Source organism: Paenibacillus lignilyticus, from assembly GCF_017942085.1.
Classification (GTDB): domain Bacteria; phylum Bacillota; class Bacilli; order Paenibacillales; family Paenibacillaceae; genus Paenibacillus_Z; species Paenibacillus_Z lignilyticus.
Genome location: NZ_JAGKSP010000004.1, coordinates 288,356 through 403,698, shown reverse-complemented (window position 1 = coordinate 403,698; position 115,343 = coordinate 288,356). Strand labels below are relative to the sequence as shown.

At 49.8% G+C, this 115,343-nt stretch carries 100 protein-coding genes, 1 tRNA gene, 1 pseudogene and 1 riboswitch (1 of these 103 cut by a window edge); of the genes and pseudogenes, 13 read left to right on the top strand and 89 right to left on the bottom strand.

Annotated elements, in window-relative coordinates; genetic code table 11:
• Positions 1–5: 5 nt before the first annotated feature.
• The 7 genes from I8J30_RS13815 to I8J30_RS13785 form a co-directional block, all read right to left on the bottom strand.
• A complete protein-coding gene (locus I8J30_RS13815; RefSeq protein WP_210655053.1) occupies positions 6–992 on the bottom strand; it encodes a cell wall hydrolase in 987 nt (328 codons plus the stop codon).
• 131 nt (positions 993–1,123) lie between these two features.
• Positions 1,124–1,435 (bottom strand): hypothetical protein, encoded by a 312-nt coding sequence (locus I8J30_RS13810; protein ID WP_210655055.1) that lies wholly within the window; start codon positions 1,433–1,435, stop codon positions 1,124–1,126.
• A complete protein-coding gene (locus I8J30_RS13805; RefSeq protein WP_210655057.1) occupies positions 1,432–3,285 on the bottom strand; it encodes a UbiD family decarboxylase in 1,854 nt (617 codons plus the stop codon). Before I8J30_RS13805 ends, I8J30_RS13810 begins: the two co-directional genes overlap by 4 nt.
• 116 nt (positions 3,286–3,401) lie before the next feature.
• Positions 3,402–5,414 carry a bifunctional diguanylate cyclase/phosphodiesterase gene (locus I8J30_RS13800; RefSeq protein ID WP_210655059.1) on the bottom strand — a complete coding sequence of 671 codons (2,013 nt, stop codon included), beginning with the start codon at positions 5,412–5,414 and terminating at the stop codon, positions 3,402–3,404.
• Positions 5,415–5,567: 153 nt separating this feature from the next.
• The gene (locus tag I8J30_RS13795; RefSeq protein WP_210655061.1) at positions 5,568–6,026 is read right to left on the bottom strand and encodes a DinB family protein; all 459 of its coding nucleotides are present in this window, start codon (positions 6,024–6,026) and stop codon (positions 5,568–5,570) included.
• A gap of 42 nt (positions 6,027–6,068) precedes the next feature.
• Positions 6,069–6,884: an ABC transporter permease gene (locus I8J30_RS13790; protein ID WP_210655063.1), complete on the bottom strand. Its 816-nt coding sequence runs from the start codon at positions 6,882–6,884 to the stop codon at positions 6,069–6,071.
• Positions 6,881–7,909: an ATP-binding cassette domain-containing protein gene (locus I8J30_RS13785; RefSeq protein WP_210655065.1), complete on the bottom strand. Its 1,029-nt coding sequence runs from the start codon at positions 7,907–7,909 to the stop codon at positions 6,881–6,883. Before I8J30_RS13785 ends, I8J30_RS13790 begins: the two co-directional genes overlap by 4 nt.
• Positions 7,910–8,061: 152 nt before the next feature.
• On the opposite strand from I8J30_RS13785, the gene I8J30_RS13780 reads away from it, so the two are divergent.
• From I8J30_RS13780 to I8J30_RS13770, 3 genes are read left to right on the top strand one after another with little or no spacing between them, the layout of a single operon-like run.
• Positions 8,062–9,528, top strand: a complete 1,467-nt coding sequence (locus I8J30_RS13780) for a spore germination protein (protein ID WP_210655067.1) — start codon at positions 8,062–8,064, stop codon at positions 9,526–9,528.
• A gap of 23 nt (positions 9,529–9,551) precedes the next feature.
• The gene (locus I8J30_RS13775) at positions 9,552–10,640 is read left to right on the top strand and encodes a GerAB/ArcD/ProY family transporter (protein ID WP_210655069.1); all 1,089 of its coding nucleotides are present in this window, start codon (positions 9,552–9,554) and stop codon (positions 10,638–10,640) included.
• Positions 10,637–11,722: a Ger(x)C family spore germination protein gene (locus tag I8J30_RS13770; RefSeq protein ID WP_210655071.1), complete on the top strand. Its 1,086-nt coding sequence runs from the start codon at positions 10,637–10,639 to the stop codon at positions 11,720–11,722. The genes I8J30_RS13775 and I8J30_RS13770 overlap by 4 nt, the downstream gene beginning before the upstream one ends.
• Before the next feature lie 58 nt (positions 11,723–11,780).
• Here the strand turns inward: I8J30_RS13770 and I8J30_RS13765 are convergent, their stop codons facing one another.
• The 6 genes from I8J30_RS13765 to I8J30_RS13740 form a co-directional block, all read right to left on the bottom strand.
• Complete coding sequence (locus tag I8J30_RS13765; RefSeq protein ID WP_210655073.1) at positions 11,781–13,058, bottom strand: L-cysteine desulfidase family protein; 1,278 nt, start codon at positions 13,056–13,058, stop codon at positions 11,781–11,783.
• A 157-nt stretch (positions 13,059–13,215) separates the two neighbouring features.
• Positions 13,216–14,484 (bottom strand): Gfo/Idh/MocA family protein, encoded by a 1,269-nt coding sequence (locus I8J30_RS13760; RefSeq protein WP_210655075.1) that lies wholly within the window; start codon positions 14,482–14,484, stop codon positions 13,216–13,218.
• A 51-nt stretch (positions 14,485–14,535) separates the two neighbouring features.
• Positions 14,536–16,284: a glycoside hydrolase family 35 protein gene (locus I8J30_RS13755; protein WP_210655077.1), complete on the bottom strand. Its 1,749-nt coding sequence runs from the start codon at positions 16,282–16,284 to the stop codon at positions 14,536–14,538.
• An 88-nt stretch (positions 16,285–16,372) separates the two neighbouring features.
• Positions 16,373–17,989, bottom strand: a complete 1,617-nt coding sequence (locus tag I8J30_RS13750; RefSeq protein ID WP_210655079.1) for an extracellular solute-binding protein — start codon at positions 17,987–17,989, stop codon at positions 16,373–16,375.
• A 55-nt stretch (positions 17,990–18,044) separates the two neighbouring features.
• A complete protein-coding gene (locus tag I8J30_RS13745; protein WP_338044774.1) occupies positions 18,045–18,929 on the bottom strand; it encodes a carbohydrate ABC transporter permease in 885 nt (294 codons plus the stop codon).
• Between the two features lie 15 nt (positions 18,930–18,944).
• Positions 18,945–19,868, bottom strand: coding sequence for an ABC transporter permease (locus I8J30_RS13740; RefSeq protein WP_210656025.1), 924 nt, complete (start codon positions 19,866–19,868; stop codon positions 18,945–18,947).
• A gap of 229 nt (positions 19,869–20,097) precedes the next feature.
• Here I8J30_RS13740 and I8J30_RS13735 point away from each other — a divergent pair, with 229 nt between their 5' ends.
• Entirely contained in the window at positions 20,098–22,353 is a 2,256-nt protein-coding gene (locus tag I8J30_RS13735; RefSeq protein WP_210655081.1) for a helix-turn-helix domain-containing protein, read from the top strand.
• 93 nt (positions 22,354–22,446) lie between these two features.
• Here the strand turns inward: I8J30_RS13735 and I8J30_RS13730 are convergent, their stop codons facing one another.
• Positions 22,447–23,583: a Gfo/Idh/MocA family protein gene (locus I8J30_RS13730; protein ID WP_210655083.1), complete on the bottom strand. Its 1,137-nt coding sequence runs from the start codon at positions 23,581–23,583 to the stop codon at positions 22,447–22,449.
• A 159-nt stretch (positions 23,584–23,742) separates the two neighbouring features.
• Between I8J30_RS13730 and I8J30_RS13725 the strand changes: the two genes are divergently transcribed.
• Positions 23,743–24,645 carry an AraC family transcriptional regulator gene (locus I8J30_RS13725; protein ID WP_210655085.1) on the top strand — a complete coding sequence of 301 codons (903 nt, stop codon included), beginning with the start codon at positions 23,743–23,745 and terminating at the stop codon, positions 24,643–24,645.
• A 23-nt stretch (positions 24,646–24,668) separates the two neighbouring features.
• Here the strand turns inward: I8J30_RS13725 and I8J30_RS13720 are convergent, their stop codons facing one another.
• From I8J30_RS13720 to I8J30_RS13685, 8 genes are all read right to left on the bottom strand, one after another.
• Entirely contained in the window at positions 24,669–26,687 is a 2,019-nt protein-coding gene (locus I8J30_RS13720; RefSeq protein ID WP_210655087.1) for a TIM barrel protein, read from the bottom strand.
• 4 nt (positions 26,688–26,691) lie between these two features.
• Positions 26,692–27,378: an orotidine 5'-phosphate decarboxylase / HUMPS family protein gene (locus tag I8J30_RS13715; RefSeq protein WP_210655088.1), complete on the bottom strand. Its 687-nt coding sequence runs from the start codon at positions 27,376–27,378 to the stop codon at positions 26,692–26,694.
• Between the two features lie 81 nt (positions 27,379–27,459).
• Entirely contained in the window at positions 27,460–28,299 is an 840-nt protein-coding gene (locus I8J30_RS13710; protein WP_210655090.1) for an MBL fold metallo-hydrolase, read from the bottom strand.
• Between the two features lie 144 nt (positions 28,300–28,443).
• Positions 28,444–29,394, bottom strand: coding sequence for a helix-turn-helix domain-containing protein (locus I8J30_RS13705; protein ID WP_240547741.1), 951 nt, complete (start codon positions 29,392–29,394; stop codon positions 28,444–28,446).
• Positions 29,395–29,520: 126 nt separating this feature from the next.
• Positions 29,521–31,623, bottom strand: coding sequence for a multicopper oxidase family protein (locus I8J30_RS13700; protein WP_210655092.1), 2,103 nt, complete (start codon positions 31,621–31,623; stop codon positions 29,521–29,523).
• Positions 31,624–31,843: 220 nt separating this feature from the next.
• The gene (locus I8J30_RS13695) at positions 31,844–32,266 is read right to left on the bottom strand and encodes a DUF421 domain-containing protein (RefSeq protein ID WP_240547742.1); all 423 of its coding nucleotides are present in this window, start codon (positions 32,264–32,266) and stop codon (positions 31,844–31,846) included.
• A 50-nt stretch (positions 32,267–32,316) separates the two neighbouring features.
• Positions 32,317–33,105 (bottom strand): GNAT family N-acetyltransferase, encoded by a 789-nt coding sequence (locus I8J30_RS13690; RefSeq protein ID WP_210655095.1) that lies wholly within the window; start codon positions 33,103–33,105, stop codon positions 32,317–32,319.
• A 20-nt stretch (positions 33,106–33,125) separates the two neighbouring features.
• A complete protein-coding gene (locus I8J30_RS13685; protein WP_210655097.1) occupies positions 33,126–34,235 on the bottom strand; it encodes a winged helix DNA-binding domain-containing protein in 1,110 nt (369 codons plus the stop codon).
• 180 nt (positions 34,236–34,415) lie between these two features.
• On the opposite strand from I8J30_RS13685, the gene I8J30_RS13680 reads away from it, so the two are divergent.
• Positions 34,416–35,708, top strand: a complete 1,293-nt coding sequence (locus I8J30_RS13680) for a homocysteine synthase (RefSeq protein WP_210655099.1) — start codon at positions 34,416–34,418, stop codon at positions 35,706–35,708.
• A gap of 256 nt (positions 35,709–35,964) precedes the next feature.
• Here I8J30_RS13680 and I8J30_RS13675 read toward each other — a convergent pair whose 3' ends face one another.
• The 15 genes from I8J30_RS13675 to I8J30_RS13605 form a co-directional block, all read right to left on the bottom strand.
• Positions 35,965–36,876, bottom strand: a complete 912-nt coding sequence (locus tag I8J30_RS13675) for an exopolyphosphatase (protein WP_210655100.1) — start codon at positions 36,874–36,876, stop codon at positions 35,965–35,967.
• 79 nt (positions 36,877–36,955) lie between these two features.
• Complete coding sequence (locus I8J30_RS13670) at positions 36,956–38,056, bottom strand: peptidylprolyl isomerase (protein ID WP_210655102.1); 1,101 nt, start codon at positions 38,054–38,056, stop codon at positions 36,956–36,958.
• A 90-nt stretch (positions 38,057–38,146) separates the two neighbouring features.
• Positions 38,147–42,613 carry an S-layer homology domain-containing protein gene (locus I8J30_RS13665; protein WP_210655104.1) on the bottom strand — a complete coding sequence of 1,489 codons (4,467 nt, stop codon included), beginning with the start codon at positions 42,611–42,613 and terminating at the stop codon, positions 38,147–38,149.
• 458 nt (positions 42,614–43,071) lie between these two features.
• Complete coding sequence (gene thiO, locus I8J30_RS13660) at positions 43,072–44,184, bottom strand: glycine oxidase ThiO (RefSeq protein WP_210655106.1); 1,113 nt, start codon at positions 44,182–44,184, stop codon at positions 43,072–43,074.
• Between the two features lie 42 nt (positions 44,185–44,226).
• Complete coding sequence (locus I8J30_RS13655) at positions 44,227–45,006, bottom strand: thiazole synthase (protein WP_210655108.1); 780 nt, start codon at positions 45,004–45,006, stop codon at positions 44,227–44,229.
• An 8-nt stretch (positions 45,007–45,014) separates the two neighbouring features.
• Positions 45,015–45,212 carry a sulfur carrier protein ThiS gene (gene thiS / locus I8J30_RS13650; protein WP_210655110.1) on the bottom strand — a complete coding sequence of 66 codons (198 nt, stop codon included), beginning with the start codon at positions 45,210–45,212 and terminating at the stop codon, positions 45,015–45,017.
• 10 nt (positions 45,213–45,222) lie between these two features.
• Positions 45,223–45,840: a thiamine phosphate synthase gene (gene thiE / locus I8J30_RS13645; RefSeq protein ID WP_210655112.1), complete on the bottom strand. Its 618-nt coding sequence runs from the start codon at positions 45,838–45,840 to the stop codon at positions 45,223–45,225.
• An 18-nt stretch (positions 45,841–45,858) separates the two neighbouring features.
• Positions 45,859–46,872: a ThiF family adenylyltransferase gene (locus tag I8J30_RS13640; protein WP_338044776.1), complete on the bottom strand. Its 1,014-nt coding sequence runs from the start codon at positions 46,870–46,872 to the stop codon at positions 45,859–45,861.
• Positions 46,873–46,890: 18 nt separating this feature from the next.
• Positions 46,891–47,895, bottom strand: a complete 1,005-nt coding sequence (locus I8J30_RS13635) for an ABC transporter substrate-binding protein (protein WP_210655113.1) — start codon at positions 47,893–47,895, stop codon at positions 46,891–46,893.
• Between the two features lie 13 nt (positions 47,896–47,908).
• Positions 47,909–48,661: an ABC transporter permease gene (locus I8J30_RS13630; protein ID WP_210655115.1), complete on the bottom strand. Its 753-nt coding sequence runs from the start codon at positions 48,659–48,661 to the stop codon at positions 47,909–47,911.
• Positions 48,658–49,476 (bottom strand): ABC transporter ATP-binding protein, encoded by an 819-nt coding sequence (locus tag I8J30_RS13625; protein ID WP_240547744.1) that lies wholly within the window; start codon positions 49,474–49,476, stop codon positions 48,658–48,660. The genes I8J30_RS13630 and I8J30_RS13625 overlap by 4 nt, the downstream gene beginning before the upstream one ends.
• A complete protein-coding gene (tenA, locus tag I8J30_RS13620; RefSeq protein WP_210656033.1) occupies positions 49,473–50,150 on the bottom strand; it encodes a thiaminase II in 678 nt (225 codons plus the stop codon). Before tenA ends, I8J30_RS13625 begins: the two co-directional genes overlap by 4 nt.
• A 21-nt stretch (positions 50,151–50,171) precedes the next feature.
• A complete protein-coding gene (locus tag I8J30_RS13615; RefSeq protein ID WP_210655119.1) occupies positions 50,172–51,464 on the bottom strand; it encodes an acetylornithine deacetylase in 1,293 nt (430 codons plus the stop codon).
• 72 nt (positions 51,465–51,536) lie between these two features.
• A riboswitch (TPP riboswitch) is annotated at positions 51,537–51,647 on the bottom strand.
• A 48-nt stretch (positions 51,648–51,695) separates the two neighbouring features.
• Entirely contained in the window at positions 51,696–53,771 is a 2,076-nt protein-coding gene (locus I8J30_RS13610; RefSeq protein WP_210655121.1) for a methyl-accepting chemotaxis protein, read from the bottom strand.
• 204 nt (positions 53,772–53,975) lie between these two features.
• The gene (locus I8J30_RS13605) at positions 53,976–55,223 is read right to left on the bottom strand and encodes a Bcr/CflA family efflux MFS transporter (protein ID WP_210655123.1); all 1,248 of its coding nucleotides are present in this window, start codon (positions 55,221–55,223) and stop codon (positions 53,976–53,978) included.
• A gap of 428 nt (positions 55,224–55,651) precedes the next feature.
• On the opposite strand from I8J30_RS13605, the gene I8J30_RS13600 reads away from it, so the two are divergent.
• Positions 55,652–56,596: an aminoglycoside phosphotransferase family protein gene (locus I8J30_RS13600; protein WP_210655125.1), complete on the top strand. Its 945-nt coding sequence runs from the start codon at positions 55,652–55,654 to the stop codon at positions 56,594–56,596.
• An 89-nt stretch (positions 56,597–56,685) separates the two neighbouring features.
• Here I8J30_RS13600 and I8J30_RS13595 read toward each other — a convergent pair whose 3' ends face one another.
• The 14 genes from I8J30_RS13595 to I8J30_RS13530 all read right to left on the bottom strand — a co-directional run bounded on the left by I8J30_RS13595 (position 56,686) and on the right by I8J30_RS13530 (position 71,676).
• Complete coding sequence (locus tag I8J30_RS13595) at positions 56,686–57,522, bottom strand: phytanoyl-CoA dioxygenase family protein (protein ID WP_210655127.1); 837 nt, start codon at positions 57,520–57,522, stop codon at positions 56,686–56,688.
• A gap of 83 nt (positions 57,523–57,605) precedes the next feature.
• Positions 57,606–58,622 carry a LacI family DNA-binding transcriptional regulator gene (locus I8J30_RS13590; RefSeq protein ID WP_210655129.1) on the bottom strand — a complete coding sequence of 339 codons (1,017 nt, stop codon included), beginning with the start codon at positions 58,620–58,622 and terminating at the stop codon, positions 57,606–57,608.
• Between the two features lie 51 nt (positions 58,623–58,673).
• Positions 58,674–59,513 carry a carbohydrate ABC transporter permease gene (locus I8J30_RS13585; protein ID WP_210655131.1) on the bottom strand — a complete coding sequence of 280 codons (840 nt, stop codon included), beginning with the start codon at positions 59,511–59,513 and terminating at the stop codon, positions 58,674–58,676.
• Between the two features lie 19 nt (positions 59,514–59,532).
• Positions 59,533–60,408 carry a carbohydrate ABC transporter permease gene (locus I8J30_RS13580; RefSeq protein ID WP_210655132.1) on the bottom strand — a complete coding sequence of 292 codons (876 nt, stop codon included), beginning with the start codon at positions 60,406–60,408 and terminating at the stop codon, positions 59,533–59,535.
• A gap of 112 nt (positions 60,409–60,520) precedes the next feature.
• Positions 60,521–61,861 (bottom strand): ABC transporter substrate-binding protein, encoded by a 1,341-nt coding sequence (locus tag I8J30_RS13575; protein WP_210655134.1) that lies wholly within the window; start codon positions 61,859–61,861, stop codon positions 60,521–60,523.
• Between the two features lie 325 nt (positions 61,862–62,186).
• On the bottom strand, positions 62,187–63,092 hold the full coding sequence (locus tag I8J30_RS13570; RefSeq protein WP_210655136.1) for an aldo/keto reductase: 906 nt from the start codon (positions 63,090–63,092) through the stop codon (positions 62,187–62,189).
• Between the two features lie 243 nt (positions 63,093–63,335).
• The gene (locus tag I8J30_RS13565) at positions 63,336–63,704 is read right to left on the bottom strand and encodes a DoxX family protein (protein WP_210655138.1); all 369 of its coding nucleotides are present in this window, start codon (positions 63,702–63,704) and stop codon (positions 63,336–63,338) included.
• A gap of 145 nt (positions 63,705–63,849) precedes the next feature.
• Positions 63,850–64,314, bottom strand: a complete 465-nt coding sequence (locus tag I8J30_RS13560) for a VOC family protein (RefSeq protein ID WP_210655140.1) — start codon at positions 64,312–64,314, stop codon at positions 63,850–63,852.
• 76 nt (positions 64,315–64,390) lie between these two features.
• The gene (locus I8J30_RS13555; protein WP_210655142.1) at positions 64,391–64,669 is read right to left on the bottom strand and encodes a VOC family protein; all 279 of its coding nucleotides are present in this window, start codon (positions 64,667–64,669) and stop codon (positions 64,391–64,393) included.
• 62 nt (positions 64,670–64,731) lie between these two features.
• Positions 64,732–65,619, bottom strand: coding sequence for a carbohydrate ABC transporter permease (locus tag I8J30_RS13550; RefSeq protein ID WP_240547745.1), 888 nt, complete (start codon positions 65,617–65,619; stop codon positions 64,732–64,734).
• A 19-nt stretch (positions 65,620–65,638) separates the two neighbouring features.
• Positions 65,639–66,529: an ABC transporter permease gene (locus tag I8J30_RS13545; protein WP_240547746.1), complete on the bottom strand. Its 891-nt coding sequence runs from the start codon at positions 66,527–66,529 to the stop codon at positions 65,639–65,641.
• An 84-nt stretch (positions 66,530–66,613) separates the two neighbouring features.
• Positions 66,614–68,128, bottom strand: a complete 1,515-nt coding sequence (locus I8J30_RS13540; RefSeq protein WP_210655144.1) for an ABC transporter substrate-binding protein — start codon at positions 68,126–68,128, stop codon at positions 66,614–66,616.
• A gap of 237 nt (positions 68,129–68,365) precedes the next feature.
• On the bottom strand, positions 68,366–69,946 hold the full coding sequence (locus tag I8J30_RS33990; protein WP_210655146.1) for a helix-turn-helix domain-containing protein: 1,581 nt from the start codon (positions 69,944–69,946) through the stop codon (positions 68,366–68,368).
• Complete coding sequence (locus I8J30_RS13530; RefSeq protein WP_210655148.1) at positions 69,943–71,676, bottom strand: sensor histidine kinase; 1,734 nt, start codon at positions 71,674–71,676, stop codon at positions 69,943–69,945. The genes I8J30_RS33990 and I8J30_RS13530 overlap by 4 nt, the downstream gene beginning before the upstream one ends.
• A 262-nt stretch (positions 71,677–71,938) precedes the next feature.
• On the opposite strand from I8J30_RS13530, the gene I8J30_RS13525 reads away from it, so the two are divergent.
• The 3 genes from I8J30_RS13525 to I8J30_RS13515 all read left to right on the top strand — a co-directional run bounded on the left by I8J30_RS13525 (position 71,939) and on the right by I8J30_RS13515 (position 75,091).
• Entirely contained in the window at positions 71,939–73,255 is a 1,317-nt protein-coding gene (locus I8J30_RS13525; RefSeq protein ID WP_210655150.1) for a type 2 periplasmic-binding domain-containing protein, read from the top strand.
• A 100-nt stretch (positions 73,256–73,355) separates the two neighbouring features.
• On the top strand, positions 73,356–74,237 hold the full coding sequence (locus I8J30_RS13520) for a carbohydrate ABC transporter permease (protein ID WP_091214288.1): 882 nt from the start codon (positions 73,356–73,358) through the stop codon (positions 74,235–74,237).
• A complete protein-coding gene (locus tag I8J30_RS13515; RefSeq protein WP_210655153.1) occupies positions 74,237–75,091 on the top strand; it encodes a carbohydrate ABC transporter permease in 855 nt (284 codons plus the stop codon). The genes I8J30_RS13520 and I8J30_RS13515 overlap by 1 nt, the downstream gene beginning before the upstream one ends.
• 98 nt (positions 75,092–75,189) lie before the next feature.
• Here the strand turns inward: I8J30_RS13515 and I8J30_RS13510 are convergent, their stop codons facing one another.
• The 3 genes from I8J30_RS13510 to I8J30_RS13500 form a co-directional block, all read right to left on the bottom strand.
• On the bottom strand, positions 75,190–75,363 hold the full coding sequence (locus I8J30_RS13510; protein WP_210655155.1) for a hypothetical protein: 174 nt from the start codon (positions 75,361–75,363) through the stop codon (positions 75,190–75,192).
• 68 nt (positions 75,364–75,431) lie between these two features.
• Positions 75,432–76,202, bottom strand: coding sequence for an ABC transporter permease subunit (locus I8J30_RS13505; protein WP_240547747.1), 771 nt, complete (start codon positions 76,200–76,202; stop codon positions 75,432–75,434).
• Between the two features lie 182 nt (positions 76,203–76,384).
• Positions 76,385–78,103: a sensor histidine kinase gene (locus I8J30_RS13500; protein WP_240547748.1), complete on the bottom strand. Its 1,719-nt coding sequence runs from the start codon at positions 78,101–78,103 to the stop codon at positions 76,385–76,387.
• 563 nt (positions 78,104–78,666) lie between these two features.
• Here I8J30_RS13500 and I8J30_RS13495 point away from each other — a divergent pair.
• Complete coding sequence (locus I8J30_RS13495; RefSeq protein WP_210655157.1) at positions 78,667–79,323, top strand: transcriptional regulator; 657 nt, start codon at positions 78,667–78,669, stop codon at positions 79,321–79,323.
• Positions 79,324–79,509: 186 nt separating this feature from the next.
• On the opposite strand, the gene I8J30_RS13490 is transcribed toward I8J30_RS13495, so the two are convergent.
• The 12 genes from I8J30_RS13490 to nrdR all read right to left on the bottom strand — a co-directional run bounded on the left by I8J30_RS13490 (position 79,510) and on the right by nrdR (position 90,581).
• Positions 79,510–79,674: a hypothetical protein gene (locus tag I8J30_RS13490; protein ID WP_210655159.1), complete on the bottom strand. Its 165-nt coding sequence runs from the start codon at positions 79,672–79,674 to the stop codon at positions 79,510–79,512.
• A 178-nt stretch (positions 79,675–79,852) separates the two neighbouring features.
• A tRNA-Ala gene (locus I8J30_RS13485) sits at positions 79,853–79,925 on the bottom strand.
• Positions 79,926–80,084: 159 nt separating this feature from the next.
• The gene (locus I8J30_RS13480; protein WP_210655161.1) at positions 80,085–81,098 is read right to left on the bottom strand and encodes a glycoside hydrolase family 130 protein; all 1,014 of its coding nucleotides are present in this window, start codon (positions 81,096–81,098) and stop codon (positions 80,085–80,087) included.
• A 215-nt stretch (positions 81,099–81,313) separates the two neighbouring features.
• Positions 81,314–82,423 carry an efflux RND transporter periplasmic adaptor subunit gene (locus I8J30_RS13475; RefSeq protein ID WP_210655163.1) on the bottom strand — a complete coding sequence of 370 codons (1,110 nt, stop codon included), beginning with the start codon at positions 82,421–82,423 and terminating at the stop codon, positions 81,314–81,316.
• 15 nt (positions 82,424–82,438) lie between these two features.
• Positions 82,439–83,317, bottom strand: a complete 879-nt coding sequence (locus I8J30_RS13470; protein ID WP_210655164.1) for a carbohydrate ABC transporter permease — start codon at positions 83,315–83,317, stop codon at positions 82,439–82,441.
• 14 nt (positions 83,318–83,331) lie between these two features.
• Positions 83,332–84,213, bottom strand: a complete 882-nt coding sequence (locus I8J30_RS13465) for a carbohydrate ABC transporter permease (RefSeq protein WP_210655167.1) — start codon at positions 84,211–84,213, stop codon at positions 83,332–83,334.
• Positions 84,206–85,654, bottom strand: a complete 1,449-nt coding sequence (locus I8J30_RS13460) for an ABC transporter substrate-binding protein (RefSeq protein WP_210655169.1) — start codon at positions 85,652–85,654, stop codon at positions 84,206–84,208. Before I8J30_RS13460 ends, I8J30_RS13465 begins: the two co-directional genes overlap by 8 nt.
• Positions 85,655–85,863: 209 nt before the next feature.
• Positions 85,864–86,973 (bottom strand): WD40 repeat domain-containing protein, encoded by a 1,110-nt coding sequence (locus I8J30_RS13455; protein WP_210655171.1) that lies wholly within the window; start codon positions 86,971–86,973, stop codon positions 85,864–85,866.
• The gene (locus tag I8J30_RS13450; protein WP_210655173.1) at positions 86,970–88,439 is read right to left on the bottom strand and encodes a sensor histidine kinase; all 1,470 of its coding nucleotides are present in this window, start codon (positions 88,437–88,439) and stop codon (positions 86,970–86,972) included. The genes I8J30_RS13455 and I8J30_RS13450 overlap by 4 nt, the downstream gene beginning before the upstream one ends.
• Entirely contained in the window at positions 88,440–89,135 is a 696-nt protein-coding gene (locus I8J30_RS13445) for a winged helix-turn-helix domain-containing protein (RefSeq protein ID WP_210655175.1), read from the bottom strand.
• A gap of 149 nt (positions 89,136–89,284) precedes the next feature.
• The gene (locus I8J30_RS13440; RefSeq protein ID WP_210655177.1) at positions 89,285–89,950 is read right to left on the bottom strand and encodes a GOLPH3/VPS74 family protein; all 666 of its coding nucleotides are present in this window, start codon (positions 89,948–89,950) and stop codon (positions 89,285–89,287) included.
• A gap of 166 nt (positions 89,951–90,116) precedes the next feature.
• Positions 90,117–90,581, bottom strand: a complete 465-nt coding sequence (gene nrdR / locus I8J30_RS13435) for a transcriptional regulator NrdR (protein WP_091214235.1) — start codon at positions 90,579–90,581, stop codon at positions 90,117–90,119.
• Positions 90,582–90,716: 135 nt separating this feature from the next.
• On the opposite strand from nrdR, the gene I8J30_RS13430 reads away from it, so the two are divergent.
• Positions 90,717–90,929: an alpha/beta-type small acid-soluble spore protein gene (locus I8J30_RS13430; protein ID WP_210655179.1), complete on the top strand. Its 213-nt coding sequence runs from the start codon at positions 90,717–90,719 to the stop codon at positions 90,927–90,929.
• Between the two features lie 59 nt (positions 90,930–90,988).
• Here I8J30_RS13430 and I8J30_RS13425 read toward each other — a convergent pair whose 3' ends face one another.
• From I8J30_RS13425 to I8J30_RS13355, 15 genes are all read right to left on the bottom strand, one after another.
• Positions 90,989–91,570: a lytic transglycosylase domain-containing protein gene (locus tag I8J30_RS13425; RefSeq protein ID WP_338044779.1), complete on the bottom strand. Its 582-nt coding sequence runs from the start codon at positions 91,568–91,570 to the stop codon at positions 90,989–90,991.
• Positions 91,567–92,166: a dephospho-CoA kinase gene (gene coaE / locus I8J30_RS13420; RefSeq protein WP_210656044.1), complete on the bottom strand. Its 600-nt coding sequence runs from the start codon at positions 92,164–92,166 to the stop codon at positions 91,567–91,569. Before coaE ends, I8J30_RS13425 begins: the two co-directional genes overlap by 4 nt.
• 28 nt (positions 92,167–92,194) lie before the next feature.
• The gene (locus I8J30_RS13415; protein WP_210655181.1) at positions 92,195–92,923 is read right to left on the bottom strand and encodes an MntP/YtaF family protein; all 729 of its coding nucleotides are present in this window, start codon (positions 92,921–92,923) and stop codon (positions 92,195–92,197) included.
• Positions 92,924–93,020: 97 nt separating this feature from the next.
• Positions 93,021–93,890, bottom strand: coding sequence for a DNA-formamidopyrimidine glycosylase (mutM, locus tag I8J30_RS13410; RefSeq protein ID WP_210655183.1), 870 nt, complete (start codon positions 93,888–93,890; stop codon positions 93,021–93,023).
• A 199-nt stretch (positions 93,891–94,089) separates the two neighbouring features.
• Complete coding sequence (locus I8J30_RS13405) at positions 94,090–96,225, bottom strand: ADP-ribosylglycohydrolase family protein (RefSeq protein ID WP_210655185.1); 2,136 nt, start codon at positions 96,223–96,225, stop codon at positions 94,090–94,092.
• Between the two features lie 76 nt (positions 96,226–96,301).
• Positions 96,302–96,787, bottom strand: coding sequence for a GyrI-like domain-containing protein (locus tag I8J30_RS13400; RefSeq protein ID WP_338044780.1), 486 nt, complete (start codon positions 96,785–96,787; stop codon positions 96,302–96,304).
• Between the two features lie 186 nt (positions 96,788–96,973).
• The gene (gene polA, locus I8J30_RS13395; RefSeq protein ID WP_210655187.1) at positions 96,974–99,631 is read right to left on the bottom strand and encodes a DNA polymerase I; all 2,658 of its coding nucleotides are present in this window, start codon (positions 99,629–99,631) and stop codon (positions 96,974–96,976) included.
• Positions 99,632–101,241: 1,610 nt separating this feature from the next.
• A complete protein-coding gene (locus I8J30_RS33080; protein ID WP_210655188.1) occupies positions 101,242–102,414 on the bottom strand; it encodes an EAL domain-containing protein in 1,173 nt (390 codons plus the stop codon).
• Positions 102,411–103,493 (bottom strand): GGDEF domain-containing protein, encoded by a 1,083-nt coding sequence (locus I8J30_RS13385; RefSeq protein WP_210655190.1) that lies wholly within the window; start codon positions 103,491–103,493, stop codon positions 102,411–102,413. The genes I8J30_RS33080 and I8J30_RS13385 overlap by 4 nt, the downstream gene beginning before the upstream one ends.
• A 2-nt stretch (positions 103,494–103,495) precedes the next feature.
• A complete protein-coding gene (locus tag I8J30_RS13380; RefSeq protein WP_210655192.1) occupies positions 103,496–103,897 on the bottom strand; it encodes a hypothetical protein in 402 nt (133 codons plus the stop codon).
• Between the two features lie 148 nt (positions 103,898–104,045).
• Entirely contained in the window at positions 104,046–104,705 is a 660-nt protein-coding gene (gene phoU / locus I8J30_RS13375) for a phosphate signaling complex protein PhoU (RefSeq protein WP_210655193.1), read from the bottom strand.
• Positions 104,706–104,727: 22 nt separating this feature from the next.
• Positions 104,728–105,486, bottom strand: coding sequence for a phosphate ABC transporter ATP-binding protein PstB (pstB, locus tag I8J30_RS13370; protein ID WP_091214214.1), 759 nt, complete (start codon positions 105,484–105,486; stop codon positions 104,728–104,730).
• Between the two features lie 15 nt (positions 105,487–105,501).
• Positions 105,502–106,389 carry a phosphate ABC transporter permease PstA gene (gene pstA / locus I8J30_RS13365; RefSeq protein ID WP_210655195.1) on the bottom strand — a complete coding sequence of 296 codons (888 nt, stop codon included), beginning with the start codon at positions 106,387–106,389 and terminating at the stop codon, positions 105,502–105,504.
• A complete protein-coding gene (gene pstC / locus I8J30_RS13360; protein WP_091214209.1) occupies positions 106,386–107,324 on the bottom strand; it encodes a phosphate ABC transporter permease subunit PstC in 939 nt (312 codons plus the stop codon). The genes pstA (I8J30_RS13365) and pstC (I8J30_RS13360) overlap by 4 nt, the downstream gene beginning before the upstream one ends.
• Positions 107,325–107,419: 95 nt before the next feature.
• Positions 107,420–108,358 (bottom strand): phosphate ABC transporter substrate-binding protein, encoded by a 939-nt coding sequence (locus I8J30_RS13355; protein WP_210655197.1) that lies wholly within the window; start codon positions 108,356–108,358, stop codon positions 107,420–107,422.
• A gap of 186 nt (positions 108,359–108,544) precedes the next feature.
• Between I8J30_RS13355 and I8J30_RS13350 the strand changes: the two genes are divergently transcribed.
• Positions 108,545–109,465 (top strand): LysR family transcriptional regulator, encoded by a 921-nt coding sequence (locus I8J30_RS13350; protein WP_210655199.1) that lies wholly within the window; start codon positions 108,545–108,547, stop codon positions 109,463–109,465.
• A 61-nt stretch (positions 109,466–109,526) separates the two neighbouring features.
• Here I8J30_RS13350 and phoU (I8J30_RS13345) read toward each other — a convergent pair whose 3' ends face one another.
• From phoU (I8J30_RS13345) to I8J30_RS13315, 8 genes and pseudogenes are all read right to left on the bottom strand, one after another.
• Entirely contained in the window at positions 109,527–110,186 is a 660-nt protein-coding gene (gene phoU / locus I8J30_RS13345) for a phosphate signaling complex protein PhoU (RefSeq protein WP_091220157.1), read from the bottom strand.
• Between the two features lie 35 nt (positions 110,187–110,221).
• On the bottom strand, positions 110,222–110,992 hold the full coding sequence (gene pstB, locus I8J30_RS13340) for a phosphate ABC transporter ATP-binding protein PstB (RefSeq protein ID WP_091214203.1): 771 nt from the start codon (positions 110,990–110,992) through the stop codon (positions 110,222–110,224).
• 117 nt (positions 110,993–111,109) lie between these two features.
• Positions 111,110–111,739: a methyl-accepting chemotaxis protein gene (locus I8J30_RS33680; protein WP_420831225.1), complete on the bottom strand. Its 630-nt coding sequence runs from the start codon at positions 111,737–111,739 to the stop codon at positions 111,110–111,112.
• Between the two features lie 78 nt (positions 111,740–111,817).
• Positions 111,818–111,961, bottom strand: a pseudogene (locus I8J30_RS34215) (CBS domain-containing protein); the annotation flags it as partial.
• Between the two features lie 348 nt (positions 111,962–112,309).
• Positions 112,310–113,209, bottom strand: coding sequence for a phosphate ABC transporter permease PstA (gene pstA, locus I8J30_RS13330; protein ID WP_210655204.1), 900 nt, complete (start codon positions 113,207–113,209; stop codon positions 112,310–112,312).
• 2 nt (positions 113,210–113,211) lie between these two features.
• Positions 113,212–114,153, bottom strand: coding sequence for a phosphate ABC transporter permease subunit PstC (gene pstC / locus I8J30_RS13325; protein ID WP_091220154.1), 942 nt, complete (start codon positions 114,151–114,153; stop codon positions 113,212–113,214).
• An 85-nt stretch (positions 114,154–114,238) separates the two neighbouring features.
• Complete coding sequence (locus tag I8J30_RS13320; RefSeq protein WP_091214197.1) at positions 114,239–115,096, bottom strand: phosphate ABC transporter substrate-binding protein; 858 nt, start codon at positions 115,094–115,096, stop codon at positions 114,239–114,241.
• 41 nt (positions 115,097–115,137) lie between these two features.
• Positions 115,138–115,343 carry the 3' portion of a stalk domain-containing protein gene (locus I8J30_RS13315; protein WP_210655206.1) on the bottom strand. 1,186 nt of this gene lie beyond the right edge of the window, so 206 of the gene's 1,392 nt are visible here — the last part of the coding sequence; its start codon lies off the right edge, out of view; it ends in the stop codon at positions 115,138–115,140.

Here is a 115,343-nt window from a genome sequence, read left to right as displayed (position 1 = left end):
TCGTTTTATTTGGCGAAGCGATGATGGCCTATAGTCGAAATTACTTCCAAGCTGGACCAGAACGATCCTTTGGAAACGGCAGGATTGAAGAAATAAACGGCATCCTTCACGTTATTCTTCCCATTGAGAGCATCCTTGGCTGCACGCAGCGCACCTGCATGCGGCTGGCTCTTGTCGAGCATCCCGTTGTGGGCCGGCGGAAATTGTCTTCCCGAATAAATAACATCGCGGATCGAATCCGGGAACTTCGAATCCTTCACTCGATTCAAAATCACGTTAGCTAGTGCAAGCTGACCTTCATACGACTCATAACCGGCTTCCACCATCGTAATCTTGGCAAGCAGCAAGAGATCCGCTTCCGTGAATGGTTTGGCCGCTTTATGAAAGAACGAAGGAACAACAACTTTTATCTTCTTGTTCGCGGCAATCTTCGACTCGCCGGATAGACCGTTACGCTTAAGGAGCTCTTCCTTCGTGACGCCGAATTGCTGGCTGATTTCGTCCAAACCATATTCGTCCTTAATCTCTGCAGGTTCAACAGTCTTCAGTTCGATAACATCTGTGTCGGCATTCCATTTCAACTCGGCGTGGAGCAATTCCGAGAGCTGACGCAATGGCACATAAAGTCTGTCATCCGCCAGAAATGGAAGCGCCTCCATGCGGTAACGTGCACCGTTGAAATAAACGACGGGAACTTCATTTCCAAGCACAATCTTATCGCCGAGCGCCGTGTTTATCGTTAATTCCTCATTCACTTTGTTCCAGCTTGTCTTAGCACCGAGCAGCCGCGCAACGCGAGCTACGGGTATGTAAGTTCTGTTCTCTACCATAATTGCAGGATCGGCCAGCTTCACCGTCTCGCCATTCAGTTCAATCGCAATAGGGGTCTTATTAGTAGTTTCCGCTGCTGAAACGATGGACATTGGCCCAATTCCAATCAGAAGTAATGCCAAAGCCATCGTTACGATAAGCGGCTTGAATGGTCTGATCATGAATACCTCCAAGCTCATCAGTAGTATAATCTGCCAAACTTGCTCTGGGCAAAATTATAACACAGCTAATTGCGCCTGTAGGATTAACATTTTCACAGAATTAATAAAAACTTTAACTTTGCGATGAAAAATTACCCTTCTTCGATGTCTGCCACGAGGTCGCTTGCGACTTCCACCATCTTCGGAATGACCGCTTCATTCGTACCGGAAACGTACAAATCCCCTTGATAATGACGGAAAGGGATCTGGATATCCCCATAGTTCCACATGAAGAAATCACCTTCTATGGACATGGTAGTCGCTCCTTTCACGGTAAAAACGGATGTATAGGTGAAATCCGGCTTGGACGCAAAATACTGCTTGCACTCCTCCAGCGAAATCGTTTGTGCGGCAGCATCCTCATGGGCTTGTAACGATCTCGTAATGCGGTAACGCTGACTCATAATCGGCCTCCAATCTTCGGGTAGACACCGCTTAAGCTGGCACCCTCTGCGAAGAAGCGCTTAATGTTCTCCTCCACTACAGGATCCTGCAGCAGCGGCGGTGCTTGATGCGGTTTCGTGCGAGCGTCGATAATCACATTATCGCATGCCCAATGCTTGAACTCGTAATAGCTGTTCACGCCATAGATATCATGGGAGGGATTGCTGCGCGTGAAGGTCACCCACAAGAAATTATTCAGCGTTTCGCTTACGAATCGGCTGTCGTCACAAACAATAATCATCGGACAGGCATGGATCGCGCCTCTGGCGTGAATCGCCTCGGACAACGCCTTGAATTGCTGCTCAGCTTCGGCGTAGTTGCTGAATGCAGACCCTTGGATGGCGACAATGCCCGGCATTACAAGCGAGGCATGCTCATATCCGGGAAGATCTCTCAGAACCTCTGGGACCTCTTGGCACAGCACTCTCTTCTTATCCCCCACCGCGGCGAAAATCACCTTGCTGCCGGTATTTAAGCCGGTTCCGGAATAATCCAGCGTATCGATAGTCGTATTCGTGTAGAAATGGATGTCGCGCCGGAGATCCATTCGTTCCAGAATATAGGTGAGGAACCCTTCAATATCATGCGTATCCACCGGTTGATCATCTTCTGCCGTAATAAACAAATACTTCGCCAGACTCAATTGCCCCGTTCCGAGAATGCGGTTCGCAATCGTGAGAATCTCCGCCGGCTGCTTGACTTGTGTATAGGGCGTGTACCTTTCACTCCCAATCGCAAATAGCAGCGGATGAACGCCTGCAGCATCGACAGCATGAACTTCTTTGACGCCGGGAATTTCCTGTTGAATCGCATCTCCCGTCAGTTCATGAATGAGCGCGCCGAATGCCGTATCCTCTTGAGGCGGGCGACCAACAACGGTGAACGGGAAGATCGCGCCCGGCCTGGCATATACTTTATGCACCTTCATGACCGGGAACTCATGGGTGAGGCTGTAATAGCCCAAATGATCGCCGAAAGGCCCTTCCGGCTTGGTCTCCCCTTGATGGATTTCACCGGTGATGACAAAATCGGCATCATTGCTGATACAGAAGCCATCGATATAGCTGTAGTGGAACCGACGCCCTGCGAGTAATCCCGCGAACGTAAGCTCGCTCATGCCTTCCGGCAGCGGCATGACCGCAGAAAGCGTATGCGCCGGAGGGCCGCCGATAAAGCAGCTTACCTTGAGCGGGACGCCAAGCTTGTTCGCTTTTTTCTGATGCACGCCGATTCCGCGATGAATTTGATAATGAACGCCAATTTCTTTATTCATCACATAATCGTTGCCGCTAAGCTGAATCCGGTACATCCCCAAATTGGAATTCATAATGCCCGGCTTCTCGGGATCTTCTGTATACACTTGCGGCAAGGTGACAAAGGCACCGCCGTCGTCCTGCCAATGTTTGATCAGCGGAAGATCGCTGATTTGAATTTCCTGCATGGCAACAGGCCCTCCACCGGACTTTCGTACCGGCAGCGCTTTCCGCGCAGCAAGGCCTGTCCCGATATGTTTGAACGGGTTCTTAAGAGCTTGCATAGGATCATTGCGCAGCGCAATGACGTTCTGAACCGAATCCCAGGTATGCCGAAAAATAAATTTACTGCGCTCCACCGTTCCGAAGAGGTTGGATACGGCCCGAAATTTCGAACCTTTGACATTCTCGAATAATAAGGCAGGACCGCCGATTTCGAACATTTTCATATGGATCGCCGCCATCTCCAGATGTGGATCCACTTCTTCCCGCACACGGACCAAATGGCCGTTTCGTTCCAGATCAGTAATGCATTCTTCCAAACTTCGATAGTTCATTGTATGACTCCAATCTCTGAGCTTCCTTTGCTATCTTTCATTATAGCCTTATCGTTAGGAAAATAAAGAGCGTGCCGAGTGGACTCGGAACGCTCCGTAAGAAGTGCTGGCCGATATTATACCGTAACCGCTTGCTGCTTCTGCTCCAGCCAAGCCGTCATATCCTGAGCCGACATCGGCTTACTGTAATAGAAGCCTTGCATGACATGGCAGCCTCTGGACTGCAGGATGTCGATTTGATCTTGCGTCTCCACGCCTTCGGCCACTACTTCGAGGTTCAAGTTCTTGGCGATGGCAATGATGTTGCTGATAATCGCTTGCTTGGACAGCTGCGCGCTCTTGTGAATAAAGATTTGATCGATCTTTAGCGTATCCACCGGCAGCTCGTCCAATGTGCCAAGCGAGGAATAGCCCGTTCCGAAATCATCCAGCGATACCTTCACTGCCAGATCGCGGATGCTGCGCAATTGCTCGATAATATCGTTAACATCACTCTTCGCAATGGATTCCGTTATCTCCAGCTCCAAATAGTGGCCCGGTAATCCCGATATCCGCAATGCCTCGTCCACCATCTCGAACAGCAGCTGGCTCTCGAAAATCCGAATCGACATGTTCACCGAGATACAGGTGTGAATGTTATCGTTCTCCTGCCAATATTTGTTCTGCTTGCACACCTCTTGCAGCATCCAGCGTGTCATCGGAATGATCATGCCCGTTTCCTCTGCTACTGCAATAAACTCGCTTGGCGATACGGAGCCCAGCTCAGGATGCTGCCAGCGCATCAAAGCTTCCATGCCGCTCAATTGGTCAGACCCGGTATCCCACTTCGGCTGATACATGATCGTGAACTCGCCGTGAACCATCGCTTTGCGCATATCTTTCTCCAGCACCAGCTTGCGGATCTGGTTGCGGCTCATCTCTTCATCGAAGATGCGGAATCTGTTCTTGCCATCCACCTTCGCCGCATACATCGCCGTATCCGCTGCTTTAAGCAGCGAAGATCGGTCAACGCCATGGAAAGGGGCATGGCTGATTCCGATGCTGCAGGTCACGTACAGCTCATGCGCTTCAATAAAGTACGCCTGTTTAATCTGGTTCAACAAATTATGAGCCAGCTGTTCCAATACGGTGATTTCCGGCGTTCTTGCTACGACCAGGAACTCGTCGCCTCCAAGTCGGAATATCATTTCCCCGTCGGTTACGCATAATCGCAGTCGATCCGCGACCTGCTGAAGCAGCATATCGCCGACATCATGTCCGAGCGTGTCGTTAATCATTTTAAACCGATCCAGATCAATAAAGAGAAAAGCGCCCTGCGTCAGGCGATCATTCTTCTCGTTGAAAAACCGCTGAAGGTCATGCCGATTAGGCAGATTGGTTAACTGATCGTAATAAGCCATCTTCTCCAGTACATGCCGATCGAAGAAAACCGCGCCCCACGAAACAGCCAATATAAAGAAGGTCGATACGGTTACGCCGAACAGCAGAAAAAACTGCGGTTCTCCGCTGCCCATCGCATGATGGATCTCCCCGCTTGAAGTAAATTTCGCTGCCGCCATGCCCGTGTAATGCATGCCGCAAATGGCGATACCCATTACGATTGCAGAAATGAGCTTCCATAAAGTGAAATCAGGAGAGTAGCGAAGTTTGTGGAACAAATAAAGTGCAGCGTAAGAGGCTGCCAGCGCGATGAAAGCAGATAGTAACCATAACGGTACATCATATGTAATTTCTCCCGGCATCCGCATCGCACTCATGCCTGCGTAATGCATCGCCACGATGCCGCATCCCATAATCAAACCGCCTAAAGCATACCTAAGCGGGCTGGACTGGCTTCTGGCCGTAATTCGAAAGGCGATAAACGATGCCAGGATGCTTCCAAGCGACGATAGAATCGTCGTAGTCGTATCGTATGTCACTGTCGTATCCATGTGATAGGCCAGCATCCCGACAAAATGCATCGACCATACGCCCATCCCCATGACCACTGAACCTGCTATCAACCAAATCGTACGTGTTCTGCCACTCGATCTTGTAATTTTACCTGCTAGATTCAATGCTGAATACGAGGCCATAACGGCAATCGCAAAAGATAGAAGGACAATCCATATGTTATAGTGACCCTGCATGCGCTCTATGGGAACCCCTTCTTTCCGGACGAAATAATATAAGTACTCCTATTATATGTTATTCGACATTTCTCTGATAGCAGAAATATTTGATGTCAAAATAGATCAAAAAAAGCCGCTTCTGATCGAAACGGCTTTCATGCATAACTTCCTCTATCCTCGGCTAACGAAAAACGGCAGTTTATCGATACCGGCTATTCGCAGATAGATAAACATTTGACCTTTGTGATGAATTTCATGATCCTTGGCATTCTGAAGCAAGACGCTGCCGCGAAGAACATTGCCGAAGAAATCGATCGGTTGATCCAATTGCTCCGGCGTAATCGTTCTCAGAATCGATTCCGTTTGCGCAGTTTCAGCCTCGATATTGGCTTTCAGCTCTTCAATTGTCGAGAAAGGTTTCGGCGGTACTGCCGGCGTATAGGCTCCGTTCTGTACCGTTGAAGCAAACATCCCCATCGATCCGGTGATATGCAGGACAAGACCCGATAGGGACATGCCTTTCTCCCACGGCTTCATCCGGAGCTGCTCGGTTGTTACATCCGTCAGCATGTGGTGCAAAACTCTGCGATGGCTCAGCCAGTCTGAAATAAATCCGTTGATCATTGTCATCTGAGGCGTGCTCCTTAGGTTTCTCAGCACGTAGTATATGCACTAAGTCCGGCGCATATAAGCTCTTACCGTAATTGGTGCAAATATGGCCACGATCACGGCAGCACCGATGAGGGAGATGACCAGATCCCAGCCTACCGTACCTTTGTTGGTTAAATCCCGGACGGCCGAAATGAGATGCGAGATGGGATTGATTTTAACAAACCATTGGAGCCAGTTCGGCATCGTCTCCGTCGGTACAAACGCATTGGATAAGAACGTAAGCGGAAACAGCACGAGCATCGATATCCCTTGTACGCTGGAAGCGGTACGGGCGATGACGCCGAAGAAGGCGAAGATCCAGCTCATTGCCCAAGAGCAAGCAATGACAAGTACAGCGGCTAAGGCAACGTGCTCCAAACCGCCTTCAGGTCGATACCCCATAATGTAACCCATGCTGAATGTAAGCACCGTCGCTATTGTATACCTTATGGTATCGGCCAGCAATGCTCCCGCAAGCGGCGCAATACGGGCGATCGGCAGCGATTTGAATCGGTCAAACACCCCTTTATCCATGTCCTCCCGCAGCTGCACCCCTGTGACGATGGAGGTTGTAATCACCGTCTGAACAAGAATACCGGGAATGATGACCGGCAAGTAGCTTGCAACGTCTCCGGAGATCGCGCCGCCGAAGATATAAGTGAACATCAGTGTGAAAATGATCGGTTGCAGCGTAACATCGAACAATTGCTCCGGCGTGCGCCGAATCTTCAGTAGTCCTCGGTAAGCCATGGTCAGTGAATTACGCAGTGTCTGTCCAAGGCTTGTGTGGTTCTTTAATTTAAGCTCTGCGGCTGATTTAATGGAAGTGCCACTCATGCTCTTGCCTCCTTCGCTTTATACATGTCATCGGATGCCTGCGTCGTTGAGGCATCTTCCTTTACGCCTTCCCCTGTAATCGTTAGGAATACTTCGTCAAGCGTCGGCTTCTGTACGCTCATCTCGGACAGGTGAATGCCGGCCGTACGCAACGCAATAAGCAGATCGGTAACGAGGTCGGCATTTGCCATCGGTGCCGTAATTTTGCCCGCTTCGGATGAGATTTTGGTCGGAACGCCCAGCACCTGTTCAATAATATGACGCGCACTGTTGTTATCCTCGAGATCCGCAAGCCGCAGATGCAGCGATGAAGTACCTACGGAAGCTTTCAATTCATCTACGGTACCTTCCGCGACTACTTTGCCGGTATCGATAACCGCTATCCGATCAGCCAATTGATCGGCCTCATCGAGATACTGCGTAGTCAGCAGGACCGTCGAGCCCGTCTTCACAAGCCGGCGGATCGTGTCCCACATCTGCGAACGAGTTCGCGGATCCAAGCCGGTAGTCGGCTCATCCAAGAAGATGAGAGGAGGCTGCGCGATCAAGCTTGCAGCCAGATCCAGCCGGCGCCGCATGCCGCCTGAGAAGTTCTTAAGCGGACGCTTGGCAGCCTCGGTCAAACCGAATTCCTCAAGCAGCTCTTCTGCTTTACGGCGCGATTCCGCCCGCCCCAGCCCAAGCAGCCGAGAGAAGATAATCAAGTTCTCGGTAGCGCTAAGGGACTCATCGACAGAGGCATACTGGCCGGTCACTCCGATCAATTGACGGACAATCTGTGATTCCTTCACCACATCGTGACCGAAAATTCTCGCCGAACCCGCGTCCGGCCGGAGCAGCGTTGCCAGCATGCGAATCGTTGTCGTTTTGCCTGCACCATTGGGACCGAGTACACCATAGATCGAACCGGTACGCACTTGCAGATCCACGCCATCTACTGCACGGTTATCGCCAAATGTTTTGACGAGCCCCTGTGCTTCAACGGCCCAATCGCCGTTTGACCCGCTTTTGTTTCCATAAACCATTGCAATTCCTCCTAGATAACTGATTACCTAGGATGTTAGCTCAACTTTATGAACTGAATGTGAACCATCAGCCGGCGGATCCGATTTTGAATAATTACCCTCTTCTCGTGACACAATTTATGGAGGAATTATAGTGAAAAGAGGGATTAGAAGTGAGTACGGTCCCAGAGTCTTGGAAGGAGCTTGGTGAGTCCGCGGATTTCGTATGTTACGAACATCAAATAAACGCGGGCACTTTGTACATCGGCTATTTTAAATCTCTCACGGAGGAAGAAGTCTTGCAGCAGCATATCCTTAGCTGCCTAAGCAACCATTCCGACATGTCCTTCGAGGACTTGTACCACTGTGTCCCCGTAGCGGAAAAAGAAATATCCTCCGATTGGGATCTTATCGAAAGCAAGATTTATCGGGGATATGTTGCGATTCAATTAGGCCGGCAAAGCCATCATTGTATCTTGATCAATGCGGCTGCATCCAAGGGGCGCAACGTCACGATTCCCGAGGTCGAATTCACGGTGGAAGGACCCAGAGAGGCCTTCGTTGAATCGTTGGATGTCAATCTTAACTTAGTACGCAAGCGCCTTCCCTATCCTGATTTACGTGTGAAAGAGCTCACTGTAGGGAGCATATCCAAGTCGAGGATTGCGATTGTTTACATAAAAGGCATAGCGAACGAACAATATTTACAAACATGCATACAGCGCATTGAGGATGTGCAGTTCGATCAAATCACGGACAGCACGCTGCTTCAACAAATGATCGAGGATAATTCCAATTCCATCTTTCCGCAGACGATCGGCACGGAAAGAGCGGACTACGTTGCCTGGGCCGTTTCCTCTGGGCAACTATGCGTAATGAAGGATGGGTCCCCGACTGCCTTTTTTGCCCCGGTCAACCTATGGTCGTTTTTCATTACTTATGAAGATTATTATTTGCCTTGGATCGTCGGTTCCTTATTACGGATGATTCGCGTGTTTGCGGTGCTGTTTTCCGTCTATGCCTCTTCGTTGTATGTTGCTGTTATGACCTATCACGGACAGGGAATTTCTAATGTCTTTCTGCCCACGATCGTTTCCTCGAGGATCAATGTCCCTTTTCCTCCAATCGTAGAAGTCCTCATTATGGAACTTGTCATTGAATTGTTACGGGAAGCCGGCGCAAGATTGCCTACGAAAATCGGACAAACCATTGGGATTGTCGGAGGTATCGTGCTCGGTACGGCAGCCGTAGAAGCCGCGCTTACAAGTAATTTTTTATTGATCATCGTGGCGTTATCGGCATTGGCTTCGTTCACGACACCTATCTTTCGAATGAGCTCAACGATCCGCATTTTGCGTTTTCCATTTATCTTCGCCGCGCAGATATGGGGCTTATTAGGCATTTTCATTTGCACGTTTGCCTTGGTTGCCCATTTATTGCGCTTAACCTCTCTCGGGATGCCTTACTTGGTTCCGATCTATCCATTCCGCACTTCAGACTTATATGATACGGTCGTTCGTCCGCCTTACTCGAAGTTTCATCATCGATTCAGCTTCTTGAGATCGCCTAAACCCGTAAGATTCGACAAGAAAAATGCAAACAAAAAGAGGGACCTAAAAAAGAGGGACATAGATGAATGATTAGCTCTGGGGGTGATGCAACCATGAAGTCAACGGAACATCTGCGTTTTACCATCTCCCCTTTTCTCGTTTTTATATTGATTCATGCCATGCAGTTCGGGCCGGAATATGTCTCTATGTCGACCAAACCCATTCAATTGGCAGGACAAGATTCATGGATTTCTGTCATCCTATGCGGAATCAGTTTCCATATTATTATTTGGATGATGTATCGCATTCTCAACCGGAATGAGACTGACCTTATCCAAATTCATAAACGATTTTTCGGGAAATTGTTAGGTGGAGGTCTTAATTTTATCTTTATCGGTTACTTCCTGCTTATAGCAACTTATCTACTACGCATGTTTATCGAGATTATCCAAGTCTGGCTGTTTCCTGATCTGAATACATGGCCGTTAGCGTTTGTGCTGCTCCTGCTCGTTTATTACATCGTCGCAGGAGGTTTTCGTGTGATCGTGGGCATATGTCTGTTTAGCATGCTGAGGTATATTACAATATTGTCTTTGTTTTTCCCTTCGACTTTTTATCATTTCAGCAATTTATCACCGGTTCTGGATCATTCGTTAAATGAAATCGTCCAAGCAGGTACGACGTTGACATTTCCTTATTTAGGCGTGGAAGTGCTCTTGTTCTGCTACACCTTCATCCGAATGCCAAGAAAATCCGAAAAGTGGGCTCATTTGGCCAATGGAATTACAACCGCTTCTTATTTAATCATTATTTTCTTTTCATTATTGTTGTTCAAACCCGAACAATTATCGACTGAAATATGGCCGCAGTTAAGCAAGTATAAATTCGTGCATTTTCCGTTCATTGAACGATTTGAATATATCGGAGCTACATCACAGATTTTATGGGTGATTCCGATCATATGCCTCAGTCTCTGGGCTTCAAGTCGAGTGTGCAAGCTGATTTTCTCCGTAAAACAATTGACTGTCCTTCCGGTCTTATTAATTGTGGTCTTCATTCTTGTATGTCTGATTCCGGGTCGGACTGGCATTGAGGCCTTACAAAACCTGTTATCCGAGATCGGATTCTACATGATTTATGCGTATATTCCATTCGTATTTATCGTCGACGTGGTCAGAATGAAAGTGAGAAGAACCGTATGATTCGATTTTTCCCCTTATTCCTGCTTACCTGTTTTCTGCTGTTGCTGAGTGGGTGCGTCAAGCAAGAAGTGTTGGAGAAAATAACCATTACTTTTGTTTGCGCATTCGATGAAGCGCCAAACGATGATATCGAATTTACGATAGCGGCGCCTAAATTTCAAGCCGGCAAATCCGCTACCGTTACCAATATCTTGTACTCCAAGGTTGGCCACACGACCAAGAACATTACAGAATTGATGGACATGCAATTAAACCGTCCCATTAAACCCGGAAAAGCTTCGGTAATCCTATTTGAACAAGAGTTGGCGGCAAAAGGATTGGCAGATCAATTGGATGTCGTTTTGCGGGATCCTCTTGCTTCAAGAAGGATGTATTTAGCTGTTGTTGATGGAAAAGCAAAGGAGCTATTGCAATCGAATTTCAGTTCCGATGAGGAGAAAGGCATGTTCTTGTTTAATTTGCTCGATACGAACGTGCGGAACGGACTTGTTCCGAGGCAAAATCTTCATGATTTCGAGTACGCTTATCTGGGAAAAGGAATGGACCCTTTTCTGCCGCTCATTAAACTGCAAAACAATCAAGTGATGATTTCCGGTATAGCGTTATTTAAGGATGACAAATATATCCTGTCACTGAACGAGAAGCAGATGCGAGTCATGAAGCTGCTTATGGAAAATGTGAAACATGGCGGTATTCTTGAAACCAAATTGGACAACGGATCTTACATCGCCTTGAAAAATGTAGGTTCGAAGGTGAAATATCGCGTGGGGAAAGATACGCAGCGTCCAAAGGTAACGATAAATTTAAACATGAACAGCGAATTAATTGATTCGAGGGGGATTCGCTTAACCTTGCATGAACAGCAGAAGATGGTAGAAAGCTTTGAAGCGGATATAACCTCAACCGGAATGGATCTGATACAAAGGTTTAAAAAAGAAGGGATCGACCCGTTTGGATTAGGGGATTTCGTTAGGAGCAAGACGAGAAATTGGAACGAAGCGGAATGGAATCAACAGTATCCAACGATAGACGTAAAGTTAAACGTTAAGGTGAAGCTTTCGGAAATGGGAATCAGGAAATAAATCGGTTAACCTCGCTTGGTCAGCATACAAAAAATCCGCCGAGAAGGCGGATTTTCGTTTATTCCTTATTCAGCATCATATCGAGAATCAGATTATCGATATCCGAGGTCGCTTCATTTCCGATCCGGCAGAAGTTATCGATCGTTTTCTCCGCATCGTTCTCGATAAAACCATTGGTCGATGAAATGGTCATCCCTTTGGAAGCCAGAAGCGCCGATTGAACGGCTGCGCTTGTGCAGGTCGCTACTTTCATGGCGCAGCCGCCTTTGGCACCATCACACATCATCCCGGTTACGTTGCCGAGCATGTTCTGGATCGCGCCTTTTATCTCCGATTTGCCACCGCCGAGCAAATAGGTGATGCCACAGCTTGCACCCGTACCGGATACCGTCACGCCGCATAATGCGGATAAACGGCCGAATTTCGATTTAATATAAATCGTGACTAGATGGCTGAGCGCAACCGCGCGGATCAATTTATCCTCCGATGTCCCCAGCTTCTCTGCCGCCGCAATGACAGGATTCGTCGCGGCAATGCCTTGATTGCCGCTTCCCGAATTCGCCATAACAGGCATCGAAGATCCGGCCATACGCGCATCCGATCCTGCCGCTGCCAGAGCCATCGCGTGAGAGATTAAATCATCGGACAGAATGCCTCTTTGCACATTTTCTTTAATCGTCTTCCCGACTTCAAGCCCATAGGAATGGGCTAATCCGTCCAGCCCGGCTTTTCGGTTCAGCTCGATGCTTTGCTTCACCAGACGGAGTTCTTCCGGATCGATCGTATTCACAAAATCCACAATAGCATCGATGGATAGCGCGCCGCGTTCTTCCTTGGAGCTCTTGAAGCTAACATTCGCGCAGCCGCCTGATTCTACGACCTTCCCATCTACTTCAATAAGGGTAATATTCGTGTGATTATCCGTAATCACAACCTTCGCATAGCGATCTTCCGTTTCGGCAATAACCTCTATATATAATTTCCGAGGCGTGTCCGCAAGCTCAAAAGTGGCCGTACCTTGCTCCACCATGGCTTGCGCCTCGGCGATATCCGCGGACGTAATGTCGGCGAGCACTTCCAGCTGCTTGTCGGCATTGCCGGCCAATGCACCTAACGCAGCGACAAAATCAATGCCGGTCAGCTCCGTGCCGGGTATTCCCACGGCCAACGCATTCTTAATGATACCTGCACTCGCTTTAACCGTGATGCGTACAATCGGATCAGGCAAGTAGGTTTTGGCTTTTGCCGCAGCTAAGGCGATCGCAACCGGTTCCGTACAGCCAAGCGCGACGACAAGCTCATTTTGCAAGATTTGAATGAAACTGTGCTTCTCCAATTCATGTCCTCCTAAAACACCTAAAGGCACCGTACACCTTCGCATAATTCTAAAAATATACTATAGGTTGCTCTTCGGAATCAATCATATTCTCCAGTAAGTTTTAACCTTTCTGAAAAATAAAAAAGGACTGCTTATCGCTAAGCAGTCCTTCTCGTTATTTCGTAACGCTTTGCTTCATCAATTCTTCCGCGTAAGCCGTTAATTCAATCGATTTGCCGCCATCAAGACGGGACGCTTCGGCAGCGAACGCCATCAGATGGCTGCGTACGGAAGCGACTGCTGATGTTAACGTCTCTTGACCGTGATAATTCCGCACATCGGTCAGGAAACTTCTGACGATACCGGCATCACCGCCGCCGTGTCCGCTCGATTGCGAAGGAATCGTAATTTCGGTTTTCTGATGCGTCAGGAAATCAAACAAGGTGATCTTATCGTCATCGCCGCGCAGCTCGCCGCGCGTGCCCATAATTTGAATTCTGCGTTCCTGCTCGAACGTAAAGCCGCACATGCTGAACATCGCCGTTGCCCCGTTCGCAAACTCCATGCCGACGACTTGATGATCGACCACGTTATTGTCGCTCTTATACACGCAGCGGCCGTAATTCGTTTCGCGCAAGCCTTGGACGATATTTTCTTTGGTAAGCTCCGGGGTAAAATGTCTGGCCCAGCCTTTAAATTGCTCGCTTAAATAGAAACGAGGCGCCGAATACGGACAAGTCGTTTCTACCGCACAATCGAGACAACGATCGGCCGACCCTTCCGGTGCGTTCGCTTCATTGAAGTGCATGAGCGACCCGTAGGAGTTCACCCGAACACAGGGCTGATCCATGAGCCAGGACAGAACGTCCATGTCGTGGCATGATTTCGCCAAGATCATCGGGCTGGAGGTTTCGGAATTGTTCCAGTTCCCTCTGACGAAGCTATGCGCGATATGCCAATAGCCCACATTCTCGTTGAGCTGGATGGATACGATATCGCCGATATGCCCATCGCTCAGAATTTGCTTAATCTTACTCCAGAACGGCGTATACCGCAGCACATGGCAGATGGATAACAAACAATTATTTTCGCGAGCCGCCTGTTCCATTTGCAGACACTCCAGCGGGTCCGGGGACATCGGCTTCTCGAGCAGAACATGGTATTTGTTGTTTAACGCCTGTAGCGTTGGGTGAAAATGCATCCGGTCCATCGTGCAAATAACGGCTATATCCGCAAGCTTCGGATTCGCCAGCAGCTGCTCCCAAGATTCGAAGGTCATCGCCTCCGGAATATTGTGCTGCTTCGCAAACTTCTCGCGGCGATTCGCATCCGGCTCGGCTACCGCAACGAATTTCAATTCATGCGGATAGTCCAGAGCAAAAGGAGCATAGCTGCCCGCTCCCCGTGCACCTGCCCCAATTAGTATTGCAGTAAGTTGAGCCATGTTGTCTCCCCCATTTGATTCCCAGAATGATTTCTCTTCCCTATTCCGCAGTTAGCCCAGCACTGCGCTGTCTTGCAACTTGACGACAGGCTCGTTACAGCCATGGAGCTCGAAAATAATCAGTTCATTCGCACCTTCACGAAGCAGCGGCGCCGGAATATATAACGTCTGCTGTGGTCCAATCTCCCAATAACGGCCCAGATTGAAGCCGTTCACATAGACAACGCCTTTCGTCCAACCGCTCAGCGCGAGGAAGGTATCCGCCGCTTCATCGACTTGGAAGGAAGACTTGTAGAACGTCGGCTGCTCCTGCTTCACGCTGCTCTCTTGATAGACAAGCTTGCGGAGGTCATCCAGCGGCAGCGGGCGGATCGTCCAATGGTACAGAAATTGCTGGCCAAGCCGTACGCCTTCCGTAATGCCCTTCGGATCTTTCATATAGGGACCATAATTAATGCGGCCCATGTTCTCGACCAGAATGTCCAGTGTCGCCCCTTCTGCCGGGATATCGAGCAGCACGTCATGGTTTTTGTTATTGCGTTCGATCGTGCCTTTGTACTCCCCATTTAAGAAAATAAGTGCGCGGTCATGCACATCCTGCAAATTAAGACGGGAAGCGGCAATCGGCCCGATCACGCGCGTCGAATACAGAATAAAACCGTAATCCTGCCCAAGCTGCTCCATCGTTTCCGGGCATGTACGCTCTACCGGAACGGAAAGCATGTCTAAGGACGCGAAGAGCGGAGCTTGCTCTGTCAAGGTAACGCTGCCGTAGGTTTTCTTCTTGATTGGCTCCGGGAGATTGAGCGGCCCAAGCTCGACATACTTCGAAATAACCTCGCGGAATTTATAGAATTTGTCCGTCAGATCGCCGGACTCGCTGATAGCCACGTCATAATCATAGCTTGTAATCGTCGGTTGGTGTTTCTCCTCGCCGAAGTTCGCGCCATTATAGAAACCGAAGTTCGTTCCGCCGTGATACATATAGGCATTCACCGAAGCGCCTGCAGCCATCATATCATCCAGCACGCGTGCCGCATCTTCCGAATCGCGTGTATGGTGCTGCTCGCCCCAATGGTCGAACCAGCCGTTCCAATACTCCATGCACATCAGCGGCTGATCTTGCTGATACTCGCCTAATTTATCGAATGACTCTTGCACGCGCGATCCGAAGTTCACGGTCGCCAGAACATCCTCCACCATTCCGCCCTGCAGATAGAAATCGCCCGGTCCATCGGAGGTGAACAGCAGCACGTCGATGCCTCTGTTCTTCATGCCATGCTCCAAATACTTCAAGTACTTCTTGTCGTTCCCGTAGCTGCCGTATTCATTCTCAATCTGCATCGCGATAATCGGACCGCCATTGGTCGAGAGAAGCGGTACCAGCTTAGGCAGCAGTACGTCGTAATACGCATCCACTTTATCGAGAAAAGGCTGATGATAGCAGCGCAGACGCATGCCCGGATCAGCAAGCAGCCAAGCAGGCAGACCGCCAAACTCCCACTCCGCGCAAATATAAGGACTCGGACGAACGATGACATGCAAGCCCAGCTCCCCTGCAATCGCAATGAATCGAACGAGATCCGCAATGCCCTCAAACGCGAATTGGCCTTCCTTGGGCTCGTGAATATTCCAGGCTACATAGGTTTCAACCGTATTGAAGCCGCCTTCCCTTAGCTTCCAAAGGCGGTCCCGCCAATATTCCGGTACAACGCGAAAATAGTGAATAGCCCCTGACAGGATGCGAAACAGCTCGCCATCGAGCAGGAATTGTTGTTTGTCAGTCGTCAATATTGGCATAGCGATACCCCTTTACATCATGATGCGAACAAGTTGTGACAGCCCGAACCGCGCAGGTTCGGGCTGTCTGTTATGGAATCACTTACGCTTACTTCCACTCGCCTTGGACATGGTTAGCTTCTAATTCTTTATTGACTTCGTCAATCATTTCTTTACCGCCTTTGGCCATGTACTCCTCGACCATTTTGTCCCAGTCGCTGAGCGGTCTTTCGCCGAAGATCATCTTCGTCGTTTCATCCGTAATATACGTCTGCAGCTCTCCGCTCTTCTCCATGAGCAGCGGCGAGATGATCCGGCTTGTCGGATTCACGTAAAACTTCATGCTATGCAGCCTGTCGGCTAACGTTTGTTGGAACTTCTGATCCTCGGGCGTCTTGGCGATCTTGGCAAACGTGAACAGATCTTCGTCGTTCATGAACCATCCGCCTTCGGTAATGTAAGCACCCGGAGCGACGTTCGAACGGTTCTCGGCGATTGGCTGTGCTACGCCATCCACCATTTGATAGCCTTTGCCTTCTCCGCCATAGAGCCAGTCGAAGTATTCGTTTTGCGGGTTACGCTCTTCGAACGTGACCGGTTTGTGGAAGTAATCGATCATTTCGAGAATGCGTTTGACTTTCTCCGGCTGATCCTTCAATTTCGCCGAGATCATATACATCCGGTACCAGCTGCCGTTGATGGTGAGTCCTTCTGAACCATCCGGAGCTTTGAACGGCGGAATCGGCTCCACGACTGCATTCGGAGCGTTTTGTTTCAGCACATCGAACAATACGCCGTTATTTCCGCTATTGCCCGGCTGTTCATACCAAATGCCGACTTTCCCCGCATTAAACGCTTTGAAAATATCCTTGTAAGCCGTTACTGCCCAGTCCGCCTGCAGGATGCCTTCTTTTTGCAGATCAGCAAGGAAAGTGACTTTCTCTTTATTACCGTCAGCGATAATGCCCGGGATCAGCTGCCCGCTGCTGTTCTTGTGATACCATACCGCATTGCCGTAATAAGCCCCAAACGATGGATCGTAATAAATACCTTTGGCCAGACCCAGACCGATCGTATCCGCTTTGCCGTTGCCGTCCGGATCGTCTTTGGTGAAGGCGATGGCAACCTTTTTAAGCTCTTCATAATTCGTTGGCATTTTTAGACCCAGCTTATCCAGCCAGTCCTTGCGGATGATCGGCTTCTTGCCGCCTTTCGAGGAGAAGTAGGTTGGGATGCCATACACTTTCCCTCCTACTTTCAAAGAGTCCCACGAATAATCGGGCACGGCCTTGGTCGACTCATACTGCTTCAAGAACTCGTCCAGCGGCAGGAATGCCCCTTGCTTCGCCCATTTCGTATAGTTCGCGTTTACTTCTTCCATCCCGATAACATCAGGAATATCGCCGGATGCCATTTTCACGGCAAGCTTCTCTTCATACGTATCAAAAGGAATGTATTGCGGTTTAAAATCGACATTGAATTTCTCGTTGATTTTATGCACGGCTTCGCTGTTCCCGGTTGGAACCGGATCTTCCCACGTGCCGTCGAACCAATCAATCGTCAACTTCTCGGCATGCGGGTCTGCTGTCGTCGCAGCACCATTGTTTGTCGTACCCGCGTTGGAGGACGTATTCGAATTGGTATCCTCATTCCCGGATGAACATGCTGCAAGAATAGAGCCGGATAGTGCAACTACCAGAACAGATGAAACTAGTTTGTTACGCATACTTTCGACCTCCTCTTTATGTTGGGCACAGCGATGATCCTCACTTACATGAAAGCTAGCCTTTCACGGAACCGAGCATCACCCCTTTCGCAAAATGCTTTTGCAGGAACGGGTAAAGCGCAAGAATCGGAATCGTTGCTATCAGAATCGCCGCCATGCCGATCGTTTCAGCCGGCGGAGAAGCATTCGCGAGTGCGGCTTGCTGCCCGTCCGAGAGAGAATCGAGACGCTGGCTCAAGATGACAATCTGCCGCAATATGACCTGTATGGTCCACTTGCTCGGATCGCTGATATAAATAAGTGCCGTAAAATAAGTGTTCCAGCTCGTCACCGCATAGAAAAGTCCGAATGCGGCGAGCGCGGGTTTGGACAGCGGAAGAATGATGCGCGAGAAAATCTGCAAGTCATTCGCGCCGTCGAGCACCGAGGCTTCCGTAAGATCATTGGGAATGCCAAGAAAGAACTGCCTGAGCACGATCAAATTAAAGGAATTGATGGCCCCCGGAATAATAAGCGCCCAGTAGGTATCCAGCAAATGCGTTTCCTTTACAACCATATAGGACGGAATAATACCCGCTCCGAAGACGAATGTAAACAACACTAGGAAAAGAAAAAATTTCTGCCCCGTAATTTTCCGCGACAGCGAATAGGCCATCATGGAGGTGAGCAATAAACTGAAGAGCGTACCTACCACCGTAACGCAGATGGTGACGATGAGCGCCCGGACAAACACCTTGGAATGGAAGATGTATTCGTAAGCATCCACGACCCATTTTTCAGGAAACAGGATAAACTGCTTGGCAGCGCTCTCCGAAACCGAAGTAAATGAGGTCGCGATCATGTAATAGAACGGAAACAGCATTGCAAGCCCGACCGCGGCAAGCAAGATCACGTTGAGGGCATTTGCTAATTTTTCCGAAATGGAATGCGTTTTAACCACTGCTCCACCGCCTCCTTAGTAGATTCCTTCTTCTCCGAATTTTTTGGATAACTTATTCGCTCCAACGATTAGAACTAACCCGACGAGCGACTTAAACAGCCCTACCGCCGTTGCGAAGCTGAAGTCCGAATTCTCGATCCCTTTGTAATACACGAACGTATCAAGCACATCCCCAATCTCCTTGTTGAGCGGGTTCAGCATGAGGAAGATTTGTTCAAATCCAACATCAAGCACGCTTCCGAGCCTTAGGATGAGCAAAATAATGATTGTACTGCGGATCGAAGGCAGCGTAATATGCCAGATCTGCCTCATTCGACTTGCGCCGTCGACGACGGCCGCTTCATACAGATGCGGGTTAACCCCGGCTAATGCCGCGAGAAAAATAATCGTCCCCCAGCCGGACTCTTTCCAAATCACCTCTAGCACGATGATTGGCATGAACCAATGAGCCGACGTCAGAAACGGAATCGGTTCGATTCCGAAAACCATTTGAATGAGTTGATTAATAATCCCCTCGGATTTCAGGAATGTCGTTACAATCCCGATTACAACGACCCAGGATAAGAAATGAGGCAAATAGACAAGCGATTGAATGACTCGCTTATATCGTTCGTTGCGCACCTCATTAAGCATGATCGCAAGCACGATCGACACCGGAAAGGCGAAGGCAATTTGCAGGAACGAGAGATAGAGCGTGTTCCAAATGACTCGGATGACTTCACTATCTTCGAAGATTTTCTTGAAATGCTTCAGTCCGACCCAATCGCTGTGCATGAAGCCTTGAAATGGACTGAAATCCTGGAAAGCGATAATGTTTCCCAGCATCGGAATATACCGATAAATGATAAAGTATAAAAGTCCCGGGAGGAGAAGCAGGAACAGGTAGCGCTCATTCCACAGCTTGTCCACGAAGGAACGTTTTCTTTCCCTGTGAGCCATAACTGTTGCCGGTGCGTTTGCACCTGGATTTGTGTAGTTATTCAATGATGATCCCCCTCTGATTATTTGTAGCGGATGAATCTTGATTTTTCATTCCTAGCGCTATACTATAAGAGTCACGCCTTGAAGAACATCGGAAATATGACCGATTTCCCGCGAATTTCAAGGTTTCCGTAAAATTGCACAGTTTTCGAAAATAAGATCAGACCAGGGCAAAAGGGGTTTATACATGAGGCAGATTTTGCAATGGAAGATTAGTACCCGTTCGATCTTATCCAAGATGGTACTCAGCTTTATGGCCATTATTTTGTTATTTGTTTCCTTTAATTTGATCTCCCTCACCTTGTTCAGAAAAAGCATTCACGGCGAGATTATTACGTATAACGATGCGAATCTGTCCCATACAACGAGCGGATTCGAACAGTACTTCGCGCTGCTGGATAACGTTATCGTGGGCATGTACTTAAATGATCATCTCAATGACTTGCAGAAATCGAAGCCTTATTATATGGCCGCCGGGAACATCATCGACGATTTAGAGCAAATCACGGTGAATCCGAGAATTTACTTGAACAATTTATTTATGTACGACGTGAAGCATCATTACATATTAGACAAGTATCGCGGCAGTTCGCTCGATGTCATGTTCACCGAACACTACGTGAATGGTACCTACACGCCCGCCTTCTGGGAAAAGGAACTGTCCACGGCCGGCTCCGCATCCAAGCTGTATCCGGCCGCTGTATTCAAGAGTCCGCCGCCGACCTATCAAGATTCTCAGCCCGGCATCGTCATCCCTTATTTGTTCCGAAGCCAGCTGTATCCCGATTTCAAGTTCCTTGCATTCATTGATGCCGATCAGCTGTATCGCAATTACCATCAATCGATTAACAACACGTTCTATATTCTCAGTCCGCAAGGGGACACGATCTATACCTCCGATCCGGCATTTCACGAAGCTTTACCGGAATTGAAGCCCGGGAGAAACTGGGTGAAGCAGAACGGCTACTATTTCTTCTATCAGAAAGGCACAACATCCGAGCTTACTTATGTGAATATCATTCCGGACAGCAGCGTATCGAGCAAAATCGTAAAGCTCACGGTTACCCTGATCGTGCTGCTCGTTGTCACCTCTGTAGTCAGCTTGGTCTTGTCCGTCATCTTCAGCAGACGATTCAACAATCCGGTTCGTAAAATCGTGGAGTCGATTCGGAATTTAAATGAGAATAAGGAGATCGTTCGCGGTGCAGCTAATGACTTTGAGCTGATCCATGCCAACATCGGCCACATGATCAAAGTGAATCAGGAAGCACAGCGCAGTCTCGAAAGCAGGAAAAACCATCTGCGCCATTATTCGCTCATGAATGTATTGAAACGCATCCGCATTGAATATGAGGACTCGGATCCGGCAGCCGAGCAGGACTACAGGCCGTTTCGTTTTGTTCTCTTCCAAATGAATTTCAAACAGCGATTCTGGGATGAGATGCCCGAAGAAGAAGAACGGACAATTGCTTTTATCCGCGAATATATGATTCAGGCGATCGGGCGGGAGATGGAAGGCGCGCAAACCTTCCAAATCGAGACCAACCAGATCTTATCCGTCATCTACTTGAACGATGAGGATGACAACCGCCTCTCCGCTGTCCTATCGGACATCAAGACGGTGCTGGAGACGGATAACGCCTATAGTTTCTGTACCATCGCCGTGAGCTCGTATTACCCTCATTCTTCTCAAATGACAAGTGCTTACGCGGAAGTGCTGAAGCTTGTGAAGCTGAGGCCTTTCGATGATACGACATACGTGTCTCAGGCCGGCGAAGCGAACGAGAAGCCGATGCTGACGACTTCCATTCTGGAACAGGAACTGAATGTGAGCCTGCAGGAAGGGAATGATCTGCTTGCCATGCAGTCGCTGCGCCGAATGCTGGCGAAGATGAAGAAACGGAACATCCCCGCAATCAAGTTCCATCGTTTCGCGGAGGAGACAACCGACAAGGTCATGCGCGTGCTTCATAGCATGCAAATCGATACGGATGCATTGTCCTGCATGCTGCCTTCCATTGAGAAGCAGCATACCATCGAAGAATTGGACTGTTATCTGGAGAAGCTGGTGAGCGAGGCCGGACGGCTTGTTCGATTGAAGAAAGAAGAACGCGATCCGATCATCAGCTTTACCGTCAGCTATACGGAGGCCCATTATGGGGAAGAGCTGTCCCTGGACCTCATCGCCGGCAAATTGAATATTAGCAGCGGTTATCTCTCCACCTATTTCAAAGAGAAAATGGGGACGAATTTCGTGGACTTCGTGAACGAGGTTCGCGTGAAGAAAGCGAAGGACTTATTGCTGCTGTCGGAGATGAAAATACAAGAGATCGCGACCTCAGTCGGCTATACGACGCTCAGCTCCTTCAACCGTTCCTTCAAGAAGATTTCCGGCGTTACGCCAACGGAGTTTAGACGCAATGCTGCTGTTGGCGAGCGGTAAAGCATGCTGCCGGATAAATTGAAAAGCGGTCTTCCATCGTCATGAGTTGACGATGGAAAACCGCTTTTCTGTTCTAGTGAAGCATGCCGCCAGCTAGTTCCAAGCTACTTGCTGAAACGTATTCGTATCCGCGGACTCGTTGGCTTTCAGGCAAAGCAGCGCGCTCAGAAGTCCATCGTCGAGCGAGGTCGATGAACGCTCTTCTCCGTTCACGATCCGGAAGAAGTTGCGCAGCAGCATGCCGTCTCCCCCGCCATGCCCATCCATCGCATTCAAGTCGAATTGATGGGTTTCCACTCGCGCCTCATGATGCATGAAGACCTTCAGTTCGCCTGTGTACCAGTCGAATTCCAGCGTTCCTTTATAACCTAACAGTCGCGCTCCGCGTCTCTGTGCGCCTCTTCTTGCGAAGAAGTTCTGCGAGTAGGTTACGTGCATGCCTGATTCGTAACGAATCAAGGCGCTGCCGGAATCTTCGTTGCCGGTATCCGTCGCAAAGCTGCAATAGCTCCCTCGATCACGATTCACCGGCTTGAGCGTGCTTTCCTCGCAGGAATGCTTCTCGTCGCAATCGCGGCACATCAGGCCGTCAGGCTTATCCCCTTTGAATATTTGTTTCGATTTCATGGCCGATATGGCGGTCGGATTCGCGCCCAGCAAATAGTTGATATAATCGAAATCATGTGTCGCCTTCTGCAGAAACAATCCTCCGGTTATGCTCTCGTCGCGGTACCAGCTATGATAGTAGACACCGCCGTAAGGTACATTGTTCACAGCCTGCACATGCTCTACGGTTCCGATTTTACCCGAATCTATGATTTCCTTGGCAAGCTTTACAAGCGGAGTATTGCGCAGCGGGAATGAAACCACTACCTGCGAGTCCGAAGCCTCGTAGCCTGCTTTCAATCGATATAAATCTTCATAGGTCGTGGCAACCGGTTTCTCCAGGAATAACGGCAGACTGCGTTTCAATACTTTAAGTGCCATCTCCGTATGCAAATTACATCGGGTTCCGATTACGACCCCATCCAGTCCGGCGTTATCCAGCATATCATCCGCGTCCGCGTACCATTCGATGTCGTTTGCTGCCTCGCCCATACGAGCGGCCAGCTCCTGCTCACGGGGATCCGCAATGGCGACGATTCGGCAGCCCGTTTCCTGTTCATCCAATTGGCCAAACAAGCCGCTGACTCTGAGTCCATACCCGATGATTCCAATTCGCTTTGCCATGTCGCAAATCCCCCATATTAATCAATTGTCTTAGTTATAGTTGTTTATTGTCGCTAACTAATTCGAATGATACTATAGGTTCCATAAGATGTATTTACTCTATATCGCTATAAAGTTGTCTATTATCGACTTTTATCCGGATTAAGGGGCATGGACGCAATGGCACTATCTTCCTCTGACAGCAGCAAGCAAGGTAACATGACTTGGATACCCAGCATTCACTGGGCCCAGTTCCAGGACTCTGCCTATTATCAAGGCAATGAGCGGCGTCTGTATGACTTCGAAGTGATGTACGTCATTTCCGGGGAAATGATCGTCCATTTCATCGATGAACCCGAGTCGATTCGTTACTTCCCCGGCGACCTCTTGTTTCTAAGCGCCCGGGAAAGACATCGCATTGAAATTCCAACTGCAGGCGGTGCCCAATTGCTCGGTGTCCATTTCGACTTCTATGATGAGTTCGAGCTGACGTCTGAGATCCATATGGTCGTAGATGAATCGCGTGTCCAAGAAGCGTTGTTCTGTCAGCAGCCGCTGGATCCAGGCGGGGAGCGGCTTTTCACCCGCAAATATTCATCGCTTTCCGTTGCTATCGTGAAAAGCATGGAATTGATCTGCGAAGAATTCACAATGGCAAGGGCCGGTTATGAGCTGGTCTGCCGAGGAGCCATGCTGCAGATGCTCGCGTCGATTCTAAGATTGCAGAGCGCTCCGCGACGAACCGCCTCCGCGACTTATTTGACGGCTCTTCGGGAGCTGGTCGACGAGCTCAGCGGCAGCTTGCATTTGACTTGGCCGAACACGGTGATGGCGGAGCGTTTGAACGTCAGCGAGGATCATTTTATCCGGCTGTTTAAAGAACAGTTCGGCGTAACCCCCAATCAATATGTTCAGCATCTCCGCCATCAAGAGGCCAAGCGGTGCCTGAGAGAAACGGATATGAAAATCGAGGCGATCGGCATGCGCATCGGCTACGACAGCCTGCACCATTTCAGCCATGTATTTAAACGTTGGCAAGGGGTTTCGCCGCGGGAGTACCGGAAGCTGTGCAGCATTTTATAGGAGGGTGCTCCCTTCCGCAGGGATTAGCTCATTCGTACGACCCCTTTGATGCCAATTCGATCGAATCGAACGGAAGCCACTTGTTCAGGAGTAAATTCATCTGTGATCAGGCTGCTCAACGTACCCGGATAGCAGCGCTCTACTTGCCCAATCCGATCGATCGCACGGATGAAATCCGGTTTGGAGGCATTAACCGAACCTACCATGCATTGATTGCCGATGACGAAATGCTGGTTAATCTGATCCATCGGCACCTCGATGTGGCGGTTCGTCGAAGAAATACCGAGCAACCCGATAATTCCGTTTCGGTTAAGCAAGTGAGCCGCTTCAACAAGCAGAGGGGTGAATCCGGTGCACTCCAGCACGATATCAAAATTCAGTTTTCGTTTGCTGCCATAGTGCCTTGCAAGTCCATGCTCGGCGGCACCAACCGAAGAGTCGTTATACGCGCTCTGGAATTGAGAGCCGATCTTGGACAACACGTTCGCTTGCAGACTGTCCACTGCATGCAGTGACCACACATGCGTTTCAATGCCCATGGTCCGGAGCGACAAGGCGGACAGCAAGCCCATCGGACCGGAACCCAGCACCAATGCCCGCTTAGGCTTCCAAACGAATCTTTGCTGGAAATGGGCGATTGTCGACCATAGTTTCTCGAATATGCTTTGCGGCTCTACCCATACGCCCAAATGGCTCATCCCATCCGGAACTTTTACGACATAGTCGGCATCCTCAACCACGTATTCGCACATGAATCCGTGAGAACCCTTGATGCCCCTTTCGATGTAGTTTCCGCTCTGGCAATAGTCAGATCGGTCTGCGCGGCAATTCTGACAATCCGGTTCCGGGCATGGCCTCCTTACCAACACGGTGACAGCGTCTCCAACGTTAAATCCGGAAGCGGCTCCGGCTTGTTCCACTACACCGATCAGCTCGTGGCCAATGATCAGGTCTTCCTCTCCCTCCGGCGGCACGCCGTAACGATGCATGATGATCTCTTTGTCGGTACCATCGAGTCCGACGCTAATCACTTTGATTAATACTTCGTGATCGGCCTTCAATTCCGGGCGAGGTTTTTCCGATAACGTGACTGCCGCTGATTCAGAATTGGCATTTTTCAATACAATCGCTTTCATCACTTCAGAATAGCTTAAATACCGCTTAATTTGATTTTTAATGAAATGAACGGATTCCTCCAGCTCTTCCAGCCCGTTCACGCCATCTTCGATGGAGATCCAGCCGGCGAACTTCTCTTCTTGAAGAATCCTGAAGATCATGCCGTAATCATTCATGCCCTTGCCAATGACGCCATGCTCGAGTGCATGGGAGTAGCCTTGGTCCATAAACTCCCGAATGTCATCCATCGAATAGCCTTCTTTTAAATAGCGGTCGCTGGCATGCATCGTTATCACTCTGGATCTGACCTGCTCTAACAATCGAATGGGCTCATAGCCGGCAACGATGGCATTGGAAGGATCATAATTCACTCCGAACCAAGGCGATTCGATCTGACTAATGATCTCTAAATAAATATCGCATGGCAAAGCGAATTCAGGCGCTGTCCAGTAACCGTCCTTATAGTGGTTCTCCATCACCAGGACAACCTTCTTCTCGGCGGCATACTCGAGCAGCTCTTGAATGCATTCCACGGTCCAGCGAATGCCGTCTTCCCTGGAAACTTCAATCCGCCTTTGTCCGGACAGCACTCTGCAGCTTCTGAAATCTTCCGGACCGAGTATCGCCATGACATCGATCATCGTCTTGATATGCTGAATTTCTTCTCTTCTTAACGCAGGATCCGGTTGCGTGAAATCCGGTGACGAGCACATCATCGGGATGGCTAAACGCACTTTGTCGCACGCCTCTCGAACAGCTAGAAGGTAGGACGGCTCCGTGCTTTCCAGAAAACGCGGATACATCTCCAGCCCATCTGCACCGAGCGTTCCGGCTATCTCGATCCATTCCCATAAACTCATCGTGCCATCCGACAACTCATTCATAAATCCTTTCGGAAAAAGCGCTACTCGGGCTGTCGTTGTCATCGCCTCACCCCTCCATCCGATTCGCTTTGACGCGGGACACGAATTGCTGCAAGATCCCTTTCAACTGCTCACGGTCTTGGCTTGGTTTGAACTCTTGCTTATCGATGACGAGGGGAGCGCCGATTACGACCAGCGGGGCGCCATTCTTCGGCATGTCGGCGGCTTGGTCGATCGTAAGTCCGCCAACCGCCTGTACAGGTACCTTCACCGCTTCGACTACGGCAGCCAGATGATCGTACGGCGTACGTTCCTTATCTTCGCCGCGCTCATCGAAACCGGTATGGACGATAATGAAGTCGACCCCATTTTCTTCCAACATTGTCGCGCATGCCACAGGATCCGGAGAAGCCATAATATCGCCCATTACCTGGATACCGTAATCGCGGGCTGCCTTAACAACGGCACGAATCGTCGCCGGATGAGCCACGCCCATGACGACTACGTGAGTAGCTCCGGCTTTTGCCATCATTTCGGCTTCAAGATAGCCGCCATCCATCGTTTTCAGATCGGCCACGATCGGGTGATCCGGGAAAGCTTGGCGTATTGCCGCAACTGCATGAAGACCCTCCCCAAGCAACAGCGGCGTCCCTGCTTCAATCCAATCCACGCCTGCTTCTACGGCAATCTCGGCCATTGCCAATGCTTCCTTGATGGTAGTCAAATCCAGTGAAATTTGTACGATCGGCTCCATGATAGTCGTATCCTCCCCTTCTATCGTGTAACTGCCTATAAATGGGAACGCTGCTCTTTCCGTATGAATTCCCCTTGTTTGTTATTTCAACGCGCGGCCGGACACGTACACATACCTCTCAAATCGCGCCATTACATGACTCTTCTGAGTAGGGAAATTCTCGTGCAAATAGTCGATGAAATGTCCCGGATGCTCCGTGTTCCCCTCGAACATGTCGTAATGCGCCGGAATAACGGTATCGATCCCGGCCGCGACCGCAAACTCGGCAGCCTCGCGGAAGTTCATGTTGCCGACGATATTACGCGCGAGCCGGAACGGATCGCGTCCGTTAATCGGCAGAAGCGCGCAGTCGACGTTTTCTGCTTTCACGGTATCAACGAGTCCGGGATAAACCGTCGTATCGCCCGCATGATAAAACGTCACCCCGTTTAAGTTCAGCACATAGCCGACGAACCGGTGATCAAGCGCGGAATCGTACTCCAATTCTTCATGAGCCGCCGGAATCGGTTTGTAGCGAAAACCTTTGAGCTCCCGCCATTCGCCTGTTATCGCATGAATACGCCGCTCCGGTGACACGCCGAATTCAGCGAGTGCATCGAGGCAGTATCCCGGCGCCACATATACCGTATCGCTGCGGTTCTTCGCCATCCCGGGTATCGTATCCGGATCCAAATGATCGATATGATCGTGTGTTATAAGCACGCAGTCGGCGTTCGCCGCCTCCTCCGGGCGAAGGGGCGGCTGAAACCGCCGATATGGAGAATCAGCCAAATACGGATCGATATAAACGATCTTATCGCCCCCTTTGACAATGACACTGACCTGCCCAAGAAACCAAATGGCGAGCATGCCGTATGGAACACGGGTTTCGTCAATCTCCCGAATTAGCGCCTCACCTGTACGTACGTTAGGGATATTCATGTTTCTTCTCCTCCGTTATTCAAGATCCGTACTCCTTCATCTTCTACACTGGATACAAGTAAACCTTCTCACTTGAAAAAGCCAGGACTCCGTCGTAAGGAGCCCTGGCTAATTAATTTCGCAGAATGGCAGATGACCATCCCCTTATTCGGCTGAACGCGTCAGCGTCTTCTCCAGCATGCCTCGGACCAGTCTCTCCAGCGCATCTTTATGAATGAATGGCGCTATAGCGGAGAGAATATCGGCACCCAGGAATCCGGACTCCACATGCAACAGCAGCTTCTCCATACTCCCCTTCGATAGGAACGGGGCGAGTCCAACAATTCGGCCGGCATCGATGCCACCGTCGGCAATGCGATCAACTAATCGGTCCAGCGTATCCCGGCTAATAAAAGGCGCCAACGCTTGAACGATATCCCAATCGACCGTGCCTTCCTCGGCTTGCCGGACAAGCCGGTCGATTTGTTCGGTGTCCAGGAAAGGTGCGAGTCCTACGAGCTGCCGCATGTCGAACGTTCCGACAATGGCCTTATCCACCAAACGGGCTAATGAGCCTTTGCTTATAAAAGGTGCCAAGCCCTGAATGGCGTCGGCGCTCAGACGACCTTCCTCTACGTAACGGAGCATCTCATCAATCGTGTCGCTCCCCAGAAACGGTGCAAGCTGCAAAATCGCGTGCAAACTCGGATGCGAGCCATCATCATCATCATCGGATGCGTCCGAACCATACTCCTGCTCTTCGTCCTGCTCTTCGTCCTGAGCTTCGGCAGGCTCACTATCTTCTACTTCTTCATCTGATCCTTCTATTTCCTGAGTTTTCTCGATACTGCGAAGCTCTTCACCTGCAGCAGCCTGCGCGGATGCTGTTTCCTGCGCAAGCACAATCCGGCTTTCACCGGCCAGCAGCTCATCAATGGACGTTTCGAGCAACCGGCTGATCGCCGGCAGCATCCCGATATCAGGCAGCGACTCGCCGCGCTCCCACTTTGATACGGCTTGATGACTTATTCCCAAACGCTCGGCGAATTCCGCCTGCGTCATCCCTTTTTCTTTTCTTAGACTGGAGATGAAAGCACCGATCTTACGCATTTCCATTGTAGAACGCCTCCGCTTATTCGATTGTACAGTGCGCACTGCCTGCAATCAGCATAGCACGCTCGGTGGCTCTACTCTATCAATAGTCAGTTGAACGCGTCAATTCAACTGACGGTTGAATCCATCCTATTCGGGGTGATTATGCGATTCCGTCCCAAGTGCAAAGGGTGTCGTAATCCCTTCATAGGCGAGATGCATCGACATGCCAACCTTGGCGTGATCCAGATTGTGACAATGATCCATCCATATCCCTGGATTATCCGCTAGAAACGCAACCTCATATCGCTCGCCCGGGCCGACATACAGCGTATCGGACCACCACGGACTGCCGCTTACCGACTTGCCGTTACGGCTCAATACCAGCATATGATGACCGTGCAAATGCATGGGATGCTCGACCATGCCGCGGTTAACAATGGTTGTTTTGACCAAATCCCCCTGTTTAACCATGTACATCGGCGTATTCGGGAACAGCTTGCCATTGATGGTGTACAAGGCGCCGAAGCTGCCGTTATAGAAACTGAATTGATTATCCAGGACCATCAGAAACTCTCTGTCGAAGCGACTGTCTAAACCAAATGGCAGCACTTCCGGTGTTCCGTAAACGGAAGGATCGAATATCGTAATGCTCTCTGGCAAATCAAGAGGTTCGCCATTGCCCTTCTGGCTAAAGAGAATGCCTTTCTTAGCATCATCGCCGATGTTAATAAAGACCGGCGTCTCCGGCATTACGAAGGTCACGTCATACCGGCCGCATGTCGTTACTTCAAGCCGCGTATTGCTGCTCAAATCCGTTGGTCCGTTTAGTTCCGTACCATCGATCGCCGCTACTTGAAAAGGAACGCCTACAACGGTGAATGCGCGCTGCACCCAGTTCTCGGTATTAATCAGGCGCAGCCGCACCGGCGTGCCCGGATCAGCCTGCACATGTTCGAGGAGCTTCGCATCCGCCCCTTCGCCAAAGGAGAATCCGCTATTCTTTAACGAATAGGTCAAGATCGTCCGATCAATTCCATACTTAGTTGCAGCATCAGCAGGATCCTCCACCACTAATGCACCGAACAACCCTTTCTTCACCGCCTCGGCTGAGTCTTGGTGAGAATGGTACCAGAAGGTACCGGTTTGTTCCGCGATGAATCGATACGTATGCATCTGCCCCGGCATGACCGCATTCTGGGTCGCGCCTGCGACGCCATCCTCCGCATTGGGAACATCCAGGCCATGCCAGTGTAACGTAACGCCTACATCAACGTTGTTATTGATCAATGTAACTTCGATCAGTTCCCCTTGCCGCATCCGCAGCTCCGGTCCGGGAATTTGACCGTTATACGTCCATGCCTCCACCATTTTGCCCGAGCTGCTTCGAACCAGCTTCTTCTCTGCCGTCAGCGTGAATCGGCGATCCGGTTCTCCCTCTTCGGGGCCGGTTAACGTCTCCACGCTGACATCGGCTTTCCCGCCCGTAGTTACAGCATGCTGATGAGCGTTCGCACTTCCACTACCTCCGCCGAAATCGGCTGATCCGGTCATCATGCTCATCGTTTCCGGGAGACGGCTTACATTCCTTTCATACATCCAGCCACCGACGACGATCAGCATCATGATCAGGATTTCGGCAACTCCTTTGGCCACACGCAGCTTACGTCCCAGAGGAACCCAATTCTCATGTTGATGAATGCTCTTGCTGCGATTAAGCACACGGTAAACCATAATCGTGATGAACACCAGCAGTACGAGTAGAACCGCCGCCGCGTCCAACCATCTAATCGGGACAACCGGAACGAAATAGAAAAACAAACTTGCCAATGCGGTGTATTTGATTGCTTTGAACGGAATGATCAGAGAGGAGTCGCCTGCCAGACGATAGGCTGCCGCATCGAGGGGCGTATCTTGATTCTCGGCCGACAACCGCAAGATGCGGACGATTCGTGGAATGCCGTAGACAACGCTTGCCAGCACTGCCATCAGAAGAGGCGGAAGCTGGAGGAGAATGCGATCTTGCGAGAATAGCCAGCCAAATTTTGTGTAGATCTGCTGCGCAATGAAGATTTTACCTGCGAACGCCAGCACAGATAGACTGAACAACACCATAATGGTTCTTGATTTATGTTTCAGCTTCTTGTACGACGAGCTGTAAACAAGTCGGCCTGCTTTGCCTCCGGCCATCCAGCCGAAGACTACCAGTAATACCGTAGCGAGGGCATCCAGCCCATAAAGTAAAGCATACATCGAACAAATCCCCTTTGGCATCTTGAGTTATGCCAACATATTACGGGAATTCGAGGATGGCTTTAACAGCCTGAGGTTTAGTTTTCCCCCAGTCTAAGGTCGGAACCGGGTCGGGTATCGTTCGAGCCTGGTCTTACGATTCGCCTAACCTGCTGCCCTATCGCACCACGTGTACCTGCACGGTCAGTTTGCTGTCTACGGTTGCTAATCACGTTTTTCACTAAAACGGGCTGAATTTCCGTCTCCAGCCATACATGGTCCTTGCATGGACGAAGACGGACAACGTACCGCCCGGCTCCCATGAAGCAAAAGCAACTTTCGTGATGTCTTCCACATTCGATTTGCGTAACTCTGCGTACAAGAATTCAATGGCGAGCTTCGCTTTCGAGAGATTCCGGTAATCAAGCTTCCCATTCTGGATAAGGGTAATCGCCGACGGATCGAAAAATTGTTTAAGCAGCGGCACCTTCAAGCTAAGCCAGATCGCTGCTAAGTACAGCAGCACAAGCGAAATCGTCGTAATCATCGATCCCTTGAGCCCGAGATGCTCATCCGACAGCGGATGGGCAATAATATTGCCGAGAGTCAGCGCGATAATGAAATCAAGGAACCGAAGCTGCGATATGGAACGCTGTCCCATCATTTTGGCAAATCCATACACATGGACTTTTCCGCTGCTCGTACGTCAGTTGCTTATCCGGAGCGGCTGGGTGAAGTGACTTTGATATTCAGCAGTCTGGTCTTCGTGACCATCCCCGCGCTTTCCAATGTTAATTTAGAAGCTTCATTATAATACCAACAGCCGCATATAGGCGTTAAATTGTGCTCATAACACCATTTTTTCATGTGCAGTATGATGGTCCTCCCAATCCCCTGCTTCCGAAACAGCGCATTGGTCATCATCCCAATGCTGGCCACGCCTGCAATCAGTTTGGATTGCTCCATAACTCCGATGCCAAGCAGCAATGAACCTCGATAATAAGCGAATAGTTCCCCGTTATGGATACGCCGCTCATAGTGATCGAGAAAATCGCCGCAAACCTGCTCGATTTGCCGTAAATCGCCCGGTTCAGCGGGGCGGAAGGAATCATCCTCTGACCCCTGATTTTCCGAAAGCTCCGCCAGACTGTCTTGAAAGAAGTAAGCTTGTTTATTCAACTTGAAATCCTTATCTATAGCCAGACTTAAAAACAGTTCATCGCAGGTCGGAACGAATAGCGTTGTCAGCGAGTTCTCTTCGAGTACCCTGCTAAATAACGGCTGAGCATGCTTCCGGTAGGGACGGCTGATGTAGAACTGGGTGAGCGTTTCGTTATGATGAATCGCAAAGTAGCCGATGGCGGCTGTCCCTTCTTCAACGATGTAGAACGTCGATGCCAGAATATGCTCCTCCAGAAAGGAATCGAAAGGCGAAGACAGTTCAGCAATATAGGCTTCTACAAGATGTTGAATCTCACTGATTTGACATGGTCTCGTGATCATCCCAAGCAGCCCCTCTCTTCTTAAGTGGTAAATTGAATCTCCGCCGTTTGCTCCTCACCGGCCGCGAATTTCAACAAATGCCTTCCTTCTTCGGCCAGTTCGTCGGTTTCCCGTGAAGTGAGTTTCCTGAATGGTTCAATCGTTAAAACAGCTTTTCCGCGCCCTTGATTAAGATTCCATATGCCACTAACAAATCCATCAACAAGAATAACGGATCGGATGATGCCGTTCTTCGTGAACACTCGGTTACGGTAAGCATCGTCGATAATCCGTGTGCGATCGGCATGGGACAGCAGAATATTGTCAAACTCACCGAGATAACGCGGTGGAGACAAACACTCCGCATCGGGCCGCGGTGCATTCGGCAAGTCGAACAACTCATTTCCCATCTCGTCACGGAAGTTGACGAGCCCGGCTCGGAGCTTCTCGAACTCGCTGCGCAGCCCCGTTAAACCCGACCACATCTGCATGTCTTTCACGGATGCCGGGCCAAAGGCTGACAAATAGCGGAGAATCATCTCCTCTACCGACGGCTCCGGTGATAGAGATTGACCTAACCAAGCTTCTGCGGAAGTATGGATGGCTTGACCGCTTTCGCCCCAAACGCCGCGTGGCGGCAATTGAACCAGCGGCACGGCATTTCGGATGGCGGCCGCGAGGGCTTCGGGATCCTTGTCCGGCCACTTCTGGTTAAGTCGCTTGCCAAGCTCGTTTGCTGTCATCGGTTCCGCTTCGACTATTGCACGGCCTGCGTCAGCAAGCTCTTTCTCATCTATACCGACAAGACTTTTGCCAAAGCTGCCTTGAAGTCCTCGGGTAAGGACAGGTTGCAGCGCTGGACGCAGCTTCAATGCATCGCGAGCAGAAACCAAGTGCAAGGTCGAGCGCATCAGCGCCATGCGGACTGCTTGCCGTTCTTGAATCAGCCGGCTCAATTCTTCCTGCCGGAAACCTTCGAGCCGCGTCCACAAACCATAATAAGGGGAATGCGGAGCTTGAGCCTGCAAACCGATTAATTGCTCAACCGCATCCAATGCCGGCAGATCGACTCGTTTCAGCAGCTGCTGCCTGGCAAGCAGCGCACGGTTCAAAGCCCGTTTTCCAAGTACCGGAACCGTATCACTCTTCATGTCTCATCCCTCTTTTCAGCCATTGATCGTTTCGTTCGGTTCTTTGCAAACAACTTCTCTACGATTCGTCGATTTCCTCTTCCCTATTTTCATATCCTTTTGAGTCTGCCTGGATGGAAATTTCTATCAGACTATGAGAAACTAGTAGTGAAACCAGATTCGAGGAGGATGATTGTAGAAATGGCAGAAGAACGCAAATATTCCATAGAAACATTAGCTGTACACGCTGGCCAAGAGATTGATCCCGCGACCATGTCGCGTGCAGTACCGCTATACCAAACGACTTCATATGGGTTCCGCGATTCCGAGCATGCTTCAAATTTATTCTCGCTTCAAGAATTCGGCAATATCTACACGCGTATTATGAATCCAACAACAGATGTATTCGAGAAAAGAATTGCAGCGCTCGAAGGCGCGCCGGCAGCATTAGCCACTTCCTCAGGGATGGCAGCCATTACATACTCCATTCTGAATATTGCCGAAGCAGGAGATGAAATTGTCTCTGCAGCGAGTTTGTACGGCGGCACTTATAACTTATTTTCCACTACATTGCCGAAGCTTGGCATTAAAGTTCATTTCGTAGATCCAAGCAACCCGGACAATTTCCGCAGTGCCATTAATGAGCGAACAAAGGCCATCTTCGCTGAAACCATCGGCAATCCGAAGGGAGATGTGCTTGATATTGAAGCCGTAGCCTCCATTGCCCACGAGAACGGTCTTCCCCTGATTGTAGATAATACATTCCCAAGCCCCTACCTGCTTCGCCCGATCGAATACGGAGCTGATATTGTCGTTCATTCCGCAACCAAATTCATTGGCGGTCACGGCACTTCGATCGGCGGCATTATCGTAGATGGCGGTAAATTCGATTGGAAAGGAAGCGGTCGCTTCCCGGGCCTGACGGAACCGGATCCGAGCTATAATGGCGTTGTGTATACGGATGCTGTGGGACCGATCGCTTATATTATTAAAGCACGCGTGCAATTGCTGCGTGATATGGGAGCCGCAATATCGCCGTTTAATTCCTTTATGCTGCTGCAAGGCTTGGAAACGCTGCACTTGCGTATGGAGCGCCATTCCGCTAACGCACTGGCAACGGCGCAGTTTCTGGAAGCGCATGAGGCGGTAGAGTGGGTTAGCTATCCGGGCTTGCAAAGCCATGCGTCCTACGACAAAGCGCAAAAGTATCTGCCTAAGGGCCAAGGCGCTATTCTGACGTTCGGGATTAAAGGCGGTTTGAATGCGGGGAAGAAGGTAATCGAAAACGTGAAGCTGTTTTCCCACTTGGCGAACGTCGGCGATTCGAAGTCGCTTATTATTCACCCGGCAAGCACCACGCATGCGCAGCTTAAGGAAGAGGAGCAGATTGCGACCGGCGTTTCCCCGGGGATGATTCGCTTATCCATCGGTACGGAAGGCATCGCGGATATTCTTCATGATCTGGATCAAGCGATTAAAGCGAGCCAGCAATAATCGCTAAGCTTGCGAGTAATAGAATAGGGCATCGATCGCAATAGGATCGATGCCCTTTATTTTAACTATTTCAGCTTCGCCTCGAAGTTCATGCATGGCTTGCCGGATGAAGTGAGAACGGCAGCACTGGGCATCGCGGACGATTTGAACTTGAACGCTTTGCAGCCTCGGGGAAACTTCGGGTCCCAAGTAACATAATAATGGAGACATTGCATACAATTGATTCGCGTCGTTGAGGTGGTTATATCAATCCATCTCAATTAAATCGTTGAATAATAGCTTCGATGGCTTCATCCGCGGATTCGTACGATACTTGGCAAGTTCCGGCAGCTTCATGTCCGCCGCCGCCGAATTCTCTCATTAAGTATCCGACCTGAACGCCGCATGACCGATTCACGATGCTATGTCCGCAAGCGATCGCACAATTTTGTTTCTGGAACCCGTCCACAATCCACAGCGATACGTTCTGCTCGGGATGAAGAGCGTATACCAAGAAACGATTGCCCGGATAGATGGTTTCCACGCCTCTTAGATCGGTAATGATCGCATTTCCTTCTACACGCGTATGCGCGATAAGCATGTCACGGAACAACGCATCCAATTCAAAATACCGCTCCACACGTTGTCTCACATCTTCATCCTGCATAATCTCTTCCAGCGATTGTTCCAAGCAAAGCCCGACCAACTTCTCCATCAGCTGGTAGTTGCTTATACGGAAATCGCGATAACGTCCAAGCCCGGTCCGAGAGTCCATTATAAAGGAAAGTAAATCCCAGCCTTGCGGATTCAATATATCCTCTCTGCTAAACTTTGCGGCATCCGCCTTGTCTACGCCTTCCATGATGCTATCGAAGAATGGACCGAACTTGTCTCGTCCCCCATAGAAATCATAAACGACTCTCGCAGCGCTATCCGCGATTCTGATCTCGCCTTCGTATGTAAATCCCTCTTCTTGCGAACGCTTCAACTCGCTGGCATGATGATCGAACCATAAACCGCAGCCTTCTATAAAAGGAACATTCGTCAATATATCGTTACTCGTAATCTCGACCAAGCCGTCTTGCATATCTTTCGGATGGACGAACTTCATATCGTCGATCATGCCTAACTTTCTGAACAGAACCGCCGTAACCAATCCATCGAAATCCGATCTTGTGACTAACCTCATCCCGATCCCTCCATGTAGTAGGTCTATTAGCCTATCAATAGGACTATTATATCATACTGATAGTAGGAAGGCGTACAACCTATAACATTTCAAGCTTGCTATATACTTCTTTATCGATAACAACGGTGGCCTTCTTGACCAAATCGTCAACGTAAGAGGCAAACTTCTGTTCTTTTACGGCTTGTGCGATAGAATCATTGACTTCCTCCAGTTTATTGAATCCCTCTTCTGTTTTTTCGATACATTTAACCACATAATAAGCTTTGTTGTACTCGAAAACCCCGCTCACCTGTCCTACAGCTAAGCCAACGGCAGTTTCGGTAAATTCATGCGTTGCCGGCATATAATCGTCATGACTGGTCGTAGAATCAAAAATTTGTTCGCCGGATTCGATATGAATTGCGGAATTCTTGCCATACCGAGCGGATAAAGCTTGAACATGATCTCCGTCAGCGAGTTTAAGCTGTGCTTCTTCAGCCAGTTCCTTTGCAGCTGCCTTACTCTTATCATCTCCGGCTTTAAATAGGAAAGCTATTTTCTCTACCTTTACTTGATCTATCTTCTTATACTTGTTTTCACTGATGGCATGATCATAATAATGCTTGATCTCTTCCTCCGATACAGGATGTTGTTCATTTACTTCGTCCATTAACTTATGAGTCATGTCTGTAAACAATTTCGAGAAATAAACGTCTTCCGTATACTGCTCGGGACCGTAGATCACTTTCTTATTTTCGACAGCCGTTTTCCGTCTTGCATTTTCTGCATGAAGATCTTTGAGAAATTGGGAATAGCTGATATCCTTGACCAGTTCCTTTTCTTTGCCCGCGATTTGCTGCACTTTTATCGTGATACACTCATCCAAAGCAGCCTTTTTCAGCATTTCTCCGGGTATCTCGCCATCGTAACTGCTCGTCCAGAACCCTTTATCAGGTTCAACGTTGTGTTTCTTCTTAAAATACGCCAATATTTCAGAGCGATGCTTTACTAGTTTGGGCATGAACTCTTCCACGGTTATAGGCTCATCGTCTACAGTAGCGACAACACCGGACTTCCAATTTTCATCACTGCTTTTGCCTGCCAGTATAAAAGCCGTACAGCACACCGCAATAACTGCGACAAATAACCATAGATAGGTATTTTTGAAACGATTCCGTTTGTTTATAACACGCTTCCCCATGCCTAATTCCTCCTTTCAGGAGACGGCTCTTTGAGTACAAGAGCCATCTCTTGAATGAATGAGTATTCTATTATCGTTTCTGCAGTGACGTTACTTCGTTCTAGCAAACATGTTCCAAATGACAACGGCTGCTTGCGCTCTTGTTGCCACATCCCGCGGTGCGAAATTCCCATTGCCTACACCGTTGATGATCTTGGCTTGTTGAATCGCCGCTACCGCATTTACGGCGTATGCCGCGATTTCGGATTGATCGCGGAAGGAAGCTGCTTCTCCGTTCCCGTTAAAGCTTGCCTTTACCAGTAATCCGACGTTATAAAGCATGACGGCCATGTCCTGCCTCGAAATCTTATCATTAACGCCAAACGTACCGTCCGTTTTTCCTTGAACAATACCGAGTTGTTGTGCCGATGCGATTGCACTGGAATACCATGTATCCTTCTTCACATCGCTTAGCGAAGTTTTGGCGTTACTGTCGATCAAATCAAAGGCATTCATCAGCATCGTAATAAATGCTGCTCTTGTCAGCTGATCGTTGGGTTTAAAGCTGTCTCCCCCAACGCCATTAATAATGCCTCTTGCCGCCAATGCTTCGATGCTGTCTTGCGCCCAGGCTACGTTGGCAATGTCGTTAAAGCTGACTTCGTTAAAGGCAATTGCAAATTTGCTGAAATGCTTCGTACTGAACGTGACTTGACCGGTTGCGGAATCGAATTTGCCGCTTTTTACGATTTCCGGCTTGCCGTTATCATTCAGGTAATAAATGATGATTTGATGGGAGTCTTCTCCGGACTTCAACTTGTAGTTCAGCTTCACTGTTACGGCTTGATCCCCGAATTGGCTAATTTTCTTCCCGTCGATGCTGAGGTTGAAGTCGTAGACCGGATGGCTTCCAACCGCTTCTTTCGCTTCACCCGATAGTGCCGAGGAATCGACATTCGTAACGGAAAGCTGCACATTTCCGGAAGCTCCGTCTTGCTTCTTCAACAGTTCCGTCGGTATCGAAATCACGGCAAGTCCGGTATTGATATTGAACTGCTTAATCTTATTGACAAGAGCGGTTTGAACTGCATCGCCGGACAGATTAACGGTTACTTCTTTAGCCGATGCTGCTCCTTCAACGATAATTTCTACAATGGATTCTTTTGAATCAAGCAGAGCTGCCTGAATCTCGTTTGCCTTCACCTCGACGACAGCTTTGCCGTTACCGTCGGGGATGGCTGCAATCTTCACGGTCCCGGGGTGCGGGGACGGTGTCGTTGGCGGTGTCGTTGACGGTATCGTTGGCGGCGTTGGTCCGTCAAGCACGCTGATTTGTACATCTTCAGAAACGGTGCTTGTTCCATCGGTCACGTTAAACGTAACCGTGTATACGCCTGCTTGCGAATACGTAGGCGTCCAGCTGAATTTACGGGATGAAGCATTGAATTGAGCGCCTGCTGGCAGATTCTCCACACTGTAAGTCAATGGATTTTCATTCTTATCCGTTGCATGAATCGTGAACACCAGCGGGCTGTTTTCACGAATCGATTTGTCCCTCAACGGATAAAATTCAGGTTTGCTGTTTGCATCGATGACTTCAACGAGGGAGAAAGGAGCTTCCACGCCCCACCAAGGACCCGACCCATCTTCAAAGCTGGCGTTCTTGATGAGGTTCTCCCCGCCGGATGTTCCCAAGAAGACATCATCGATGAACATCGTACTGGATGCATCCGTCGTTTTGATACTGACATTAATAACAGTATCCGTTCCGGGATTAAAGTCGATGATTACTTCTTTCCATTCGTCGGTCGCGGTCAGGTCATACTCATAAAACTTAGCCCAATCTGCAGTGTATGCGAATTTAACTTTCCCGCTTCCTTTCACCCATGCCTTGAATTGCAAAGCGGTATTCGGCGTAACCGCTATATCATTGTATCCCATAGACTTCCAGGCACTTCCAGCCGAGTTTTTGTCGACTTTGATCGCGTAATCGCCGCTGTGAGCTTCGTTAGGTACCGTCGGCGGTGTTGTCGGCGGCGCTGTCGGTTCGCCTGCATTGGTATCCAAGCTTGTCATACGGAAATAATCGAAATCGGCAATGACGTTCGTTCCATTGCAGTTATACAGACCGATCCGTTTATTACCGGTGAAGTAAACGGTATAGCTTCCTATTTTGGTATAATCAGTACCGTCTTGCGAGTAGTACCCCGTATAGGTTGCGCCTCTCTTCTCCAGCTTCAGGTAATAGTCGGGGTTATCATCGTCGGAATCGTTGATATTCGTGTACGTACTGCTGTTCCATACGCCGTCTTGCTTATACCCAAACTGGAATTTCAGTTCGCCGTCATGTACCCGGTTGAGTTTAATGTGGTTTGCGCCATCGATATAAACCAATAGACCGGTCTGTTCCCAATCCGCCGTGGGGATTGCGGATATTTTGGTCTCGATCGTAAAATCGCCTTTAGGCGCCCATTGGAGCAAGACGTTTTTAGTAGAATCGACATCTCCTCCGCTGCTCGCGATATTCATTTTTCCCGGATTCGAGGACAGGCTCCATTTTAACGGATCTTCTGAAATCCACTTCCACCTTGCGTTTAAATCGGTGCTATCGAAATCATCATTCACTTGTTCCGCCGTTGTCGGCAGTTCAGGCTCCGGTTCCGGCGTCGGATCATCAGGATCTATAGGTGCAATAGTATGGTACAGAGAGAACACATTGCCTATTGTCCAGGGCCTTACGCCGTATTCAAAACTGTTGTTTTCGAGCAAATTCGGACCGTCGGCGACGCCCAGAAACGCATCGTCGAAGTACGCTGTTCCAGCCGCTCCTCCTGTCTCCGTCAGCGCATAAACCAGCGTCGCGGAATTTCCGCTATTAACGGGCAGCTGGACTTGCGTCCATTCGCTTGAAGCTTCAAAGGCTATTTGATCGATAACGGTATTTCCGTCTCCGACCGATAACGTATACCCGCCCGTGCCTTTCACCCAAACCTGTGCCTTGTACTCCTGATTTGGTTGTACACCTGAAAGGGTTTGCTTCATTTCGTTATTCGAAGCCGTGCCTGTGGAAACGGCTTTCACGGACCATCTTCCGGCGTGAATAGCCGGATCTACCGCATCAGGAATAATCAGCGGTTTGAGAGTTACGGTCACCGCTTCCGCTTTGGGACTGCCATACTCATGTGCCCCAATATCCGGAGCGCCATTATAGAGCGCATTGCCCCAGAAATCTCTGCCGCCGTTATCCGCAATGACTGTTCCCGCGTTGATATACGGAGAATCCGAGCTCAACTTGAATACGTCGGCGCCTTCCATGCCATCCGTAGGAACCGCCGGAATAGGGTCGGCAAATTTCGGATCCGCGGTTACGGCGTGCAAGTCTTCAACCGGCGCAATATTTCCCGTTCCAAAGTAGCCGTTATAGTCAAAAACGTTATTGGAATCGGAAGCCGATGGATAGGTCGAAGCTGCGTTCGCATAGAAAATATTGTTCTGGTAATAAATTTTAGCCGTTTCAGTAGCGAGCGACTTGATATGGATTCCTTCATCTTCGATGTTGTTGTAGAATACGTTATTGTAAATGTACGATCCTTCCGAACCCGCGTGATTGATCGATAAGGTCGTATTTTCGTTGACGTTGGTTTTATGGTCGTTGAAGCTCACGTTGTATCTCACGGTCGCACCTTTGTAGTTCTCCTGGGAATTGCCCATCACCAGCAGAAAACCGCCCGCGTTGTCATGGCTGTAATTGTACTGGAACGTAACTCTGTCAACCGTCGCGATGTCGGCGTCGAAAGCCTGCGAATCCCCGTCGTCGTTATCTTGCAACGGGTCATGATTCGTGTAGGCGACTTCGTTATTTTGGAAAACCGCGTTCTTGCTGAGCCATTCCCACATCGAAACGGTATATCCGTACCCTTCGAAGCCGCCGCCCTGATCGTAGGAAGTATTGTATTCGATCAAAGGAGAGTCGCAAAGGCCGACAACGATGTCTCCATTTCCGTTTCTTTCGAAGAAGTTATTTCTGATCACTACGTTTGTATAGAACGTACTCTCTTTGACAGCCGCATCTCCGTCGCTTTGAATGCCATGGCTTTCATTGTCGTAGATATGGCTGTCCGCGATAAGGAAGTCATCATAAGAGGAATTGCTTTTATACGCATTGAAGCCTATCGCGGCCGACCAAAAACGTAAGCTGCCTGCATAATTACCTTTCACATTGTGAATATCCAAACTCTCAAAGTGCAAACTCCTTAATGTTCGGCCTGTATCGTTTGACACAAAAATTCCGTAACGGTGATCATTTTCAGGCGCATCATTCGTAATTTCCAGATTTCGGATCGTCACGTATTCCGCATTATGTAAAAAGATCGTTTTCGGAACGCCGCCTCCCGCAATAATCGGTTTCGGACCTTCACCATATTTGTCGAATGTAATGCGGTTTGCACCATAACCGGAGTCATCTATGGTCAAGTGACCATTCCAACTGCCGCCTGCTTTGAACAAAATCTGATCTCCCGGCACAAAATCCGTGCCGTTTACCTTGTCTAACGTTTTCCAGGCCTGACCTTGACTCAATCCGCTATTGCTGTCATTTCCGTTAACTGAATCCACATAGTAAGTATTTAGAGACGATGCACCGGCTGCCACTGGATGTATACTTAGTAATGATGCAAACAGAGTAAGTATACAGAATAACTTGATGACCTTGTTAAACCTTACCATTTAACGATCTCTCCTTTTAATGGATAGTCGAGATGAAGAAATGTGAGCGATTTCATAACGGTGCACCATTTCTTCACCAGCCTATTTATCATATAGTTGATCACCGTATGTAAACTACGAAGCAGCATGACCCCATTAACGTTTATATGACGAAAAACAATGTAGTCGGATTTATACATGGATTCGAACGTTAGGCTCGCAATATCCCAGCAAAAGCAAAAAGGCAAGACTCCACAACTGAATGTGAAAGTCTTGCCTCATACGATCGATCAAATAAGTAAACGTACTGACTAATGATTGCTCTATTCCGTTTAGGAAAACCGCCCCGGTAAGAAAGCGTCATAATCTCCCGCCGCTTCCCGCTTCCCTTCGACCCAGTCCGCAGCCAGCTTGGCGGTTGCCGGACTGAGCAGAATGCCGTTGCGGTAATGCCCGACCGCAAACACGACGCGGTCCGTGCTGTCGATTGCACCGATCAGCGGGAATCCATCCTGCGTGGAAGGGCGCAATCCGGCCCAGCGATGAAACGGCTCCCGCTCGCCGAGAAAAGGGAAAACCTTCTTGTTCCATCTTGTAAGCCGCTCGATTCCCTTGGCCGTTACGGTAGTATCGAAGCCGGCAACATCCTCGGAAGCACCGCACACGACGGTCCCGTTTTCTTTTGCCACCAGATACCCCTGATTGCCGAAGACCATGTGCCGGACCGGCTTTGCTTCTACTTCATACGCACAAATTTGTCCGCGAATCGGATATACGGGAATTTGGATGCCGAATGTATCTGACAGCTCTTGCGCCCATACTCCTGAGCAAACCAGTAAGCGATCGCCATTGAAATAGCGTCCATCTGCTGATTGGATGCGTATCTCGCTCTCCCACTCATCAACGCTGACCCGCTGGAGATTCTCATGGATACATACCCCTAACACGCGGCAAGCTTGCTCCAATGCTTTGACATAATGAGGGGCATAGAGATGGCTCTCCTCCGGCGTATGCAGCGCAGCCCTTACATTCGTCGACAGATGGGGCTCCAGGCGAAGCAGCGCATCACCCTCGACTATACTGCCGGAAGAACCGTACTGACTCTGCCACAGCAATCTGCCTTCCAGTGCCAGCAAATCCGCATCATGATAAGCAATATAGAGACTGCCGGAGTTCGTGTATTCGAAGGTCTGCCCGGAAATCTCCTTCACGCCTGCTTGCCATTCGGGATACAGCTGCAGACTTTCTAAGCAAAACCGAAAAAAAGCATCGGAGCCTTCCACATTCTCGGAATATGGCGCCAGCATGCCGGCAGCAGCGCCGGATGCCTGACCTCCGCAGCGATTGATTTCCAGAACCGTGACCTGATGTCCCCGCTGCTGCAGCTCCAGTGCGCAGGATAACCCGATGACGCCGCCTCCCATGACCACAATGCTCTCTTTCATTTCCAACCCAACTCTCCCAAGCTCTCACTCGTTCCGGCTCGCTTATTTCAATTTATACGCATCCAACCCGCTGCTCGCCGACGCATACCGCTTCTTCTCAATTCTGCCCGATAGATAAGCAAGGCGGCCTGCTTCGATGCCCATTCTCATCGCTTGCGCCATGCCGACGGGATTTCTCGCTTTGGCAACAGGCGTGTTCATCAGTACAGCCGATACCCCTAGCTCCATCGCTTGCGTGACATCGCTCACCGAACCAAGGCCGGCATCCACGATGATCGGCACTTGCGCATCTTCAACGATCAGGCTTAGATGATAGGGATTCAGTATGCCAAGTCCGGTTCCGATCGGCGCTGCACCCGGCATAACGGCCGCTGCGCCCGCTTCTTCAAGTCTTTTGCACATAATCGGATCATCCGTGATATAAGGAAGCACCGTAAACCCTTCCTTGACGAGAATCTCGGTCGCTTTCAAGGTTTCGATCGGATCCGGCAGCAGCGTGCGCTCGTTCGCGCTAATTTCGACTTTAATCCAGTCGCTTAGGCCGGAAGCACGGGCCAATCGGGCAATACGAACCGCTTCATCCGCCGTCCTCGCACCGGACGTATTAGGAAGATAGATATATTCGCCATCCTGCAAATGCTGAAGGATGGAATCGTCCTCCGTTGATTCTAAGTTAATGCGGCGAATGGCAAAGGTCAGCACCTCGGCACCCGAAGCTTTGATCGCTTCCATTTGCACATAGGGATTAGGAAAAAGTCCTGTACCGATAAAGAAACGAGAAGATAATTCACGGCCGCCAATCTTGAACACATCCTGCTTCATTCGATCCGTCAACCTCCTCCGACAAAATGTACTAGCTCGATTCGCATGTCCGGACGAACGGTTGCGGTCTCCCATTGCGCGGCCGTAAGAACAGCCCCGTCCGCCTCAACCACGATCGGCTTGCCGGCTAACCCGTAATGGGCAATGACATCTTGGATCGTCCGAACTTCCAGCTCCTGTTTCTGTCCGTTAATTACAAGCACCATACGCTCACCCCTATTTATTCAGCTTCCCGAGGAACGCTTCGCAAGTCCCGCGCACATCGCTGCTCCCTACGATTCCGCTAACCACGCAGATACGCGTAGCTCCGGCAGCCAGTACTTCATCTACGTTGCCAAGTTTAATGCCGCCAATTGCGACAAAAGGAATGCGGATGTTGGCAGCGACATCGCGTACATACGATACGCCTACCGGATCAACGACATCGACTTTGGTCTTCGTAGCGAAGACGGGACCGACGCCGATATAATCCGCTCCGTCTCGTTCTGCCTGCAACGCTTCTTCTAGCTTGTGCGTCGAGATGCCGATGATTTTGTCGCCAACGATCCGTCTTGCTTCGTGCAGCGGCACATCATCTTGACCCAGATGAATGCCATCCGCGTCGACCTCCATCGCAACGTCGATGTGGTCGTTCACGATAAACGTAACGCCATGCTTCCGAGTCAGCTCCCTAAGCGCCTTCGCTTTCTGCAGCAGCTCCGGTTTACCGCTTGTTTTATCCCGCAGCTGAATGATATCCACGCCGCCGAGAATCGCTTCCTCCATGACTTCGATCATGTCCCTGCCCGGGTGGAACTGCTCGCCAGTAATCGCATATAAACGAAACTCTTTCATTCTACTATTCCCTCCCTATTAAGCTCCGATATAGCGGGCATACAAAATCTTGGCGCGAACCAAATCATCCGTTCCCTGCACAAATACACGTCCATCCGGGAAAAGCACCAGTCTCTCTCCCTCCGGCAGCTCCGCCCGAAGCAAATAAGCATTCACGCTCACCTGCACCACTGCAGGCTCTAGCCGCGCTCGCCATATCTCCAAATCGATTGGGCCATTCCCGGCCATTTGCACCGTTTCTCGTCCGCACAAGGAGATCGCCGAGTCTTGTTCCGCCCGATCCAGAGCGGGATATTGCTTTAACTGGCAGCATGGGCAGTTGTTTCGCGGCTCGCCAAGCTTCATATCGTAATAGTGATTCGCCCACAGATCGAAGGTCACCAGGCTGTTTCTGCGTTTGTCATGCGCGCCGACGAGAACCTTCATCGCTTCGACGGCTTGATAGGAAGCGACAATATCGACGACAGGCGCAATGACGCCGATCGTATCGCAGGTTTGCCCGCTGGCATCGGCGGATTGAATGAAGCAGCGCAGGCAAGGCGTGCTCCCCGGAACCAGAATCGCGCTCATCCCCCGCGAGCTGACCGCACCTCCATACGTAAACGGAATGCCTTTCTTGAAGCATGCATCATTGAGCAGAAATCTCGTTTGAAAATTATCCGTCCCATCGAGCACCAAATCGATTCCCACCAGGAGGGATTCCATATTATGAACGGTGACATCGGCCACGATCGCTTCGAGCCGGACATCGGAGTTGATTTTGCGCAATTTCTTCTCTGCCGCTATAACCTTGGGATATCCTTGCCGGACATCTTCCTCATCAAATAACATTTGCCGCTGCAAGTTGCTCTGCTCCACATAATCGCGGTCCACAAACCGCACCAAGCCCACGCCGGCTCTTACCATATGGTTAGCCAGCACGGTGCCCAGCGCGCCCATGCCAACAATTAAGACCGCGCTTTCCTTCAGCTTCTGCTGACCGGCTTCCCCGATAGGCGCAAACAGCATCTGCCTGGAATATCGTTCATTCACCTGTCCGACCCTCCTCGCCTACAAATTGCGGAATGCTTCTGCTGCCTTCACGTTCTTCGAGATCTGACCCTGCTCTGTCAGCCAAGTAATCACGTCGTTCCAGGATTGCTCAGACTGACTGGCAAACGGTTCTGTGCCCGCATCCATCAGCGGCAGCAAGATCGCTAAGCTTTGCTTCTCAACCGCAGCGTCCAGCGGAAACTCCTCGCTCTGTTCATCCAGCAACAGCTGCAGCGACTCATCCGGATGGCTCGCCGTATACGCCTGCCCTTTGGCAGCGGCCTCTATAAACTTCTTAATCGCGGCGCTCTTATTGTTCAGCCCTTCTTCGCTTGCCGTAAGTACCAGCTCGTAGTAATCCGGCACGCCGTATTTAGAAGGATCGAAGGCCGTCAGCTTCTCGCCTTCTTTCTCCAATAACAGCTTCTCATGATTCACATAACCGCCAATGATGGCATCAACCTTCTTCGTCGTCATCGCCGGGATCAGATCCCAGCCAACGTCGGTATACGACAGCTTCGATGGGTCGCCTCCGTCCGATTTCACCATCGTATTGACAATCGCTTCATCGAGGGGAATCGAAGGGTAACCGATTTTTTTGCCGACCAGATCCTTGGGACTGTTAATGCCTTCTGAATCCAGAACAAGCAGTTGATTAAGCGGATGACGAACGATTGCGCCGACAGACACAATCGGAATCCCTTCGGAACGTGAAATCGCCACCTGCATTTGATAGCTCAGTGCTAGATCCGCTTTCCCGGTCGCCACCAGCTTCAGCGCATCGTTGGTGTCCGCCGGCGTTTGCAGATTCACTTTCAAGCCTGCGTCTTTAAAATATCCCTGCTCTTGCGCCGCATACAGGAATGTATGCACCGCATTCGGATACCAATCGAGCAGTACCGTAATTTCCGTCTCCCCGTTAGCTTGCTTATTGGACCCGCAGCCTGCAACCACCAGCAAGACCAGTGCAAGAGCTGTCGTTTTCCATGTGCTTGTCGACCATTTACGTAGATTCACTGTCATTTCTCCTTTAACCTTAACTTCTGCGATGACCAAGGCATGCGCGCTCTAACCATTGAACCGCGAGGAACAAGATGATCCCCATAACCGACAGCAAAATCACGCCTGAGAACACCGCTTCACCGCGCAGCATATTGGATGCCCGCTTCGTGTACATCCCGAGGCCGTTCTCGCCTCCGAGCCATTCCCCAAGCGTAGCGCCACCGACACTGATCGCGGCTGCCATCTTCAGCCCCGTGAAGAATCCCGGAAGTGCAGACGGAATCTTCCATTTCGTAAGAAGATCGCGTTTGCGTGCCCCCATCGTTCGCATCAGCTCCCCGATATCGGGATCTGCCGAGCGAAGCCCATCCGCCGTATTCACAGCAAGCGGGAAGAAGGTGAACAGCACGACCACGGCAATCTTGCTCCAGATCTCATAGCCGAACCACATCACCATAATCGGCGATAAAGCGATGATCGGAATCGTCTGGGAACCGACAATAAGCGGGTAAACCGTCTTCTTCGCTAAGCCGGAGCTTTCAATCCAAGCGGCAGCCAGCGTTCCGAACAGCACCGAAATTCCTAATCCGAGCAGGGATTCTCCCAGGGTGACGCCAAAATGTTTCCCAAGCAGCTGTTTATTCTCCCACATGGAGACAAACACATCGGATAGCCTCGGAATGATGTAATGCGGGATGTTCATAACCCTGGTTCCGACTTCCCATAACACAGCCAGCAGCAGCACGAACAGAAGGACAGGTACATTAGCGATTAAACGTCGTTTCATGACCGGCCTCCTCCATTCGAGCCGCCGGCTCCAAAACCGATCCAATCCAGCAGCTGTCGCTTCAAGCCGATGAACGTCTCATCCAGCGCCGCCTCATAGCTGCGGGGGCGAGGCAGATTTACGTTCAGCTCACGAAGAGTCGTAATGGGCGATTGCGCAGCGACAAGTACCCGATCAGATAGGAGCAGCGCCTCGTCAACATCGTGCGTGATGAACAGAATCGTCTTGCGATGCTGCTCCCATACTTGCAGCAGCCACTCTTGCATGCTGATCCGCGTCATCGCATCCAAAGCGCTGAACGGTTCATCCAGCAGAAACAGCTCTCCACCGCCCAGAAGGGAACGCAGAAACGATACGCGCTGGCGCATGCCGCCGGATAGCTCATGCGGATATTTGCTTTCCGTTCCTTCAAGCCCCAGACCCGGCAGCAGCTCCAACACTTGGCGACGGGCTTCCCGCTTGGACGCTCCGCGCAGCTCCAAGCCAATTGCGGCATTATCCAGCACGGATCTCCATGAGAGAAGGCAGTCCTTTTGCGGCATATAGCCGATCTTCCCCAGCTTCGTTGCATCTCTCGCGGAGTTGCCCGCTTCACCTATCGCAATCGTGCCCGCTGTAGGAACAAGCAGACCGGACAACAGCCGGAATAGGGTTGTTTTGCCGATCCCGCTTGCTGCCAGAATGCTGACAAACTCGCCATGTTTAATATCGAAGCTCAAAGCTTCGAACAAGGGTGATTCTTGCGGAAAAGAGAAGCTAAGCCCGCGTACCGATAACGCGGCTTGCTGTTTTCCTGCTTCTACTGTTGTGCTCAAACCGGCCACTCCTCTTGCCGATAGGCCATATCCCAGAACAGATATTCAAGCTTGGAAGCCATGAGGAAACGCTCCTCCAGCTGCGCAAGCTCTCGTTCAGGAAGGCCTTCTGCCAAACGATCCATTAAACCAATGCACCAATTCGTCAGTGCCTCGAACTCCTCGGAGCCGTACATCAAGATCCACTCCCGATACAGCGGATGCTCCAACGCCCCCGGAATCTTCATGAACGTTGCCCCGATCTCCTGGTAACTCCACATGCAGGGGAGCAGCGCCGCTACGACTTCTGCGAGCGATCCCTGTTGAGCGACATCCAGCAAATATTTGGTGTACGCAACCGTAGTAGGCGCAGGATGCGTCTGCTCCAGCTCTTCTCTCGTCACGCCGAATCGCTCCGCGTAACCTCGGTGGAGCGCCATCTCGACATGCAGCGTGGAATGAAGCAATTCTGCGAACTTTACCATCGTTTCCATATCTCCGGCCTTCATGCTGCCGAACGCGAACAGCTTGGCGTAATCGATCAGATAGACATAATCTTGCTTCAAATAATAGATGAACCGCCGCGGATCAAGCGTCCCCTCCCGCAATTCCGTCAGAAAAGGATGCTGATGGCTCTTGGCCCAAATTTCATGCGCTGAATGGTACAGCCTATCACTAAATCGACTCACTGGTATTCCTCCATCCTCTTGCAGGTTCTATCCTTCATGGCTCGGCTTTCTCCGATTACACCAATCCGCAATGAAGCCGATCATGACTTTGACATAATCCACCAGTTCCTTCATATCTGTGCTTTCATTAACGGCATGCGCATGCTCAAGCTCGCCGGGACCGTAGATGACCGTCGGTATGCCTGCCCGCCCCAGCCAGCCTGCATCCGTTACGGATGGACTCATGCCCAACTGCGGTTCGGCACCTAGCATTTGCTGGTGGTTGGCGGACAATGCCTTCAGCCCCTCGCTCTCCCTGTCCAGCTTCAGAGAAGGAAAGACTTCGCCGCGCTCCTCGATCATCGACCTCCCTCCCCATCGGAAAACAGGCGGATTGTTCCGCAGCCAAGGATCGGCTTGCGCAATGGCGAGCAAATGCTCCTCGATCTCGGCAGCAACCGTTTCATAATCCTCATCGGGATAGAAATGCACCGTGATCCACAACGCGCATTTATCTGCAATAAAGGCCGCGTGGCGACCCCCTTCAATAACTGCGGGATTGATCGTATTCGAACCGGCCGGAAAACCGGGGTAAGATTTGGTCACTGCCCAGTAGCGCTCCAGCTCCTGAAGCCCTGTAATCAGTTTGGCCATCTTCTCGATCGCGCTGGCCCCTTGAATGCCGCCGCCGGCATGGATCATTCGCGCTCGCATGCCATCGTGATAGGTAACCGGACTTTGAATCGTCACCCAGCCGGTGATGACCCCGCCTTGTCCTTGTATTGCCATTCCGCTTGTATCCGCCACAACGGCGAAATCCGCCTTATAACCGCGTTCCATGCAAGCGCGCGTCCCCGCTTCACCGGCCTCTTCTCCGATAACCGAATGGAACAGCAGATCGCCTCTTAGCTCTACGCCCGCCTCGGTTAGCAGTTTCACGGCGAATAGCAGCGCGGCCAGCCCGCCTTTCATATCCGCTGTTCCCCTGCCGTAGGCTCTACCCTCTTTCAGGGTTAGCCGAAAAGGAGTCTCTTCCCACTCGCTGCTATCTCCAACCTCGGCTACGTCCATATGACCGTTCAGCAGCAGACTTTGATGCGTCTCCCGCTGCGTGCCGTATTTGATCGCAGTCACGTTAGGATCGCCGGGATAAACCTCCCACAACTCCGTCTCGAAACCATTCGTTCGGAGATATTCCGCCAAGAACTGCTGTGCCTTTAACGTGTTTCGCGCAGGCGGGCTGACGGTCGGGAAAGCGATCAATTCCGCCAGCAGCGCAAACAGTTCATCCTGTCGTTCCTCTACCTGTTGCTGCACACGTGAAATAAAGGAATCTTCCAATACCTATCTTCTCCTTTCCGTAGGAAAGCAGGCACGAACAACAGAAAAAAACCATCCGAGAATATACGAATGGTTTGAATTCGATACGTTCTCTACGCCAGCATTACCTGGTTCAGATTAACGGTCAGGGAAATAACGTTCCCTATCTCAGCCAGACTCCATCCAGCACCCGTACTTTCAATATGAAATTATCCTCACTATAGCTTATTAAGCTGCAATTGACAACAAAAGTTAAACTTTAGACGATTCGTTCACGTGAAATCTCTTTACGAGATCATTCAACGTCACACACAATGCATTGAGCGCATCCGCCTCTTCCACGACTTTCCCGAAGCCCTTCACCTGCTCTGCCATCGTTTCCGATACCTGCTCGGAGGATGCCGCGCTCTCTTCGGAGATGGACGACATCTCATGAACCTCGCCGGCTAATTGATTGGAATCTCCGGATACTTCGGTGATGAACGCGCCGTTCGTTTGAAGGATATCGGTAATTTGGTTGATCGTGCCCGACAGCATTCCGAATGCCTGGCTTAGCTGGTGAACGGCCTCGGATTGCTCCAGCGATCTCTCCTTCACTTGCTTCATGGCACCGACCGTATGGTTGGCATCCGACTGCACATTCAGGATGATTTCGCTAATGTCTTCCGTCGATTTCCGCGACTGCTCCGCCAGCTTCCTAATCTCGCTCGCCACGACAGCGAAACCTTTCCCGGCTTCTCCCGCTCTCGATGATTCAATGGATGCATTCAGCGCCAGCAAATTGGTCTGAGTCGCGATATGGGTGAGCTGCTCGATGATCGTGCTGATGTTTTGCGTTTTGTCATTTAGATTGAAAATTTCCCGCTCGATATTGTTAATCGCCGATCCGTTATCTTGATTGATCGCATTCAGATCATGCATGAGCGACATTCCGTTCTCGTTGCTGACCTGCATGCCGTCCACGACTTGAAGAATGACATGCGTATTGTCATATAGCTGCTTAAATTTATTCGATAGATTCGCGGATATTTCGGAGCTCTTCTCAATCGAATACGATTGCATCTTATTGCCTTGGGCAATCTCGTGCAAGGAAGCCGAAACTTCCTCTGAAGATGCCGTTACCTCCTCCGCTACGGAAGCAAGAGAACGAGACGAAGAATGAATATGACCGGATACCGTGCGAATGTTTCTCGTGAGGTTCTCCAGCTCTTCCACCATACGATTGAAATTCGATCCAATCTCACCGATTTCGTCCTTGCCGAGGATGGATGTGCGAATCGTGAAGTCGCCTTCCTTGACCCGTCTCATATCGAGAATAAGCGTCTTCAGCGGCTTCGAAATTCTTCTGCCCATCAAGTATGCAACTAGTGCGGCTAGGAGCACGACGCCGATTAATACGATCATAATACGCTTCCTGAGCGTGAACACATCACGATAAATATCGCTTTTCGAAGAATCAATCAGCAGCGTTTGCCCGTTGGACAGCTTTGCATAAGAGATCATCTTGTCTTCGTTGTTTTCTTGCACCGTCGTGACTCCAAGTTCTTGCTTCTTGATCTGTTCCGCTAAATTCGCATGAATCTTCGCCAAATTATCGGTTTGCTTCAATTGCGGATGAATGAGGAAATCAAGATTCGCATTAAGCAACGCGCCATAGCTATTCGCATAAGGCTTGATGCTGCTGACGATATCTGTAAATAAGTTAAAGTTAATATCCATGCCTACGATACCGATGGACTCGCCTTCTTTGAAGATCGGTACGACATAGCTGATCATTTTGACGTTGATGTTCTCGTTCATATAAGGATCAAGCCACACCGGTTTGCCAGCGTTCACCGGGATATAATACCATCCCACATGAGCGAGATCAGTCGGATCATACTGACTGAAATCCGTAGGCGTCAATTGTTCGATCTTGCCATCGCCGTCCGAATCCGCATGGAACAGTCCCGATGTAGGAGCGGTGAAATCCGGATTGAACCGGATATAGAACGCCATGGCGCCTTCGGTATTTTGCGAGAATTGTTCGGCCAAGGGTCTAATTTTCTCTTGAAGATCCTTCACGTAACCAGCGTCTGTCTTAAATTTCTGTACATCATCCAGCATCGAGATGGCCGAGACAGCAAGTCCGTTCACCGACTGCTCGATCGCCTCAATCGTAAGATTCAAGCTCTTCGCATTGGAATCGACGTTCAGCTTGGCCGCCTCGTCGGAGGAATGCTTCAGCATTTGATTGGCTGTATTGATTCCTATTAATCCAACAACTAGTACTGCGACAACCGAGCACATAATAATGGCAATCATAATCTTTGTTTTGACGGTTTTCATCTAGGATGCCCCTTCTTGTTCATCGATGTATAATCTCGCAAACATAATAAAAAACCTCTTAATAAATAAGAGGTTTAGTAAACACGAATGTTTGTCTGTCTATTATACTAAAATATGGATGTCAAACAAGACTAAATCCCTGAAATTCGAGTAAAAATTGCAAAATAATGTATACACCAGCAGCAAACTACTCAGCTTAGCCAGCTACTCGCAAAGCTGTTCACTTCCGTTTACCCCCATGCTGCTAACGTGAGCTGCTGTACGCGGGCTCCTTCTTACCAGAAAGTAATAAGCCAGCAACGCGGTGAGGCTCGTCAATAATATAATGACGCCTAGCGGAACGGCGGTGTCTTCTCCTGCAATACCGACAAGCGGGGAGACAACTGCTCCAAGTAAGAAGGGAACAACGCCAAGCAGCGCAGCCGCACTGCCCGCCATATGCCCCTGGCTCTCCATCGCAAGCGGGAATGCTGCCGTTGATGTGATGCCAATAGCCGCTACGAAGATAAACAGCGGAATTACCAGCGCGACGAGCGGTCCATGGACGATGCCGACAATTAAGACGGTGACGCTTGCCAGTAAGGCAAGCCCAAGGCCGAATAACAGAAAGGCCTGTTCGGATACGCGATGCGACATCCGTCCAACCAGCTGGGATCCCATGATTAAGCTAATGCCGTTCGATGCAAATAATAGAGCGAATACGGTCGGCGAGACCCCATAGATATTTTGATAAATAAATGGCGTACCCGAAACATAGGCGAAAACCCCTGCAATCATGATGCCCTGTGCAAGCATATAGCCGAGAAACTGGCGATCTTGCAGGAGCGATCCATAGTTCCGCAACTGCTCCATGAAATTGCTGGGCCTGCGAAGATCAGATGGCAGCGTCTCCTGCAGCCCCCATTTAGTCATGATTAATAGATAGATTCCCAGTAGTGCCAGTGCAATAAATACCCCGATCCACGTCGTGAAAGAAAGAACACCGCTGCCGGAAACCGGTGCCACGAGCGGACCTAAATTACCGACCAGCAAGAGCATCGAGAAAAACTTCGTAAGTTCATGACCGCTGTACAGGTCGCGTGCAATCGCACGGGATATAACAATGCCAGCCGCTGCGGCGAACCCTTGCACGAACCGGAATGCGATCAACAATCCGATAGTAGGCGAGATTGCGCAAGCTAACGAAGCGGCAACATAAGCAGCCATAGCGATCAGCAGGGGATTACGTCTGCCATATACATCGCTGAGCGAACCCATGACCAGTTGGCCGATGCCGAGTCCGAGTAAACAAGCGGTTAAGCTGAGTTGTACCAGTGAAGCTGTCGTATCGAATTGCTTCACAATTTCCGGGAAAGCAGGTAAATACATATCGATCGTAAAAGGCCCGAGTGTCGAGAATATACCGAGCAGCATCGCTAATCTAAACACGTTCCGACTGTTCTTGTTCGTCATAATCAAGCAAATCTCCTATTCTTCTATCCAAATCCAAGACTCTTATTGGCTCGATTCCGAGCTGAGAGTCTGTTTCTCATCCTATCACAACTGTACGGATGCCGACAACAAACGCAGGCACACAAAATAAGCCAACCCGTGATCACGGGTTGGCTTACTCCAGGACTGGCACCTTGCATTTTGCATGCGGTGACACTCTAACGAACCGCAGAGGCGTTATTCGGCTGAATTTCGGTGCTTCGAGATTCTAACGAATCGTAGAATGGACAAATAAGCGCCGTACGGTTCGTTAGCTCATCCAACCTTGCTTCCAGAAAAAAATACGCCTACAATGATTGTATTCTATTCGAGAGCGAGCGTGATTGCAATGAAAACCATACAACTATTGGAAGCCGCAGCCATAACGCACAACACTTTCAGGAGGTTCTATGACAAATATAGATCGATTAAAACCCGCTTCAAAACCTGTCAAAATGCACAATAACGAGGTTGAGATTGACGCCTCGCTGGTGAGACGGTTACTCGAGGAGCAATTCCCGGAGTGGGCGGAGCTTCCGCTTACTCGGATACAGTCCAGCGGAACGGACAACGCGATTTATCTGCTTGGCGAGGATTTAGCCGTTCGAATGCCTCGCATTGATTGGGCAACTGGTCAAGCTGAATTGGAGCAGTATTGGCTGCCAAAACTTGCTCCACATCTGCCGCTTCCCATTCCTGCCCCGCTCGCTATTGGGGTCCCTGCCGAAGGTTATCCCTGGCAGTGGGCTGTCTATCGATGGTTTAAGGGAGCGGATGCCATTGTCGGGAGAATTGACGATTTGGGTCAAGCTGCAGCTGATATCGCGCAGTTCGTCGGCGCCATGCAGCGTATCGACCTTGGCAGCGAGGTCATACCTCCGTCATCCTCGCGAGGTATGTCGCTGGCACCGAGAGATAGCGGTGTTCGCAAGGCAATCGCTGAGCTGGAAGGCATAATTGATCAACAAGCGGCGCTCACAGCTTGGGAAGAAGCTCTTGGAGTACCCGATTGGGAAGGAGCTGGTGTCTGGATTCACGGTGACATTCACGCAGGGAACGTACTCATAGAGAATGGCTGCATTAGCGCCGTGATCGACTTTGGCTGTATGGGCCTCGGCGATCCCGCATGCGACATGCTGTTTGCTTGGAGTATCCTCACCGATGCAACGCGGCCTAGATTCCGTGCTGTGCTGCAGCCGGATGACGCAACCTGGGCTCGAGGCCGCGGCTATGCATTGTCGATGGGCTTGTTCGCATTGCCGTATTACAAGGACACCAACCCTGTATTTGCCACCGTCGCAAAACGAATTATTGATGAAGTGCTTACTGATTTCAAGAATAGATACGAATCTTAACTCGTACCGCGGAACGCCACACAGCACACACCAAAAACCGCATTGCAACCCTCTTCTCAGGGTGCAATGCGGTTTTTGCTCATTCACGTCTAATGCTTCGGCGCCGCAACAGGGAAGCCAATCTTCTCATTTCGCAGCAACCGCTGTGCTTTCACCGGCAGCTGATCGTACGTTTCCTGCGGAATTTGGATCGTGCCTTCTCGCTGCCTGTTCTCCGAGTAAATGAGGGCGATATTCGGTCTGTGCTTGTTCGACTTGTTCGGCGTGCCGCGGTGCCATACGCGGTCATCGCGAATTAAGATAGAGCCTGCCGGCATGAGCATCTTAATGCCATGCATATGCTCCGCGAGCTTGGATTTGTTGAATGCATTAGGCGCATACCAGTTATCCGGATGCAGATGCGTCCCGCCCGGCCATATCTCCATCGGACCGTTATTCTCGTCCACATCCACAAGCGGATAATTGACAATCAGGTTCGCAATCGGCAGATTCGCTTCATATTTGTCCCCGTAGCGCGAGGAAGTATCCGCATGAACGGGCTGTGATTTCTTACCGCCGGGCATGGAGGTATTCGTTGCAAAATAGGTCATTAAGCAATCCTCGCCCAAGATCCGATCCACGATTGCGGTCACGAACGGGTTCGCAATAATCGCCTCGTCGCAGAAAGGCTTCTCAAACGGCAAATAAAGACGAACGTGATTCGTACCGTCATTAAATCCATTTTTCGGATTCAGAATCTCTTCGCGATGCTCCTCGAAGTAAGGATCCAGTATGGCTGCGTAGCTGTTGAACAGCTCATCCACTTGAGCTCTTGGCAATACTTCCTCGAATAACACGTACCCGTTGACTTTGATCAGTTGAATCGCAAGCTCTAACGTTTCCGGGGATAACTTGCCGCTTTCCAATTCCTCGGCGCTAAGTCTCATCGCATACCAACCTCCACTTGAGTATTTATCGAATCGCTACTTAAACGTTTAGGATCATCCCGTGCACGATGAATACAGCCGAATTACAGTAATCGCTTAGTGCTCTCCCGTATGATCAATTCATTCTTGAGCACCACATTGTGGTCAATATCCGTTCCTTCAAGCATCTCGATCAGCAGCTTTGCCGATGCCCAGCCCATCTCGTATTTGTTCTGATGAACGGTAGTCAGCTTCGGCGAACAGTACGAGGAGAGAATGATGTCGTCATATCCGACTACGGATACGGAATCGGGGACCTTTCTCCCTCTCTTCTCAAGCGCTCTCATCGCGCCAAGCGCCATTAAATCGCTGGAGCAAAATACGGCCGTAACACCCGGATGTTCATCCAAAATGCGCATCATCGCTTGTTCCCCGCCTTCTTCGGAGAACTGCCCGTCGAAGATTTTCGAGGCATGAAAGGGCAATTCGCGTTCGAAGAGCGCCTTCTTAAAGCCCCTTAACCGCTGCTCGCTGACATGTGCTTCGGCATAGCCGTTGATCATCGCGATATTCGTATGGCCCCACTCCATCAAATGATGAATGGCCAATCGAACTCCTTCGATATTGTCGGTCGTGACATTCCCCAGTATTTCGTTGGAGAACGGGATATCGATTAGGACGCACGGAAAATTAGACTTCTTAATGACTTCCTCCAAGTACGGATCGTCCACCTTTAAGCCGAATATGATCGCTCCGTCTACATTTCGTTCCTTGCATAAGTTGTAATAGGATTTGATCCGCTGTTTGGAAGGACTGGTACTGAACAACAAGATATCGTAATTCATCTCATTGGCCCGATCATTGATCCCGCATAAAATCTCGAAGGCAAGATTATCTTTTCCCCCCGTATATTTGAGTCCCGAGAAAATAACGCCAATCGTGCGCGTCTTGCTCGATACCAAGCTTCTCGCTACCGCATTCGGGGAATAATCCAGCTCCTCGGCAATTTCTTGAATTCTCCGTTTGGTATCTTGGCTAACGTCATCATATCCGTTCAGCGCTCTGGAAACGGTAGTCGTCGACACGCCGGCCATCCTTGCAATATCTTTAATCGTCGCCAATAGCACTCACCTGCCGCAGTAAGAATAGGTACACGAACCATTTTGCTCCGATCAGCCTTTCACGCCGCCGCTGACAACGCTTTGCTGCACCTGCTCCTGAGCCACCATATATAAAATAATGCTTGGCAGCGTAACGAGCGTCAACGCTGCGAACAGCTGGGTGTAGTTGTAAGAGAATTGTTCCGTGAAAAACTGCAACGCGACAGGCAGCGTCCGATTCTCTGCAGATGCGGTCAGCATGAATCCATAGAAGAACTCGTTCCAGTTGCCAAGAAACATGAGAATGCCTGCTGTTGCCAAGCCTGATTTGGCAAGCGGCAAATTGATATAGAAAAATACCTGCCAGAAGGTAGCTGATTCCATATAAGCGGCTTCGTCGAGCTCTCTTGGTATGGACAGAAACGCAGCCCGTAAGATGAACAGCGATACGGCAAGTCCGGCTGAGATATATACGACAATAAGCGCCAGTCTCGTATCGTACAGTCCGGTTAGGTTAATGAATGAGAAAATCGGCTGTGCCGTTGCGTGACCGGGTATGAGCAGCGTAATCGAGAACAGAACAAACAAGATATGTTTGCCTTTGAAATCGAATTTCGCGAAAGAATACGCCGCCAGCGCATAGAACAGCAGCGCGATCAGCGTCGAAGTGACCGAAATCAATACAGAGTTCGTCGTATTGCTTAAGAAATTGTTCATCTTCAGCACGGAGTAATAGGCATGAAAATTAATGTCCACCGGGAGCGCGAACGGCGTGTTTAATATCGCTTTATTGGATTTAAAGGAGGAAACGACAATCCAGAGCAGCGGGACGAGCGATATGCAGACTGTGAATAAGAGCACCAAATAACTGAAAACCCCTACCAGGCCGCGTTTCAAAGGTTCAGCCTTCATAAAGCAGGATCACCCCCTGTCAGTTGTAGACGCTTTTGTTCATTTTGAACACTTTGGTCGTAATGGCCAGCACGCCGATCCCAAGTATAATCATGATCGTAGCGACCGCATTCGCATAGCCGAATTGATAGTTAATAATGCCATCGTAGAGCATGACAGAGATATTATAGGTGGAGTTGCCCGGCCCGCCTTTGGTCGTCAAGAAGATCGCTTCGAACATCGTAATTCTCGCAATGATCGATAAGATGACTGCTGTCCCGAGCGAACCGCGAATCAGAGGCAAATTGATCCTCCAGTGGATTTGCGCTTCGGTTGCGCCGTCGATTTTGGCCGCTTCATGCAGCTCCTTGGGGATTGCCATCAGGTCGGATAAAACAAGCAGCGTCACGATTACCGCATAGAACACCCAAGTCAAGCTGATTGCGGAAAACGCGTATTGCTGATCGAAGAACCAGTTCGTATGAAAGTTCGTGAAGCCGAGCTTTCTTATGAAATTGTTCAGCAGCCCCATCTGGTCATTGAAAATAAAACGGTAGATGATCGCCCATGCCGATACCGCGATTACGTTCGGAATCATGAATACCCCGCGTACAAATCTCCAGCCTACCGGCCGCTTAAAGATAATGAACGCGACAAGTGCACCGAACGGGACATGGATGAAAGCGGCGATGAGCGACCATTTCAACAGATTCATTAAGGAGACGATAATGGAGTTGTCATCCAGGAAGATCATTTTATAATTATCGAATCCGATAAATTTCGCCGTATTAAAGCCATTCCACTCCATGAATCCGGTTGTAAACACGGTTAGGATCGGAACAAAATAAAAAGTCAGAAAGACAAGCAGAGTAGGCAGGATAAAGAGATACACCCACAGCTTATTGTACTTATACATGACGGCATTCCTCCCCGAAGAGCGGTAATCGATGCATGCCGGTCTAGATGGTACGGGCAAGAAGCGCATTGGCGACCGCCATACGCTTCTTGCCGGCCCCATCCGGCCAACATTATTTCTTAAATTTCTCTGCTGCGTCTGTCATCGCTTTACAGAACTGTTCGGGCGTCATATCGTTTGTTGCCAGCAGCGGCAAGTTTTTAGCAAACAAATCCGAAACGGATTGCGGTACGATATCATAGATCAATCGGTTGAGCGTTTTCATTTTCGAACCAACTTCATCGTTTAACTGTCTCAGGATGGGATCCAGTTTTGCTTTCGCATCATCCGGCATCGGCAATTTGGGAGCAAAGCCGCCTTCCGCGACCAGGAATGCATTCAACTCTTCCGGTGAATAAATGAATTTGAAGTATTCAATCAAACCATCCACCGTTTCCTGCGGTGTATCTTTCGGAATGGAATACCAGTATCCGTCAGCAGAGCCGAGCGCAACGCCGTTCGGATAAATGGTCGCGCCTACTTTACCTGCGAAACCATCGGAGGCTTTGTCAGGATTGCTGAAATCCCCAACCATCCAAGGACCGTTCGCGATCATCGCCGTATTATCACTGAAGAATTCATTCGCTGCGATGGAATACGTCGCACCAAGCGCGGACTTTGTTGTGTAATCCGTCAGCAGCTTTTGCACCTTGGCAAAGGTATTGATCCATAACGGCGAATTAAAGTTCGTTACGATATCGCCTTTTGCCAGCAGATCCTGGCCTTCCGGCACCGAGGCAATCATAGCTGATGCAAGCAACATCGTCGTCCAGCCATTCTCGCCGGTCATCAGCGCTAACGGCGTAACCCCGGCCGCTTTCAATTTGTCCAGATCGCTGAAGAATCCGTCCCATGTCGCCGACGGCTCCGTTATGCCTGCTTTCTGAAGCAATTCCTTGTTGTAATACAGGCCGATCGGACGCTCGAAGGCGAGTGGCAGCGATACGATTTTGCCGTTCTTGTCCGTGTTATATTTCACTGAATCCTCAATCAGAATAGAGTTGATTTCCGGATTGTTGTCGATGTAAGGTTTCAAATCGAGGAGATCGCCGTTGTTAATCATAATGTCGGCAAGCTCTTTATCGACTTCGATAAGCGGGGGTAGCTTCTTCTGCTGGTAGAGGAGTTTAATTTTCTTCGAGTATTCGTCTTGCACGATTTCCTCGATTTCAATCTTGTACTTGCCGGCATATTTCTGGTTGAAGCGTTCGATCTGAGGAAGGTAGAAGATGGCTCCGACGTTGTTTCCGGTTTTGTAGCTTGGGAACTTGATGACAACTTCTTTGCCGGTATCTGCTTTGTCGGTGCCGCTGTTCGAATTTGCGGATTCGCCGCCATTATTGGTGTTGCTGCCACAAGCCGCCAACGATAGAACAAGAAGTAATGCAACGAGTAAGAAACTTATTTTCTTCACAGATAAACCTCCCTAATTTTAGCTCGTTACTTCCGCTTGAGTGAAGTATGACTGAAAATGCGGTGGGTATCAGTTCGAATGGTTACCATACTGTGTCGCATGAAAAAGTGGAACCCAAGCACTCCTTTCCGGTTAAAAATGAATTAGCGCCCCTTCCGAAACGTTTAAGGAAGACTGCGCCTTCATTATAATTTCAGTTGAAAGCGATTACAAGGCCGTTTTTGCCATTCGATCGAAGTTGTTATAATTCGACAAAATAGGCTGACGGCAAATAAAAAACCACTTCTTGTCGAAGTGGTTCGCTCTTTTTACATTTACGATTGATCTACGCTTTCGGCGACTGACCCGCTTCAAGGAGACGGCGTTTGGCTTCCTCATAAACCTCTTCCGAGAGTACGCCTTTCTGAGCAATCTTAATGTTTTCCGTCAGATGCTCCGGACTCTTAGTCCCGACGATCGTTGTCGTCAAGTCAGGGTGACTTAACGTAAAGCGCAGCAAGAACGCCGTGCGGCTTTCGCCCTCGTCCAACAACTCATCAAGCTTGGCCTTTTCCCAGGCTGCCCACTTATCTCCGTTGCCCAGCCCTACACCGGGTTCACCGCGTCCAACTCCTCCGCGGATGATGGTTCCGGCGCCTGATTGGGCTGCAGCTGAAATCACATTTTCGTGGTCGCGCTCCAATGCAGAATACGGGATTTGGAAGCTGTCGAATACGCCGGTTTCGATGTACTTCGTGATGTGGGGAAGCGTTGAAGATACTCCGATCCACCGCACTTTGCCTGTGGCTTGAATTTCCTTCAGCACATCAATCAATTGACCTTCATCGGTTTGTTCAATGGTAGGATTATGAAGCTGCATAAGGTCGATGTAGTCGGTCTTCATTCTTCTTAAGCTGACATCAACATTGCGCAATAAATTATCTCTTGTCCATACATGAGGCGTCTCATCATGATCGCCTGCATCGACGACCGTGCAGCCGCATTTGGTAGCTAAGAAATATTCGCTGCGCCGATGGCTGATAAACCGTCCGATGTATTCCTCGCTTCGTCCATAATCATAAGCGGTATCAATAAAGTTGATCCCGGCATCCAGCACGGCATTAAGGATCCGCTCCGCGTCGGAATCCGTGACGGGACGGCCACCCCAGATCCGAGGTCCCCGAATTTCCATTGCACCGAAACCCAGTGAGGTAACTTCCAGTCCGGTACGTCCCAATTGTCGTTTTTGCATCCATTTTCACTCCATTTCTGATTGTTATGCAGATCGGATGATGTGCTCTGGATTACGCCTTGCATGGTGTTTTTTCGTTCGCGAATGTCTGTCCTAAACGTCCCATTACTAAGAATATAAACAACAATGCCGAAATTGAATAGTACGCACTTTAACTTCAGTAGGTTACCTTGGGGTTAGTGCACCTATCAAGCCACGAAATAAATAAAGCCCACGAAACTAATCGCGGACTCCTAGAGCAGCCTATCCGAGAAGATTGGACAGATCATCTGCATATAGACTAACTACTCCGGCAGCTATCAACAGGTTTAACAGAGCCGGGAACAATTTGGCGAATGGATGTTTGACTCTAAGATGCGCAATCAGGGCTGCGATCATCATAACGCCGACCAATATTCCTGCCAATGCGGCATAGCCCGCTGACCAGTAGCCGATAATGAGTCCAACGCATGCAACAATTTGAACGATGCCCGTAATGACGCGGAACCACTGGGGAAGTCTAACCGAATCAAATAGGTCGACTTGATGCTTGGCTCCAGCCAGCTTGCTTCCACCGAAGAATGCCATGGAGAACAGCAGCCAGCTTTGTAGAATAATGGCTAGTATATGCACGTTAAATCCACTTCCTTTATCGTTTTAATCGGACACCAATCAGTGTCCTAATTCATAATATAACACCTTTAGGTGTCCTGTAAAGCATTTATTAGCACTCATCCGCTCATAATGAAAACCACGCCCAATGGACGTGGTTGAATAGTTATAGAGCCGACCCCTTATCAGGATCCTGCCAGACATTAAATTTATTCCCATCCGGGTCTTTAAACTTAAATTGCAGGCCGCATCCCCCCAGATCAACGATCGGTTCTACATGGGTTCCGCTCTGTCGAAGGGACGCATGAAGCGTAATAATATCATCGGTCTCGAAGGTGAGCGAAAACATTTCGTAATTGTCGCCTTCCCAATCATCCGTAACAAAGTTTGCATTTTTATTGCTCTTGGACTCGAGCAGAAACAACCATTGCCCATTGCCAAGGATAAGAATCCCGCCATCGTTTCTTGGCGTGCGATTATCGCTAATATGCTTTAAACCAAGGTATTTCATATACCATGCTAATGCTTTTTGTAAATCCGAAACCGGCAAATAGTTATGGGATACTCGTTTCAGAAGCGGTTTAACCTCTTGCTCTGCCTTCTCTTTCATTTTCAACAATTCCTCATTCATGCTCATCATCCTCCCATATTGATTATTCAATAAATAGACGAACGCCAATTCGAAAATCCGTCATTCCATTTGAAAATTATTGGGATTGATAGATGCCGAAACGGTTGTTGTCCGGATCGTGGAAGAAATAGTGTTTGCCTGTCATCACATTTTCTAATTCGCCAACTTGAATGCCATTGTTCTTAAGTCTGGCATACACGTCCATAATAGCATCAACCTCAAAAGATAAAACGGGCACAATCACGTCATTGATCATGTCTGAAGGTTTGAATGGTAATAAATAGAGGATTTGTCCCGATGGGAGAATCAAATCCCCATTCCGATCCGGAAACAAGCCAAATTGCACCATAGGCAAGGATCTTAATCCTTCTAAGCACAAAAAAGACGTTGCCCTTAAGTGGACAACGTCTTATCTGCTTACCCTTTTACCGCGCCAACGGTAATTCCTTTAACGAAAAATTTCTGGAAGAATGGATAGATCACCATAATCGGTAAAACGCCGAGCACCGCAACGGCCATTTTGATCGCTGTTGAAGGTAGACTTGCGGACAAGCTGCTGCCCATTCCGGTTGAAGCGCTGCTCATCAGGAATTGAACGTCCAACAGCATTTTATTGAGAAGAACCTGAATGCTAAACAGATCAGCGTCCGTGACATAATAGAGGCCGTTCAGCCAATCATTCCAATAGGACAAGCCTACGAGCAACCCCAAGGTCGCCATGATCGGCAAAGACATCGGAAGGACCACATTTAGTAAGATTTTGGACTCGCTTCCCCCGTCTATTTTTGCGGCTTCTATAACTTCGTCGGGGATGTTTGTCGTGAAGTAGGTACGCATCATAATGATGTTAAACGCCGTGAGCAGCATGCCCGGAACGATCAATGCCCATATCGTATTTTTAATTTCGAAATATTGCGTCCACATCATATACGACGGTACCAGCCCTCCGCTGAACAACATCGTAAAGAAAATAAAGAACGAGAAAATGTTTCTTCCGGGTAAATCCTTTCTCGATAACGGATACGCCATCAAGGTCGTTAATAGGATATTCGTTACCGTGCCGAGTATCGTTACGAACGCGGTGACCTTATAGGCGTTTACGATGGAGTTCGAATCCTGCAACAGAAACTTATACGCCGAGAAATTAAATGCCGACGGAATAAACGAATACCCGTTTTGAATCAGCATCTTCTCATCCGTAATGGATGAGACGAGCAGAAGCACGAATGGGAGCAAGCAAAATAACGCTAGCAGAATCATCATGAGATGCGCGAAAAGCTGAAATCCTTTATTATTGTCAACCAAGTTGATTCACTCCGTTCCGCTAAAACAAGGCGCTGTCTTGATCTATTTTTTTGACAACATAATTGGCTGCGATTACGAGGACGAATCCCACAATGGATTGATAAAACCCGGCTGCCGATGCCATCCCTACATTGTTGAGTTTCGTTAATCCCCGATACACGTAAGTATCAATGGTGTTCGTAACGTCGATCAAAGCGCCGCTATTCATCGGAACCTGGTAGAATAACCCGAAGTCGGAATAAAAGATTTTACTGATACTCATTAATGTCAGGATGATGATAATGGATTTGAGTCCGGGAAGCGTAATATGCTTCATCTGTTTCCAACGGCTCGCCCCGTCGATCACCGCGGCTTCGTAATAAGACTTGTCGATGCCGACCAGCGTCGCATAATAAATAATGCAGCTATACCCAAAGGACTTCCAGATGCTTACGATAACGATGATATAGGGCCAGTATTTTGCCGTCGAATACCAAGAAATTGGATTCAAGCCGCGCGGTTCCAAAATACTGTTATTGATAAAGCCCGATTCCGAGCTCAGAAAAGCGAACACCAGATAGCTCACGACAACGATCGAAATTAAATGGGGGAGCAGAATGACCGTTTGATAAGACTTCCGCGCCGCATTTTGACTAATCTGATTGAGTAACATGGCGACGCCTACCGCGATAACGGTCCCCAGTACGATAAAGACTACATTGTACAGAATCGTATTTCGGGTTATCGTCCATGCCTCATTCGTCTTGAACAGAAATTCGAAGTTTTTGAATCCGACCCAAGGGCTGTCCCAGATCCCGATCTGATAGTTGATCTTCTTGAAGGCAATCACAAGACCGCTCATCGGGATGTAGTTATTGATCAAGATATAGATACATCCCGGAATGAGCATCAAATAGAGCGGAATAAACATTTTGAATCTTTCTATCTTTTTTTTGGTGAGCAGTAACATGGCACCCTCCGCTTATCCTCTATCCGCCGAATAGGTCAAGAGCTCTTATTTATTCGCCGCGAGCCATGCATCCAGCTGCTTTTGTTTTTCTGCGATAATTTTGTCAACGCCGGCAGCCTTTAATTCTTCTAAGTACTTAGGCAGCGTCTTCTCAGGATCCAAGGTACCCGATTCCAAAGCCAGAGCGAATTTCGCGTCAACGTTGCTTACCATCGTAATTTCATTCGCCACGCTTTCAGCATTGAAACGGAAACCTTTCGCCGGAGATTGGTGTGCGGAACTGTTATACTGTTGCAGATAGTCCCATTTATCCTCAGGCTCGCCTTTCCAGATATAGGCGATCGAAGCGTTAGGCGTTGCCCATGGCAGAGACATCCAGCCCGTATTCCCTCCGTCTACACCTTGCGGATAGTCGATTATGCCCTTCGCTTCATCCACCATCACGTAGTTACGATCTTTGACGCCATAGACAAGCAAGTTTGAAATATCCGCATTCGTGTGCACCAGATTCAAGAACTCGATCGCTTTTTCCGGATTTTCACTGCTGCTTGCAAGCGACCATCCCATTCCGGAAACATGCCCCGTAATCGAGAACGGCTTCGTCAGTTCAATGACGGTGAATGGTTTGCCTACTTGCTTTGCGATGTCATCGACGTTGCCCGGATTCAATCCGCTGAAGCCGCCCATCACTTTGCCGGCTTTGAGCAGGCTGATTCTGCTTTCGGAGTTGTTGGCTGCGTCCGGCATGACCAGACCGCTGGTCGACCACTTGTACATATGGTTGACGAAGTCTTTATAGCTGTCCGTTTCGATCATGTTAACCACTTTCGTGCTTTCTCCCAATCCGTCGATAACCCCTGAGCCCGTGCCTAGATTATCTTCCGTGCCCGGACGATAGACGTTCGTGAAATCAAGCCCAATCGGATACATCTCGGGATGCAATTTTTTCGCTTTCGTCATGATTGCCTCAAGCTGGTCATAGGTTTTCACTTCTTCAGGCTTGAAGCCAACTTCGTCGGCAATTTCTTTCAGCATAATATAGCCGTAATTCGTCGCTTTTTCTTTTGCGGTCGGGATTGCGTAGATTTCATTGTTAATTGATACTGCTCGACGATCGCCTTCGCTCAAGTTTTTCAGAATGTCTTGTCCATGGCCTTCAAGCAGTTTCGTCATCGGCAAAATTTGACCGCTGCTCGAGAGCGAGCTGATATCCAGGGCGAACGTAACGAACAGATCCATCTTTTCACCGGACGACAAAGACAGGTTAGCCTGTTGTTGGAACGACCCGAAACCGACTCTTGTGATGTTGACGTCCGCATTGATGAGCGGTTTCGTAATTTTACTGATTTCATCCTCTACGGCTTGAACGTCTTCCTCCTTGCCGTCGCCTACCATCAAGAGATCAACCGTGTATGGTTTCTCCGCGACCGCGTTTTGGGACGGCTTGGCGTTCTCGCCGCCTGAGGTGTTGTTGGTGCCGTTGTTGCTGCCGCAAGCAGTAAACAATGCAGTCGACAAAGCCAATACCGAAAGTAACGTGAACATCTTTTTCTGTTTCATTGCTGTAGACTCCCCTCGAAACCTTAGTATGTGATAAAGCTTGTATTCATCTTAAATAAAATACAGGTTCTCTCTCTACCGATCTTGTTACGTTTATTATCACTTTTAATCCTGTCCAGCACCGAAGCAATGGCCATTGTTGTAAATGTATCTTTTCGCTGTTCAATTTGTAACTTCAAAGCGAATACCCTCTCGCGCGCCAGCAAGCATGCGGAGGGTATTCCTTTGCTTTCCCTATTACCCGCGATCCTCGGCGGGCGTGACGTTATACGTCTTCTTGTACACCTGAGAGAAATGGGAGAAGTTCGCGTAACCGACCTTCATCGCGATAATGCTGATCGGCAGCTTGGTGGATTTGAGCATGGCTTGTGCCAGCTTCATCTTCTCCGTCACGATAAATTCCTTCAGAGACGTTCCCGTCTCAGATTTAAATAATCGGGACAAGTAGTTCGGATTCAAATAAACTTCCCTGGCAATATCCGTGCGCCGGATATCTTGATCGATATGATCGCGGATATACTGGATAATAAGATCGACTTGATTTTTCATTTCTTCTTCTGATCCGGGAAACAGCTTGAAAAACTTCGTCGTATAGGCAATCAATTCTTTCATATCGTCCACGTTCGAATAAGAGTTTAACCATTTCTCGAGACGGTGCTCGTCTTGGAAAATGCGATCAAGCGGAATATCTCTCGTCTCCGCGGTCGTATATAGCATCTGCATAAACTGCTGATAGAACCTCTTTAGAAATTCAGCGTCGATTTTTCCGTCGATCGCCAGTTGATTCAATAAAGCACAGGCTTGGTCGTGAACGACTTCCGTATCGCCTTGCTCAAGCAATTTGCTCCACATTCTCACGTTCGGAATCGAATAGGAAACGGTCTGTTGTTCGATTCGATCCTTCAAATGAAACACTTTGCTCGCGAGTGACACATTGTTCTGCATCATCTCGAGCAGCTGTCCTGCCTGCTCGGGCGCTTCCGAAACGACGATTCTGTCGCCGGTATAACAGGCGATGTCGCAGCCGTAATAAGCATGGTAGACCTCGATCAATTTATTCAACTGCCGCAAAACGCCCTCTTGATCGATCAGCTGCCGCTCGGGGGAATACACGAGCAACAACAATTTTCCGTCTTCGATTTGGGCGACCAGCACCTGCTGGCCGTATCGCGCGAACAGCTCCGTTACGATATTGCCGATCGTAAATTTCAACATCCCATTGCGCCAGGATTCCATCGTCTCCTTCAAACGAAAGACATTCAACGTCACGAGGTAGACTTGATCTTGCGGATCCAGCGAAACCTGAATTTGGCTAAGTTCCTTGATGAAGCTTGCCGAATCTTTACTTTTGCGGAATATCCAATCCTTAAAAATATTATCCAGCAGGATCTCTTTGTTTTGCTGAAACATCTTACCGTAAGCGTAATACTTTTTCGTTTCGTTCTTCTGAATGATCTTTTGAATGGCGTTTCGGATCGTGCTTTCGATCGTTTCATACCTCGCGGGTTGGAGAATATAATCGAATCCCCCCAGCTGCATCGCCGTCTTCGCGTATGTAAAATCGGCGTGCGCCGTTAAAAAAATGCATTCGATGTCGATCTTCCGATCCCGTGTCCACTGGTATAAACTTAGCCCGGTTTCAGCCGGCATTTCAATATCGCACAGCATGATATCGATGGGGCGGCTGCTTAGAATTTCTCGCGCTTCGAAAGCATTATAAGCTTTCAGCACGTCCTTTACGCCGATTTTCGCCCAGTCGATTCCGAAGAACAAGCCATCTACCACTTGCGTCTGATCGTCTACGATGAGTACGTTCACCTGGAAACTCTCCCTTTCTCTTCATCCGAATGATACGGAATAAATATATCGATGCAAGCACCGCCTGAAGTGCTGAATAAAAACGTGCACTTATTCTGATAAATCACATTGCATCTTCGGATCACGTTCAATATGCCGACATGGTCCTTCGAAGAAGACGGATTCGGATCATTCAACAGGACAAGCATCTCATCAGAGAATCCGGCTCCGTTATCCATGACCGTAATGTTAACGAATTTATCTTCATTCGTTTCAAGCAGAGCGGCTTTGATCGAAATGATTAACGGGCCATGGATGGAAACGGCATGTTTAATGGCATTCTCTACAAACGTCAATATCGAAATCGGCGGAATCCGAAAATCCTTTAACCGGCCGTCTACGTTCGTTTTGCAAATCAATTTACGAGAAGCGCTCATCTGCTGTAATTGCATATAGTTCTCTACGCTTACGATTTCATCCGCGAGCGGGACCAAGGAAGAGTTCTCTTGGAACATATATCTTAAATGCCGCGACAGTAAGAGGATCATTTCCTGTATTTGATCGTATTTCTTCTGTTCCGCGATCCCGAACAAGTTTTTAAGCACATTCAAGTAGAAATGCGGTTTAATCTGAATTTGCAAAAATTGCAGCTCCGCCTGCTGCTTCTTCATCTCTTTCTCATAGCTTTCGATTTTCAAATCTTTGATTTCCGTCATCATTTCATTGAAGGTACTGCTCATTTGCCTAAATTCGTTGACGCCGGAGCTTGTACTCATGGTCGCATTCACATGCCCGTTCTTGATTTGTTTCATCGTGGCCATCATTCTCTTCAGCGGTTTAAAGTAAGAACGCTCCAATAACAGGAACGAAATAAACATCAGCAATAAGATGAACACGGAGCCGACCAAGAAAGCGATTTGGACCGTGTCCAGATTGAACAGGAAACCTCGATACGGCATGATATAAATATAATTTAATTTGGCAGAAGCCGAGTAGTTCTGCACAATAAAATACTTTTGGGGACTGCCGGAAATATAATGGGTTTCATTATGCTTTCGAATTGCTATTCCCTTGTCCTGAATCGTAGCGATGGAAGTCAGCGGCACACCCTCTTGTGTGGCGAAGGCGAAGAAACTGCCTCCTTGCTTTTGACTGAAATGCTGCGGCATGATCATGTCATTGAAATCGATCATACAAACCGTAAATGTATCCCGGGATCCTAATATACGGAACAAATAATAGCTGCCGTTGATTTCTTGCGGGAACCACCCCCGCGACCGATAGTTTTCTTTCGTTTGAAGGACGGCTTTCAAAAAACTTTCGGTACCCTCTCGTACGTCATGGGAATAGTTATGACGATACGTTTTATAAAAGAGGTTATTCGGCTTGGAATAAACGAACATGCCCCCGATAATTTCATTCGTCTGAAAATAGCCCTGGTATTTCTTCATCATGTCTTGCGCATAAAATTGCAAATCTATCGGATCCTGTTTAAACATTAATTTCATAAAACTGGTGTCGCTCGATACTAAATTCGACATATAGGTATCCGCATTGCTTAGATTTTTTTCGAACGCGTTCTGATACAGCATAATGGAATTCCGATTCGTTTGTTCAATTTTGTTATTTAATACGTTGACTACATAAATATTGTAAATGATTAGCAGCAGTACAAGCGGGATAACAAAAATCATCATGATAAACACAACTTGCTTCTTCGAAGACAAACTCCATTTCACAGCCAACATCATCTCACCGTCTTATCTCCATTATGTCCCACAACTACAGCAAGTCTGATTATAGCATCTTATCAAAAACGACCTCTCAAAACTACGTGCGATTCCGCCTCGAACTAACTAGGCCATTCTCCCTAGCGATATGATCCCATGTTCCCTTGTCACCCGTCATTATACAAAATTATCCTTTAATAATAGAAATATAGCCCTATCCTAAATTTACTAATAATCTTATTCTGAAATAGATACATAAACCATATTGGGAGGTTCATTTACAATGAAAAAGAGACTTCTGGTCCCAGCGCTTAGCGTAGTACTTGCGTCGACAACTGTCTTAAGTTCAGCTGGTGCGGCAACAAAATCCGACACCATCGTGATCAGACATACGCAATTGGGCGAGGCGAAACAACAACGTTTCAATATCCTTAAAGATGTCTTGAACAGGGTTTCAAAAGAAGTTCCCGGAGTAAAATACAAACTGGACGGCGTAGATTCGGACGTCAACCGCAAAGAGAAATTACGTTCTGAAATGGTCGTTAACAAAGCGCCTGCAATCTTCGATCTGTTCGGCGGAGCTGATACGCAGCTTTACGTTGAAGCAAACAGACTGCTGGATCTAACACCGATTCTGAAAGAGCTCGGCTTGTCTAATAAGTTTATTTCCTTGGATGAATTTAAAGTGAACGGCAAAATATACGGTCTGCCAATCGGCGGCTACCAAGAAGGTTATTTCTACAATAAAGAGTACTTTAAAGCCAAAGGTCTGAAAACTCCTAAAACATTGGCAGAACTTGAGACATTGGCTGCAACGATTAAAAAAGACGGCAAAACGCCTTTCGCGCAAGCATCCAAAGCCGCATGGGTACCGTTAATGACAGCCAACACCCTGTGGGCCCGTTATGCAGGTCCGGATATTACGAATGGCTTCACAACCGGTAAAACGAAATGGAACAGCGCTCCAATGGTAGCAGCCTTTACGAAGTACCAAGATTGGGTGAAAAAAGGCTACTTTAAACAAGGCGAACTCGGTTTGGATTATGCCGAACAACGCAACCAACTCATTCGTGGCGAGGCTATTATGATGTATGACGGTTCGTGGGCTTCCAGCGTATTCGCGGATCCTAAACAAGCCGGAGATTTGACTAACAAAGTGGGCTACTTCCCATTGCCGTCGGTAGCCGGTGGAAAAGGCAGCCAAACAGCCGTTAACGGTGGTTTCTCCAACGGTTACGGTTTCTCCGCCAAAGTTAAAAACGACAAAAAGCAATTAGCGTTTGTTAAATCGTTTATCAAGAACATGTACAACGATGAAATGCAAATTCGCGGGCTTGAAGCAGACGGCGTCCTGCCTTCCATGAAAGTAAACAGCACGAAATTGGCTAAAGCCAAAGCCTCCAACCTCGTAAAAGAAATTATCGAAGTAGGCAACAAAGCAAGCGGCGCTTTCCCGGCATTCGATTCCTTGGTTCAGCCTGATGTCAATACGGCGCTCAGCGAAGGCATTCAAAAACTAATCGGACTCAAAATTACGCCTAAAGCCATGCTGGACGCCGTGCAAAAAGCTCAGAATGCAGCAAACAACGACGATTTCTAAATGATATAAGCAAGGAAAGTACCACCCGCCTCAGAGTGGGTGGTACTTTTTTCATAAGAACGATTCATGCAGCCAATGTCTGATTATCGCGGAGGAAACGATGAATAAAACATTAAGAAACCCTTGGACCTATGTCCTGTTTTTACTGCCTCTCCTTCTACTCTATCTCTTATTCTTCATTTATCCGATGATTTCTGCTTTCACTACGGGCTTCATGAAATGGAACGGTCTTACCGAAGCCAAATTTAATGGACTGACAAACTTTAAGCATGCGTTTGGGGACGTTTTATTCTGGGACTCCGTTCTCAATAACGGGAAATTCATTCTGTTCTCGGTTTTCGTGCAGGTGCCTCTCATTATCTTCTTCTCGCTGTTAATCAGTAATGTAAAGAAACTCAAGGGTTTATATAAAACGGCCGTATTCGTCCCTTCCGTCATGTCCACTGCGGTAATCGGAATCTTGTGGAGTTTCATCTACGAACCGGACATCGGCTTGTTCAATCAAATTTTGACTAAAATCGGATTACAGCCTGTCATGTGGTTATCCGACACCAGTTGGGCTATGTTTTCGATCTTGATAACCAACGCGTGGCAGTGGACGGGATTCTACGTCGTGATGGTCCTTGCTGCAATATTGTCCATTCCAAGAGAAATAGATGAAGCTGCAATTGTCGACGGAGCCAGCGCTTGGACCCGCGCAACCCGAATTACGGTGCCGCTTATTATGCCTATCATTTCCGTTGTGATTATGCTTTCCATCTCGGGTGCGATGAAAGCGGCCGATATTATCATTGTAATGACCGATGGCGGCCCGGGCGGAGTAACGGATGTCATGGCAACCTATCTCATAAAATACGGAATCACGAACGCGAAATACGGATATGGCAACTCCATCGGGGTGTTGATTTTCATTTTCTCTCTCATTCTTACAGCATTGTACCAATTTTTAGTTGCCAGAAGAGTCGAAAGGGTCGAATACTAATGACGATAACACTAAGATCAGTGAAGAAAAGTATCCCGCATATTATTTTATTAGGTTATTTAGTCGTGACCCTTTATCCGTTTCTATTCGTTCTCTTCTCGTCCATAAAGTCGGATAATCAAGCGATTGCAAGCAATCCGTTCGGCTTCCCTTCCTCGTTTCATTTTGAAAATTACTATGAAGCCTGGGTGAATGCGAAAATCAGCGTTTACTTCCTTAATAGTTTGTATATCGCCACGCTGTGTTCCATCGCGACGATTATCTTCTCCTCTATGGGAGCTTTTGCGATTACACGGATGCGATATAAGAAAATGAGCAAAGGATTATACCAATTCATACTGATCGGCCTGCTCATTCCGAGCGGCGCGTTACTTCTGCCAATTTTCATCTTATTGAATAAGTTGGTGATCTTCGGTCAACCTGTGTTGGGTACCCACATGGCACTCATTCTCCCCTACACCGCCGGGGCGATCCCATTTACGGTTATCATCTTGTCGGCGTTTATGAAATCGATCCCGAGTGAAATCGAAGAAGCCTCTGTCGTGGATGGATTGAGTGCGAAAGGAATTTTCGCTAAAATCATTATGCCGATCACAGTTCCGGCGTTGGTAACCGTCTTTATCATCAACTTCATCGGAAACTGGAACGAGTTTCTAATGGCGAACTTCTTCATCTCCACCGATGAATTGCGAACGCTGCCGGTCGGGATGGTCGGTTTCCGCGATATCTATAACACGAATTACGCTCAAATGTCGGCGGGAATCGTATACAGCATCGTGCCGGTCATGATTATTTACGCCGTCCTTCAGAAGCAAATTATTGAAGGTTTAACCGCCGGCGGCGTTAAAGGCTGATTGATCCCGATAGACAAGAATGCTCCTATAGAAGAAGCCCTGCAGCCTGTTAGGCTGCAGGGCTTCTTTTTTTTAATGTATGGCCCCTTTTCGATCCGTCACTTGTGGGAAGTCCGAGCCCTGCGGCTAGCGAAGTAATCGCGCACCAACTCGGGCATGACTTTAAACGGTGTCTCGTAATGGTGCAGATTGATCAGATCCTCGCTCACGTCATCGTTGAACGTGACATGGATGACGCCTGCTTCGACCGACGACAGCCAAGATAGTTCCACCCACTCCTCGTGCTCCATCGGCTTTGACAGCCAAAGATGCGGGCCGCCGTAAGGACGCGTATACCCGTCTATCGTATTGTCCGCGCTGAACGCTTCCGTCTGCGGCTCAACCGCGAGCCGAAGTCCCCGCGGAAAATATTGCCCACCGCCAGCAGCGCGAGGATGATGAAGGTCGGGGTCAAATTCGGGACGGTTACTTTCATAATGCGCTGGAAGACGTTCGCGCCGTCCATCTCTGCCGCTTCGTACATCTCCGTATCGATGCTCGTAATGGCGGCCAAGTACATCACTGTGCCGTAGCCGAGCAGCTTCCACGTATGGAAGAATACGAGGATATAGGGCCAATAAGCCGGCGTATTGTAGATGTCGATGCGTTCCATTCCAAGCGAAGCCAGTACGTTGTTGATTGCACCGACATCATAACTGAAGAAATTGTATGCGATCGAGCCGACTACGACCCACGAAATGAAATACGGAAGGAACAGCGCCGATTGAATGATTTTGCGGAACCATTTGCCCCCGACTTCGAACAGCAGGACGGCTGCCGCGATCTGCAGCAGGTTCCCAAGCACCAAGAAACCGATGTTGTATAACGCCGTATTCCGCGTGACGCGCCAAGCATCGCCGGATTGGAAGAAGAATTTAAAATTGTCGAGCCCCACCCAAGGGCTTCCGAACACGCCGCCCGTGTATTTGAACTGCTTGAATGCGATCACAATCCCGGCCATCGGAACGTATGAAAATAGCAAGACCAACAACACGGCCGGCGAGATCATGATCAACATCGTTCGATACTTCACGACGTCGCGCCAGAAGGTATGCCGTTTCTCTGTCATCATGCCTCTACTCCTTTCTTATCTACTGGACTCATTATAAGAAAGAGACAGGATTCGACATAAGTAAGCGGGGCAACTATAACTAAAAGAATTCAACGATGAACTTCATTTTTATTCTTTTTCCGATATTCTCCCGGCCCCCCTGATGTCTCCTTTAGCTTTGATTGCCGGGATAACTCGTATCTTCACGCAGATCGGATCCTTCCGTCTGAATGGGAAGCAGCAGCCGGACGGTCGTACACGCTGGCAATTTGCACGCCGTATTCGGGACCGTACCGAAGCTTGATCCGTTCCTCCACGTTCTTCAGCCCATAAGTGTTCGACTCCGCGGCGCCGCAAAGCAACCGGTCGACTTTATCCGGACGCATGCCGATGCCGGTGTCGATAATTTTCAGTTCCAAATCATTCCCGACCCTCTTGGCCGTCAGACGTATCGCGATCGTCTCTCCAAACCAAGCATGTTTGAATATGTTCTCGACGAACGGCTGCATGAGCAGTTTAATGATTTTCACATCTTTAACCGCAGGATCCATGTCCACGTATACCTGAAAGGCGTCGGCATATTTGACTCTCTGAATATCGAGGTAAGCCGACACTTGCTCCAGTTCATTTTCGAGCGGAATGATCACTTGGCCGTTATTGAGCGTTAACCGGTAAAATCTCGACAGCAGCTTCACGGTTTCGGTGACTTCCTTCTTCTTGCCGAGATTATTCAGGCTGCTGATCGTCGACAGCGTATTGTACAGAAAATGCGGATTTATTTGGGCTTGCAGCGCTTCAAGTTCCGCCTGCTTCCTATGAATGCCTTGCAAGTACACATCTTGAATCAACGTCTGGATGCTGGCCGCCATGCTGTTGAACGAATGGGCGATCAGCCCGAATTCGTCATTGCCGTTCGCTTCGAGCCTGCGATCCAGCTTGCCGTCCTGAAAAGCGCGGATGAGCGAGACGATTCGCTTCATCCCTCGACCCGACAAGGCCGCCACGGCGAATCCGATGCCCGCCATGACGGCGAAGCTTGCTGCGCAGATCAAACCGAGCGTCCGCTGAAGCTTCTTCGCATCCTTGCTCAAGTACTCGCGAGGCACTTGCACCTCGATGGAGAACGGCGTCTCCGCCGCCTCCTCGCGCAAGTTCAAGTAGGCCTTTCCGGCCGCTTGGGGCAACGCGGAATCGCGTTCGTACATCGCCTTGCCGGTGGCGCGGTCAATGACGCGGATGCCCATGCCCTGCTCTTTCGGATATTTGGTCAGATTGCCGATCAGGCTGTCAATGTTGACGGTAATTCGGATATAGCCGATCGCAGTTCGATAATCCCCGAATGAGACAAGCTTGCGAAAAATCGATAGGTTGCCCAGCTCTTTGTCCGAATCGGCTTGTATCCAGATGTTCTTATCCGTAGCGGAAGCCTGCAGCTGCTGAAACCACTGGCGATTCTTCAGGACGTCATACGATTGCACCAAGAATTCGCTTTTCGTGATCGGACTTGCGGCATTCGATCTGCCCGCTTCCCCGATTAGGGGGTTAACGGCGTACAGCGTCAGGCGGATGGGACTTCCGAACAGATTAAGCGGCGCTTGCAGCTCCGGAAAAATATCGTCGATCATCGTGTAATACATGCTTAGCCGGTCTCCCTGACGCTGCAAAGCTCGCTGAAACGCCAAATTGCCGAATAATTGATCGGAAATGCGCCGAATTTCGGTCATCCGGTAATCGACGTTATTCCTGGTCTGCTCGAGTGCCGCCCGGATCCCGGTCTCGGCCACCTCCGTACGCGACTTGACGAGCATCCCGTACGATACGTAGCCGATCGCGAAGTCCGTGACGAGCACGAGCAAGAGGTAGGAAATCATCATTTTGTACGTGAACGGCAAATAATTGCGAATGGAAAATAAACGCGCCATTGGGACACCCTGTTTCGAAAGTGGTTGCCCGGATTCCGTTGAACCAGCGGAATTACCGGGGAAAAAAGAGAAAATACCGGAGACGCCTTTAAGAGGCCATCCCCGGCACGCTATGCTTGCTTCGCAAGCAAGTTAAAGGAATTACGTACGGTCAGGCTCTAATGCGGATTCAAGCAGCGACGAACAGCACGGCTATCAAGATTGACGGCAGCTGCCCTCATGCTGTCAAGCCTCTTGCATTTATCATGGGGCATACGCATCTTTCCTAATCATCGGACATAAGCAAAACCGGATTGAATCTAGGCTCGTAGTAGAAATCTAACTTGCAAGATTCGATTTACACGTTCAGTGTAGAACAAGAGCGCTTGCGTTGAACACGCATCATGGCAACGAAATCTAAAACTAATCAACGCCCAGAAAATGATTGCCAAAGCTGAGCCCATGAAATATACTTGTGGAAAATTATGTATTGGCGTGAAGCACATGCCGCTTTGATCAGGATCTCTTGGGATTCCGGATCAAGGCGGCATTTTCATTTTCCGGATCGAAAGAAGGGGATGCCGATGAGTGCTTTTGAGACAAAGATGAACCAATGGCTGCACGATCAACTCGCGGTGGAGAAAAATCCGAGAAGACGCGAAATCCTACAACAGGAGATTGGGCACGGCACGAAAGAGTTTTTGAGAACGATATGGTATCCGGCCGTAGGGAACTTTAATCATTTGTATGCGGAATGGGAAGTTCGGGATTATGGCAACCGATATCGTTATCTGGATCTTGCCTATATGCCCGGCGGGGCCAAAGGCTGTATCGAAATCCATGGTTACCGGTCTCATGCCAGAGATATCGAATCATGGCGATTCAGGGATTTATGCAAGAAACAAGCATACCTCGTATTGGGAGATTGGCTGTTCCTGCCTGTAGCGTACTTATCGATCGAGGAAGAACCGGAGGTTATCAAGCAGATGGCTTTGTCTTTTGTCGGTAAGTTTGTGTCTAGTCCAACCCATCATTCGCTCAGTTGGATTGAAGCAGAGACTTTGCGGTTTGCGCGCGGAGTCATTCGGCCGTTTCGCTCAGATGAACTTTCGTTGCACCTGAATCGATCCACTAGACAGACGAGACGTATATTAGACAAGCTCGTAGCAATGAACGTATTCACTGTTCAGAATGGACAACAGCGTTATCGAACCTACCAAGCGGTCGATTTTGACCGTTAGAACAAAAACAAGGTACTTTCGCGGTATTTACGGACACCGATGACCATTAGAACGAATACTTCACGATTTTCTCTGACAATTCCCTTGCTAATGGACATTAATGACCATTAGCAAGCTAGAATACCAAAAAATCGTCGCTAACGGTCACTATTGTCCGAATCAGAAGCCTATACGACGCAGACTACCTTAGTTAGCGGTAGATTCCGACGTCGCTGTGCTCCTCCACTTCGTTCCGACCGCGCGGGCTGTACCCTTAAGCGCTTCGCCCCAATTGAGGCTGCCCAGCTTAGCGGTAGATTTCGCCGGCGCTGTGCTTCTCCACTGCATTCCGACCGCGCGGACTGCACCCAAGCGGTTCGCCCCCCGATTGGGGCTACCAGCTTAGCGATAGATTCCGCCGGCGCTGTGCTCCTCCGCTGCATTCCAACCGCGAGGACTGCCCCAAACGGTCCAATTGGTGCTCCCCCGTCGCCGTTGTGCTGCCCATACGAAAAACAGCCATCCCGAAGGATGGCTGTTCAATCTTGTATGGAGCCTAGGGGGATCGAACCCCTGACCTCATCGCTGCCAGCGATGCGCTCTCCCAGCTGAGCTAAGGCCCCGTAATAAATCAGTGACAAACGTTATCTTAACACGAGCTTGAATGCGCTGTCAACGCATTTTCAATGCTTAAATCAGAACGGAGCAAACCTGCGTTTGTTCCGCCCTGTTTTCAATCTAACAATCCGAGCTCCGGTTACCCAAAACTCCTCATTATTACTTCACTTATTGCTCTCCGCAATGATATACTCAACCAGCTCATCAAGCGGAACCGTTGCCAAACCAATAGCCGTGTCCGTGCAGCCATAGTATATATAAAGCAGGCCATCCTTCACAACATTTGCCGTTGGAAATACAACGTTTGGAATAAATAGGCCGAATTTCTCGTAATACTCTTCCGGCTCCATAATAAAGCCCGGCGCACGGGCGACCACTTTCTCCGGATGCTCCAGATCAAGCAGCATCGCGCCGACACGATAGATATGATCCGGACCTACGCCATGATAGAGCGTCAACCAGCCTTTATCGGTCTTAATCGGCGGCGTGGAGCCTCCGATCTTCTTAAACTCCCATTCCTGCTCTGCTTTCGCAATTAAGATCGGCTCTTCCCAATGCATCATATCCTCGGAATAGGAAATCCACATCGCCGGCTTCTCTGTGCCGTATTCTTCGCCAATGTACTCTTCCGGGCGGCGAAGGAGCGCGTATTTACCGCCGATTTTCTCAGGGAACAAAATATTATCGCGATCATTGATATCGAGCGGCGTTGTATCGCATAGGAACTCCCAGTTGATCAGGTCCTTGGAGGTTGCAATGGACGAACGCGTCAGCCAATCCTCCGGCTTGCCCCAGCCATTCGGATACTCCGGCTTGGAGTTGTTCGGAAGTCCGACGCCGGTCGGATAGTAGCTCATCGAGCAAGGACGCAGCGCATAGTTCATATAGAACGTGTCATCAAACTTCACGACCCGTGGATCTTGAATGCTGCCATAAGGGAAGCCGAACTGCTCCGGGTGAATAACCGGCGTATCTTGCACATGGCGGAAGTTGATGCCGTCGTCACTTTCGAGTAACCCCAAGAAGCATTGGAACGGATCCAGACTGCCCGCCGTCCGTTCAATCATATAAAATTTATCGCCTTCGATAATAACGGCCGGGTTAAATACCGTCGCTTTGCGCCAGTCATACAGACCGGGCGTGACGATTGGGTTTGCCGCGCAGCGCGTAATCTTCATCCTGGATCAACCTCTTTCATGATGAGCTGAATGCGAATTAGCTACTTCCATCATCCATTCGCAAATCTCACCCCACTATATCACGCCGAATACAGGGTGTGAACCGGATTCGGGCAAGTTCAAACCAAAACAAACCCTATTCAAACATTTTTCCCCCTATTGCACGCCCGATCACACCTGACTGCCATTCCGGCTGGCAGCAACACTCCTTTGTGTTAAAGTCTAACTCGTTCACCCTCCATAATGAGATGATCGCTGTCCAGAATGATCGACTGCTGCTCGAATATCCCGCCTCGAATAGCGGCCGTCGTATCGTTCTCATCCATCACTTCGATTGGAATGCGCGCCACGTAATAAGCATTGCCGAGCGGACCTTGCTTCTCCTCGAAGGTGTAGATATACACGCCGCCGCTGTCTTCATGAACGGCTGCTTTAGGAACGAGCATTTCACTGTTCGGATTATCTTTCGTAATCACCACCTGAACTCGTTCTCCGCCGCGAAGCGACTTCTCCTGAACGGAAAAGACAATCGAATTCGTTGGCATCCCCCCGCTTTCGTCCCCCTCGGATTGAACCGTTCCTTTGATTTCGGCAACATTCCCTGTCAGCACCGCGCTCTCCTTGCCGAGCTTCAATACATCCAGCTTCTCCCCCACTTGCAGCAACTCGCCAACATCAGACGGAACAGGCAATTCGAATCGATACCCTTTCGCCGCATTCGAGATCCGAATATCCGGTGCCCCATCGCCCTTCAAGCCTACCTCGGCGTGAATGTCTGTGACGATTCCATCGAACGGCGCCGTAATCCGGCTGTTCGCCGCGGCGGAAGCTTGAAGCTGCTCTATTGCGAGCTTCTGATCGGCGATATCAAGCTTGGCCGTTTCAATCGCAAGCTTGGCTGCGAGCTTGGCCGAGGGATCCTCGGAACTGCTGGCCTGGATGAAATTGTGCTGAAGGCCTTCGATCGACATCTCCAGCTTCTTCAGCACGGATTGCCCTGCGGCTATTTGCTGTTTCGCTTCCGTATCGTCGTATTCGACAAGCGTTTGCCCCTTGTGTACGGCCTGATCCTTCTTCACATGTACACGGGTGACCGTCCAGCCAGCCGGGTTCGCGATCCCTCTTTCGTCGTAAGGGACTACCGTCGCTGTCCCTTCATAGCTATGCGACAGCTGTCCTTTGCTTGCTTCTATGGTATAGACCTTGGTTAACGACAGCGCTTGGAGCGTATTGCCGGCCAGCGTTAAACCGACTAATACCACTAGAAACAAACCTGCAACCAGGCGAATGCCGCGTTTTCGAGAACGCAATTTCTCATCTTCCATAAGCTCACTCCTGAACTAACCTTTAATGCCCGACAATTGAATGCCTTCAATAAAATAAGACTCCGCATAAAGAAAAAGCAGGATCATCGGCGTCATATACAAGGCGGAAGCGGCGAAGCCGATCCCTCTCGCCTCTTGGTCAATTTGGGCGAGATACAATGACAACGGCTGTTTCACGGTATCCTGAAGGAAGATCAGCGGCTGCTCGATCATATTCCAATTATCGACGAACAGCAGTACGGTCAGCGCAGCCAATCCGGGTTGAACGAGCGGCAGAATGATACGTGTGAAAATCACCCAATGGCCGGCACCATCCATTTTGGCCGCTTCCACGTAAGCGCCCGGAATATGCGCCATGAATTGACGCATCATGAAAACCCCGAATGCGCCGAAGATGCCAGGCAGAATGATGGCTGGGTCGCTATTCATCAGCCCAAGCTTATTCACTACCAAATAATTCGGCACAAGCGTGACCTGGAAGGGCATAAGCATTGTCATGATATAGATCATGAACAGTTTCTCGCGTCCGGGGAACCGTAGCTTGGCGAAGGCATAAGCCGCAAGCGTCGCTACCGCCGTCTGACCCACGATGATCGGCACGACAAGCGCCGCGGAATTCCAGAACATACGGAGAAACTTTGGCGCCAGAATGAGCACCTGCGCATACTGAGTCCATGACAGCCAATCCGGAATCAGCTTTAGATTGACGAATTGTTGCTGTCCCCCAAGTGCCGTATCCGTCATTTGACCAATGAGATGATAATTCGACCTCATTTCCTGCTCCGTCATCAGCGAATTCGTAAACGTCAGCCCAATTGGAACCAGCATTACGATGGCTGCGGCTGCAAGCAGCAAACTTAGCAATGCTTGGGGGATTCTCGTTAATGTCTTCATGCCTACCTCCCGCTTCATTCCATAAACGTTCGGAAACGACGCTCTGCTTGCAGCAGTCCCGTGACCAGCACAACAATACAGCCTACCATCAGCGTCGCAGCAGCCGTTAGCTTCTGGATATCCAGCTCGAAGAACATGTTATTCATATAGTGCTGCAGCATGTAGATGCGATCAAACGGATAATTCCCTGCGAGCAAATAGGTTTCGCGGAATATTTTGAAGGAATTAATAATCGAAATCAGCACAACGAAGACCATAGTCGGCGTCAAGTAAACGAGCGTAATATGGAACAGCTGCCTGAGCCGCCCCGCACCTTCGATCCGCGCCGTCTCGTAGTAATCCTTGGGGATCGATTGAAGACCCGCCAGAAACAAAATCATATCGTAGCCGATGTTTTTCCACATGTACATCATCACAAGCACACTCATCGACCATTTGGACTGCATCCAATCGATCCGCTCGTAGTGGAGGGCATGCAGCCAAGCATTCAGCGTTCCATTCCAATCCAAGAAAATTTGACAGACCAACACAACCGAAGCAACCGGAACAACCAGCGGCAGGACAAAGGCGGTCTGGAGCCAGCTGCGAAGCCGGAACTGCCGGTTCAGCACCAGTGCCAGCGCCAAAGAAACCACAATTAAGAGCGGGACACCGATTCCGGTAAAGAGGAGTGTGTTGGACACGGCCTTTCGGAAGGAGCCGCTGGCCAGCAGCTCCTTGTAGTTTGCCAAGCCAACGAAATCGCCGCCAAGCGCTTGATCCATGAATGATTCGCAAACCCCGATCACGAAGGGAATGACATAAAATACCGCGAAGCCGGCCAGGCTCGGAGCCAAGAATAACATCGCTCTCCAGCCGTCTCCGTATCGGATTCTCTTCCTTAGCTGCCTATTCATTCAAATAGGTGGTCACTTTGTTCTGAATGAGCTTGGCGACATTCTCGGCGGATTTCTGTCCGCTGAAATACGCTGTCGCGGATTCAATAATGACCTTGCCTACCTCGCCGCCCACCTTGGCGGAGTCGCGTTCGACCGGATGGACAGCTCCGTTCACGTAAGCCTCGAGCTTAGCCAGCTTCGTTTGATCCACCTTGAAGGTTAATCCATGTAGCGGGCCTTCCTTATAGGCCTGCACGGTGCCTTCCTTGTTCAATTGCTCGATCTGCTTCGCAAACATCTTCTTATTGATCGGGAATCCCGCTGATGTAGGCGGCGTTGGCACCGCATCGGACATCATAAATTTCATGAAATCCCACGTTTCCTTCTTTACAGCTGAACCGGCGTTAATCGCAACATTACGATAGGTTTGAAAATAGCCGCCGACCTTCGCGTCCTGTGCGTGCGGTTTAGCATACAAGCTCGAATTCTCCCCGACCTCGCGCAGCGAAACCAGATAATCCCACGGCGAGTTGATTTGGATGTCCTGGAAGTAGGAAGCACCGCGGCCATCGGAATTGATTAATCCATCATCGAACATACCTTTGACCTGTTTCATCAGCCCCGTGAAAGTCGAGGAATCGAACGAGGCCTTCTTATCAGCCGTATCGACAAACAAGGAATAATTGTCATTGACCATATTGGCAAGCATATATTCCGGACCTCCATAAACCAATGCCGTTGAATAGCCGCCCTTGGAGGTCATTTGCTTCGCGGTCCCAATAAAGTCGTTCCAAGACCACGATTTGTCATCAAACGTAACGCCTGTTTGAGCGATCGCGTTGTCATCGCCGGCAAAACCTTTGAGGAAGAAAGCTAGCGGCATGCTGTAAAGACCTTCGCCAATGCGTACATTATCGAACACGTTGCTGAAGAAATCCGTCTTCTTGAACGACTTATCCGCTTCCATGATCGGGACTAGATCAGCGAGCAAATGGTGGCTGGCATAATTATCGATGGGCAGTAGATCCATTTGGATCAAATCGGCCCCTTTACCCGCCAGCAGCTCCGTATTCGTCGTGGTCACATATTTCTCCATTGCAGCCTCCAGATGAGAGTCATCCACTTCGACGTCCTGCAATTTAATCGTGATATTCGGATGCAGGGCTTCGTATTTCTTCTTGGCTGCCTTGAATCGTTCGTCAGGGAAGAAGGTCGAGAATACGATTGTTTTCTTGCCGATATCGGCTCCAATGCCATTCTCCGGTTCTCCGTCACCAGCGTTCCCCGGATCTTGAACGGTGCCACTAGGCTTATCGTCAGTGAGAGGCTGGGATTGATTCGATGCAGAAGCATTCCCTACGTCGGTGCCAGCCGATTTCAAACCATTGTTCGTGCCGCTGCACGCAGTCAAATTGAAGAGAAGCAGCAGACCGGTGAGCGCGTGGATTCCTTTTTTCATTGCAAAGTTCCCCTTTCGTATAGCAAGACCAATGTAACTGCTCGTTCGACGACTTCTATACTTTAAGCCATCGATGTCACCAACACTTCCTCAACTTGTAAACAAGTTGTCACGAGGATGGATGTCCAACGCCAAAAAGCATCTTGTCTCAGGCACCTACACCCCTCACGGATGCGTACCTTCGACAAGATGCTTCGTTATTTCGCGCTTCACTGGAACTGTATAATTAAAGGACCGCTGTCTTGCGGTTCGACTGCAGGCGCTGCTTGCGAAGACGATGTTTCATACGGCTTGCGCCCCGTTACGAGCAGTCGGCTGCCATCCGGACTCCACCCCATATCCGTCGGCACAAGACCGCGATAGATCGTCTGTTCCTGCAGGACGTTATTGCCTTGCAGCTTCGCTGCTTTGATAGCGACCTGATCTGTCGTGAATGCGATCCATTTGCGGTCGTTCGACAGGGCGAAGCTCCCGACACGGTCATGCAGCACATTGATTTCAGCATTGCGCAAATCATACACAAACAGCGTATCGTCCGTTCCGACGAATGCCACTTGATTGTTACCCAGCCAAGCCGGCCGCGTATCGTGACTGATCCTGTGCTCATAGCTCCGTTCAAAGTGATCGCCTTGCCAAGAACCGATTAAGAGCCCGGAAGACCCGTTTTCATCCTTCATGATGCAGACGTTCCGACCGTCGTCAGACATCTTGACCGATTGGATGCTGTAAGAACGATTCCACTCCGGAATCGTATAACGCTTCTGCGTGCCAAGCTTCGTATCATAGACACCGATATAATCGCCGCTTTCATCCGTGCCAACATAGGAGACATAGTTGTCAGTCCCCGACCACATCAGCCGTCCTGTGCCCAGCCGTGAGAACTGCACGGTCTGAACCAGCTTCTTCCGATAATCAGCTAATGAGATGATCCATAGGGACAAGCCCTCCCTCGTCGATGAATACCCGGAAACATAGCCGCCATCAGGAGATATTTCATCAGCCTGTATCGATGCGTCCGTAAGCACGGGCAGCTTGTTCGATTCGGAGTAAGGTGGGGCAAAACGTTCATGCGCCAGCCCAATTGTGGTGACATGATCAAGGGTTTGAGGACCGCTCCATCCGTAGATCCCTTTCTCTCCGGATAACGGGAGTCGGTAGATCGTCTTCACCGCAAACGGCTGGCTTTCAGGTAAGCCGGCATCCTCTTCCGCCGAATCCGGAATCGTAATCGTTTCCGATTTGAGACCGCCCACGCAGCCTGTCAGAAGCGCAGCCAGCAAGAAGAACGCAAGGAAGATCGCATTCATCCGTATGTTCATTCCGGTGCGCCCTCCTCTCTCAGATACGGTAACGCTACATAAACGGCCGTTTCTCCATTTTTGCTGATCATGTCAATGTTTCCGCCGATCTCGTGGACAATAGATTGAGCAATGCTGAGACCTAGCCCAACGCTGCCGGCTTCCTTCTGTTTGCCGTCCCCATCCGCAAGGAAGAACGGCTCGAAGATGCGCGCCAGTTGTTCCGCGGCAATCGGCTCCCCTTGATTCACGATAGCCAGACGTATGATCCCAGTATCGTCCATTACGGCGTTAATGCGAATCTCCGAATGCGCGAAGCTGTATTTGATCGCATTGTCGAGCAAGTTAATGATCAACCGGCGCAGCTTGTCCGGCTGAGCCAGCACATAAAGGCCTTCCCCGGCTTCTAAGGCAATCGTTTTCTTGTATCGCTGCGCCTTAAAGGCCATCGCTTCGCAGACATCGCGCAGTATTAAGCTGAAATCTACGCGTACCCGATCCTGCCAGCCCTCTCTGTCTTGCGAAGCCTCCAGCAGCGAAAGCACCATACTATGCAGCCGCTGACTCTCCTCGACAATGTGATTCATCCCTTTGTGAAAGAAAGCTTTATCGCTTTCACCATTTTCCCGAATCAATTCCGCATAGCCCAAGATGGAAGTAAGCGGCGTTTTCAGCTCATGGGTCACCTTATCGAAGAACTGCTTCCGCTCCGAATTAAGCGATTCAAGTCGATCGCGGTCTCGTCCGATTCGCTCGATTTGGCTGCTGATTCGTCCTATCATCGCATTGAAATTGCCGGCAAGCAACCCGATTTCGTCTCTGCGCTTGATCGCCAGCCGGATAGCCAAGTTCCCGTTTTTCACTTCTTCAGAGGCTTTGGCCATCTTGACCAACGGGATCGTGATATGCCTCGACAGCAAGTATGAGAATAAGAACGCAGCGGCGAAGATGGCGAGCGCAAAGTAGAAGATCGCATCCAATATGCGGCCGCTCTGCTCGTATAGCAGGTTGAAGGATTTGGCATATCGCAGAATGCCTACCTTTACGCCGTCAATCATAACGGGATAAGCATAAACAACGGATGCGGTGCCCTTGTCATACGAAATCGTATAGGCCGTCGCGCCGCGCAAAGCTTGTTTGAGATCATCCGTCGTTGCACCTGTAAAAGCGGCCGGGTTGGTCGAATGCAGCAATACACCGTCAACAGTATAGGCGCTCACTTCGCTTGAGGTTGCGTAGTGCAAATCACTAGCGATCTCCTCGGCAATTTGCCCGAAATAGAGATCATTGTTCGAAAAATGATTAATTAAGAAAGCCTGACGCACAAAGCCGTTACTGTTTTTCTTGAGTCCAATCAGATCCTCGGTAATAATATTGCGATTGCTGGTCTGGATGATTTGGGAGACGGTCTGATTAATGAGCACGAACGCGATGCAGAAAATAAGAAAGAAACCGACAATGAACTTAGCGCGGATAGAACGGAACATCTACGTCGTCCCTTTCTCGAATTTATAGCCGATGCCGAAGACAGTCGTAATGTATTCATTCGCGTCCAGCTTCTTCCGCAGCCGCTGAATATGGTTGTCGACCGTTCTCGTTTCTCCCGCATACTCATAACCCCAAACCAATTCCAGGAGCTCCTCGCGCGAGAAAATCCGTCCTCGATTGCCGCACAGCTTAATCAGCAAGTCGAATTCCTTCGGCGTTAGATCGATGAGCTCTTCACCCTTTCGGACGATTCGTTCATTCTTTACAATAACGACATCGTGGAACCGAAGCGGCGGCTGCTCCTCTGCGACTTCCGTTCGATTCGCATTCGCGAAGCGGCGAAGAATGGTACGGATGCGCGCGATGACTTCTCGCAGATCAAAAGGTTTCGTAATATAATCGTCGGCTCCGAATTCCAGGCCCAGAATTTTATCCGTAATATCGGATTTTGCCGTAATCATCACGATCGGAATATTGGATTCTGCCGTGACGCGTTTACATATATCAAGGCCGCTCTGATCCGGAAGCATCCAATCCAGCAGAAGCAGGTCGGGGTTGAATTGACCCAGCGCCTCAATGCCTTCCGCACCGTTTGGGGCGATTCTGGTCAAGAAGCCTTCCCTCGTTAATCCATATGCGAGCAGATCGGCAATCGCCGTCTCGTCTTCGATAATGAGAATTTTCGTTTTATCCACGCATGACAGCCTCCTTCCTCGATGTTCACCTTATTATAGATGTAACCCTTATTCATCCTTTCTGTCAAACGATCAGCCCCGCTCCTTCTGCCTATTAACCCTATGGACCAAATAAAAAAGCACCCTCGCGGGTGCACAATCGAAGCCAATTAACCATAAGAAGATTCCATCTCTTCCATCGCTCTGCGCATCATCAGGACGTGCTTCCATTCCTCGCTTTGCGATTCATGCAGCTCCGCTATCGCTCTCTTCAACTCCGAATGTTCGTAACGGGAGAAATAACGCTTAAGCTGTTTCGAGGTCTCGAGCAGCATGGCCAGCACCGCCGTTTCCTTGGAAACCGGACCATCGTCCAGCAGCTCGGCCCGAAGGCGCCGGATGATGCGTTCCTTGTGCTCGGAGGTGGTGAAATAACGCCGATAAGGAAAGATATAAAGGAATTTCTTCTTCTTTATCGTGAGTGCCTCTTCATCGAACAAAGCTTCCGTCAGCGGTCCGAACATCGCGCGACGAGATTTGACGTACGAGTAGAAATAAATAATCCAGCCCTTTAATTTCTTAGGTTTACGCGCATTCCGGATCAGTTCCTCCAACCGGATGGAGCAGCTGTCCGACTGACCAATTGATTCGTTATCCATCACGTGCAGGTACCCTTTAGGATCCACCGAAAGCCGATCCTTCATAATCAGCTCCATGATGGCAGCACCTACCACGTATATCTCCAGATAGCTTCGGCTTAAGCCATACATGCCGCGCGCAGGGACATCAGCGGCTGCGATAGCAAACCGCTCTGCAAGTCCATATTCACGGTTCAAGCAATCCCCTCCCTCCGGTACTCACTGGATGCTTCTTCCTGCCTACTTAGAAAATAACACATTCTCCGCTCACAGCATATCCTATTCACGCCACGAAATTGGGATAAAAAAACCTGCAAATCACGACGATCGCGGATGCAGGTTTCTGATGCTCGTCCAAGCTGCCTTAATTCAAAGGATGCTTGTTCAGCAGGCTATTCAATTCCTTCATAAACATGTCGATATCCTTGAATTGGCGATAGACCGACGCGAATCGCACATAAGCCACTTCGTCCACCGGATACAGCTGCGACATGACAAGCTCGCCGATTTCACGGCTCTCCACCTCGGCTTGAGCTGTCGTGCGAAGCTCCTTCTCGGCTTCGGACACGATAATTTCCAGCTGATCTACGGATACGGGACGTTTCTCGCAAGCACGGATAAGTCCGCGCAAAATTTTGTCGCGGCTGAACTCTTCCCGGCTGCCGTCTTTCTTAATGACGATCAAGGGCGTTTCTTCCACCATCTCAAAGGTCGTGAACCGCCGCGTGCATTTCTCACATTCACGGCGACGGCGTATCGATTTATTTTCGTTAGCGGGTCTGGAATCGAGCACTTTCGTCCCAGCATAATCGCAATACGGACATTTCATCGTCTAAAGCTCCTCCGTCTAGATCCATAGTGAATACGAAATAACACGCTATTTATCGTTTCCCAATCGTTACCTGTAATGAAAAATGAACTAACGCACATAATACAGTTACCAACCGCAAGGAGGTGAACGACAATGGCCAACAACAGCGGCAGCAATCAACTGGTTGTACCACAAGCTAGTGCTGCATTAGACCAAATGAAATACGAGGTCGCACAAGAGCTGGGTATCTCCCTTCCACAAGATGGATACTACGGTAACATCACAACGAAGGATGCCGGTTCCATCGGGGGTAGCATTACCCGCAAACTGGTACAAATCGCCGAACAATCTCTTGCAGGTCGATAATCGAAGATTGTAATCTCCAAGCTTTGGCTGGCTGCCTGTGGGCGGCCGGCCAAAGTTATTTATTTAGCTACTAATAAATTCGGATAAAGGGTCTTGTACTTATTATAATAATAAATGACCCGCTGTATATAGTGTCTTGTTTCCCCGAAAGGCACCTGATCCACGGTTTCCAGCTTCCCATCCCAAGTTCCGTCAGCAAGCCATCGGCTCACGTTGCCTGGCCCCGCATTGTATGCAGCGATCACAGTATACATATTGCCATCGAACTGCTGATTTAATGCATTCAAATACCAAGCCCCGATTTCAATGCTCACATCCGCCCGATTCGAGATCGCTTCGGTCGATATTTTCCCAAAGCCGCCCTTCTGAATAATCCAGTTTGCTGTGTCCGGCATCAGCTGCATAACGCCAATAGCGCCTTTACGCGATACAACCCCAGTCTTATAATTGGTTTCTACTCTTATAATGGCGGCCACCAAATGGGGTTCAAGCTTATAATTATCCGCACTGATGACGATATCCTCTCGGAAGTGGACAGGATACATCCAGTGGCTCATCCACTCCGATCGGACAAACAGCAGTACGACAAAAGCTAACGTAATAATTAAAATAACTCTTCTTCGTAATTTTCTCATCGTCATAGCTGTAATCCCTGCCCACGCCAAAACTGTTCCACTTGCTGCGCCGTTTCGGCAATCGTTCCACTGTTGTCAATGACGATGTCCGCGAGACGCCGTTTCTCTTCGATATCCATCTGCAGCGCAATGCGCTCCTCCGCCCGTTCCCTGGTTAGCGAATTACGCTGCATCAGCCGCTCGATCTGAATCTCCCTTGGTACATATACGACCATCACGGCCTCATACAACGAGGCTTGTCCGGTTTCATATAATAAAGGAATATCGGCTACGATCAATTGATTCGGATCTTCCGCCGCATAGGCGTTGATTCGCTCCCACATTCGCTCGCGAATTGCAGGATGCAGAATGCCTTCGAGCTTCGTCAACCGTTCGCGATTGCCGAATACGACCTTGCCCACTTCAGCTCGATTCATCGTGCCGTCATCATTCAAGACAGCTTGTCCGAATTCAGCAACGATCGCTGCCAGCGCCGGATCGCCGGGGAGTACGACCTCCCGGGCGACCTGGTCGGCATCGATCAGCTTGGCGCCATGCGACACAAGCATGGCGCTGACGGTGCTTTTTCCACAAGCGATGCCGCCGGTTAATCCCAGTATCACTACGTTCACCTCAAATTCTGTCCTACACCTACATTAAACGCATAACGCCCATTACAATCAGCATAATACCGGGCAGCACCGACAATGCACGCATACCGCGCCAGGCTGCGAAACGGAAACCAAGCCGCATACCAGCTAGCAGAAAGATCCCGCTCGCGCCTGAAATGACCACCGCAGTGAGCAGTGGATTAAAGCCAACCATCGCTGCGCCAAGTCCCGCTCCGAAGCTGTCAAGTGATAATGCGAAACCGAGAAGCACGGCCTCGGATGCGGAAATAATTCCGGATCGGTCGACGTCGGCCATTTGCGGCGTCCGTAAAATTTGAATGACAATGCCTAATCGCTTCAACTCGAGAATCACGATCGTGGATGCCGCCATCCGAATGTTGCCTGCAGCCATTACAGCGCCGGTACCATCATTCGCGCCATTGTCGGCGGAACCGGTTGAAGAGGCGTCCTCGGCATCCTCCGAGTTCCCTTCCGTTCTGCGCTTCCAATACTGGATTAGCGCCCAAACGCCGATCAGCATCAGCAGGATCGCACCAATCCATTTGGCCACATCCGGCGACATGTAACCGGTAAGCAGCGCGCCAATCTGCATGGACAGCCAGACGACCAACCCGGAGCAAAAGGCAATAATGACAATCGACGGCACCGGAATTCGGATGCGCCGAAGTCCGTACGTAACGCCTACGCCGAATCCATCCAAGCTAACGGCAAAAGCAAGCAGCAGCAATGATGCAGCATGAATGAGCAACTTGATGTCCCTCCCATGATGACGAAAGCGCAGGTTCTGTGCACTCGCCCAGAAAACATGAATGGTACATCATATGCACGCTGCCCAGAGTCGTTCCTTATTTAGACGCTGGCTTGGCTGCGTTACTGCCACGCTTCTTCGGAAATGGCTGGCATTTAAGACAAATATGTGTGCCTCGGCCGCCAACGACGGTCTTATCTATGCTTGCACCGCACTTGCGGCAAGGCTCGTTCTTGCGGCCATAAATGAGCAGCTCGTGCTGGAACATCCCCATTTCGCCTTGGCCGTTAACATAGGACTTAATCGACGATCCGCCTGCATCGACTGCTCGCGATAGTGTCGCTCGAATCGCTTCATGAAGCTTCGTCCATTCTGCAGGTTTAATGGAATCCGCTGTCCGCTCGGGGTGAATGCCAGCCGTAAAGAGCGCCTCGTCCACATAAATATTGCCGAGTCCGACGATATATTCCTGGTTCAGCAGAAGCGGCTTGATCTTCGTCGAACGATGAGCGACTTCCTTTTTGAAGGCTTGCAATGTGAATTCTTTGTTTAACGGTTCAATGCCTAATTTGTTAAGCGGGGGAAGGACTAAGTCCTCGCCCGGTGCAAACAAATGCATCGTACCGAATTGCCGTACATCTTTATAGCGCAGCTCCGTACCATCTTCGAAATGAAAACGAACATGGGTGTGGAGCTCCACCGGTTCATCTGCTTCGTAGACGCCATAACGGCCTTCCATGCGAAGATGCGATACCAGTACAAGGCCATCTAGCAGAATGCGCAGAAATTTACCTCGGCGTTCCACGGATTCGATGGTATGACCCGCAAGTGCAGCGGCAAATATCTCAGGCTCATGTGGTCGTTGTATAATACGCGGAAGCGACACGGTTACCCGCTCGATCCGTTTTCCCCTAATTAATTCGTTCAGCGTTCGCCGAACGGTTTCAACCTCAGGTAGTTCCGGCATTGCAAATTCCCTCCCAAGCCATGGTTCAGACCTCATTATACCTCAGCAAGGCCAAATCTCCTAGCCGTCTTCCCTACTTGAAAGCCATCTATTCACGGAACCGCAATTCCATACAAAAAGAAGCCTTCCACGCTGATACCAACAGCGAATTGAAGGCCTCTTCGAGTTCAATCGATCGCATCATTCGCGATCTTCTAATCTACAAACCGCGCACCGAAAACTGCTTATAATGAGTATGGCTGCCATGCAGATTTGAGAATCCGACTTGACCGGTCAAATACGGCCCATCCGTATCCTCGACTTGCAGCAATTGCTGTCCGCCGACGGAAATGCTGAAGCGGTTCTCTTGCGCAGCGACCTTGATCGTATAATCTTGGCCATATGCCCACTCGAAGTCTGCAGCCGCGAGCTCCTTATATCCATTCGCATTCTTGTAGAGCTTTAACCGGTTCCCCGGTGCAAGCCCGACGGCATAAGAACGGATACCGCCTTGTACGCGGAACTGCATATTATGATGACCACCTGCTTGAGGCGTAATAACCGCTTCATATTCGTAATTGTGCCATTTCAAATCTCCCGTATAACATTCAGCCGGTTCGCCGCTGTAGCTGCCGGACAGTTCCCCGTTCTCCAGCGCCCACAAGCCGCGCAGATAGGTGAATTGGCTAACTTCCTGATGCAAGCCATGCCAGCGCTCCGTCCGTTCATGCTTGAAGTCAACCGAGTAATTCGGAATACCGGAGAAATGCATATGATCGACGTAAGCAATCAAATTGTCATGCCAGCCTTCAAGCGGTACCAGCTCGATTCCCGCTTCCTCCAAGCAGACATTCGCCATATAGGGCAGCTCGTACGTAAGCGACGTCCATTCCCCTTTCGCCAGGAGGACAGACTCACCATAGTGGCGAACGTTGGCATGGCCGTCTTTCACATAAAGCCGAGCCTTGATTGGAGCTCCGATATAGTCGGGCACCATCAGACTCGCTGTGATCGATTGCCCAGGATAGATGAGCGGCGAGAAGCTGGGGTCATACCGACTGTCGTTAAAATCATGCGGGCGATAGTAGGTCTTATGGTAGACTCGATAACCATAGCCGCCCATCGTTCTGTCATATACGACTTTCAGCGACCGTAAACCGCTTGCTGCCAGCTCGTCCGAGTTCTGGACGAAGCTTGTAACATGCACGCCGTTGTCATCCGAATCCGTTCGGAATGCATGCGTCGATCCCGGCAGCTCAAAATGAAACTGAGCGGCTTCACCGCTTAGAATCGCTGCCCAGCGCTCCGGCACCTCACTGCCTGCGATTTTGTAACCCAGGCTCGCAATATATGTTGCGCACCACGGGATATTCAACATATTCAATGTGCCGATCACACTGGAGCAGCACAGGAAATCATTGATCGGCTGACGCCACGATGCATCAATCCCATCAAGGCCGTTCATTACGCCCATTATGGTACCTACATTAGCAACGTTACAGTCCGTATCCCAGCCGCACATATTACAAATGTTGATTGCACGCGAGAAGTCGCCTTCTCCGTAAAGTAAGGAGAGAATGATGACAGAGGCATTCGGAATGATATGACACTCGCCCGGGTAGAGGTGGTAGCCGTAACGCGACTCCACGAAGCGGAACGCATCCCTCCATTGTTCAGGCTGCCCTGCATGATATTCCATGACCGCTCTTGTCATTTGGGCATATGCGCAATCGGCAGGGATGACAGAAAGCCCCGCTTCCAGTATTTCGTGAATATCCTTATGGACGAAAGCCGCCGCAATACAAGCTGCAATAAACATGCCGCCGTATTTGCCGTTTCCATCATGGGAAACGCTTGCAATTTTCTCCGCGTATTCGGCTGCAAGCGCAGGATTGCCCGGTGCGATCAATCCCCATGTATCGATGAAAATCTGTCCGCCAATTTGCTCCGCAACCGCAGCACCGTTCTGAGCGATTGATCCGGAACGAGGGGCCATAATCCCATTCTTCAAATTCTGGTACGCCGTATGCTCCGTCGATTTGCCGTAGCCGCCCCACCAATAGAAACCATGACCGTCCGGCGCATAGTTGAGCCAGGTGAGCCCCATTTGTTCCGCTGTAATGTCGCTGGTGTGCGTATAATCCTCCAGGGCTCGAAGGAAAAACATCGGCCCATTCGTATCGTCGTCGGCGGCAAAGTTTCGAAATGCATGCAAATAACCGGTTATTTCACCGAACGTACGGGCAATTCGATCATATGTCCACTGCTCGATATTACCGCCATGCCGCACACCGATGACTTTACCGAGCCAGCCGGCGTAAACGCGTTCCACATAATCATTAGGAATACTAGTCATATTGGCCTCCTCGTCTACTCTTGCCTTCCTCCCTAGCTTACCTTATGGAAGGAATGGCGAGAATAGCCAATCGGTATTAAACGCTCTCTATTCTTTCAATTGGGAAGTAAAGTGCCAGTTCTCCGTGATTAGCTTTAGGATTGTAGTATTCTTGCACGGCTCCGGCGAGTTTATAGGCATGAGCCGGCATATACTCCGAAAGCATTCGATGGAACGTTTCGTTATAAGTATCTTGCGTGCAGTTAACTACAGCATATTTAAAAGCCGGTATGACCCACTTGGTCCATCCGCTTGGTGCAATTGCATGATCTGCTACTTCGCATCCCGCTAAATACTTGCCCTCATCTTGCCAGCGTTCAAAGTGTTCATCAACATCACTCATCGCTCCCCAAATTCCAACGATATTTCCTTCGTCATCTACCTTCGCAAGGCTGCTTATTTCATGGAAATTACGATCGGCTTCTTGCCACAAAGGCGCGATCCATGCCGTTCCCACATTTGCAAGACCCTGTCCCACTTTACCAATTACCGCAAATGATTGTTTCTCCATGATTTCGGCCACGTTTTCCCCTCCGGTATCCGTAATAAAACCACCCATTTAGCGAACATATGTTCTAGTAATATTTTACCAGATTCCATTCTGGAAAACAAGATAGCAAATAAAGAAAAGCTCCGGAACGTCCCAGCCGCTATATGCGGCAGAACGTACCAAAGCTTCCTAATCATTTTTTTCTATTCCTGCGAATTTCTATTTCGCTTCATACCAGTTATCGCCGAAGCTCACGTCTGCTTTAAGCGGTACATCCAGCTTCAGCGCGCCTTCCATAACCTCCGGTACGAGTGTCTTCATCAGCTCCAGCTCCTCGGCCGGCACTTCGAAGACGAGCTCATCGTGCACCTGCAGCAGCATGCGGCTGCGGAGTCCGCGATCGCGAATCTCCTTGTCCATGTTCACCATCGCAAGCTTGATGATATCCGCCGCAGTACCTTGAATCGGCGTGTTCATCGCTGTCCGTTCGGCGAACGAACGAAGGTTGAAATTCGACGCTTTAATTTCCGGCAAATAACGGCGGCGCTCCAGCAGCGTCGTCACAAAGCCATCAGCGCGGGCTTGGGCCACGATATTGTCCATGTAAGCCCGAACCCCTTGGAATACTTCAAAATATTGCTCGATAAACTTCGCTGCATCTTTGCGAGCAATGTTAAGGTTGTTCGACAGACCGAAGTCGCTGATGCCGTACACGATTCCGAAGTTAACCGCTTTGGCTTGACGACGCATATTCGCATCGACTTGGTCCGCAGTGACGCCGAAGACGTCCATCGCTGTTTTCGTATGAATATCGGTATCCTCGATAAAGGCAGTCTTCATCTTCTCATCGCCGGAAATATGCGCCAGAACGCGCAGCTCGATCTGCGAATAGTCGGCTGCGAGAATCGTCCATCCCGGCTCAGAAGGTACAAAAGCTTTGCGAATACGACGCCCTTCCTCCAAGCGAATCGGAATATTCTGCAGGTTCGGGAATTGGCTCGATAGACGTCCCGTGGCAGCAATCGTCTGACGGTAGAAGGTATGCACCTTGCCCGTATCGCGGCGAATCTCCTTCAGCAGACCTTCCACATACGTGGATTGCAGCTTGGCCAACTGGCGGTACAGCAAAATGAGCTTCACGATCTCATGGTAAGGTTCGAGCTTCTCCAGCACTTCCGCATCGGTCGAATAACCTGTTTTCGTTTTCTTCCATGCGGGAAGGCCCAGCTTCTCGAAGAGCACCTCTCCCAGCTGCTTCGGCGAGTTAATGTTGAACTCCATTCCGGCATGCATGTAGATGTCGCTCATGTATTGCGAGATGTTCTTCTCCAGCTCAGCACCGAGATCCTCAAGCACCGAGGCATTCACCTTAATGCCTTGCTTCTCCATACCGGCGAGAACCACAGCCAAGGGCTGCTCCAGCTCATAGCAAAGCTTGCTCATGTGGCCGGTTTCCAGCTCTTCGGTCAGCATCGGAACGAGTCTGCGGACGGCATCTGCCTTAGCAGCCAGATGGCCGGCGAGCACTTCCGAAGCCGGCACTTGGAACTTCGCGCCTTTGCCATAAACGGATTCGTCCGTTTGAATGGTTGCAAGTCCGTGACGCTGAATGAGCGCAGCCAACGTTTGGCTCGATTCGGTTGGATCCAGAAGATATGCGGCAAGCAGCGCATCGAAGGTTGTCCCGCGCAGCTCAACGCCGAGCCAGGAAAGGACAAGCTCTGCCTTATGCAGATCGTAGCCCTTCTTCGGTGCTTGCGCATCCTGGAGCCATTTACGCACGGGAGCCGATATTTTCGCATCCATCAGTTCGTCGTAAGTGACGACGACGACGCGTTCGCCGCTAGTCACAGCTAGTCCGATGAATCGTGCCTGATGCGGATTGTCGCCAATCGCTTCAATATAGAAGCTTTCGGAAGTCGCAAGCAGTTCCGTGAGAGCATCTGCTGTCAGCCCGCTCGCGGTCACAACCTCATAGGTTGCTACTGCGAGCGCATTAGCGTCGGCTCCGCCTGCTTCAGGAAGCTGCAGCCGCTCGATCAGCGACTTGAACTCCAGCTTGCGGAACATGTCGCCAAGAGTTACTTCATCATAGCCGTTATAAACGAGCTCATCCGCTTTGTTCTCAAGCGGCACCTCGCGGTAGATCGTAGCGAGCTTCTTGCTCATAATCGCACTTTCCTGATGCTCTTCAACCTTTTCCTTCATCTTGCCTTTGATTTCGCTCGTATTGGCAAGCACGCCTTCTACGCTGCCGAATTCGTGCAGCAGCTTCAGCGCGGTTTTCTCCCCGACGCCCGGAATGCCCGGGATGTTATCGGATGTATCGCCCATCAGACCTTTAAGGTCGATAATTTGCAGCGGCGTTAAACCGTATCGTTCTTGGATGCCGGCCGGATCGTAGCGTTCCACGTCCGTGACCCCTTTGCGCGTGAGCGCAATGGTGACATGGTCCGAAGCCAGCTGCAGCATATCCTTGTCGCCGGATACGACGACGGTTTCTACTCCGCCCTCATCCGCTAATCGGCTGAGCGTCCCGATAATATCATCGGCCTCATAGCCCGGCAGCTCGTACTGCGCAATCCCGAAAGAGCGCAGCAGTTCCTTGAGCACGGGGAATTGCTCGGACAGCTCGGACGGCGTTTTCTCCCGGCCGCCTTTGTATTCCGCGTATCCTTCATGACGGAACGTGGTCTTGCCCGCATCGAAAGCAACAAGCATATGCGTCGGCTTCTCTTCCTCCAGCAGCTTCAGCAGCATGGTTGTAAAACCGTACACCGCATTCGTATGCAGCCCCGACGAATTCGTAAGCGGCGGCATCGCGAAGAATGCTCTATAAATGATACTGTTCCCATCAATCAATACCCATTTATCCATCCGACAAGCACACCTCACCTTATTATTCCTAGTGCTTATCATAGCATAAAGCGAACACACTTTCCCAGGCAGATTGCTGCGCTGAATGTGGGTTTCGATGCTTCTTTCTGCCGTGGCGGAGATTGCTGTGCTGAATGTGAGTTTCGATGCAGCTTTTTGCCGGGCAGAGCATGATGAGCTGAAAGTGAGTTCAAAGCTGCTTGCTGCCGGGTTGAGCATGATGAGCTGATAGTGAGTTCAAAGCTGCTTGCTGCCGGGTTGAGCATGATGCGCTGATAGTGAGTTCAAAGCTGCTTGCTGCCGGGTTGAGCATGATGCGCTGAAATTTAGTTCAAAGCTGCTTGCTGCCGGGTTGAGCATGATGCGCTGAAAGTAAGTTTCTCAAGCAACCTTCTACCCTAGATGAGCATGATGAGTCGAAGCTAAGCTTCAACTGCAGCATGCTGCGCAAACACAATATGCTGGAATCGGTACGCTAATAAAAAAGTGGCACAGGGTTTTCCCCTATACCATCGGATCACAAAATTGAATTCGTGATTAGATATCAGCACCGCTGAACGCTCGTTCTCCACACCTGCATCCACATGCATTCATCAGCTGCTCCATCTCTCGCACCGTGAGCCGCACTGCCTCATCCCGAATGCCGCGGATGCCGCATCTGGCGTGCCACGAGCTACCTGTGTACTGTATTCAATCTTTCGCATACCAAATTCCACTTTATTCCGCTCGCAACCTACCACATTTCATTCCGCACGCAACCTTCCACATTTCATTCCGCGTGCCGCCACAACTCCCGGTTCACATGCCGCGAAAATCTAACGAATCGTAGAAGCCTTATTTCGTCGTTTTTCTCGTCTCTGGGATTCTAACGAATCGTAGAAGCCTTATTTGAAGGAAATCGGCTCCAAAACGACTAAAAACCATCAAATAACGCCGCTACGATTCGTTAGAATTTTTTTGGAGCTATTTTGGGGCAAATAAGGCCTGTACGATTCGTTAGAGAATCATGCCCCGAAACTCCCATGCCACTTGCTGCACTCCATCGCTGGCCGTTCGCCGCACTGCCTCATCGCGAATGCCGCATCTGGCGTGCCACGAGCTGCCTGTGTACTGCATACAATCTTTCGCATACCAAATTCCACTTCATTCCGCTCGCAACCTACCACATTTCAATCCGCATGCCACCACACCTCCCAATTCATAGGCCGCGAAATTCTAACGAATCGTAAAAGCCTTATTTCACCGTTTTTCTCGTTTCTGGGAAATCTAACGAATCGTAAAAGCCTTATTTGAAGGAAATCGGCTCCAAAACGACTTAAAACCATCAAATAACGCCGCTACGATTCGTTAGAATTTTTTTGGAGCTATTTTGGGCAAATAAGACCTGTACGATTCGTTAGAGAGCCGGCCCCGCAACTCACATGCCGCTTTGCCTCGCAATACATGCCGCAACTCACGTGTTGCTGCGCGTATCCCCTAGCTGGATACATGAAGTTCGCAAACTGAGGAGGTATAGCGGCACGTGAATGAGCGCGGCGAGGGAGTGCAGCACGTGGGCGGCTGCACGCCTTGCAACTTTTACGCGATAATCCCCCATTCACTTCAAGTTGCTACGCAATGGAAGGCTGCGGCCTGCCAAGTAAGTACCCTTGTGCGTAATGGACGCCGATGGACTTGATATAGCGAAGCTCGCTCTCTACCTCGATCCCTTCCGCTACCAGCGAGATGCCCATTTTGGCGGCCAGCTCCGTAAACGTTTGGACCAGATGGGCCTTCATGCTATCCTGATGGATGCCATGAATGAGGGAGCGGTCGATTTTGATATAATCCGGCTCCAGCTCTACAATGGACTGCAGGGAAGAATATCCAGCCCCCGCATCGTCGATGGCGATCTGATAGCCTTGCGTACGATAATGCTGCAAAATCTTCTTCGCCGCGCCGAAATCCTCAATGGAGCTGCGTTCCGTAATTTCAAACACGACATGATGCGGAGACAGCCCGTATTGCTCGAGCAGCAGCATCGTCCGCCCTGTAGTGAAGGAAGGGTCATTCATGATCTTGGCCGTGATATTGATAAACAGCTTCTGCCCTGCCGATAAGCCTGCGCTTCCTTCGATCGCACGCTCCCGAGCCAGCCGGTCCAGTGAATAAGTCAGCCCCTCTTCCGAGGCAAAATCAAACAGCTGCAGCGGTCCGTCAAACCAGCGTCTATCGGGCAAGCGAGAAAGCGCCTCATATCCGTATGCAGCCTCGGTCCCGCATTGCAGCGAGATTATGGGCTGATAAACCGGATGAATGAGCCGCTCCATGAGAATGTGCTCCAGCGCTCTGCGCTTCAAGCTGCGTTCCGTTGCGCCGGTAGGCTGTCCGTGAATGATCGCGCGTTTAATGCCATCATACAACCGCTCCTCCTCCGACAAAATGCTGCCATTCAAGAAGGAAACACCTGCATGAAGCTTGAGTTCCGGAATCGCACCGCCGAACTCAGCGGCCATAAACCGCTCTTCCCAGTCGAGCTTCAGTCTGCTGCCTAACGTCAACAGTTCCTCTTCCGGTGACCTGAAACGTGAAGGAGGAAGGGCCAGGCATACAAACAGGTCATCGCGCATCCATAGCTTCGAAAGTCCGGTTGCACTGACAGCATTTTGCTCCGTCATCACCTGTTCGGCGAAACGACGCCACTTGGCATCCAGCTTCACCTTTACGTCTTCCTGCTCAATTGCTTTGCCTTGCCAAGCGAAATATATAATGCCCATCTGATTGGTTTCCCTAGTTACTGTCACGTTGTTCCCTCTCCCAGCTGCTCTCCGAATACATCGCTTGCCACGTAGGCACTGCCGCGAATTCCTTTCGCCTGCTTCTTTACCCGCGCCGCCGCTTGCGAAATAACGGCTGTCGTTAACGGAATGGCCCCATTCCAGCTGAGCAGCGACAGCGATAAAGTGACGCCTTCTTGCTGCACCGCCACTCCGCTGCGATCAACAACGCTCAATACTTCCGCTGGCCCGTAATAGGCTTTAACGCCGCTATCGAACCTTGCAAGCAGCAGACGGCACAGCTTCTCCGACTCCAAGCGATCGGTCAGCATGATGAAATCATCCCCGCCGATATGGCCGATAAAATCATCCCGTTTCCCGCCAACCTGCGCCACCTCCTGCAGGACGGATGCAAGAAAACGGATCAACGCATCCCCTTGGCTGAAGCCGAAGCAATCATTAAACCATTTGAAATAATCCAAATCCGCATAAATAATCGTGAATGGCCTGCCTGCATCGATCCGTCGCTGCATTTCGCGCTGAATGGACGCATTGCCAGGCAGACCCGTAAGCGGGTTCGCAGTCCGCGCTTCCTCCGTGCGCAGCTGCGTCATGCACTCCAGAATCGAGCGGACCGATGCCGCGCCTACAAATTTGTCGCCTCGCGTAATAAGGACGAGATGATAGAGGCGGGAAATATCCCTGGCCATCGCAAGCTGTACCACTTGCTCCACCGGCAGCTCCGCATCAACGACAAGCGCTTCCTTGTCCATAATTCGGGCAATCGCCCGATTCCAATAGAGCGGCAGACCAAATTGCCCTGCCAGCAGCTGATTCATATTTTCTTTCATGACAAGCCCAATCGGCCTGCCTTCTTGTACGACAACCGCGCCTTGAATATGCGGATTGGATTCGAACATGCGCGATAGGTCGGAAACAAGCGAGCCCGGGGCAAACATCGGTACCGTCTTGGCTAAAGAACCTATCGACACCGACGAGGGGACGCTGCTGAAGAACACTTCCTGCCGGTGCTTCTGCTGTTCATCACGCTCGCCCGACCTGAGACTGATCACCATCTCGCTGGCTTCCTTGATTGCTTCATACATACTCACTTCCATGGAGCGGCCATTTGCCCTGAAGGAAAGGAAACGGCATACCCTACCGCAAACTCCGGTTTTCCATCCGGTTCTTTCAGGCTGCCGATCCGAATAGCCTCGAAAGATTTGCATAATTTCTCTTTCAAATGATCGATTCCAAGTCGAAGCTTTGACGCCAGTCCCTCAGCCCCCGCCAGGCCGCAAGCTAAGAAATAAAACCGGTCATCCCCCATCGTGCTGTTCCACACGAGCCCATCCTGTTCGTTCACCCATTCATTCAAGACTTCATCAACCGCGGCAGGCGTGCCCTGAAGCAGCTGTAAGGCAATCACACCAATGCCATCATGATGCCAACTTTCCTGTAAACGATGCAGCATTGTTTTGTCTAATAATCCGTAGCTGATTTCGTTCATATGAATCCCTCTTAGGCCTGAGTCTTTTTGACTATCCCATAAGTTCCATTGTAGGAATAAAGTGTGATGGAAGTATTGTCCTATTGTTAACTCCACGTAAAAAAACCGGTATCGCGCATCATGCGCAGCACCGGCTTATACCTATGAATTACATATTCAAATCGGGTCGTTTGCCTGTCACGAGAAAAACGACGCTTTCGCCGATATTCGTGGCATGGTCGGCGATCCGCTCGATATAACGGCCGACGAAGCTGATCAAGCTGGCTTGCGAAATCGTCTTCGGATTCTCGATCATCACGGCGAACAACTCACGGATCACTTCCGCGAACAGCGCATCCACTTGATCATCGTCCTTGGCCATCTTGCAGGCGAGATTTACATTTTCCTGTACGTAGGATTGGATGGATTCACGAATCATTTGGCCGGTAATCTCGGCCATGCGCGGTAGATCAACCAACGGTTTCATGAGCGTCTGCCCTTCAAGGCGTACGACGACCTTCGCGATATCGACCGTCAGATCGCCCATCCGCTCCAGATCAGCCGCCATCTTGAAGGCGATCAGGATGCGGCGCAAATCCTTCGCGACCGGCTGCTGCGTAGCAATCATACGAGCACCGATCTCGTCGATGCTCTCTTCCAGTCGATTAAGCCTAATATCCTCCGCAATAATAATGCGTGCCGCTTCAACGTCTAACTCCTCGAGCGCCTTCATCGCGCCGGCTAATCCCGTTTCAACGCGGTTACCCATCTCAATGAGCTTCTGTTTCAGCAGCTCTAACCCTTCGTCCAGCTCTTTTCGCTTGATCATCTGCGTCGCCTCCTGCGATGGATTACCCGAAACGGCCCGAGATGTAATCATCGGTAGCTTTCTCGGATGGATTCGTGAAGATTTTGTCCGTTTGATCATACTCCACGACTTTGCCCATATAGAAGAACGCGGTCTTGTCCGACACCCTTGCCGCTTGATGCATATTGTGAGTTACGATGACGATGCTGAAATCCTGCTTCAGCTCCGAAATCAGCTCTTCCACCTTCGCAGTCGATACCGGATCGAGTGCTGAAGCGGGTTCATCCATCAAGATGACTTTCGGTTTAACGGCGATCGAACGCGCGATGCACAGACGCTGCTGTTGACCGCCTGAAAGTGCAAGCGCGGAGTTGTGAAGCCGGTCCTTCGTTTCATCCCAAAGTGCTGCCTTGCGTAAGCAGTCCTCCACGATTTCGTCCAGCTGCTTCTTGTTCCGTACGCCATGGTAACGCGGTCCGAAAGCAATATTTTCATAAATGGATTTATGAAACGGGTTCGGACGCTGCCAAACCATGCCGATCTTCTGGCGCAGTTGAACGACATCGACGCCGGCCTCGTTCACATTCTCGCCATCCATCCAGATCTCTCCGGATGTGCGGACACCGTCAATCGTATCATTCATCCGGTTCAAGCTGCGCAGAAATGTAGATTTACCGCAACCTGAAGGCCCGATCAATGCCGTTACTTCACGCGCGGCGAATGCGAGCGATACGCCTTTGATTGCTTCTTTCTCTCCATAGAATACATGAAGATCTTTGGCTACCAATCCTTCTGTTTGCATGTTCGTCACCCTTCCCTATTTGGTTGCCGTAAATCTACGATGCAAATATCTTCCAAACCATCTGGCGGAGAAGTTGAACAAGAGAACCATGATGAGCAAGACGGCAGAAGCACCTGCAGCGATTTCTGCGGCATCCGGAGCCAAGCCTTCACTGTTGATTTTCCAAATATGCACCGCCAGCGTCTCTGCCGGACGGAACGGATTCAGCGGGGAGAATGGGCTGAGCGGATTCCAATTCGTGAAATCCAGGCGCGGCGAGCTCATGCCGGCAGTGAACAGCAGCGCAGCCGCTTCACCGAATACACGGCCCGAAGCAAGAATGGTACCTGTGACAATCGTCGGCATTGCGATCGGCAGCATAACCGATGTGATCGTCTTCCAGCGCGATAAGCCAAGCGCCAAGCTCGCTTCCTTCTGCTCGCGCGGCACACCGCTGAGCGATTGCTCTGTAATTCGAACCATAAGCGGCAGGTTGAATACGGTCAGCGCAAGCGCGCCGGAGAACAGCGAGAACCCGAAGCCGAATAAGTTTACAATAACTAGGAGTCCAAACAAACCAACGACGATCGAAGGGAAAGACGAAAGCACTTCGACGACCAAACGAATGGAATCCGTAAGACGGCCCGGCTTTGCGTATTCACTCATATAGATCCCGGCACCAAGTCCGAGCGGGATTGTGATGATCAAGGTCAATACAAGCAAGAACAAGGAGTTAAAGAGCTGCGGTCCGATACCGCCTCCGGCCTTAATGGTTTGAGGTGCGGAGGTCAGGAAATCGAAGCTGATATGGCCTATTCCGCGGAAAAGGATAAAACCGAGCAATCCCGCCAAAATAAGAACGATAAGTGAGGCGACGGCGATAATAACGCCTGTGGCAAGCCGATCTGCGGTTTTGGCGTTCATCGTTGGTTTCTCCTTTCCAGGAAGCGGACTATGAATACAAAGACAAAGGTCATGCTAAGCAGAATGAGCGCGAGCGACCACAAGACATTGTTGTGCGTGGAGCCCATAACGGTGTTACCCATATCGAGTGTGATGACACTCGTCAGCGTCGAAGCTGATTCAAACAAGGAATGCGGGATATGAGGCGAGTTACCGATGACCATTTGTACAGCCAATGCTTCGCCAAAGGCCCGGGACATCCCCAGAACAACCCCCGTTAAGAGCGATGGCAGCGTGGTTGGCAGTACAATGCGGTAAATCGTCTGCCAGCGTGTAGCACCAAGCGCGTAAGAAGCTTCCTTCAGCCCGCGAGGTAATGCAGCCAGCGCATCCGTGGCAATCGTCGTTACAGTTGGCAAAATCATAAGCGAGAGCACGATGGATCCCGCCGCAATTCCGATACCTTGGCCCGGGAATAAAGCCCTTAGGGCCGGTACAACAATACTCAGTCCGACAAATCCGAATACAACAGATGGAATACCGGCTAGCAGCTCAATAACGGGCTGCAGCACCTTTTTGCCGACACCGGGCATAATTTGCGTCATAAACACGGCCGCGCAGATACCAAGCGGTGCCGCGAGCAACGCTGCAAGAAGCGAAGTACTGAATGATCCGAAGATGAATGGCAATGCGCCATAAAGCGGAATATCACCTTCCGGATCCCATTTCAAGCCGCTTAGCAGCCCGCCGAGGCTCACGCCATCCATAATAAACGTAGTCAAACCGCGGGAAGAAACGAAATAGACAATAGCTGCAATCGTGATCACGAGGACTAGAATACACAGCGTTGTATATACTTTACCTACCCATTCCTCCATGACGTGCGGTTTCACAATAGCTCTTGTTGACTTCCCCGTTTGAATCCGTTTCTTATCTGTACGAGCGGGCTGCTCCATGAATGTTCTCTCCTTCAACTAGCATTCTCATGACAGGCAATTAGAGGCGGAGTGTATCCACCTCTAATGACTGTGCTATTTGTTTAGGGTTTTACTTATTTCGTGATTTTGCCGTCAACATCGCGTTTTACTTCCATTTTGCTCATTGGGATGTAACCAAGTTCCACAACATCAGCGTTTTGAATCTCGTCGCTGGTCATGTAGTCCAGGAATGCTTTAGTTGCTGCATCCGGCTCGCCTTTTGTGTACATGTGCTCGTAAGCCCATACCGGATAAGTGCCTATTACAATGTTTGCTTCTGTAGCTTCTACGCCTTCATATTTCACTGTTTTTACAGTGTCGTCGATGTAGGAAAGGGCAAGGTAACCGATAGCGCCGGGTGTTTCGGCAACAAGCTTCTTAACGGTACCTGAGGAATCTTCTTGGATGGAGCCTTTAACGTCTTCGGATTTCGTACCCAGTGCGTATTTCTCAAATGTTTTACGAGTGCCTGAGCTGCCCGGACGGTTTACGATCGTTATTTTCTCATCTGCGCCGCCAACTTCTTTCCAGTTCGTCACTTTACCGGTGAAGATGTCTACAAGCTGTTGTTTTGTCAGGTTGTCTACCGCAATGTCTTTATTGACTACAGTTGCCATAGCGATAACCGCTACTTGATGGTCAACCAATTCTTTTGCTTTATCCGCATCCGCATCCGTGAACTTCTCTTCCGCGAAAATATCGGAGTTACCGATTGTTGCTTGACCGCCGGATACTTGAGTCAAGCCTGTGCCGCTGCCGCCGCCTTGAACTTGAACCGTGATGCCCGAGTATTTCGCGTCTTCCATGAACTTCTTGGAAACTTGCTCAACAAGCGGTTGAAGAGCTGATGAACCTGTTGCCAGAATCGATCCGCTCAAAGCTTCACCGGCGCCTGCGTTATTCGTACCGCTATTTTGTGAGTTGGTGTTCGTGCTCTCTTCATTCTTCGAGCCGCAAGCCGCCAAACCGATCGTCAACATAAGTGCTACAACAATTAGTAATGCCTTTTTCATTTCAGTTCGTTTCTCCTTCCGCTCCTGCGCGGTTATTTGTTTTACAAGACTTAGTATAGATGTCCCGTATTAATCTGATATTTTCGAAGTGTTAACGCAATGCAAAAACTACATAGAGGAATTGTATAAATACACTGCTTACTATAGAATTATTGAATACCAAATCGAAACTGGAGCGTTATTATTATGAATATATTAAGATTGCAGATTTTGGTATTAATCGAGCGGCTCCGCAAAGTGACTGCAGTCGCCGATGAGCTTGGCATGAAGCAGCCTACGGTGAGCTTTCATATGAAGAAACTCGAGGAAGAATGGGGAATGCCGCTCTTCGAGATGAAAACAGGAAAGGTGATGCTTACGGAATCCGGCAAGCTGCTGTATCAGTATGCCGAAGGCATTGACCGCCTCTATCGCGAGGCTCAGGAGCGTTTCGCTTCTTACCGTCGGCAAGGGAAACATCAATTCGTCATCGGCTGTACAGACGCGGCTTCCTCCGTCCTATTTAGCGGGAATTGGTATCGTCTCGCAGAAGAGGCTTCTACTTTACAAATCAACCTCATTACCGATCAAACCAACCGCCTGCTCGAGCAGCTTCATACAGGGAAACTTGACCTTATTGTGTTTGGGGATTCTCCGCTTTATGAACGGGAGCTGCAAGGCTGCCAATCGGAACTGCTGCTTGAGGACCGGCTCTCGCTGTTTACGACTAAATCCCATCCCCTGCTTGATGCACAACAGGGAGGCACCGCATCATCTTATTTGCTTCAAGGTCAGTCTTATGTAAAGCTTGCCGATCCATCCATTGAGGAAGCGGTTAGCAGCTGGTTCGCGAAGGAACAGCTCAAACTTAGCAGTCCGCTTTCGACGGATCGGATCGATTTGGCTTTGAATGCGGTCCGAGCCGGTTCTTTGCTGGCGCTGCTCCCCAGCTCCGCAGCTCTTCCATTGTCCGGAGGTATTCTTCGGCTCCCTCTTCCCGGCCAGCAGCAAAGCTGGAAGCTGGTTGCAGCCTGGCGCTCGGATTATTGGAATCCGGTACAGCAGCAGCGCATGGTCGCTTTGCTTAAAGAGCTCCCTAAACTGCAAAAAACAGCCGATTCGAAGTAAAGTTTCGCTTCGAATCGGCTGCTTTGGGGTATGCTATTTAGAGTTATAAGTGCTGAGTGAATCAGGAGTTAAGATCCGGTCTTGAACCTGTTACCAAGTACACGACCGATTCCCCAATGTTCGTTGCATGATCCGCGAAACGTTCGATGTAACGTCCGACGAAGCTAAGCAGGTTGGCTTGGGAGATCGTTTTCGGATTTTCCATCATGAGCGAGAACAGCTCGCGGATGATTTGCGAATAAAGCGCATCGACGAGATCATCGTCTTTAGCCATTTTGTAGGCCATGTTGACATTCTCTTGAACGAACGATTGTATCGCTTCATAAGTCATCATCTGCACGATCTGCGTCATTCGAGGCAAATCGATCAACGGTTTGATCAATACTTGCCCTTCCAGTCTCAGCACGACTTTTGCTACGTCTACTGCCAAATCGCCCATCCGCTCCAAGTCGGAGGCAATTCGGAAAGCGACCAGGATACGTCTTAAATCCTTAGCAACCGGCTGCTGGGTGGCAATCAGCATCGCGCCTAATTCCGAAATTTTTTCTTCGATTTTGTTGATCGATTTGTCATCTTGAATGATTTGCTTGGCTGCAGGCACATCGATCGTTTCCAATGCGTTCATCGCCTTCGCGATAACCGCCTCTACGCGTTGACCCATATCTACGATCAGCTCGTTCAATTCCTCGAGTCCATGATCAAATTCTTTGCGCTTCGTCATCATCACTTAAATGCTCTCCCTCTGTGGTTTAGGAATTAGCCGAATCGGCCGCTAATATAGTCTTCCGTGCGTTGATCGCGTGGATTGGAAAACAGTTTCTCCGTCTCCGAGAACTCCACTACTTCACCATTGAGGAAGAATACCGTCTGATTAGAAACACGTGCCGCTTGATGCATGTTGTGCGTGACCATGACGATTGTATATTTATCTTTCAGCTCTTGTGCCAGTTCTTCGATCTTCAGTGTCGAGATCGGATCAAGTGCGGAAGTCGCTTCATCCATAAGCAGAATATCAGGGTTAACGGCAATTGCACGCGCAATACAGAGACGCTGCTGTTGTCCGCCGGAGAGGCTAAGCGCCGAACGCTTCAGATAATCCTTGACTTCATCCCACAATACTGCGGAACGAAGACTGGATTCCACGATTTCGTCGAGCTTCTGTTTGCTGCGAATGCCGTGCAAACGCGGGCCGTAGGCAACATTATCATAGATGGATTTCGGGAATGGATTCGGCTGTTGGAATACCATGCCGACTTTCTTGCGCAGTGTTTCCACATCCACTTCTTTCGAATAGATGTCCGCACCGCCGATTGTGATCTTGCCTTCGATTCTTGTGCCTGGAATCATATCATTCATCCGGTTAAGCGTACGAAGCAGCGTCGATTTCCCGCAGCCCGAGGGCCCGATGAAAGCCGTGATCGCTTTCTCCGGAATATCCATCGTTACGTCCTTCAAGGCGTGGAATTGTCCATAATGTAAATTTAATTTATGAATATCTATCAAAGTCTGGGAAGCTGTTGATTGCATGGCATATTCCTCCGTATTGGGTGGACTTCTTAACCGTCCGTTTCAGGCCTTCCTTGAACTAGGATAGCGTGAATTTGTTTATCGAATATGTTCGTTTTGTAAACGCAGTATTAAAATTCACTCTTTCACTTGCAAATCCTGGATCAAATGCTTCATTTGCTCCGTTACGCGCTGCGATTGCAAATACGCTTGGTTCGACAGCCTTCCGATCTCGCCGGAGCTGTCGCTGCTTCCTGCGGCTGCATGGAACAGCTGCTGGAATACGTCCGCCGCTTCTTTTATGTATATTTGGCTCGTATCTGCTTCCGTCTTGCCCAAGCTAACCAGATGAACCGTTTCTTTGACCGCTTCCATAATGGAGCCAATCATGCGATTGATATCCTCTGCGGACTCCTTCGTCTGCGTAGCAAGCTTACGAACCTCATCGGCAACAACCGCGAATCCTCTGCCATGCTCGCCGGCACGAGCAGCTTCGATCGCTGCGTTAACCGCCAGCAAATTGCATTGATCCGCTAAGCCGCGAATCAGCTTCGACACCTTGTCAATCGATCCGGCACGATCCTGCAGATCGCTGATTTGGTTTTCCTGAACGTCCGTGCGTTTCGTCAGATTATGAAAGGCCATCGATACTTTATCGAGCTCGTTCTTGCCTTTGAGCGTCAATTCCAGCATTTCTCCGGACATCGATTCGCCTAACAGAGAAGCTTCCTGCACATGGACGATAGAACGATCGATTTCTTCGATCATCACTTCTGCACCGCGTATCATGTTCACTTGAGCTTTTACGCTCCGCTGCTGGAGCAATCGGGACATTTTCAGTAAATCCGCCATGGTCAGCATGCCGATAAATCGATCATTCTCCGTAACAAGTACACAATCGTACAACGTTTTCTCTTCACGTCCAAGCGCGCGGTCAAGCAGCTCCTGCATGGAAATCCCTTGATTCACGATAAGCGGCTGACGATCCATCAGCTTCGCAATCGAACGGCCGTAATACAGCTCTCTGCCGAATCGATGCGTCTGAATGATCGTGAGTTTATTTCGCATAACAAGTCCAATCGGCCGGTCCATGTCATCGCAAACTACGACACATTCATGATCCGGTGTTAACGCGAATTGCGAAATGACATCCTGGCAAGTATGAGATACGTTCACGATTGCTGCTTCCCTAATGAAAGCTGTCAATAATGCATGATCTGAAGTCGTTACCTGTCCTTCTGCAGTCGGCATATTCATAAGCCGTTCTTCAGTTGTCAGCCGTTCCAATACAGCAATTGTCATGCATATCTCTCCTTTCAATTCGGCAAGCTTGCTGGTTTAACGTGTTCTGCGCGCATTCAGCCACAGCGGCAAACGGAAGACGATATTAATGAGCAGAACGACGAAGACAAGAACGGCAGCCGCTTTCTCCGCAATAAGCTGCGCATCAGGGACGATGGCTTCCGATTGTACATACCAAAGGTGAACCGCAAGCGTGGCACCCGGGGAAAACAGGCTAAAATCCCACATTTCGCCGGAGGAAGATACACCGGCAGTCAGGATGATAACGGCACTCTCTCCGAAGGCGCGGCCCGCGGTCAGACAGATACCGGTAATAATCCCGTTCAATGCAACCGGAATAAGGACGCTGCGGATCGTTTGCAGATGCGTGCTTCCGAGCGCGAACGATGCATGCTTCATTTCCTTCGGTACCGCACGAATCGCTTCTTCCGTTACCCGGGTCAGCACCGGCAGGTTCAAGAAAGCCAAGCTGACGGCACCGCCAATGATCGTAAGCCCAATATCGAATGCTTCCACGAACAATGCGATACCGAACAGACCGAAAATAATCGAAGGCACGGAAGCGAGTCCTTCCACGCAAATCCGAATAAAGGCGATAAACTTCGTGGCAGGCGCGAACTCAGCCAAGTAAATACCGGCTGCCATCCCGAGCGGGATTGAAATCACAAGTGAAATCGCAAGCACATAGAACGAATTGAAGATTAACGGCCCGATACCGCCGCCTTCGTCAATCTCACTCGGCAGCCCGTACAAGAAGCCCCAGTCGAGCTCCGGCAGCCCTTTCTGCAAGATTAGAAATAACAATCCGCATATAAACAGAATGGTGCACATCCCGATAATCCACACCACTGAGGTAAATAGCCTGTTGCTCAGGTGATTGAATCCTTTGCCTGCCTCAAACGGATTCGGAACCGATGTTCCTTTGCCATTACTCATCGTTATGATTTCACTCCTCTGCCTTGGAATAGCCTTACGATTACGATCATGAGGAGCGAGATAATGAGCAGGATAAAGCCCATCATATATAGCGCGTAGTTCCATGCGGAATCAAACGGGACATTCGCGATTTGCATGACGATATTACTCGTCAATACAGCCGTCGGCTTGAACAGTGCATCCGCCAGCTGAGGGGTATTGCCGATAACCATAACGACGGCCATCGTTTCGCCGATCGCACGTGCCATGCCCAGAATGACGGCATACAGGATACCGCTTTTCGCGGCAGGGAGTACGACTCTGACAATCGTTTGGAACCTGGTGGAGCCTAGGGCATAGGAAGCATCCCGGAATTTCTTCGGAACCGCTACGATGGAATCGTCCGTGATCCGGCTGATGGTCGGCAACGTCATAATGGTGAGCACGATAGCTGCGGCCAGAATGCCATCGCCCATATTCGTTCCTGTTACGGTACGAAGCATTGGAATGAGAACGGTCATACCCAGAAAACCATAAACGACAGAAGGAATACCGACGAGCAAATCAAGTACTGGACGCAGCATCGTCTTCAGCCATGCCGGCGTCATTTCGGATAAGAAAATTGCAATTATGACAGACAGCGGTACGGAAATCACCATTGTCAGCAGTGTTAAGGCGAACGTACCGAAAATAAAGATAAATGCGCCGTATTGATCATTCTCAGGTACCCATTCCGTAGAGAAGAAGAAATCTTTCACGGAAACCGTCTCGAACGTCAGTACGCCCGTGCGGCCCATCAGAAACAAAATCGAGAATAGAATGACACATACGAAGACAGCACTTGCGATACAGATGATGCGGAACGTACGGTTATAGAACGAAAGCCGTGCTTTGCGGCTGAATTTGCGACCCGATGAATGTTCAAGGCTACGTCCCAATTCGCTGGACACAGGGATGTCAATCATGCTCATGACGCTGCTCTCCTTTCAAGTGTTCAAAGTTAGAGCCGGCCTCGCAGTTGCTAATGCGATAAGCCGGCTCCGCTGCATCTTATTTCATGGCCGAGATCGGGATAAATTTAAGCTTCTTCAGCGATCCGGTTTGGAACTTTTTGCTTTGTACGTAGTCGATGAACGCTTTCGTTGCGCCGGTTGGCTGGCCTTTTGTCATGTAGTAGCCGTAGCCCCACACCTTGTAAGTACCGTTGATTACGTTAGCTTCTGTCGGTGCAACGTTGTTGATTTTCACTGCGGTCATTTTGCTTGTCACATACACAAGGTCGATATAACCGATTGCGTTTGGCGTCGTTTCGATGGCAGTTTTCATATCGCCGCTCGATTTTACTTCTTTATAGTTGGAGCCTTTTGTCATGAAATCCGTACCATTGAGCGCCTTGATTTGGAAGTTGACGCGCGTACCGGAACCGAATGCGCGGTTGACCACGATAATGTCTTTATCCGCTCCGCCGACTTCTTTCCAGTTGGTGATTTTACCGGAGAAAATGCCTTGCAGCTGTGCAGTGGACAAGCTGCTTACGCCTACATTGCTGTTCGTGATTGCCGCGAAAGGAATAACAGCTACTTTATTGGCAACTTGACCTGTGAACGCTTTGAAACCAGGTACATCTTTCGTTGCATCCCAGTCTACCGCGCCGATGTCTGCAATGCCTTTACGTACCGATTGAGGACCCGTGATGGAACCTGCAGCCGATGCGGAAATTCTGACTTTCGGGTTGAGCTTCTTGAACTCGTTGGCTGCTTGCAGCGTCAGCGGCAGAAGCGCCGATGAACCGTTGATAACGATACGGCCGCTCAATTTGCTGGATGCGCTCGCAACGGATACGGAACCGAATGCGACTGTAAGCGCGATAAGGGCGAAGCTTAAGCTTTTAAACCATTTTGTTTTCATCTGTGGAAGTTCTCCTCTCAATTTAGAACGCTAAGATTGAATTAGTTCGTTACTTTCTTCAGGCCGCTGTCCGACTTCACATAAACGGCATCGTCGATTACGAATGCGATTGGCGTTCCGGGTGCGGCTACAACTTCGCTTACGTTGCCTTCTAGTTTGCCAAGCGTCGTTACTGCCCCTGTAGCGATGTTTACTTCGTAAGCGCTTGTTACGTCCGCGGAATCCGCAAGAGCGTAAATTTTGTCGC

Bases quoted from the DNA above. Each gene is read 5' to 3' on its own strand.
- I8J30_RS13680 (WP_210655099.1), top strand. From the start codon at position 34,416: ATGGCAGAAGAACGCAAATATTCCATAGAAACATTAGCTGTACACGCT.
- I8J30_RS13545 (WP_240547746.1), bottom strand. From the start codon at position 66,529: ATGTTTATTCCGCTCTATTTGATGCTCATTCCGGGATGTATCTATATC.
- I8J30_RS13475 (WP_210655163.1), bottom strand. From the start codon at position 82,423: ATGGAAGATGAGAAATTGCGTTCTCGAAAACGCGGCATTCGCCTGGTT.
- pstA (WP_210655195.1), bottom strand. From the start codon at position 106,389: ATGAACGCCAAAACCGCAGATCGGCTTGCCACAGGCGTTATTATCGCC.
- polA (WP_210655187.1), bottom strand. From the start codon at position 99,631: ATGGATAAATGGGTATTGATTGATGGGAACAGTATCATTTATAGAGCA.
- I8J30_RS13460 (WP_210655169.1), bottom strand. From the start codon at position 85,654: ATGAAAAAAGGAATCCACGCGCTCACCGGTCTGCTGCTTCTCTTCAAT.
- I8J30_RS13515 (WP_210655153.1), top strand. From the start codon at position 74,237: ATGACGATAACACTAAGATCAGTGAAGAAAAGTATCCCGCATATTATT.
- I8J30_RS13785 (WP_210655065.1), bottom strand. From the start codon at position 7,909: ATGGTTTATGGAAACAAAAGCGGGTCAAACGGCGATTGGGCCGTTGAA.
- I8J30_RS13770 (WP_210655071.1), top strand. From the start codon at position 10,637: ATGATTCGATTTTTCCCCTTATTCCTGCTTACCTGTTTTCTGCTGTTG.
- I8J30_RS13520 (WP_091214288.1), top strand. From the start codon at position 73,356: ATGAATAAAACATTAAGAAACCCTTGGACCTATGTCCTGTTTTTACTG.
- I8J30_RS13380 (WP_210655192.1), bottom strand. From the start codon at position 103,897: ATGAACGAAATCAGCTACGGATTATTAGACAAAACAATGCTGCATCGT.
- I8J30_RS13715 (WP_210655088.1), bottom strand. From the start codon at position 27,378: ATGGAGCCGATCGTACAAATTTCACTGGATTTGACTACCATCAAGGAA.
- nrdR (WP_091214235.1), bottom strand. From the start codon at position 90,581: ATGAAATGTCCGTATTGCGATTATGCTGGGACGAAAGTGCTCGATTCC.
- I8J30_RS13455 (WP_210655171.1), bottom strand. From the start codon at position 86,973: ATGAACATACGGATGAATGCGATCTTCCTTGCGTTCTTCTTGCTGGCT.
- I8J30_RS13810 (WP_210655055.1), bottom strand. From the start codon at position 1,435: ATGAGTCAGCGTTACCGCATTACGAGATCGTTACAAGCCCATGAGGAT.
- I8J30_RS33680 (WP_420831225.1), bottom strand. From the start codon at position 111,739: ATGATCGAAGAAATCGATCGTTCTATCGTCCATGTGCAGGAAGCTTCT.
- I8J30_RS13805 (WP_210655057.1), bottom strand. From the start codon at position 3,285: ATGAACTATCGAAGTTTGGAAGAATGCATTACTGATCTGGAACGAAAC.
- I8J30_RS13790 (WP_210655063.1), bottom strand. From the start codon at position 6,884: ATGAGTGGCACTTCCATTAAATCAGCCGCAGAGCTTAAATTAAAGAAC.
- phoU (WP_210655193.1), bottom strand. From the start codon at position 104,705: ATGATCAAGCGAAAAGAGCTGGACGAAGGGTTAGAGCTGCTGAAACAG.
- pstB (WP_091214203.1), bottom strand. From the start codon at position 110,992: ATGCAATCAACAGCTTCCCAGACTTTGATAGATATTCATAAATTAAAT.
- I8J30_RS13385 (WP_210655190.1), bottom strand. From the start codon at position 103,493: ATGTATGAAGCAATCAAGGAAGCCAGCGAGATGGTGATCAGTCTCAGG.
- I8J30_RS13540 (WP_210655144.1), bottom strand. From the start codon at position 68,128: ATGAAACAGAAAAAGATGTTCACGTTACTTTCGGTATTGGCTTTGTCG.
- I8J30_RS13690 (WP_210655095.1), bottom strand. From the start codon at position 33,105: ATGATCACGAGACCATGTCAAATCAGTGAGATTCAACATCTTGTAGAA.
- I8J30_RS13670 (WP_210655102.1), bottom strand. From the start codon at position 38,056: ATGGGGAAGCGTGTTATAAACAAACGGAATCGTTTCAAAAATACCTAT.
- I8J30_RS13595 (WP_210655127.1), bottom strand. From the start codon at position 57,522: ATGAGACTTAGCGCCGAGGAATTGGAAAGCGGCAAGTTATCCCCGGAA.
- I8J30_RS13530 (WP_210655148.1), bottom strand. From the start codon at position 71,676: ATGATGTTGGCTGTGAAATGGAGTTTGTCTTCGAAGAAGCAAGTTGTG.
- I8J30_RS13585 (WP_210655131.1), bottom strand. From the start codon at position 59,513: ATGAAGGCTGAACCTTTGAAACGCGGCCTGGTAGGGGTTTTCAGTTAT.
- I8J30_RS13610 (WP_210655121.1), bottom strand. From the start codon at position 53,771: ATGAAAACCGTCAAAACAAAGATTATGATTGCCATTATTATGTGCTCG.
- I8J30_RS13685 (WP_210655097.1), bottom strand. From the start codon at position 34,235: ATGAAGAGTGATACGGTTCCGGTACTTGGAAAACGGGCTTTGAACCGT.
- I8J30_RS13735 (WP_210655081.1), top strand. From the start codon at position 20,098: ATGAGGCAGATTTTGCAATGGAAGATTAGTACCCGTTCGATCTTATCC.
- I8J30_RS13710 (WP_210655090.1), bottom strand. From the start codon at position 28,299: ATGAATATCCCTAACGTACGTACAGGTGAGGCGCTAATTCGGGAGATT.
- I8J30_RS13755 (WP_210655077.1), bottom strand. From the start codon at position 16,284: ATGCCAATATTGACGACTGACAAACAACAATTCCTGCTCGATGGCGAG.
- I8J30_RS13480 (WP_210655161.1), bottom strand. From the start codon at position 81,098: ATGAAGATTACGCGCTGCGCGGCAAACCCAATCGTCACGCCCGGTCTG.
- I8J30_RS13800 (WP_210655059.1), bottom strand. From the start codon at position 5,414: ATGCAGGGTCACTATAACATATGGATTGTCCTTCTATCTTTTGCGATT.
- I8J30_RS13465 (WP_210655167.1), bottom strand. From the start codon at position 84,213: ATGAATAGGCAGCTAAGGAAGAGAATCCGATACGGAGACGGCTGGAGA.
- I8J30_RS13570 (WP_210655136.1), bottom strand. From the start codon at position 63,092: ATGCAAAAACGACAATTGGGACGTACCGGACTGGAAGTTACCTCACTG.
- I8J30_RS13720 (WP_210655087.1), bottom strand. From the start codon at position 26,687: ATGACAACGACAGCCCGAGTAGCGCTTTTTCCGAAAGGATTTATGAAT.
- I8J30_RS13815 (WP_210655053.1), bottom strand. From the start codon at position 992: ATGATCAGACCATTCAAGCCGCTTATCGTAACGATGGCTTTGGCATTA.
- pstB (WP_091214214.1), bottom strand. From the start codon at position 105,486: ATGCAAACAGAAGGATTGGTAGCCAAAGATCTTCATGTATTCTATGGA.
- pstC (WP_091214209.1), bottom strand. From the start codon at position 107,324: ATGGAGCAGCCCGCTCGTACAGATAAGAAACGGATTCAAACGGGGAAG.
- thiS (WP_210655110.1), bottom strand. From the start codon at position 45,212: ATGGTGCTTGTAATTAACGGACAGAAACAGGAGCTGGAAGTTCGGACG.
- I8J30_RS13730 (WP_210655083.1), bottom strand. From the start codon at position 23,583: ATGGCAAAGCGAATTGGAATCATCGGGTATGGACTCAGAGTCAGCGGC.
- I8J30_RS13725 (WP_210655085.1), top strand. From the start codon at position 23,743: ATGGCACTATCTTCCTCTGACAGCAGCAAGCAAGGTAACATGACTTGG.
- mutM (WP_210655183.1), bottom strand. From the start codon at position 93,890: ATGCCGGAACTACCTGAGGTTGAAACCGTTCGGCGAACGCTGAACGAA.
- pstC (WP_091220154.1), bottom strand. From the start codon at position 114,153: ATGATTGACATCCCTGTGTCCAGCGAATTGGGACGTAGCCTTGAACAT.
- I8J30_RS13430 (WP_210655179.1), top strand. From the start codon at position 90,717: ATGGCCAACAACAGCGGCAGCAATCAACTGGTTGTACCACAAGCTAGT.
- I8J30_RS13470 (WP_210655164.1), bottom strand. From the start codon at position 83,317: ATGAAGACATTAACGAGAATCCCCCAAGCATTGCTAAGTTTGCTGCTT.
- I8J30_RS13355 (WP_210655197.1), bottom strand. From the start codon at position 108,358: ATGAAAAAGGCATTACTAATTGTTGTAGCACTTATGTTGACGATCGGT.
- I8J30_RS13525 (WP_210655150.1), top strand. From the start codon at position 71,939: ATGAAAAAGAGACTTCTGGTCCCAGCGCTTAGCGTAGTACTTGCGTCG.
- I8J30_RS13350 (WP_210655199.1), top strand. From the start codon at position 108,545: ATGAATATATTAAGATTGCAGATTTTGGTATTAATCGAGCGGCTCCGC.
- I8J30_RS13700 (WP_210655092.1), bottom strand. From the start codon at position 31,623: ATGTATGCTTTACTTTATGGGCTGGATGCCCTCGCTACGGTATTACTG.
- I8J30_RS13760 (WP_210655075.1), bottom strand. From the start codon at position 14,484: ATGGCTCAACTTACTGCAATACTAATTGGGGCAGGTGCACGGGGAGCG.
- I8J30_RS13600 (WP_210655125.1), top strand. From the start codon at position 55,652: ATGACAAATATAGATCGATTAAAACCCGCTTCAAAACCTGTCAAAATG.
- thiE (WP_210655112.1), bottom strand. From the start codon at position 45,840: ATGAAAGAGTTTCGTTTATATGCGATTACTGGCGAGCAGTTCCACCCG.
- I8J30_RS13655 (WP_210655108.1), bottom strand. From the start codon at position 45,006: ATGAAGCAGGATGTGTTCAAGATTGGCGGCCGTGAATTATCTTCTCGT.
- I8J30_RS13695 (WP_240547742.1), bottom strand. From the start codon at position 32,266: ATGATGGGACAGCGTTCCATATCGCAGCTTCGGTTCCTTGATTTCATT.
- I8J30_RS13450 (WP_210655173.1), bottom strand. From the start codon at position 88,439: ATGTTCCGTTCTATCCGCGCTAAGTTCATTGTCGGTTTCTTTCTTATT.
- I8J30_RS13775 (WP_210655069.1), top strand. From the start codon at position 9,552: ATGAAGTCAACGGAACATCTGCGTTTTACCATCTCCCCTTTTCTCGTT.
- I8J30_RS13795 (WP_210655061.1), bottom strand. From the start codon at position 6,026: ATGACAATGATCAACGGATTTATTTCAGACTGGCTGAGCCATCGCAGA.
- I8J30_RS13750 (WP_210655079.1), bottom strand. From the start codon at position 17,989: ATGCGTAACAAACTAGTTTCATCTGTTCTGGTAGTTGCACTATCCGGC.
- I8J30_RS13505 (WP_240547747.1), bottom strand. From the start codon at position 76,202: ATGATGACAGAGAAACGGCATACCTTCTGGCGCGACGTCGTGAAGTAT.
- I8J30_RS13560 (WP_210655140.1), bottom strand. From the start codon at position 64,314: ATGAATGAGGAATTGTTGAAAATGAAAGAGAAGGCAGAGCAAGAGGTT.
- I8J30_RS13580 (WP_210655132.1), bottom strand. From the start codon at position 60,408: ATGTATAAGTACAATAAGCTGTGGGTGTATCTCTTTATCCTGCCTACT.
- I8J30_RS13740 (WP_210656025.1), bottom strand. From the start codon at position 19,868: ATGGCTCACAGGGAAAGAAAACGTTCCTTCGTGGACAAGCTGTGGAAT.
- I8J30_RS13605 (WP_210655123.1), bottom strand. From the start codon at position 55,223: ATGACGAACAAGAACAGTCGGAACGTGTTTAGATTAGCGATGCTGCTC.
- I8J30_RS13495 (WP_210655157.1), top strand. From the start codon at position 78,667: ATGAGTGCTTTTGAGACAAAGATGAACCAATGGCTGCACGATCAACTC.
- I8J30_RS13405 (WP_210655185.1), bottom strand. From the start codon at position 96,225: ATGACTAGTATTCCTAATGATTATGTGGAACGCGTTTACGCCGGCTGG.
- I8J30_RS13630 (WP_210655115.1), bottom strand. From the start codon at position 48,661: ATGAAACGACGTTTAATCGCTAATGTACCTGTCCTTCTGTTCGTGCTG.
- pstA (WP_210655204.1), bottom strand. From the start codon at position 113,209: ATGAGTAATGGCAAAGGAACATCGGTTCCGAATCCGTTTGAGGCAGGC.
- I8J30_RS13675 (WP_210655100.1), bottom strand. From the start codon at position 36,876: ATGAGGTTAGTCACAAGATCGGATTTCGATGGATTGGTTACGGCGGTT.
- I8J30_RS13320 (WP_091214197.1), bottom strand. From the start codon at position 115,096: ATGAAAACAAAATGGTTTAAAAGCTTAAGCTTCGCCCTTATCGCGCTT.
- I8J30_RS13705 (WP_240547741.1), bottom strand. From the start codon at position 29,394: ATGGAAATGCGTAAGATCGGTGCTTTCATCTCCAGTCTAAGAAAAGAA.
- I8J30_RS13425 (WP_338044779.1), bottom strand. From the start codon at position 91,570: ATGACGATGAGAAAATTACGAAGAAGAGTTATTTTAATTATTACGTTA.
- phoU (WP_091220157.1), bottom strand. From the start codon at position 110,186: ATGACGAAGCGCAAAGAATTTGATCATGGACTCGAGGAATTGAACGAG.
- I8J30_RS13500 (WP_240547748.1), bottom strand. From the start codon at position 78,103: ATGGCGCGTTTATTTTCCATTCGCAATTATTTGCCGTTCACGTACAAA.
- thiO (WP_210655106.1), bottom strand. From the start codon at position 44,184: ATGAAAGAGAGCATTGTGGTCATGGGAGGCGGCGTCATCGGGTTATCC.
- I8J30_RS13635 (WP_210655113.1), bottom strand. From the start codon at position 47,895: ATGACAGTGAATCTACGTAAATGGTCGACAAGCACATGGAAAACGACA.